This is a genomic window from Bifidobacterium porcinum, from assembly GCF_055378475.1.
Genome location: NZ_AP029603.1, coordinates 346,028 through 461,370, shown reverse-complemented (window position 1 = coordinate 461,370; position 115,343 = coordinate 346,028). Strand labels below are relative to the sequence as shown.

General features: G+C 58.2%; 68 protein-coding genes and 3 pseudogenes (2 of these 71 running past the window's edge). 23 read left to right on the top strand and 48 right to left on the bottom strand.

All coding sequences use genetic code 11. From position 1 onward, the window contains the following. From ACZ41G_RS01715 to ACZ41G_RS01690, 6 genes and pseudogenes are all read left to right on the top strand, one after another. Nucleotides 1–271, top strand: partial view of a serine/threonine-protein kinase gene (locus ACZ41G_RS01715; protein WP_464145579.1) — the end only. 1,130 nt of this gene lie to the left of the window's left edge; only the last 271 of its 1,401 coding nucleotides appear in the window; its start codon lies off the left edge, out of view; its stop codon occupies nt 269–271. Continuing rightward, a pseudogene (locus tag ACZ41G_RS01710) lies at nt 253–5,280 on the top strand (Ig-like domain-containing protein); the annotation flags it as partial. The gene ACZ41G_RS01715 and the pseudogene ACZ41G_RS01710, both read left to right, overlap by 19 nt. A 1,473-nt stretch (nt 5,281–6,753) precedes the next feature. Next, nucleotides 6,754–8,016, top strand: a complete 1,263-nt coding sequence (locus ACZ41G_RS01705) for an AAA family ATPase (RefSeq protein ID WP_464146171.1) — start codon at nt 6,754–6,756, stop codon at nt 8,014–8,016. A 43-nt stretch (nt 8,017–8,059) separates the two neighbouring features. Then, nucleotides 8,060–9,280, top strand: coding sequence for a DUF58 domain-containing protein (locus ACZ41G_RS01700; protein WP_464145577.1), 1,221 nt, complete (start codon nt 8,060–8,062; stop codon nt 9,278–9,280). Beyond that, nucleotides 9,277–9,567, top strand: a complete 291-nt coding sequence (locus ACZ41G_RS01695) for a hypothetical protein (protein WP_464145575.1) — start codon at nt 9,277–9,279, stop codon at nt 9,565–9,567. Before ACZ41G_RS01700 ends, ACZ41G_RS01695 begins: the two co-directional genes overlap by 4 nt. Nucleotides 9,568–9,660: 93 nt before the next feature. After that, the gene (locus ACZ41G_RS01690; protein WP_464145573.1) at nt 9,661–11,745 is read left to right on the top strand and encodes a transglutaminase TgpA family protein; all 2,085 of its coding nucleotides are present in this window, start codon (nt 9,661–9,663) and stop codon (nt 11,743–11,745) included. 213 nt (nt 11,746–11,958) lie between these two features. Here the strand turns inward: ACZ41G_RS01690 and ACZ41G_RS01685 are convergent, their stop codons facing one another. The 13 genes from ACZ41G_RS01685 to ACZ41G_RS01625 form a co-directional block, all read right to left on the bottom strand. Continuing rightward, nucleotides 11,959–13,299: an NADH:flavin oxidoreductase/NADH oxidase gene (locus ACZ41G_RS01685; protein WP_464145571.1), complete on the bottom strand. Its 1,341-nt coding sequence runs from the start codon at nt 13,297–13,299 to the stop codon at nt 11,959–11,961. Nucleotides 13,300–13,442: 143 nt separating this feature from the next. After that, nucleotides 13,443–15,569, bottom strand: a complete 2,127-nt coding sequence (locus ACZ41G_RS01680) for a transglycosylase domain-containing protein (protein WP_033507405.1) — start codon at nt 15,567–15,569, stop codon at nt 13,443–13,445. Nucleotides 15,570–15,760: 191 nt separating this feature from the next. Next, complete coding sequence (locus ACZ41G_RS01675) at nt 15,761–16,480, bottom strand: Crp/Fnr family transcriptional regulator (RefSeq protein ID WP_033507404.1); 720 nt, start codon at nt 16,478–16,480, stop codon at nt 15,761–15,763. Between the two features lie 576 nt (nt 16,481–17,056). Beyond that, nucleotides 17,057–18,175, bottom strand: coding sequence for a lipoate--protein ligase family protein (locus ACZ41G_RS01670; RefSeq protein WP_464145569.1), 1,119 nt, complete (start codon nt 18,173–18,175; stop codon nt 17,057–17,059). A gap of 11 nt (nt 18,176–18,186) precedes the next feature. Continuing rightward, nucleotides 18,187–19,038 carry a TM2 domain-containing protein gene (locus ACZ41G_RS01665; protein ID WP_464145567.1) on the bottom strand — a complete coding sequence of 284 codons (852 nt, stop codon included), beginning with the start codon at nt 19,036–19,038 and terminating at the stop codon, nt 18,187–18,189. A 383-nt stretch (nt 19,039–19,421) separates the two neighbouring features. After that, nucleotides 19,422–20,459, bottom strand: coding sequence for a 3-isopropylmalate dehydrogenase (locus ACZ41G_RS01660; protein WP_015449955.1), 1,038 nt, complete (start codon nt 20,457–20,459; stop codon nt 19,422–19,424). Between the two features lie 275 nt (nt 20,460–20,734). Beyond that, the gene (locus ACZ41G_RS01655; RefSeq protein ID WP_464146169.1) at nt 20,735–23,209 is read right to left on the bottom strand and encodes a S9 family peptidase; all 2,475 of its coding nucleotides are present in this window, start codon (nt 23,207–23,209) and stop codon (nt 20,735–20,737) included. Between the two features lie 207 nt (nt 23,210–23,416). After that, nucleotides 23,417–24,631, bottom strand: a complete 1,215-nt coding sequence (locus ACZ41G_RS01650) for an App1 family protein (protein ID WP_464145564.1) — start codon at nt 24,629–24,631, stop codon at nt 23,417–23,419. A 250-nt stretch (nt 24,632–24,881) separates the two neighbouring features. After that, nucleotides 24,882–25,295 (bottom strand): glycine cleavage system protein GcvH, encoded by a 414-nt coding sequence (gene gcvH / locus ACZ41G_RS01645; RefSeq protein WP_015449952.1) that lies wholly within the window; start codon nt 25,293–25,295, stop codon nt 24,882–24,884. Between the two features lie 170 nt (nt 25,296–25,465). Further along, on the bottom strand, nt 25,466–27,100 hold the full coding sequence (locus tag ACZ41G_RS01640; protein WP_464145562.1) for a L,D-transpeptidase: 1,635 nt from the start codon (nt 27,098–27,100) through the stop codon (nt 25,466–25,468). A 304-nt stretch (nt 27,101–27,404) separates the two neighbouring features. Next, on the bottom strand, nt 27,405–28,517 hold the full coding sequence (nudC, locus tag ACZ41G_RS01635) for an NAD(+) diphosphatase (protein ID WP_464145560.1): 1,113 nt from the start codon (nt 28,515–28,517) through the stop codon (nt 27,405–27,407). Between the two features lie 111 nt (nt 28,518–28,628). Further along, nucleotides 28,629–29,450 (bottom strand): alpha/beta fold hydrolase, encoded by an 822-nt coding sequence (locus tag ACZ41G_RS01630; RefSeq protein WP_464146167.1) that lies wholly within the window; start codon nt 29,448–29,450, stop codon nt 28,629–28,631. Between the two features lie 562 nt (nt 29,451–30,012). Beyond that, nucleotides 30,013–30,639 carry a DUF4916 domain-containing protein gene (locus ACZ41G_RS01625; protein WP_033507394.1) on the bottom strand — a complete coding sequence of 209 codons (627 nt, stop codon included), beginning with the start codon at nt 30,637–30,639 and terminating at the stop codon, nt 30,013–30,015. A gap of 459 nt (nt 30,640–31,098) precedes the next feature. On the opposite strand from ACZ41G_RS01625, the gene trxA reads away from it, so the two are divergent. The 3 genes from trxA to ACZ41G_RS01610 all read left to right on the top strand — a co-directional run bounded on the left by trxA (nt 31,099) and on the right by ACZ41G_RS01610 (nt 34,748). Further along, on the top strand, nt 31,099–31,437 hold the full coding sequence (gene trxA / locus ACZ41G_RS01620; protein WP_033507392.1) for a thioredoxin: 339 nt from the start codon (nt 31,099–31,101) through the stop codon (nt 31,435–31,437). A 542-nt stretch (nt 31,438–31,979) separates the two neighbouring features. Continuing rightward, nucleotides 31,980–32,984 (top strand): G5 domain-containing protein, encoded by a 1,005-nt coding sequence (locus ACZ41G_RS01615; protein ID WP_033507390.1) that lies wholly within the window; start codon nt 31,980–31,982, stop codon nt 32,982–32,984. 651 nt (nt 32,985–33,635) lie between these two features. Continuing rightward, nucleotides 33,636–34,748 (top strand): hypothetical protein, encoded by a 1,113-nt coding sequence (locus tag ACZ41G_RS01610; protein ID WP_464145557.1) that lies wholly within the window; start codon nt 33,636–33,638, stop codon nt 34,746–34,748. Between the two features lie 1,529 nt (nt 34,749–36,277). On the opposite strand, the gene ACZ41G_RS01605 is transcribed toward ACZ41G_RS01610, so the two are convergent. Then, nucleotides 36,278–38,455 (bottom strand): hypothetical protein, encoded by a 2,178-nt coding sequence (locus ACZ41G_RS01605; protein ID WP_464145555.1) that lies wholly within the window; start codon nt 38,453–38,455, stop codon nt 36,278–36,280. Nucleotides 38,456–38,660: 205 nt separating this feature from the next. Continuing rightward, nucleotides 38,661–40,069 (bottom strand): annotated as a pseudogene (locus ACZ41G_RS01600) (tyrosine-protein kinase domain-containing protein). Nucleotides 40,070–40,441: 372 nt separating this feature from the next. Between ACZ41G_RS01600 and ACZ41G_RS01595 the strand changes: the two are divergent. The 5 genes from ACZ41G_RS01595 to ACZ41G_RS01575 all read left to right on the top strand — a co-directional run bounded on the left by ACZ41G_RS01595 (nt 40,442) and on the right by ACZ41G_RS01575 (nt 49,244). Continuing rightward, nucleotides 40,442–40,897: a hypothetical protein gene (locus tag ACZ41G_RS01595; RefSeq protein ID WP_412171202.1), complete on the top strand. Its 456-nt coding sequence runs from the start codon at nt 40,442–40,444 to the stop codon at nt 40,895–40,897. A gap of 343 nt (nt 40,898–41,240) precedes the next feature. Continuing rightward, nucleotides 41,241–43,994: an LTA synthase family protein gene (locus ACZ41G_RS01590; RefSeq protein WP_464145553.1), complete on the top strand. Its 2,754-nt coding sequence runs from the start codon at nt 41,241–41,243 to the stop codon at nt 43,992–43,994. A 57-nt stretch (nt 43,995–44,051) separates the two neighbouring features. Next, complete coding sequence (locus tag ACZ41G_RS01585) at nt 44,052–46,082, top strand: glycosyltransferase (protein WP_464145551.1); 2,031 nt, start codon at nt 44,052–44,054, stop codon at nt 46,080–46,082. Nucleotides 46,083–46,253: 171 nt separating this feature from the next. Continuing rightward, on the top strand, nt 46,254–47,948 hold the full coding sequence (locus ACZ41G_RS01580; RefSeq protein ID WP_464145549.1) for a DUF6020 family protein: 1,695 nt from the start codon (nt 46,254–46,256) through the stop codon (nt 47,946–47,948). A gap of 84 nt (nt 47,949–48,032) precedes the next feature. Beyond that, on the top strand, nt 48,033–49,244 hold the full coding sequence (locus tag ACZ41G_RS01575; RefSeq protein ID WP_464145547.1) for a glycosyltransferase family 2 protein: 1,212 nt from the start codon (nt 48,033–48,035) through the stop codon (nt 49,242–49,244). Between the two features lie 143 nt (nt 49,245–49,387). Here the strand turns inward: ACZ41G_RS01575 and ACZ41G_RS01570 are convergent, their stop codons facing one another. The 3 genes from ACZ41G_RS01570 to ACZ41G_RS01560 form a co-directional block, all read right to left on the bottom strand. Then, nucleotides 49,388–51,472, bottom strand: coding sequence for a glycosyltransferase family 2 protein (locus ACZ41G_RS01570; protein WP_464145545.1), 2,085 nt, complete (start codon nt 51,470–51,472; stop codon nt 49,388–49,390). 438 nt (nt 51,473–51,910) lie between these two features. Next, the gene (locus ACZ41G_RS01565; protein WP_464145543.1) at nt 51,911–53,212 is read right to left on the bottom strand and encodes an ABC transporter ATP-binding protein; all 1,302 of its coding nucleotides are present in this window, start codon (nt 53,210–53,212) and stop codon (nt 51,911–51,913) included. Continuing rightward, nucleotides 53,212–54,036 (bottom strand): ABC transporter permease, encoded by an 825-nt coding sequence (locus ACZ41G_RS01560; protein WP_015449917.1) that lies wholly within the window; start codon nt 54,034–54,036, stop codon nt 53,212–53,214. The genes ACZ41G_RS01565 and ACZ41G_RS01560 overlap by 1 nt, the downstream gene beginning before the upstream one ends. 194 nt (nt 54,037–54,230) lie before the next feature. Here ACZ41G_RS01560 and ACZ41G_RS01555 point away from each other — a divergent pair, with 194 nt between their 5' ends. The 4 genes from ACZ41G_RS01555 to ACZ41G_RS01540 are packed head-to-tail and all read left to right on the top strand — an operon-like array spanning nt 54,231 to nt 61,349. Beyond that, nucleotides 54,231–57,248: a DUF4422 domain-containing protein gene (locus ACZ41G_RS01555; RefSeq protein ID WP_464145541.1), complete on the top strand. Its 3,018-nt coding sequence runs from the start codon at nt 54,231–54,233 to the stop codon at nt 57,246–57,248. 58 nt (nt 57,249–57,306) lie between these two features. Beyond that, nucleotides 57,307–58,455 (top strand): acyltransferase, encoded by a 1,149-nt coding sequence (locus tag ACZ41G_RS01550; RefSeq protein ID WP_464145539.1) that lies wholly within the window; start codon nt 57,307–57,309, stop codon nt 58,453–58,455. A gap of 21 nt (nt 58,456–58,476) precedes the next feature. Beyond that, nucleotides 58,477–60,390, top strand: coding sequence for a DUF6020 family protein (locus tag ACZ41G_RS01545; protein WP_464145537.1), 1,914 nt, complete (start codon nt 58,477–58,479; stop codon nt 60,388–60,390). Between the two features lie 8 nt (nt 60,391–60,398). Beyond that, nucleotides 60,399–61,349, top strand: a complete 951-nt coding sequence (locus ACZ41G_RS01540) for a glycosyltransferase family 2 protein (protein ID WP_464145535.1) — start codon at nt 60,399–60,401, stop codon at nt 61,347–61,349. 529 nt (nt 61,350–61,878) lie between these two features. Here the strand turns inward: ACZ41G_RS01540 and ACZ41G_RS01535 are convergent. From ACZ41G_RS01535 to ACZ41G_RS01510, 6 genes are all read right to left on the bottom strand, one after another. Further along, entirely contained in the window at nt 61,879–62,280 is a 402-nt protein-coding gene (locus ACZ41G_RS01535; RefSeq protein ID WP_464145533.1) for a hypothetical protein, read from the bottom strand. Beyond that, on the bottom strand, nt 62,280–62,645 hold the full coding sequence (locus ACZ41G_RS01530) for a hypothetical protein (protein ID WP_464145532.1): 366 nt from the start codon (nt 62,643–62,645) through the stop codon (nt 62,280–62,282). Before ACZ41G_RS01530 ends, ACZ41G_RS01535 begins: the two co-directional genes overlap by 1 nt. A 306-nt stretch (nt 62,646–62,951) precedes the next feature. Next, nucleotides 62,952–63,362, bottom strand: a complete 411-nt coding sequence (locus ACZ41G_RS01525) for a hypothetical protein (protein WP_464145530.1) — start codon at nt 63,360–63,362, stop codon at nt 62,952–62,954. Nucleotides 63,363–64,430: 1,068 nt separating this feature from the next. Continuing rightward, a complete protein-coding gene (locus ACZ41G_RS01520; RefSeq protein WP_464145528.1) occupies nt 64,431–66,452 on the bottom strand; it encodes a S8 family serine peptidase in 2,022 nt (673 codons plus the stop codon). Nucleotides 66,453–66,687: 235 nt separating this feature from the next. Continuing rightward, complete coding sequence (locus ACZ41G_RS01515) at nt 66,688–68,571, bottom strand: NlpC/P60 family protein (protein ID WP_464145526.1); 1,884 nt, start codon at nt 68,569–68,571, stop codon at nt 66,688–66,690. A gap of 108 nt (nt 68,572–68,679) precedes the next feature. Continuing rightward, nucleotides 68,680–70,086, bottom strand: a complete 1,407-nt coding sequence (locus tag ACZ41G_RS01510) for a GH25 family lysozyme (protein WP_464145524.1) — start codon at nt 70,084–70,086, stop codon at nt 68,680–68,682. A 230-nt stretch (nt 70,087–70,316) separates the two neighbouring features. Here ACZ41G_RS01510 and ACZ41G_RS01505 point away from each other — a divergent pair, with 230 nt between their 5' ends. Further along, a complete protein-coding gene (locus ACZ41G_RS01505; RefSeq protein WP_464145522.1) occupies nt 70,317–71,165 on the top strand; it encodes an HNH endonuclease family protein in 849 nt (282 codons plus the stop codon). On the opposite strand, the gene ACZ41G_RS01500 is transcribed toward ACZ41G_RS01505, so the two are convergent. From ACZ41G_RS01500 to ACZ41G_RS01440, 13 genes and pseudogenes are all read right to left on the bottom strand, one after another. Beyond that, nucleotides 71,047–71,313: an Ig-like domain-containing protein gene (locus ACZ41G_RS01500; RefSeq protein ID WP_464146165.1), complete on the bottom strand. Its 267-nt coding sequence runs from the start codon at nt 71,311–71,313 to the stop codon at nt 71,047–71,049. The two genes, ACZ41G_RS01505 and ACZ41G_RS01500, sit on opposite strands and share 119 nt — an antisense overlap. A 99-nt stretch (nt 71,314–71,412) precedes the next feature. Further along, a pseudogene (locus ACZ41G_RS01495) lies at nt 71,413–71,520 on the bottom strand (Ig-like domain-containing protein); the annotation flags it as partial. A gap of 12 nt (nt 71,521–71,532) precedes the next feature. Then, a complete protein-coding gene (locus ACZ41G_RS01490) occupies nt 71,533–72,750 on the bottom strand; it encodes an Ig-like domain-containing protein (RefSeq protein ID WP_464145520.1) in 1,218 nt (405 codons plus the stop codon). A gap of 1,050 nt (nt 72,751–73,800) precedes the next feature. Next, nucleotides 73,801–74,751 (bottom strand): choloylglycine hydrolase, encoded by a 951-nt coding sequence (gene bsh / locus ACZ41G_RS01485; RefSeq protein WP_464145518.1) that lies wholly within the window; start codon nt 74,749–74,751, stop codon nt 73,801–73,803. A 907-nt stretch (nt 74,752–75,658) separates the two neighbouring features. Beyond that, the gene (locus ACZ41G_RS01480; RefSeq protein WP_441495912.1) at nt 75,659–75,913 is read right to left on the bottom strand and encodes a hypothetical protein; all 255 of its coding nucleotides are present in this window, start codon (nt 75,911–75,913) and stop codon (nt 75,659–75,661) included. Nucleotides 75,914–76,136: 223 nt separating this feature from the next. Beyond that, a complete protein-coding gene (gene rfbA, locus ACZ41G_RS01475) occupies nt 76,137–77,045 on the bottom strand; it encodes a glucose-1-phosphate thymidylyltransferase RfbA (protein ID WP_464145516.1) in 909 nt (302 codons plus the stop codon). A gap of 7 nt (nt 77,046–77,052) precedes the next feature. Further along, the gene (locus ACZ41G_RS01470) at nt 77,053–78,525 is read right to left on the bottom strand and encodes a sugar nucleotide-binding protein (protein ID WP_464145514.1); all 1,473 of its coding nucleotides are present in this window, start codon (nt 78,523–78,525) and stop codon (nt 77,053–77,055) included. A gap of 139 nt (nt 78,526–78,664) precedes the next feature. After that, nucleotides 78,665–79,684 carry a dTDP-glucose 4,6-dehydratase gene (rfbB, locus tag ACZ41G_RS01465; RefSeq protein WP_441401698.1) on the bottom strand — a complete coding sequence of 340 codons (1,020 nt, stop codon included), beginning with the start codon at nt 79,682–79,684 and terminating at the stop codon, nt 78,665–78,667. 509 nt (nt 79,685–80,193) lie between these two features. After that, entirely contained in the window at nt 80,194–81,369 is a 1,176-nt protein-coding gene (locus tag ACZ41G_RS01460; protein ID WP_464145512.1) for a solute carrier family 23 protein, read from the bottom strand. Beyond that, the gene (locus tag ACZ41G_RS01455) at nt 81,366–81,584 is read right to left on the bottom strand and encodes a solute carrier family 23 protein (protein ID WP_464145510.1); all 219 of its coding nucleotides are present in this window, start codon (nt 81,582–81,584) and stop codon (nt 81,366–81,368) included. The genes ACZ41G_RS01460 and ACZ41G_RS01455 overlap by 4 nt, the downstream gene beginning before the upstream one ends. A 3,873-nt stretch (nt 81,585–85,457) precedes the next feature. Then, complete coding sequence (locus tag ACZ41G_RS01450) at nt 85,458–88,277, bottom strand: starch-binding protein (RefSeq protein ID WP_464145508.1); 2,820 nt, start codon at nt 88,275–88,277, stop codon at nt 85,458–85,460. Nucleotides 88,278–88,718: 441 nt separating this feature from the next. Then, nucleotides 88,719–89,816 carry an endonuclease/exonuclease/phosphatase family protein gene (locus ACZ41G_RS01445; RefSeq protein ID WP_464145506.1) on the bottom strand — a complete coding sequence of 366 codons (1,098 nt, stop codon included), beginning with the start codon at nt 89,814–89,816 and terminating at the stop codon, nt 88,719–88,721. Between the two features lie 310 nt (nt 89,817–90,126). Further along, complete coding sequence (locus tag ACZ41G_RS01440) at nt 90,127–90,735, bottom strand: arsenate-mycothiol transferase ArsC (RefSeq protein WP_464145504.1); 609 nt, start codon at nt 90,733–90,735, stop codon at nt 90,127–90,129. A gap of 450 nt (nt 90,736–91,185) precedes the next feature. Here ACZ41G_RS01440 and ACZ41G_RS01435 point away from each other — a divergent pair, with 450 nt between their 5' ends. Further along, on the top strand, nt 91,186–92,901 hold the full coding sequence (locus ACZ41G_RS01435) for a sugar transferase (protein WP_464146163.1): 1,716 nt from the start codon (nt 91,186–91,188) through the stop codon (nt 92,899–92,901). Between the two features lie 357 nt (nt 92,902–93,258). Continuing rightward, nucleotides 93,259–95,184, top strand: a complete 1,926-nt coding sequence (locus tag ACZ41G_RS01430) for an MDR family MFS transporter (protein ID WP_464145502.1) — start codon at nt 93,259–93,261, stop codon at nt 95,182–95,184. 402 nt (nt 95,185–95,586) lie between these two features. Here the strand turns inward: ACZ41G_RS01430 and ACZ41G_RS01425 are convergent, their stop codons facing one another. From ACZ41G_RS01425 to ACZ41G_RS01405, 5 genes are all read right to left on the bottom strand, one after another. Beyond that, nucleotides 95,587–96,987, bottom strand: coding sequence for an Nramp family divalent metal transporter (locus ACZ41G_RS01425; protein WP_464145500.1), 1,401 nt, complete (start codon nt 96,985–96,987; stop codon nt 95,587–95,589). Nucleotides 96,988–97,071: 84 nt separating this feature from the next. Continuing rightward, nucleotides 97,072–97,845: an HNH endonuclease family protein gene (locus tag ACZ41G_RS01420; protein ID WP_464146161.1), complete on the bottom strand. Its 774-nt coding sequence runs from the start codon at nt 97,843–97,845 to the stop codon at nt 97,072–97,074. A gap of 393 nt (nt 97,846–98,238) precedes the next feature. Then, nucleotides 98,239–99,477, bottom strand: coding sequence for an ABC transporter substrate-binding protein (locus tag ACZ41G_RS01415; protein WP_464146159.1), 1,239 nt, complete (start codon nt 99,475–99,477; stop codon nt 98,239–98,241). 142 nt (nt 99,478–99,619) lie between these two features. Then, nucleotides 99,620–99,751 carry a hypothetical protein gene (locus tag ACZ41G_RS01410; protein WP_321046835.1) on the bottom strand — a complete coding sequence of 44 codons (132 nt, stop codon included), beginning with the start codon at nt 99,749–99,751 and terminating at the stop codon, nt 99,620–99,622. Nucleotides 99,752–100,141: 390 nt separating this feature from the next. Then, complete coding sequence (locus tag ACZ41G_RS01405; RefSeq protein ID WP_464145498.1) at nt 100,142–102,508, bottom strand: aminotransferase class I/II-fold pyridoxal phosphate-dependent enzyme; 2,367 nt, start codon at nt 102,506–102,508, stop codon at nt 100,142–100,144. 241 nt (nt 102,509–102,749) lie between these two features. Here ACZ41G_RS01405 and ACZ41G_RS01400 point away from each other — a divergent pair, with 241 nt between their 5' ends. After that, nucleotides 102,750–104,075 (top strand): aspartate aminotransferase family protein, encoded by a 1,326-nt coding sequence (locus ACZ41G_RS01400; RefSeq protein WP_033506782.1) that lies wholly within the window; start codon nt 102,750–102,752, stop codon nt 104,073–104,075. Between the two features lie 51 nt (nt 104,076–104,126). Further along, nucleotides 104,127–104,978, top strand: coding sequence for an SDR family oxidoreductase (locus ACZ41G_RS01395; RefSeq protein ID WP_412171386.1), 852 nt, complete (start codon nt 104,127–104,129; stop codon nt 104,976–104,978). 190 nt (nt 104,979–105,168) lie between these two features. On the opposite strand, the gene ACZ41G_RS01390 is transcribed toward ACZ41G_RS01395, so the two are convergent. The 6 genes from ACZ41G_RS01390 to rplS all read right to left on the bottom strand — a co-directional run. Next, the gene (locus ACZ41G_RS01390; protein ID WP_412171385.1) at nt 105,169–107,046 is read right to left on the bottom strand and encodes a DUF4012 domain-containing protein; all 1,878 of its coding nucleotides are present in this window, start codon (nt 107,044–107,046) and stop codon (nt 105,169–105,171) included. Nucleotides 107,047–107,348: 302 nt separating this feature from the next. Beyond that, on the bottom strand, nt 107,349–111,116 hold the full coding sequence (locus tag ACZ41G_RS01385; RefSeq protein WP_464145495.1) for a thiol reductant ABC exporter subunit CydD/CydC: 3,768 nt from the start codon (nt 111,114–111,116) through the stop codon (nt 107,349–107,351). A gap of 479 nt (nt 111,117–111,595) precedes the next feature. After that, nucleotides 111,596–112,714 (bottom strand): LacI family DNA-binding transcriptional regulator, encoded by a 1,119-nt coding sequence (locus ACZ41G_RS01380; protein WP_412171383.1) that lies wholly within the window; start codon nt 112,712–112,714, stop codon nt 111,596–111,598. Nucleotides 112,715–112,886: 172 nt separating this feature from the next. Beyond that, a complete protein-coding gene (locus tag ACZ41G_RS01375) occupies nt 112,887–113,741 on the bottom strand; it encodes a ribonuclease HII (protein ID WP_464145492.1) in 855 nt (284 codons plus the stop codon). Beyond that, nucleotides 113,722–114,654, bottom strand: coding sequence for a signal peptidase I (gene lepB / locus ACZ41G_RS01370; RefSeq protein ID WP_464145490.1), 933 nt, complete (start codon nt 114,652–114,654; stop codon nt 113,722–113,724). The genes ACZ41G_RS01375 and lepB overlap by 20 nt, the downstream gene beginning before the upstream one ends. Before the next feature lie 541 nt (nt 114,655–115,195). Next, on the bottom strand, nt 115,196–115,343 hold the 3' portion of the coding sequence (gene rplS / locus ACZ41G_RS01365) for a 50S ribosomal protein L19 (protein ID WP_015449855.1). Its footprint extends 218 nt past the window's final position; the window shows 148 of its 366 coding nt (coding positions 219–366); the start codon falls outside the window, past its right edge — the gene reads right to left on this strand; the stop codon is at nt 115,196–115,198.

The window sequence follows — 115,343 nt, the reverse complement described above, 5'->3', positions numbered from 1 at the left end:
AGTGCGCGGTCTTTCCGGCGCGTACAACGCCGCCGGCACCAAAGCGACGTTCTCGTGGACCAATCCCGATCCCCAGGATGGCGACGCATACGCGTGGTCGCTTGTGGGCGGCACGGGCGAACGTGCGAGTTCGCGAAGCGCGCTGACGTCGTCGACTTCCATTGCCATCGACCCGTCCGGTGAAGCACAGACTTGCATCAAGGTGAGTCTGATCCGCGCGGACAGACGGATGTCCGACACCCCCGCGATGGCATGCGCCATCAGACCGTAATCGCGAGCACAAGAACACAGCACATTTCACGTCCAAGGAAGAGCCAGGATATGAGCAGCAGCAATTTCGTCGAACGTCAACCGTTGCCGCCGCCCAACGAGATGCGGAAGCGTTTCCCTGCCATGACGCGCCGGCTGGTACCGTCCGGCAACCGGCGGTGGATTACCCCGGTCGTCATGCTGGTTCTGTTGCTTGGCATCGTCGCCGGTTGCGTCATTGTCAGTTCGGTGACACAGCCGCACGTGCAGCTTGATGACGGCACGGTATGGGTCACTTCGCTCAAGGACCATAAGGCCGCGCGGTTCAACGTGAAGAACCGGGATGCCGATGCCGGTGTCGCTTCGACGGCAGCACGTTTCGACATAGCCCAGCACGATGGCGACACCGTGATTGCCGAGGGAACAAAAGCGAGCAATATCGCGGCTTCCACAGTAAGCGTACACGGAAACACCAGCATCACCGCCGATATGGAAACCGTAATCGGCGGAAAGACGGCGGCGGTTATCAACACGAAAACGGGGAATGTATGGGTGGGTTCTGCCTCCGATATCGCCTCGGTGAACCCGACAAGCGGCAGTCCGACTATGAAACTCGGTTCCTCAGGTGCGATCGCTGTGACCCATGATGGTGTCGCGTACGGGTATCGCCCGTCCGATCATGCGGTGTTGAGCGTTGACGTCCCGCATGGCTCGCCGAGTAAGGTCGCTCGAATCGAGAACGCCACGGGGGTTGAATCGTTCACGGTCATCGGCGGCACGCCGGTCGTCGCCGGCAATGGTAAGGTGTTCTGGCCGAAAGGAAACGCCGACATTGGCTTGCAAGGTAAGGTGACGCTACAGGCCCCACCCACCGATGGCAAGCAGAGCGGCTGGGTAGCGGCGGCGACCCCGCGCGGCCTCGCCTTGGTCAATCTACATTCCGGTGCTGTCAACACATTGCCGAAAGCGGGCAAGGGCGACGCGGCACGACCGGTGTCGACCGGCGGATGCGTCTTCGCGGCGTGGGCGCAGCGGGCAGAAAACTATGTCGGTGCATGCGATGCAAACGGGAAGGGAGCGACATACTCATCGCTGGAATCCATCGACCCCACCTCGCAACTCGTCTTCCGCACCAACCATCGTCTGGTAGTGCTCAACGACGTAATCAACGGCAATGTGTGGAACCCGCAGGATTCCGCCAAAGTCATCAAAATCCAGTGGAACAAGGTGGAAACCAAGGAATCCAAGCAGCAGGAGCGCAACAACGACAGCGCCAGCAATCAGCGTCATTTCAGCAAGAGCTGCTCCTCCCAGTCAGGGCAGATCAGGGCGCAGGAGGATGCGTTCGGTGCGCGCACCGGATCGCAGCAGATCCTCGACGTGTTGCGTAACGATGAGCAGACCGACTGCTCGGTGCTGCACATCGATTCGGTCAGCGCGCCCGACGGTGCGAATGTCTCGGTCTTCCCCGTATATGACGGACGGTACCTGCAACTTGATGCCTCGGCCGCAGGGGCGGGTGAAGTGACGTTCAGCTATGAGATTTCTGACGGACGCGGCCAGACCGCCAGCGCGAACGTGTCCCTAAACCTCACCGACGGCGAGGACCGGGCCCCGCAGCAGACCGATGTTCCCCCGGAAATCGACGTCGAACAGGGGGCTTCCTACACTGCCAATGCGTTGGAAAGCTTCTCCGACCCCGACGGGGACCCGCTGACCTTGGTTTCGGCGTCGCCGCAGAACACCGATCAGGTGACTGTCTCCACGCGAGCCGACGGCCAACTTGTGTTCAACGCCGGTTCCGTGTCCTCAGGACGCGCGGGCATCGAAGTCACCGTGTCGGACGGGAAGCAGACCGGTACGGGAATGATCTATTTCTCGGTGAAACCGGCGAACACGCTCGCCGCCGTGATTGACCCGGTGGCTAGGCAGACCACGCCCGGTACCCGCACCACCATCGCGCTCAAGCAGTATGTGCATGGCACAAGCGCGGAGCCCGCCCAACTGACCTCGGTGGAATCCGTGCCCGGTGTATCCGCCACCATGAACGCGGCGGATATGTCGATTGCGTTCAGCGCGTCAAGCCCGGGCACCTACTATGTGCCGTACATCATCGCCCAAGGCACCATCCCGGCGACCGGTCTCGTTCGGGTGGAGGTGCAGGCCGTGACCGGCGATGCCGCCAAGCCGGTTGCAGCGAACGATATGGCTCTACTGGGCGCGGATAACATCGCAATCGTCGAGCCGCTGACCAACGATGTCGACCCGTTGGGCGGCGTCCTGTCAGTAACCAGCGTCGCCGCGGACACGCACAGCGGCATCAAAACCGGTATTGTGGGCAACAAGCGAATCTACATCACCGCCCGCCAAGTGCCGACCGAACCGGTGCAATTGGCATACACCGTGGCCAACGCAGCCGGATCTTCGACCGGCATAATCATCCTGCAACCGCCCGCATTGACCAGATCGAACTCCGTGCCGAAAGCCGAGAACGTCACAGCGCAGGTGAGGACCGGCGGCATCGTGTCCGTAAACGTGCTCGACCATGTGACTTACTCGGACGGGATCACAGTGAAACTGCAAGACAACCTGCAGGTCGACAAGGCCACGTTCAAGGGCCTGGTGTTCGTCTCCGGGAACACCGTACGTTATCAGGCCACGGGAGAGCCCGGGTCCTACCCCGTCACATACACGGTCAAAGATAATCTGGGCAACACAGCCTCCGCCACCATCACCATTGATGTGCACCGCAAGGATGCCGCCGACAAAGCTGCTCCAACCCCCTCGGATGTGGAAGCCCAAGTGGCAGCAGGCAGGAAAGTCCAGATTCCAATCGCACTAACCGGTATCGACCCTGACGGTGACGACGTGCAACTGCTCGGATTGGGCAATAAGGCGCCAAAACTCGGCCGCATCACCGAAGTGGGCGCCACATACCTGGTGTATGAGGCGTACGCCGATTCGTCAGGCACCGACACCTTCTCCTACGCCGTGGAGGATTGGACCGGACAGCGGGCGACCGCGCAAATCCACGTGGGTGTCTTCTCCTCCGGCTCCGATTCCGGCGTGTACGCGCGCGATGACGAAATCACCCTGCGCCCGAATACGGCGACGACCGTACCAGTAGCCCAGAACGACATCTGCGGCGATAACACGGACCTCACGGTCGCCGAACACGTCGAATCGCAAGGCATCAACGGCATCACCGTCATCGACGGTATGCTCACTTTCACCACGCCGAAACAGGCAGGCACCTATTACGTGGCGTATACGGTCAAGAACAAGGCCGGCCTGTCCGACACCGCGACCCTGACGGTGAACGTCGACGCGAACGCCCCCATCGATCCTCCGACCGCTTACGATTACCGCGTTCCCGCAGCCGCCACAATCGACAAGAAATCCGTGGACGTGGATGTCTCGCAGTGGATCGCCAATCCCTCGGGAACCGCCGACGAGCTGACCGTGGGCGTCGACCCCTCCGTCGCAGATCATGCTCATGTCAAAGGTGACAAGGATTCCACCACCATCACCGTGGAGCTGACCGACGAGACGCGTGCGGTCCCGTACACCGTGACAAACACGACGTACAGCATCACATCCACCGCGTTCATCCAAGTGCCGGCGTACGGCGTCTTCCCGCCCACCCTGCGTCCGAAAGCCCCCACGTTGAAAGTCAACGCACGTGAGACCATCACCATCGACATCGCCGATTATGTTCGTGTGGGCGCAGGCAAAACCGCCTACGTGGACGGCGCGGATTCGGTGAGCGCCACAAAAGCCGCGGACGACAACCAGTACGTCAACGAACAAACGCTACGGTTCACCGCGCCCTGCGACTATGCCGGTCCAGCTTCCATCACCTTCACCGCAACGGACGGCAAACGCGGCAAGAACGACAACGTGAAAATCGTCAATTCCGCGGTGCTCACCCTGCCGATCACCGTGATCGGACGTGACGTGCCCGCACCGACCTTCTCCTCTTCCACAATCGATGTGGTGGCCGGCGAAAGCGCTTCAACCATCGACTTGAAAGCGCTGACCCATTCGGCATCCGGATTATACGATGACGAGAAGCAATACACGTATTCCGGTGGGGCGAGCACCAACGGTGTCACCGCCAAGGTGAGTTCGACCGGCAAACTGACCGTGTCCGCGGACAAAACCGTCACAGCCGGCACCACCGTCAATGTGCCGATTGCAATCGCCTATGCGAAAGGCACAGTCAACGCCGGCCTGACGGTGCGCGTCACCTCATCCACCAGACCGTTGGCGCGTCTGGGCGACAAGGCGATAACCATCAAAACCGGATCCGTCAGGCAGGTGCATATGCTGTCCGACGCTTTCAACCCGTTCCCGGACACCCCTTTGACCGTAACCGGCTGCGTTTCAGACAAGAACGCGAAGTTCACCGTAGATTGTTCGCCCGACGGCGTGGTTTCCATCAAGGCGGCCTTAGACATCGGCGCAAGCACGAACAGGGTGATTGTCACCGTGCGCGACGCCACCCAAGTCAAGGACCGCGAAGCGACCGGGACCATCAACGTTTCCGTGACGGACAAGCCCGATGCGCCGCTCCTGTCCGCGGTTTCGGGCAAACCGCAGGATGGCAGAGTCGATTTGAGTTGGACGGCCGGATCGGCCAACGGCAGCCCAATCACCGAATATCGGGTCATCTGGGGTGGCGAGGGTTCCGGCCAGAAATCCTGCGGCGCGGCAACCTCATGTACGGTGGACGGCCTGAGAAACGGCAGAACCTACACGTTCAAGGTGCAGGCGAAGAACGAGGTCGGCTGGTCGAAGGAATCCAACGCCGTGGAAAGCACACCCGACAAACTGCCGGACGCGCCGACAGATGTGACGGCCGAAGCGGGTGAATACACTGTCACGGTCACGTGGAAAGCCCCGAACGGCGATTTCTCCGCGATTGACAAGTACCGGGTGACGCTGAGCGGCACGAACGCACCCGCCCCCGTTGAAACGACCGGCACCAGCGTCACCTTCGCCATCGAAAATAACACGATTGTCGACGGCGCATCCTACAAGGCTACCGTGCAATCGCACAACAACGTGAACTGGAGCCAGCCTTCCAAGCAGTCCGGCGATGCGAAGCCCTGGGGCAAGCCGGACGCCCCGGCCGTCACATTGACCAATGATGACACGCGCGGAACCGTCACCGTCGAATCGGTCGGCAATACACGCAACGCGGGATGCAAGTCCATTGAACTGTCTGGAGACGTCACCATGACGATGTCCTGCTCCGGATCGGAATCCTTCGATATCCCGGAGCGTAATCTCAACACAAAGGAATACGTCGTCGAAGCGATTGTCATCGGCAAGAAGGCGACGCGAAGCGGCCGCGCCAAGGTGACTTTCACCCCGCGGTACACCGTGGAGAAGCCGGAACGCGTCTCCGTTTCCGGCGACAACGGCATCTGCACGGTCACATGGAAGATGCAGGGGCACGCCGACGGGCACACCGTACACGCAAACGGGTTCGATCCCTATGAGGCAGGGGCGTCCGAACGGTCGCACGATTTCATGATGGCCCCATGGCAGTCCTGCACTTCGGCCAGCGTGATGCAGCGGTTCAAGGGCGTGACAAGCAAACCGACCGAAGGCAGCGCCTCCCCTGTCTATGTGAACAAGCAGAAAGCAGGCATCCAGGCACCACAATTGCGCTGGAGCAGCACCGATACGGACACCATCGACATCACCGGCGGAACCGTGAACATGTACGGGCAGTCAGGCAAAACCATGATCACCTTCACAGCAGAAGGCAAGTCGTACGATGTCCCGTGGACACCCTCCGATCGCACGCTCAATGTCAACAACATACTCCCGACGGGAGCCGACTATGTCTGGAAGGCGCGCGTGGTCGGCGACGACCCGGCATTGAGCAATGAGACCGGTGGTGAGCGCCTGAAAGATGCCAACAGATACCAGCCGCCCGCGCAGCCGGACCCGACACCGAGCCCGAGCACGAGTCCCATCGCAAACCCCAGCAAGAACCCGAGCACAACTCTCGGCGTAACGCCCAGCACAAGTCGGAATGTCCGATCGAACAGGACGAGCAAGGCACTCGCAGGCACGGTTACCGTGAACACGGCGAGACGGGAATCGGCCCCTGTCTCCCCCCATGACACTGTTCCAGCATCGACAGCAGATCCAAGCCCTGGGACTCAGGGCATGGCGTACGCCGTCGACCAAGGAGCAACGCATCCCGACCATGATCACCCAACAGCAAGGAGCAATCATCCCATGAGCGACGAATTCGACGATGAAACCCGACTGGGCTCCATCGGCCATACACCGCGCATTCCCGGCCACCCGGAGGTGCCACAGCCGTTCCATTCGCAAACCGGACAACAACCGGTCCAGCCGGTGATTCCGGCTCCGACGCCGGTTTCTTCAGCGACCACAGCCGCACCCCCGGTCGCGGCACCGGTATCCGCTGCGGCAACGGCTCCAAGCCAAGGACATCCACCGGCGCATCCAGATGACGATATGGAAGGTACGCTGCTGAGCACTCGCGGCACTCTGCCGTTGACGACACCACCGGCCGCGATACAAACGACCCCGGCACCATCACAAGGCCAACCCACGGGGATCGTTCCCACACCGAATCAGCAGTCCCCGCACACTCCGATGACTCCACAGACATCGCACACCACGCAAGCCATATCCTCTCCTGCGCGACCCACTCAACCTGTCCGACCCGCTCAACCTGCGCAACCACTACAGGAACGGCATGGTCAACAGGGACGGGCAGCCCAGTCGCACGCCCCATCATCTCTGCTTCCTGCCCCGTCTGCGGACATCGCCGAATTCCACAGCATGTTCTCCAAACTCGTTGACAACGTCTCCCACGTCGTGGTCGGCAAGGAAACACCGATCCGCCAATGCGCCGCCGCCATGGTGGTCGGCGGGCACATCCTGCTCGAAGACAACCCGGGAACCGGAAAAACCCAGCTAGCCCGCGGCCTGGCCAACTCCATTGATATGCAGTTCAAGCGCATCCAGTTCACACCGGACCTGCTGCCGTCCGACGTGGTCGGCGTCACCTATTACGACCAGAAAACCGGCGAATTCGAATACCGAGAGGGCCCCATCTTCGCTTCCATCGTGCTCGCCGACGAAATCAACCGCGCCTCCCCGAAAACACAGTCGGCACTGCTCGAAGTCATGGAGGAACAGAGCGTCACCGTCAACGGCGTCACCCATCCGGCACCCCAGCCGTTCATGGTCATCGCCACCCAGAACCCGATCGAACAGCTCGGCACATATAAACTGCCCGAAGCACAGATGGATCGTTTCCTCATCAAAACGACCGTCGGCCACCCCAGTCATGACGTCAGCGTGGACATTCTCAGGCAAATCAACGTCACTGACCGAGCCGCCACCGTACACCCGGTGCTTTCCGGGGAGGATGTACTGCGTATGCGTGGCATCAGCGAGCATGTGCGTCTCGATGATTCAATCCTTGAATACATCGTGCGGCTGGTCGAAGCCACCCGCCACAACGAGCGCATCCGAGTCGGGTCCTCCATGCGAGGCGCACTGGCACTCACCCGGTGTGCGCGCGTCTGGGCAGCCGCCGACAATCGCGGATACGTGGTGCCCGACGATGTGAAGCATCTCGCGGTTGCGGTTCTCGCCCACCGCATCACCCTGACCGCTGAATCTACATTCGCCGGATCAACCCCTGAACAGCTGATTGGGCAGATTCTAGAAGACGTCCCCGTGCCAACCCTTGGTGCCAACGTGTGAACCATATCGAACCGGTAAACCACCCTCATCGAAAGGTCAAGGAATGCAGCAATCGCACACCATGTGGTGCAGAACAGCCACGGTACGCACCCTGCGACGCATCCGGCACCGGGCCAAACGGCTGCTCACCTCGTATATCTCCGTTCCCGGGTGGACCGTCATCGCCCTGGCCATCATCTCGGCGACGGCATTCCTTATGCTCGGATGGCACGAACTGCTCGCCGTGGCAGTGGCGTTCACAGCCATGATGATATGTGCGGTTGTGCTGTCACTCGGCAACACCACCTTCAACGCCGCCATCGATGTGTCCCGCCGCCGGGTCACTGTATCGGACAAGGTGGCCGTCAACGTATGCGTCGACAATCCCGGCCGCACACCCACCGCTTCGGCGCGAGGCGACCTGCCCATCGGCGACGACCACGAGCGCTTCACCATCCCCATGCTCGCCGCAGGCCAGTCACACATGACAACCGTGGAATTCACCGCAGTATCACGGGATATCCTGCCCATCGGCCCCCTGTCCATCTGCAGAAGCGACCCATTCGGCTTAGTGCGCCGTGAGAGGCGACTCACCGAGCAGATCACCGTGTTCATCCATCCGCGCACAGTCGCGCTGAATACGCTCAGCGCAGGCGTCCCCCGCGACCTCGAAGGCCAGCCAAGCAACGAAATCGTGGACGATGACCTGGATTTCCACGGCCTGCGCGAATATGCCCCAGGCGACGACGTGCGCAACATCCACTGGCTGAGCTCTGCGAAAACCGGAACACTGATGATCCGCCAATACGAAGCCACCCGACGCACCAACACCTCGCTGACCATCAGCGTGAATCCCCATGATTATGCGCACTCGCAGGAGTTTGAACTTGCGGTGTCAGTCCACGCATCCATCGGCGTGCAGTGCCTGCAACAGGACCGGCCGGTGACCGCCCACGCCGGCATCAACCACACAACACCCCGCAATCCCACGGAATTCCTGGATGATTGCAGCGGCATCGATCCCGATATCGATGACAACCCCAATCTCGCGCAGGACACGCTTGCACGCGCCCGGGACGCATCGTTCTATTTCTTCACGGTTGGAAGCCTCAAATCCATTGACATCATCAAACGCATGGCGCTGACGCTCCCCCACAGCGCGACCTGTGTAGTCCTGCAAACCGCACCAGGCCAGCCACGCGCCATCAAGCACTACCCCGATTTCATCCTGGCAACCATAGGAAACCTCGACGACCTCCCGATCATCATGGGAGCACTGGTATGAACCCCACGAACCCCGTCCATACCATGAACACCGGCGATGTCACCAGCGTCACGGACCCGACCGGCACCGCCGCATCGACTGTCACATCCACGGCGACGACGACAGCCACCGGCACATGGATGGACTCTATGCGCTCGGCAATCTGGATAACGCGCCCAGGACAACCCGCCCCCATCGCCGGCACATGGCACAGCGCGGCACCCTACACAAGCCTGCTTATCGCCGCGCTGCTCACCCTCGTCGCATCCAGCAATCTGATTGATGTCTACGGATCCGCACTGTCATGAGCCACGGCAGCAATCCCCGCAACCATCATCGGCTCGCTGGTGGCGCTCGCCGGTCTCTTCCCCGTGCTGCGCCTATGGTGGCAGATGCTGTTCATGGCATTTGCGCAACTGGTGGTCGGCCCCACCTTGATACTTAACGACACCACCATCGCCCATATCATTCCGACAGTCCGCACCATCAGACAGGGGTGGATGAGCATGCTGGGCTCGTTCAAATACCTGCTTGCACTCGACCCGCCGGTGGGGACGGCAGACGGCTCGCTCCTAGCCGTATGGACAATCTGTCTGTGGGCGGCGCTGCTAACCGGCATCTTCGCCGTCACCAAGGACGGACGGTACACCATAATCGCCGTCATCCCTATCTTGGCGAATGCGGCGGTCTGCGCGCTGCTCGGCTCCCCGACCGGATTCCATCGCATCGCCGCGGGCACCGTGACAGCCATTACTCTGGTGGCATGGATCAGCTCGCGATGGAATCTGCTGGAGCTGAGCCGGTGGTTGAGCAGCATCGTCATCGTGCTGATTTCGGCGTCGCTCGCGGTCGGTGGATGCGCGGTTATCGAACAGCACCGCGCCATCCTGCGCGACCATTACGAACCGCCGCTGAGCCCCTACCAGTACACTAGCCCGCTCAGCGGCATGCGCTCATACGTCAAGAACCACAAGGATGACGTGCTGCTGACCGTCACCGATCTGCCCGCCGGCTCCACCGTACGCCTTGCCGTCATGGACCGGTTCGACGGCAATGTGTGGAATCTGTCCGACTCTGCCATGGCCTCGGACTCTTCCAACTACCGCCGTGTCGGCACCAGTATCCGCAACACCGCGGAAGGCAAACGTTTTACCGCCAAATTCACAGTGGACAAAGGGCTGACCGACTATTGGCTGCCCATCGCCGGGGCCGCGTCAAGCGTACAATTCGCCAAAACGTCCGACGCCGATTCGTTCTATTACAACACCGACACCATGTCCTCCATCTACTCCGCACGCACCTACGCGGGGTTGTCCTACACGGAAACCGGCATCATCCCTCGCATGCCGACCGACAAGGAAATCGCCAAGGCGGCAACCAGCCCGATCAGTCAGCCCAAAGCCGAAGACGTGCCCGACAGCGTGGATAAACTCGCCAACGCCACGGCCGGCGGACAGGCCAGCGGCGGCGAGGCGGCGCAATCCATCGCGAAGCAGCTCAAGGAATCAGGCTGGTTCTCACATGGGCTGGACGGAGATTACCCCTCCAGTGCCGGCCACGGCAATTACCGTATCGACCAGCTGTTGGCGGGGTCCGCCATGGTCGGCGACAGCGAGCAATACGCTTCCGCGATGGCGTTGATGGCCCGCAGCCTTGGCATGCCGAGCCGCGTTGTGCTCGGGTTCCTGCCAAAGAACGATGAGGGCGACATCAGCGAAAGCCGCACCGAGAAGCACGGCTCATCCACCGTCACACAATTCACCGGCAACGATGTGACCGCGTGGGTGGAAATCAAGCTGGACGGATACGGTTGGGTGCCGTTCTACCCGACACCGAAGGAAACAAAAATCCCGGACGACAACCAGAACCTGGCTCCGCCGAATCCGCAGACGCTGGTGCGCCAGCCCGCAGTCCCGCTCACCAACCCCTTGCGTGACGACAATCAAGCCACCGGCGCATCATCAATCGGCGGCAGCATGGCTGATGAGGCACCGGACAACACGTCTTGGGCACGGTTCCGTACCATTGCCCGAGCGGTCGCCCTGTATGGCAGCCCAATCTGGGTGTTGCTCGCCGTATGTGCACTGCTGCTCGCCATCAAGGCAATCGCGCTGCTATGGGCGCGCAAGCACGGCAGCCCATCGCAACGCGTCGCTGCAGGCTGGCAGGCGGTCACCGCAACCGCCATGCAAAGCGGTCTCAGCGTTCACGGCACCAGAAACGAACAGGCGCAAGCCATCGCCAAGGAAATGAGCCTCACGCTAGACACGCTGGTCATGTTGGGCAAGGAAGCGGACTATGTCTCCTTCTCCGGCAACACCATCGATCAGCATCAAGTCGACCGGTATTGGAATGACGTCATCGAGGAACGCGCTGCCATGCTCAAATCGCTGCCGGCGTTACGCAGATGGCGCGCCAAGCTCTCGCTGCGAGGGATGTTCCACAAGACATGTTGCACGAGGATGACTTGGAAAACGCCCGGATGAGGCCGGGAACCATCAGTCCGACGCACCGCATGAACATTCGCCATCCGTATCAGTCCGGCGCCCAGCCCGGCGACGCGTTCCACCGAACCCACGCCCAGCACAATGATGAGCCCCGTCAAACCCGACGGCATGTCCCACCCAACACAGTGCCAAACCCGACGCTCAACTCGGCAACAAACCCTACGGCAGAGCCCAGCTGTATCGAAAACAACCTCAGCAGTAAGCTCCCCGACGGTACTGGTCCGCGTACGGCGCCTGGTCGGCAGGCACACCCAGCTTGTAGGCGGCGCGCAACGGCCAATACGGGTCACGCAACGCGGCACGGCCGATTTCCACAACATCCGCCTTGCCTTTGCGCACAATCTTTTCCGCCTGCTTAGGCTTGGTGATCAGCCCGACCGCGCTCACTGGAATCTCGGCCTCCTTGCGGATCGACGCGGCGAACGGCACCTGCCAGCCATCCTTGACCGGCACATTCACATGCGGGATGATGCTGCCGGTCGACACGTCGATCAGATCCACACCATGCTCCTTGAGCACACGGGACAGCTCCACAGTCTGGACCAGATTCCAACCGCCGGCGGCCCAATCGGTCGCGGAAACACGCACCACAAGCGGCATGTAGTCGGGAATCACCTGGCGAACGGCATCTACGACTTCGACCACCAAGCGCATCCGGTTCTCCAGCGAACCGCCATACTCGTCCTCGCGCTCATTGGTCAGCGGATCAAGGAATTCCGAAAGCAGGTAGCCGTGGGCTGCGTGGATTTCCACCATATCGAAGCCGGCAGCCACAGCACGCGCCGCAGCATCGCGGAACTGTGCGACGATCCCGTGGATTTCATCAACGCTCAGCTCGCGCGGAGCATCCAGTTTCGCATACGGGATCGGGCTCGGGGCGACGGTCTGCCAGCCGCCCTTGTCCTGCGGCACATTCTCATGGATATATCCCAGCGAGAAACTGCCGGTATTGCCTTTCCTGCCGGCATGGTTGAGCTGCACGCCGATGCGAGCTCCGGTCGCTTTCGCACCTTCAACAATCCAACGCCATGCTTGGATCTGGTCGTCATTCCACAGGCCGACATCGCATGGGGAAATACGGCCTTCCGGGCTCACCGCAGTGGATTCGACGATGACCATGCCGAACCCGCCGATGGCGCGGGAGACATAATGCTGATAGTGGAACGGCGTCGGCTTGCCGTCCTGCGCGTACACCGAATAGGTGTCCATCGGAGGCAGCCAGATGCGGTTGCGCATCGTCAAGCCGCGCAGCTGGAACGGCTCGAACAGCTTGCTATCGACGCGGGACTGTCCCTTGTCGCGCTTCCCCTTGATGCCCTTCACTTTCGTGGTCTTATCGTCTTTCGCCATATCGACTCCTTTCAACGGGCCACGATGAACCGCCGAGGGCTGTTCGATGCCGTTCGACAACTGGCCCATGCGCGAATCGCCCGTGTTGGTCTCTCGTGTGCCTCCATTTGCATTGTATGATGTCCGGTTGCAAATCGCCGGCAGATTTGGTGAACAACGGACGAACAAACGTCCGCCGAGCATCTGCCCAACGTCCGTGCACCGACTTCGGCGCCGATCTGCGACGAGGCGACGGTCCGCGCCGATTCGCAACGAAATACGACAGGAGGCGACCCGCAACCGCGAATCGCCTCCTGTGTGGCCGTCGTGCCGATGCCCCAGCCGAATCACTTCATATATTGCTCGGCGGGTGCGCCGTAATCGTTGTCAATCGGCGCGTTGATTGCGGCTAGATACGTGTCCACGAATTCCTTCCACGCCGGAGACGCGATGTACATGCCGTACCAGGTGCCGTGGCTGACCCCGTTGATGGTCTTGCCGGAGAAGCTCTCCTGCACCTCGGCGTTGCCGACGGCGACAAATGCCGCCACCTGGTTGGGCACGAACCCGGCCGTCAACATATACGTCTGCTCGTTGGTACCGGTTTTCGCGAAGGTCTTGCGGTTGTTGTCAAGTTGCGCTGCTTTCGCCTCGCCCTTCAACACACCCTGATTCAAAGCATATGCCGTGGTCTGGGCGATTTCCGGAGAGATGGCCTGATGGCAGTTCGCACTCGGCACTTTGATGCTCTTGCCGTTCTGCTTGATGACCTTCTTGATGGCGATTGGCGTACATTCCACACCGTTCGCCGCGATGGTCGCATACACGTTCGCCATGGTCAGCGGGGAAGCCTGAACGGAACCGATGATCATTGGCGGGTTGAACGAGTTGGCCGAGTAGACGTCCTCCTGCCCCAGGATCGCATTGTGGTAGCCGACGGTTTTCGCCGCATCCGCGATCGCGCACAGGCCAATCTGCTGTGTCATGGACGCTTGCGTGGTGTTATGCGATTTGATCAGGCCCTGCAACGGGGTTTCCTGGCTGACGGTACCGCCTTCGGAGTTGTGCAACGACCATGTGCCGTGTCCGGAGAACTTCGAGCAGTTGAAGGAACTGTTCGCATAACTCGTGTAGGTTCTCAAGGATTCGTTGATGGAATGCCCCTGCAACATCCAGGCGATCATGTTGATCGGCTTCCACGTGGAGCCGACGTTAAAGCCGATACCTCCCCCGTCTTTCTGGTCGACCGCATAGTTGATGGATGTTCGTGTCGGATCGGTTTTCGCCGCATCCGTCGCATCATAGGTTCGATTGATCCCAAAGCCGAGCACTTCGCCTGTCCCCGGTTTTATCGCAGCTATCGTCACTTCGAAGCCTGTGGGGTCATCGACCGGAATGGTGTCCCTCGCGGCTTTCATCGCGGCGTTATTCGCGTTGACGTCCATCGTGGTGTAGATTTCCAAGCCGCCCTCGTTCAGCAACTTCTGCCGGGCTTGCGCGGTTTTGCCGAATTCCTTGGAATTGAGGATCTGGTTGGTCACGTAGCTGCAGAAGAACGCGGCATCGCCGGCCACCTGACACCCTTGTTGCACGGACTGGATGTTCAGCGTATCTTTCAGCGGGGTGGCTTTGGCTTTGTCGTGCTGCGTTTTCGTGATGAACTTCTCTTGAAGCATCAGGTCCAGCACAATATTTCGCTGTTCTTCAGCGGTTTTCTGATTGGACTCGATTGACGGATCGTATTTCTCCGGGTTCTTGGTGATTGCCGCGATGGTGGCCGCCTGGACGACGGTGAGTTTCGCCGCGGTCGTGTTGAAGTAGCGTTTCGCCGCCGCTTCCACGCCGTACAGGCTGCCTGAGCCGAACTGCGCGATGTTCAAATACCCTTGCAGAATCTCATATTTGGAGTATTTCTTCTCCATCTGCACAGCGATGAGCATCTCACGCAACTTGCGCGCGACGGTGTCCTCGGAGGCATGGTATTCGGCGATTGGGTCATCATCTTCGCGGGCCTTGACCATGAGCACGTTCTTGACATACTGCTGGGTCAGGGACGAGCCGCCCTGGGTGTCGCCCTTGGCTACGTAGGTCTGCACGAACGCACGCAGCACGCCCTGGACGTCGACGCCGGCGTGCTCGAAGAATCGGCGATCCTCGCGTGCGACCACGGCACGCTGCATGTATACGGAAATGTTCTTGATTGGCACGACCTCGCGGTTCTGCGCGTAAAACGAGGCGATCACCGTCTTGCCGTCGGACGCGTACAGCGTAGATTTCTGCGGCAGGCTGGTCACATCGAAATCAATGCCCTCGACAGTCAGGGATGGTGCAAGCGCTTTCGCCGCGTTGTTCGTCCCGAACACGGCGGGCATCGCCATCAGGCTCACGACGACGCCTCCGGCGATACAGAGGGTCAGATACGCGAGCAGCAAAGCGAGCGCACGTCGAGCGGTCAGGGAGTTCTTCTTGGGCATGTGCCCCATTCTATGGTGTCGCCTGTACCATTACCGCGTTGCCGCTCGCACAACGGCACGGTATTTGCACATTCCGCCGGAAATGCAGAAAAGACTGAAAACAAGCCGAAAATCGGCCTATCGGAGAGCGGATGCATTGTGGAAACCACCACCCGACGGCCTCAATCCGAGTGAACGAATCCCGTACCGGCTCAGCGCTTGGAACGACGAATCAACGCTCCAGGTTGGTAGATGACGATGCTTCTGCCGTCACGCGCGATCCACCCGCGGTTCGCGAATTCGGTCAATGCCTTGTTCACCGTCTCGCGGGACGAGCCGACCAGCTGTGCCAGCTCCTCCTGGGTCAGATCGTGCGGGATCTTGACGCCGGCTTCTTCCGGTACACCGAAGCGGGACGCCAGATTGATCAGGGTTTTCGCCAATCGGGCGGGCACATCCATGAATACCAGGTCGCTGATGCGCTCGTTGTTTGCGCGCATACGGCGTGCAAGCACCTGCAACATGTCGACGGCGACACGCGGATATTGGTCGAGCCACGCGAACAGAGCGTCATGCTCAAGCCAGACAACCTGAGTCGGGTTAGAAATGGCGATCGCCGACGCCGTACGAGGCCCGCCTTCCGGATCGAACACCGGAATCTCACCCAATACTTCACCCGGAGCATGAATGCTCAGAAGTTGCACGCGGCCGTCGCTGGAACGCCGGGTGAGCTTCACGCGCCCCCGCTCCAGCAGATACATGCGGTGATCAGTGTCCCCTTCCGCGAAAATCACGCCGCCCTTGCCGAACTGCGCACGTTGCAGGTACGGCAGAAGCCGCGCCGCCTGCTGCTCGGATACCTGTTTGAACAGCGCGGTGCGCAACAGGATGTTGTCAGGCTCGGGCATCGCGTTGGGCTTGGGCATGACCATGGGCTCCTCCTTGCCGCTTCGCTTGGCATCGATGCGACACATACGGCACCCATTGTATCCCGGTTCCCGACGAAATCGGCGCCGTTCCCCGGGTTGATGTATGGATCACATGGGTCAATGTTGCCGGTGATTGGCACCGCCGGCGGTCGGCCGGAGCTTCTTCGGCAGACATCAGTACGGTACAGCGCAATACCACACGCAGCTTTGCCGCTATCTGCGGTATCTGTAGTACTTCACACAAGCTATCTCGCGTATTTGTGTGCGTCGGCGGCTGATACCTGGAGTATGCCCGTTGGAATTGCGCGGGTGATACTTGCGGTATCGGGTGCATACGCACACAGATAGTGAAGATATGGTCGGGGAGGTACTACAGATAGATAAGATGCACGCTCGGCGGTACTGCAGATCAGTACCGCAGATATGCAACTGCCGCTAACAGGCACCGGTTCGGGTCGCCGATTGCACGGTCCCGGCTGGGTCAAGCTTTGCATCGCATTGGCTACACACCTCATACGTGCGCACTCACGCGAACGGCGTGACACGGGCCGCCACTCGGACAGCGTCACACGAACGGCATCACACGAACGGCAATGTGAAAGGCATCACCGCTGGTTGCTGACGACGCGCCGCTTCAATCAGCCGATCGACGATTTCATGCCGGCTCAACCCGGTTTGCGAGCGCAGCGGGTCCACGCGTTTGATGGCGGATTTCACGGCCTTGTCCGACATCTTCTCCTGCGAAACCCGCAGTACGCGGGACATGGCGACCGCATCGATGTCGTAGGCCATGGTCACGTGATGCAGCACGGCACCTGGCCCTTTCCCGATCGGCGGGAACCGTCGCTGGGCGGCCCCTGCGATCTTCCCCGAGCTTGACGAGATGTCGTTGATTGAGCTGAACGAAGCCTCGATGCCCAAATCGCGCAGGGCATCAATCAGCCATTGGTCGCACAGCCGATAGGATTCCTCGATGTCCATGCCGGCGACGAAATCACGCGGGGCATACAAGGAGTAGGTGATGGTGTTGCCCGGTTCGATGAACATGGCTCCCCCGCCCGTGCAACGACGGACGACGGTGAACCCGGACTGCTGCGCCTGGTCAAGGTTCACTTCGTCTTCGAGCGACTGGAATCTGCCGATGACGACTGCGGGCGCGGCCCACTCCCAAAAGCGCAAGGTAGGCGGCATCTTACCGGCGGCGACACGCTCAGCAAGGCGGATATCGATGTCCATTTGCTCCTGGGGCATGCGGGGAGTGTCGTGGATGACTTCCGGTTTCAGCGCCTGCCAGCGGGCTCGACGACGTCGTTCCGCCTTCCGTTCGGCTTGTTCAATGGTGCGATGCGCTTGACTGGATATCGTGGCCGCGTGGCCGCGTGACGATGCGGTATCGCGTATCGCTGTGGAGTGCAGTACCGCACCGCCGTTGCCGACCGCCCGATGGAATGCGATGAGGAACGCGTCGGCATCGGCACCAATCAACTGGACGTGCGGATGGGCGGAGAATACGGCGTTGAGATCGTCCCCGTGCCGCAACGCATCCGCGAGCGCGCCCAACACGACCTGTTGCTCGGATTCCTCGCCTTCCATGAAGAAATCGCCGTCAATGCTGCATGAGGTGATGAAGCCGGCGGGGTCACACGCCACCGTGACCCCGACAAGCTTGCCGCCTGGAGTTTTATATTCACCGCGCATAGGGCAGATCCTCAGTCCTGAAGCTCGTACCCCTTGCCGTCCTTATGCCATTCGCTACCTGTAGACGACGTCAGGATGAGAATGCCCTCAATCAGCCCCCAGATACCTGCGATAACAGGACCAATGAGCACAATCCAGCCGATGAGCGTCAACAACAGCTGAGCCACCGCCTTGCCGGTGTTGCCGAGGTAGAAATTATGCACCCCGAGAGAGCCGAAGAGGATACCCAGCAGACCGGCTGCGATTTTTGATTTCTGGCCGACGTATCCGTACCCGCCGTAGTTCGCCGGCGGATAGGGGTAGCCTTGCGCAGCTTGATACGGTTGCTCGTACGACTGCTGATACTGCTGGCAGTAGGGCTGCTGCTGGTACTGGTAGCCCTCGCCCATCGCCACTCCGGCCGCCGGGTAAGCTGCCGACGCTGCAGGCTGCTCGTACTGCTGCTGCGGAGACGCGTACTGGTATCCCTCTTGATATTGGGTGGTTGGGGTGTTGCCTTGACCATAGGTGTATTCCTGCGATGCCGGCTGGGAATACTGTGCATCCCCGGGCTGATCCGACTGGGACTGACCGTACCGACCGGGCGCGGGCTGCGGTTGCGCGGATGACTGCTGATTGTACTGCTGCTCGTACGATGACTGCTGGTTATACGCAGGCTGCCCAAACTGCTGCGGCTGGGCGGACTGCTGCCCGTACTCCTGACCGTATTGGGGTTGCGGAGTTTCCGATTGCGGTTCCGGAGCAGCCTGCGCGGACTGCTCGTACTCTGACTGCTGCGATGCAGCCGGCGCGTACTGGGACTGCTGCGGCGCTTCCTGACCTGTGATGTCGGAATTCTGGCTGTTCTGGTTATTTTCTTCCATACCGTCAGTATCGCATAACCCATGCCTTTGCTGATGCCGAAGCCACCGCCCATGGACATCCAGCGTCTGCAATGCGAAACCCACCGAAACCACACCCCCGTGGACGTTCAATCACAAGCAGGACCGCCAAACTCGGTGTACTTCACGTCACGCCACGCATGCCCCGACATACGCAACCTGACACATCAAGTACAATCCGCCACCCCGCGTGCCATCGCGTGCAAACCCCGCACTCATCCACCCAACTCACAGAATCTTAACAGTGGACATGGGGGTGATTACGATACAGAAAATAAACCGCCCTGCATCCCCGTGCTGTTGTTGACTTCTTCCGTTGCACAGGGTTGCAGGGCGGCGCTCACACGCTTGTGGCGTGAGAGGTATCAGATGCGCGCCAAGATGTCGCGTCCCACTTCTTCGGTGGTGCGCTTGGTCGACCCGAGTTCGGCGATATCCGCTTCGACCGCACGGTCGATTTTCGCGGCGGCCTCGTCGAATCCGAGATGGCGCAGGAGCATCGCGCTCGACAGCACGGCGGCCGTCGGGTTAGCGATCCCCTTGCCCGCGATATCCGGTGCCGACCCATGGATTGGCTCGAACATCGAGGGGTATTCGTTGGAAGCATTGATGTTGCCGGAGGCGGAGTATCCGACGCCGCCGACCACGGCACCCGCCTCATCGGTGAGGATGTCGCCGAAGAGGTTGTCGGTGAGGATTACGTCGAAGCGCGAGGGGTTCGACACGAGGAAAATCGTGGTCGCGTCGATATGCAGGTAGTCGTGCGTGACCTGCGGGAATTCCTCGCCGACCTTGTCGACGATCCGTTGCCACATGTCGCCCGCGTTGACGAGCACGTTCTTCTTGTGCACGAGCGTGACATGCTTCTTGCGTTTCATGGCGAGCTGGAAGGCGTAACGGACCACGCGCTCGACACCAAACGCCGTGTTGATGGACACCTCGGTGGCCACTTCGTTCGGCGTGCCGCGACGGACTGCACCGCCGGCACCGCAGTACAGGCCTTCGGTTCCTTCGCGCACGACGACGAAGTCGATGTCGCCTGGGTTGGCGAGCGGCGAAGTGACGCCGCGGTACAGCTTGGACGGGCGCAGGTTGATGTACTGGTCAAGCGAGAAACGCAGCTTGAGCAGCAGGCCACGCTCGAGGATGCCCGCCTTGATGCGCGGGTCGCCTACTGCACCGAGCAGAATCGCGTCGGTGCCCTTGATGCGTTCGAGATCCTCGTCCGGCAGAATCGCGCCGTCGCGCAGGTAGCGTTCCGCACCGAGATCAAAGTTTTCGTAAGTAAACGACGCCACGCCGTCAGCCGCTTTTTCGAGCGCGGCCTGGGCGACGGGGGTGACTTCCTTGCCGATGCCATCGCCCGGGATGACGGCAATCCGATATGTCTTGGTTGTGCTCATGTTCGCGACAATAGTCGGTTCACCCGCAGCCGAGACACGCGTATTCCGTCAGTTGGACACCAGTCCGAATGATGGAATTACGTCCGCATTTCGGCCAAATTCATGGGTTTTCGGCATGATTGTCCACAAGCCCGCTATCGGCTGGCGAGCGCCCCGGACACCAACGCCCGGCCAAAGACACCCGCCCGATGCCCGATCAAAGCGCCTGTCCAAGGGCGCACACCCCAAGACGCCCGGTCAAAGACACCCGGCTAAAGCGCACGCCCAAATAATCCCTATCTCGTGATGCCCATAGTCGCCAGGCACCACGCGTTCTCGTACGAAATCTCGCGCCACTGACGGTACCTGCCGGACGTCCCGCCATGTCCCGCTTCGGTTTCGATCTTCTCGACGGCATCCACGCCAGCCGCCTGCAAGCGAGCCACCCATTTGAGCGGTTCGACGACAAGCACGCGCGTATCGTTCATTGACGTGGTCACGAAAATCTTCGGGAAGGCGCGCGCCCGCGGGTCTCCCGGTTCGGGAGCGTTTTCATACGGTGAATACGATTTCATGTACTCGTACACCGCGCGGTCGTGCAGCGGATCGCCCCACTCGTCCCATTCCGTCACCGTCAACGGCAGCGATGGATCAAGAATCGAGGTCAGCGCATCCACGAACGGCACGTCCGCCTCGATGCCCGCGTAACATTCCGGAGCCATATTCGCAATCGCGCCCATGAGCAGGCCGCCCGCCGAGCCGCCTTCCGCAACCGTACGCGCCGGCGAGGCGAGTCCCATGCGTTGCAGCTCCCGTGTCGCATCGACGAAATCCTCGAAGGTGTGCTTCTTGTTGAGCCGCCGCCCCTGCTCATACCAAGCACGACCCATTTCCCCGCCGCCACGAACGTGCACGCACGCGTACAGCACGCCGCGATCGAGCAGACTGAGCCGGGCAACCGAGAATCCGGGGTCGGAACTGACTTCATACGCCCCGTACCCGAGGATGAACATCGGGGATGACCCGTCAGCACGAATGCCATAGCATGCCGACTCGCCGGGTTGCGCAGACAGTTTGTCGCGACGCCACACCAGCGACACGGGGATTGATTCGCCGTCACGTGCGCGCACCCAGATGCGACGTTCGGCGTACCGGTGGGCATCGAAATCGCCAAGTACGCGGGCCGTTTTGAGCAGCGTGTCCGCGCCCGTGGTCGGATCAACCTCATGCAGTTCGCCGGGTCGGGTGTAGCTGCCGAAGGAGTAGCGCATGCGCGGAGCGTCATAGGACGGATTGCCGGCGGCCACGATGGAATACAGCCGCCCGTCGCTACCGCGGTCATTGGTATCGTCGCTCACATCATCGTTCGTACCAGTACCATTTTTGCCACCATCGTTCGCGCCATCGTTCGTACCATCCGCGCAACTATCGCCGGCACCTGCTTCCGTCAGCGGCGGCGGGACCAATTCGCGGAATCGCCAAGGACGCCCCGCAAGAAAGTCTTGGGCGGCATCGGTTTTCGCCATCACGGCGAGATGCGGCAGACTATCCGCGCGATACGACAGGGCAACGAAATGCCGATGCAATGCAATCCCGTCGATGGACAACCCACGCGCACCCTGCAAAATCGCTGGGTTGCGCGGATCATGATATGGCGTGCCGACCGGCATGTCGGACGCACCGGCGAGCGCCACATCCCCCTGTTCGCAACCATACGGCGACCCGGCCGCCACGCACACGCCTTCGCCGAGCCGGTACGGCGGCTTATGTGATCGCATATCGATCACATCAATCTCAAAATTCGGATTCGTCGCGTTATGGTCTACAACGGCGACCGGAATGTCTTCACCATGTTCGCCGGCGCCCTCGAAACACGCGAAACTCACGTCATACTCAATACCCTCACGGCGCGGGATGAACGAGGTGAACTCCCCCGTCGGATCGCTTGCGGGGAGCATGAGCACTTCACTGGTGGTCTTGGACCCGGTGCAGATGACCACATGCCGTTCGTCGAAGCTCAGGCCGACACCCACCCAGAAGCGCTCGTCCTGCTCGCGGAACACTTCGACGTCGTCGTCAACCGGCGTGCCGACGCGATGCCGGAACACCGCGTATGGACGCCATGCGTCGTCAAGCACGGTGTAGAACACCCATGCGCCGTCGGCCGTGAAGCACGCCCCCGCAATGCCTTTGAGTACCTCTGGCAATTCACTGCCGTCATTCAAGTCGCGAATTCGGAAGTCGTAGCGTTCGTCGCCTGCAGTATCGACGCCGTAGAGCAGCCAGCGGCCGTCATGGCTCACGTCCATGCCGCCGATGCGGAAGAAATCATGGCCCTGTGATTCTTTGTTCGCGTCGAAATACACCTGTTCCCCGGGCATGGAACCCGGTTCGGCCTCACGGTCGATATGTGGCGGATCCCAATCATCCTCACCACGCACGGGAATGCGGCAGGATGCGGCGTATTGGCTGCCTTCCCGGGTCCGGGAAAAATACCAGTAGTCGTTCACTCGCGTGGGGACTGACATGTCGGTTTCCTGAACATGCGAGGTGAATTCCTTGAACAGGGTTTCGCGCAGATGGTGCAACGGAGCCATCCGGCGTTCGCAGTAGGCGTTTTGCGCGGCGACGTAAGCGGCGAGTTCCGGAGAATCCTTGTCGCGCATCCACTCATACGGATCGTCGAACGCATCCCCGTGTTCAATCCGCCGGTGGGGCTCCTGCTTGGCGTACGGCGGGTTGTCGCCGGAGCCCAAGCCTGAACCGGACAAGCCTGAATCGGATTGCGAGCCCTTGCCGCAAAGCCCTTGCGGACGGTCGTCATTGCGCTGTTCGTCACTCATAGGCACCATCGTAAAACAAGCCCGGGGACGGTCCGATGACGGCGAGTTCACGCATGTCGCCCGCCGTTCTCCGTTGAGTCACCCCGCCTCTCGAAGTTGCGTGCATCGCGCGTCGAGCATCGCTTCGAACGAAACCTAAGCGAACTGCCGTAGGTAAGGCAGCATTGTCTTCATGAGATTGGCGCCGGTCGTACCCGTGAACACCGGCACGTCCGTGACCGGCGAAGGCTGCGACTGTGTCATGCCACGAACCGGGCCGAGCGGCGAGGATTCCCGCGGGCTCAACTGCCGAATCCCAATGGCGAGGACACGCCCCGGATACCGTTTCGCTATGGTCGCATACGTGGTCGGATCCTTCTGCCCGTCATCGCCGATCAGAATGAACTTCATGTCCGGAAAATCGCCCATCAGCTGCTCGGCATACTCCAGCTTGTGCTGTACACCCGAAGGAATGAAGGTCTTCGGGCGGGGGTCAAGGTCCCGCAACAGCAGAGGGCCGGCCGGGAAGCCGTAATTCTCAATGAAATGGCGGATTGAGCTTTCCACATTCCACGGCGAGGTGGACAGGTAGAAGAACGGCGCGTCCGGGAAAATATCCGCGATCCGGTTGAACAGCACCGCCATACCTGGGACGGACGCTCGCTTCTGCGGATTGAGCAGCAGCAGATTGTATGCGGCCTTCCACAAGGTGGGCGCCTGAGTGATCATGATGGTGTCATCCACATCAGATATCACACCGACACGCGTGCCCGGCGCGATGGTGAACAGATTGGAATCGACCGCGTGACGGCCCTCGACCTGATAGGACACGTGATGGATTCCGGGTTCGAGTGCCCGGTCGGCGACCAGATCCAGATATCCAGCGGAATCAGAGACCGCATAGTCGATGCTGCGCTCGCGGAACCTGTCGACGCGGTCGTAGACTTCGCTTGTGCCGACCTGTACGGTTTCCACCGGAACACCGTCGATGGACAGCTTCACTTTGACTTTGGGCGCGGGAACCGCCAGCATGCCGCGCCATCCGCGCATCAATGCGCCCGGTTGACGGCGGAGCGGCTCGTACACGGTCCGGCAGATCAACCGCGAGAAATTGCTGGTGCCGTATCCAACATACGGCTCGACCTGTTGCCGCCAATTCAGATTGGTCACGATTGTCGTGGAAATCTTCGCCCATAGGCTGAACACGCCGGTAACGATGCGGCGGAAAATCCTCACAGGAAGAGGCTTGACGTCGATTCGCTCATGTTTGGAGGCAGCATCGAAGGTGGTGACGACACGACGCGCCGGAATCGGCACAGTCGCCATGTCATCCTCATTCCGTTTGTGAGGGAATTGTGTAATGCTGCTCATGCCCCCATCATACGGTGGGGTGTTGAAGAACGGATGACGAGGGAACGTGAGTTCCGGAAGAATTCAGGGCCGGCTCAGGGACATCCCGGATGGACATATCCGATGCGGACGACCCTCTCTGGCCAATCTTCTGCTTCTGCCGACGCTGACGGGTGTCTCAGCGTCGGCAGAAGCGGGGACGCGACTGGACACGCTTCACGCCGCGCAGAAGGACGGGTGCCACAGCACCGGCAGAAGCTTCCGGCACGAGTTACAGCCGGCGAAGCATCGCCGCATACTGCTCGGCGGACAGCAGATCCGGCTCGTCATCATCGAGTGCGATCTTAAGAATCCAGCCCTCGCCGTACGGGTCGCCGTTGATGATGCTCGGATCGTCCGCGGCCTCACGGTTCACGTACCGCACCGTGCCGGCGACCGGGCTGACCAGGGGTTCGACGGCCTTCGACGATTCCAACTCAACGATCTCATCGCCCGCCTCGACGCGAGTGCCTACCTCCGGCAGGTCGACGAAAACCAAGTCGCCCAACTGGTTGGCCGCGTATTCGGTGATGCCGATCACCGCGGGGTCCACACTGGCGTCAACCCACACATGCTCGTCGGAATATTCCAGATGATCCGGGACTTCGAGATTCGGGCGATCATCTTCCTGTTCGTTATTGCTCATGATGTCAGCCTATCGTATAGAGTCAACCGCCGCGCAAAATCGCGACATCGCAGCCGCAACCTACCCGGTCGGCACCCCACAACACTCGCATATCACAAACTGTCTACGCAAACCGAACACTCAGCGTAAACAGTTTGTGAGGTGAGAACAGCCGCAGCCGGTCTGACGACTCAGCGCACCGGGGCAGTCGGTTGGGCACCGATCACCTGAACGAGCGTGCCATCCGGGCAGTTATCATAAATCCACTTGGCGTCAGCTTCGTTCATGTTGACACAGCCGTGGGAACCATGACCGGTCGGATCCCCAGATGCGATACCAGCCGCGTTCCAGCTTGCGGTATGGAAACCTTGGCCGCCATTGAAGTAGCTGACCCATTTCACACCCGAGCTCAGGTATTGTGAACCGTCATCATTGGTGCCGCGCATGTCCTGCACCTGGTATTTCAGGTAGATGAAATAGTTGCCAGGTGTTGTCTCGTGCTTTCCGGTCTTGCCGGTGCACACGTTGAAGGTCTGGACGACCTGGTCATTGTTGTACACGGTGGCTGTCTGCTTCGAACGGTCGACCACGATCTTCCACGTGACGGTCTGCTGTTCGGTGTCGAACTTCGTGACATCGCTGGCAACTGTCAGCGTCGCCGAACGATTCGCACTCAACGCGCTGTACACCTGATCGGCGACCGTAGCGGTGTCCTTGATCGTCACACCGTTCACGCCCTTGGTTTTCGTCATGATGACGTTGCCGGACGTGTCCACCAAATCGACCTGATTGGTCTTCGTCTGGTTGAGGTGATTGCCCAACTCGCCATTCATGTAGTCACTGATTGCCTGCTTGTTATAGGACACCGCGATGGTGCCCTTCGCCGGGTCAGCTGTCGTAACGGTCCACGAAGCGATGGTTGCCGCCGGAATCTTGTATGTCGTGGCATCGCCGTTGTTGATGGTGATGCTCAGCCCAAGGCCGGCGTTCGCCTGATCGGCGGCGGTGGTCGCAGCCGCCTCGCTGATCGGCATGTCGGTCTGCGTGTAGGTGATGCTCGCGGTTCGCGTGGTTCCCGGGGTGTCTAGCGCCTGATCTATCGCCTTGACCACGCTGTCCGTCACAGGCGCCTGCCCGCCTCGCCCCACGGTCACTGTGAATTTCTGCGACGTCTGATCATAGGCAATGGTGGATGCGATGGCCTGGCTGTCGTTCGGAATGAGCTTGCCAGTCAGGTATTGGCTGAGCGCAAGCTTGTCGGCGGTTGCGGAGAGCTTGACATTCTGCTTGGTGAACGGGTTGATGCGCACGAACGGATTGCTGTCTTTCGCGGCGATCAGCGCGGATACCGTTTGCTTCTGGTTGACATTGACGCCGAGATCCTTGAGGCTTGCGGTGACCGCATTACCCTGCGAGTCGGTGACAGTGATTTTCGTGTTTTCCACCGCGGATTTGACCGTGGCAGCCAGCTGCTCACTATTCTGCCCTGCCACCGATGCACCGGCGAACATGACTCCCGGCGCGGCTTTGTCCTGATAGTACCAACGTGCCGTAAAGAAGCCGACGACCGCCGCGACGGCAAGCACTGCGAGCACAATCAGCAGGATTCTCAGCCACGGGCGCTTATGCGGCGGGCGTAACGCAGTGGCCATCTCATCGTCTGCATTGCCGTTTCCGGCGTCGGAGATGGCATACAGCGGAATCTCCATGCCCGAAAGCGTGTCATCGTTCACGTCGGCAGCATCTGCAGCGTCGGCAGCCAGATTGGTTTTCCAGATGTCCCCCGGGACATCAGGCTGCACCGGCACGCGCGTATTTCGCGGCATATCGGGACCCCCAACTCCGTATCGTGGCACGGAACCGTCAAAAGTGTTCGTCACGTTGATGCCTTTCCTATCCATTCCTGTCTGACTTTAGCCGCATCACATGACCAGTTCAGGGCGCACAGGTTTCGGAAGCGATGTCACGTGTCGAACATCACATCCGGCACGCCGACAGCGATGCGGCGCGGCTTATACGGCACAACCTATGCGGCGCAGCCCACGACCTGTGCGTCACCACCGCGCTTTGACACATAGCCGCGCTCAGACGCATAGCCTCACAGGTACCCATCCGCACAGCGAACTTGTTTCACAGCTCGTGCCCAAGCCACTCCTCGATCATGTAGCGCGCGATGGCGGCTTTGACCGGAGGCGTGACTTCGCCGGATGCGATCGCCTGCTCATATTCGTCGCGGGTGAACCAGCGCGCGTCCCCGGTTTCCTCGCCGTCCACGCGGATATCCGTACTCAGCGCCCTCGCCTTGAACGCGACCATCAGGGATGCCGGGAACGGCCACGGCTGGGAACCGAGATATTTCACCTCGCCCAGTTCGATGCCGGTCTCCTCGCGGGTTTCCCTACGACAGGCGTGCTCAAGGTTCTCCCCGGCTTCCACGAATCCGGCGGACACTGAGTACATGGTCTCGGTCTGCCACGCGCGATTATGTTGCAGCAGCAAGCGGTCCTGCGAATCCACGACGGAGACGATGACGGCAGGCTCGATGCGAGGGAACAGCAGTCTGTTGCCGTCCGCCGCGTTCGTGCAGCGCTGTGCCCAACCGCCCAGCGCTGGTTTGACCTCGGCCCCGCACGTCGGGCAATGCCGTTGCCGCATATGCCACACGCTCAACGAGGCTGCCGTGGTGGCCTGCCCCGCCTCACGTGCCGAGGCATGCGGCGCGAATCCTCGCAAATCGACCCAATCGAAGCGTTTCGCTGCCTGTTCGAGCGCCGACGGAACTGCGCGCGGCTTGCGAGAAGCGGCATCCCCGGTCGTAGCGCCGAATGCGTCGTCGGCCCCCTCATATGCGGAATCCGGCACGCGATCGTCGAGGTTGTTGTCATGAAGCCCCGGCAAGCGCGTCACGTCTACCGCCACAACCTGTTCCGCGCGAGCGCCGCCGTAGGAGCCGAGGAACATCGGAACGGCCTGCGGGTGCGAGGCGAGTTCCGGAAGCACATAGGCTCCGGGGAGCGTCGCCAAACGCAACTTGACATTGTCATAATCGACCAAATCGCCTTGCCCCTTGGGTACGGCGACTTTGCCGCCATCGACGAGCATGACCGTGCACACCGGCGATGACAGTACTGACGAGAACAGGTCCGGGTCGTTCCTGCGATCGACCTGATAATCGATATCCCCTTGTGCCAGAGGCAGGAACGGCAGGGCTTGCGTGAGCGCAAGCGGTGAAAACATGCTCATTGTCGGTTGTCCTCGATTCGTTCATTGTGGCCGTTGCATCCATTACGACCGATACTTCCAATAATCCCCGTCATGATCGTTTTCTCATTTTCGCGATATCCCAGAGCGATGTCAGGGACGCTCGGAGCACTCAAGCCGCTGAACACGCGACATCAGATTGACCAACGCCTCGGCGACGACGTCAGGATGCTCGACAGCGCTGAAATGCCCGCAATCAGGAATCTGTGCGAACGAGACCTCCGTGCCGGTCATCGCCGCGGCGAGCGCCCGCATCTGTTCCGGCGGACTGGACGGATCACATTCCCCGCTGACGACGGCAGCCGGAGCATGTACCGCGGCGAGCTGGTCGCCCAAATCCGGCCGTCCTGCCGCCATGCGCTGCCGCCAAGCGATGCCTTCCGGACTTTGGGCCTGAATCCAGGCGGTCATCTGCTTGATGAAGGCGTCGGAACGTTTGATGCTCGAATCGCCGTCCTGGGGCTGGGCGAAATGCATGACCGGCTCAATCGTGCGCTCGCGCTCGCACTCGTCAGCGATGCGAAGCCTGTTCGCGCGTGCGGTATCGTCGTCCGCAGATGCTTTGGTATCACACATGGCGAGCCCCGCAATCAGGTCAGGGTGGCGTCGTTGCATGTCTATGACCACATATCCGCCCATGGACAGGCCGACCCATACGGCCTTACGGTATCCCGCACGCCGCAACAGGGACGCGTAGGCATCGGTCATCAGGTCGAGCGCGTCCGTGTATGCGCCGTCTGCGGCGATGCGGCCGCTGTCTGCGACGGCGGGAATCGGACTGTTCCCAGCCCCCGGCATGTCAGGCGCCCACAGGGCGAAGGTGTCCAGCCCTTGCGCGTTCGCAAGCTTGATGATCTGGGCCGCGCAAGCGTCCCACATATGGTGGTCGACCGGGAAGGCATGCACCAGAATCATCGGCGTGGCCGAGCCGTCGCGATACACCGTGTTGTTGAGCGCGAATGGATGATGATGTTCGGCAACGGCAGCCGACACACCGGGAGTAGCGGCGGTTTGCGCGGGTTCGGGTGTTTCGGGTGCCGGTGCTGCGCCAGTCGCAGTAGTCGCGCTAGTTGCCGCGATTGTCCCGACTTCACCGGAAATATCGCCATGCCCAGTATTACGTTGTTCTGTCATTGCTGTCCTTCGTTCCTTCCTTCATCCTGACCTGTGTTGACTGAAATGTGGCTGGTATACGGCCAGTAGGTGATTGACATCCAGCTGTGTGTCCCACACCAGCGAATCGCCCCGCATCACATCAAACTGCGTTCAACGATGGTCCCAAGTATCAGCAAATTGACCGCCCGACCGTTCCGATTCTTGTTTTCCGTGAGCTTGACTCATAGATTTCATGCGATCCGCACGCGCCTGACGTTGTCATAACGCGGCCGGATCAATGGTTCCGGTGTTGTTGTCGCCGCATTCGTCGCCATTCCTCAACTCTCGTCTCGGCAGCTTGACATCGTGCGGTCCACACAAATCAAGCTCCGGCCCAGGCGAGGGCACGACGGACGATTTCGCCATACCCGTTGGCCATCTGATCGATGCACTCGGTCAGCTGCTCGCCTTGTGCATCACACCATTCCACGTCGAGCGTCTCATCCTGTGGCTTGCAATCGCCCGGAATCGACACCACATAGCACAGGGCGATTGCGTGCTGGCGAGGGTCGTAAAACGGTGAAATACCAGGGGTTGGGAAGAATTCGGCCACAGTGAACGGCTGCAGGCTCTGCGGTAGGGTCGGCAGCGCGATATCGCCGAGATCCTTGGAGATATTGCGGGCGATGGCCTCACGCACGGATTCGTGATACAGCACTCGCCCGGCAATCAACGTGCGCTCAACCGACCCGTCCTCGCTGACGCACAGGAGGGAGCCGACCTTGCTGATTCGGCCGAAATCATCAACGCGCACCGGCACAACGACAACGTACGGCATCGGGGTTTCACGGCGGATCCGGGTGATTTCGCCCGAGTCAAGCCATCCCGGAGGGTTGCCGTGGCCTGATCCGCGGATGAAATCCTCCGGCGTGATATGGTCGAACTCGCCTCTGCGGCGATTCGCATCGTAGTCGCCCTCGTCGGGCACCTCGTCATTCAGCACTGGCATGGTTCCATTATTGCCCAACCCCAAGAATCCTGGCGGCGTGTTCGCCAGCAGGTGCGGACCGCGGGGTCGCAAGCAGGTGACAACGGAATGTCGCAGTGCCGTGACTGCCGTGATTGTGCGTGCGCGCGGCCGCCGCCAGTGTGTGAGCGAATCCTCACACAACGGCCGCCCGGCACCACCAAACCAACCAAACCACCCCACCAACCCGCCGACGTGCGAGCCGATCCTCACACAACGCCGCAGCCGCCTGCCCATGGTGCGCAACCCCATGCCAGCATCCGGACCATCTGCGGTTCGGCTATCGGCGGACAGCGCTAGACTTTCAGGCACGGTGTGAGATGCTGGGAACCACGCAAAACCCAACACCGCGACAGTCCGAGTCCCGCGGCAGTCGCCCCGGTAAACAGAAAATCCGGGAAGACAGGGAAGACCGGAAATCCGGAAAGTAAGGAGCCCAACATGGCAACCACCGCCGTCACTACGCAGACGTTTGAGAAGACCATCACCGACAACGACCTGGTATTCGTTGACTTCTGGGCCACTTGGTGTGGCCCGTGCAAGGCGTTCGGTCCGGTGTTCGAAAAGGCAAGCGAAGAGCATCCCGACATCACCTTCGCGAAGGTCGACATCGATCAGAATCAGGAACTCGCCGCCGCGGCCCAAATCCAGGCCGTGCCCACGCTGATGGTTGTCAAGGGCGGCAAGGTCATTTTCAAGCAGGCAGGCGCTCTACGCGGCTCCGATCTGGAGAACCTCATCGGACAGGCCAAGGCCTATCAAAGCGGCGATCAGGCCTGACCTGATTCGTTGCGCAATAATCTTTCCAACAAAGACAAATCAAGCATCAACAGGACCGCACAGCCGACACACCGTGCGGTCCTGTTGTTTTAGCCGGGGGATTTACACGCAGATCCAATCGCGCAAACAACCACCATCGAAGCCGCCCATCCGCCGACATCGAACAAACTACGCAACCGCTACACCGACCCATCAAACGTGGCCCATGAATATTACGGATTCCGCGGATTACTCAGCGAGCGAACACGCACGACGCGCCACGTCTCCGCACAGGAACACACCCGGCACACGCGGGCTGTCGGACACCTACTGACACTCCGAACGCCAGTAGGTGTCCGGCTATACGCAAGGGCTGAATTCCGGGCCGCACGCACCTGACCGCAATCGGCAATCCGCTTGTCCGGAATTTGCCGTTTCGCATCAGCGCGGTAGTATAGAGAAGGTGTGCAACCCGACGGCGGCAGCGTTGAGCAGTCGGCGACGTGGGGTTATGCAGTTGATAACCCCGGCACATGGCATCTGTAGGTCGAGCAAGGAGCGACATGGCTAACCACCGTAAGAAAGTGTCCACCCTCAGGTCGCTGAGTAAGCGTCAGCGAATCAAGGTCATGGCGGTAATCGCCGCAGTGGGCGTTCTTGTGGGGACGGGCGTCGTGTCACGCAACTACTACGCCGCCGAACATCACCAGTCCACGGTGACCTCCTATTCGGCAACTGAAACGAACGCCGATGAAGTCTCCCGCGGTACCACGCGTAGCAGCCTCAAGGGCGCTGACGCCGACACCTCGTACATCACGGTGAAGATCAACGGCAAGTCCCGCGTGGTGCTCGGCAAGGGCTTCACGAATGTCAAGTCCGTTCTTGAAGCGGGCAATATCACACTTGAGCCGAACGACACCGTCTCCCCCTCGCTGACCACCAAGGTCACCGAATCCACGGTCATCTCCATCGAGCGTTCCGGCGCTGATCTCGAAACATCCGATGACGCGATTGCATTCAACGTCGTGCGCAAGGAAACCGCGGACTTGCCGAAGGGCACCGAAAAGGTCGAAACCGAAGGCAAGGACGGCGTCATGGAGACCACAAGCCTCGTGCAGCGCGCAGGCGGCAAGGTTGTCTCTTCCAACGTGTTCGCGTCGTATGTGAAAACCGCTCCTGTTGACAAGGTGATTCTTGTGGGCACGGGTACCACGAAGAAGGCGAGCTCCAACCCGACGAGCACCGACATCGGCACGACCACCCCGGTGGGCGAGATGCAGCAGTGGGCACATGACTATCTCATCGCCAACGGCGGCAGCGAAGCCGATTTCACGGCGACTGTGTACATCATCACGCACGAATCCGGTTGGCGTGTAAACGCCACTAACGCAAGCTCCGGCGCGTACGGCCTGCCGCAGGCGCTCCCCGGCAGCAAGATGGCCTCCGCGGGCGCCGACTGGGCAACCAACTACCAGACGCAGCTCCGTTGGTTCTGGGGGTATTGCAACTCCCGCTATGGCTCGGTACAGGGGGCTTATAGCCACTGGCTGAGCGCGCACAGCTACTGATCGCTGCTGTTGATTGACAGCTGTTTTTCTCACAAACTGGCTACGCTGAGACCTCGCTCAGCGTAGCCAGTTTGTGTTGCTGGGTGTGGTGCCCTTCTCAGTCACAGGAAATAACGGTTACATGACAGCACGCACGTTGTCAGTAAGACCAAATGGTCATCGCGCATGACTCCATCGCGCGAGTCACGTTGTTCATGGATTACTCTCATTGAACTCAGTGCCAATCCTTCGCGATGATTCCGCTTACCATCAGCTGGATGCCGCCATTTCATCTCGAACCAGCGATTTCCGCGATTACGTGTGTTGTCAATAGAGATGTTCCACCCCCGACATGGGCGGGCGTGCGCGTGCCGTCCATGGCTTTCAGGTCGCTGTTCGTTCCAACCCCCGACACGGGCGGGTGATCGATTCCACGGACCAATGCCGGAATCGACCGGTGAAAACCGAACCAGTCCATGTCTGCCACCTACCACGTATCGCATGTAAGGTGCATAGGGCTCAAGAACTTTGGAATAGCAACAATCCTGGCCGTGCGCTCAATCACTGCAGTCATAAGCCGGCCTCAGATTACGGACTGAATCTGAGATCGAGTATGGAAATCATATTCAGTCCGTCGGTGGCAGTTGCCACGGGTCATTCCCAAGTCATTCCGTGCCGATGACCAATCTCACAATCAAGGAATACCAACAATCGGCAATCCGGTGCATCTGGATGATATCCGCTCCCAGGCACGTCGGCACGGACTATTTCAAGGATTGCCCCGCAATATCGGATTTGGTCCGAGCCTCGCACCTGCACATACCGCGGTCACTCTCGCAGTGCAACCGAAATCCGAAGAATACCAACCGAACCATGAGCGGTCCATCACCCAATCCAGACGAACTGTACAAGCCAATCACAGCGAAAACGCTATCAGAACGACGACAGCAAGCGTTACGGACTTGCCTGAGCGTGCGCTTCAAAGGGGTGGTTTCGCACACCACTGCCCTTGATCTATTGCGGGTCGAACGTCCAGAACGGCTACTCAACGATCATCAGCTTCATATCACCGTAAGCAAACGCCATTTACGTCGTCAGCAATTCGGTCCGGACAGTCCGGATATTGCGATGCACCAGTGGAAAGACCTGACTGCAAAACATACCATTATGCTGTCCGCCGGATTGCGGGTGTTATCGCCTGAAGCGACATGGGGATTGCTGGCACCGGACTTGCGAATCGATGAACTCACCGAAGTCGCCGAGTCGCTTATCAGGCATGGGCATGCGACGGAAGCCTCACTCGAAGAATTCCTCACATCACAGCGTTTCCCGGGCAAAGCCAAATGCCGTGCCTCGCTCGCACTGGTCGTCACCGGAAGTGATTCACCAAAGGAGACCCAGCTGCGGTTATGCCTGTATTCATACGGACTGGACCGATTCGAAGTGAATTATCGGGTTCCGGATATCCTTTCCGATCAGGGAGGAGATATCACGCTTGATCTCGCTGATTGCGAACTGAAAATCGGCATCGAATACGCAGGCGACCAACATCGGACTGAACAACGTCAATGGCGTAGGGATCTGCAGAAGCACCGTCTTCTCGAATCCATGGGTTGGATGATTCTGCAGGTGACTCAACTTGATCTTGCGAATCCCATCAACCGCGAGCGCCTTGCCATGAGAGTCGCCTCAGCACGGGCGCAAAGAGCCGGACATCCGCTCATGCTGTCCACTCAAATTCCGTGGGAGATGTTGGCTGACCGGCGTAGGCATTCGCTACGATGACGGGGTGGTAATTGGACCTACGCTGCATTGATATATGGGGCAGATTACGGGCTGATTGGCTGGCTGATGACCGGATTCATTGCCTGATTGACGACCGCGCCAGATGACAGGACTAGAGCGAGTATCGGGGATTGATTCCTGATTCGGTCCCATATTGTCGCCAAGCGACAGCCTCGCGCAACGGATTGGTCTACCAGTATGGCAGCGCAGGCAATGGAATTCTGGGCATCTGCGTACACCTCGGAGAAGGCCGTCGACTCGTCGATCTGTGGAATCGGCTGAATCCGCGGACTGAATCGGAAATCGTGTGCTGATTCCCGATCCGGTCCGCACCATGCCACCAGACCCCGGACTATCGACCACAACGACAGCACAGGAACCGCAGAATACCAACAATCGACCACACCTCATCAACCGCCAAGTAGCCGGATCAATGGACCAGCTCAGGAATTACACGCCGATTTCGAATCCAGGGCACAATCACAACACCCGTCGCCTTGCCACCGACAATGACGATCATCCAAGAACCGCCAAATTCTGGCAATCCACCAGCACTGCAGACACCAGGCATCGAGCCACCAACCACAGTGCAGCCCAAACCCACGGACCAAATCGGAAATCGTGTGCAGATTCCTAATCCGGTCCGCACCATGTCACCAGACTCCGGACCATCGACCACAACGACAGCACAGGAACCGCAGAATACCAACAATCGACCAGCGCTCGGGAGGCAATCAACCGAGGCACCGGTCATCAGACGGCCCGTGCCCACGGACCAAATCGGAGATCGTGTACTGATATCCCGTTCAGTCCAGACAACACCATCCAGCACCAAACCACCGATCCACTACAACAACACAAAAACCTAAGAATACCAACAACCTACCAGCGCGGCAGACATCAGCCACCGTGCCACCAACCACGTAACAGCCCGAGCCCGCGATCAAATCGAGAATCGTACGCCGATTCCCGATCCAGTCCGTGCCACGCACCCAGACTCCAGACCATCGACCAGGCCGATTCCCCCAAAACCGCAGAATACCAAGACTCCACCAGCACACTCGACAGCAGCCGCCATACCGACAACCACAACGCAACCCAAATCCGTGAGCCAAATCGCAAATCACACACCGATTCCGAATCCAGTGCACGACCACGCCGCCCGGCACCGGATCACGTGCAACGGCAGCACCATGAAACCGCGGAATACCAACAACCTACCAGCGCGGCAGACATCAGCCGCCTAGCCACCAACCACGGCGCCGCCCAGATCCACGGACCAAATCGCAAATCACTGACCGATTCCCGATCCAGTCCGCACAACACCACCAGCCAACAGGCCACCAACCGCGATAATCACCAAACCGCAGAATACCAACACTCCACCAGCGCTCGGAAGACGATCAACCGATACACCGGCCATCAGACAGCCCGCGCCAGCGGACCAAATCGGAAATCACATACTAACCTCGGGTCCAGTCCGCTCGCGCAGCCCCGACGACCGGAACGCCGCCTCAGCAATCACTCGATCACTTGCCACTCGCGCTTGCAGAAGGAGAGGCGGACTCCGACGGTGATGAGGTTGGGGAATCCGGGGAGGTGGGGGTTTTCGTGGGCGTAGGTTGAGATGTTGGCGTCTTCGTGCTTTCCGCACCAGACTCCGCACCACCGCTATTATTCTGTCTCTGCGTCTGCCCCTGCGTCTGACTCTGAGCCTGTGCAGCCGCAGCCGAGGCAGCAGCTGCAGCATCAGCGGCGGCCCGCTGGGTCTTGTACTCTTCCATCGATGCATTCACCGCGTCAGAAGCGGTTTGCAAGTCGTTTTGCGCCTTTTGCACGTCCACGAGCGCCGGCTTGTCCTTCTGCAACAGCGTATTGGCCACGTCAATTGCGGATTGCAGCGTCGTTCGCGTGTTGTCATCCGCGACAACCCCTTGGCTGTTGGACAGCAAAGTCGAGGCTTCGCTTGTCGTTGTCTTCAACGTGTCGACCGCAGAGTTGTAATCATTGGTCTGCTTGGTTTTCGCGCTGGACTTCACATCCTTTGCAGCGGCTTTTACGATGGAATTCAAGTTGACCAGCTGTGTGGCCAGTGTCTGATTGGTTTTCGCCGCCTTGCCGAGTGCTCCCGTGCTCATGGAAGTCTTGCACATGACCGGCTTGCTCGCGGATTTTGCCTTGCTTACCGCGGTTTTCAGCTTTTCTACGGTCATGACATCGGCGACCTGATCGGTGCCGATTTTCTGTTGCGCTGCAGTGCTTTTCAGCGTTGCGGTAAGGGTTTCTGAGTTTTCTTTGACTTGGCTATACGCTTTCGTGCAGTTTGAATACGCATTGCTGCGATTGCGATTGGTCCGGACCATCCCGTACAGGTAGTACACACCCACCCCGGCAGCGATGATGGTGATGATCAGGAATATCACGACAATCACCCGACTGCGGGTTTTCGTTCCGCGCGATGATGGAGAGTCGTCGGCTTCCTCAGCACGCCTCCGCTCGTTACCAGATGCTTGTTGTCGCACGCTGTTGTCGACCAGTTCCTCCTGCAAGGAGCCGACGGCATCCTGCGGGCCGGTCATCCCGCTTTGAGGGGTATGGATGGTCCTGGTGGCATTGGTTTTTGCAGCCCCCGGAGCCGTGACTTTTGCGCTAATCGCAGCGGTTCCAGCGACGACAGCCGCCGAGGAGACGGGCGTCATAGTTTCAGTTTCCGCATTGGCGACGCGTTCACGAGCGATATCATCCGCGCGCGGAGCCGGAGGAGTGAGCAATGATGGTCCCGGCTGCTGAAGACCGACGTGTTGACCGACGTGTTGATTACCGCCCCGTTGAGCCCCAGCCGCACCTGTAGCACCCTCAGCACCAACAGTAGCAGTGGCAGCAGCTGAAGCAGCCGTGCCCGAAGCAACACCACCCGAAACAGCAGCTACCGGATTCGGCATCGTCATTACCGGCACATCCGGCATCGACAAGCTGATGTTTGACGTCCCAAGCGCCGCGTTCGACATGCCACTTTGCGTTCCAATATTCGATGGCGCCAGCGCGGCCCCGAATTGTTGGGTCTCCGCCTGATTATTGTCTTGCCTCGCCGCGTTCAACCATTGTTCGGTTTTTGTTCCGGCACGATGTTGAGGCGCTCCCGCTGTGAGATTGGACGGGGATATTGGAGCCCCAGCAGCCGCAGAACCTGCAACTGCAGAGCCGGCAACACCGCCTGCGGCGCCGGCAACACCGGAAGCTGCCGCAGGCCCGCCGGCAGTTGACTTGCTGGTGCGGGGAGCGCGCGAGCTGATATCCGCAATCTTGCTGATCGGCGAAACCTCGCCACTCTGCTCATTGTCCAGCATCGGGAACGTGATAAGCGGAATATCCCAGTTCGTGTCAACGATATCCCCTGGCAGTGTCCCGTCCTCATCGGCGGACACCGGAGCATTACCCGTTCCGAGCGCTCCGGCAGCTGGAATACTAGAGGAATCGGCGGTGATGCCGCCCGGAGCATCCGAGTTAGCCACGCCATTCATACCGTTCAGGCCATTCGCGCCAGCAGAACTACCCGCATTGCTCAAACGCCCCTGGGCTCCCTGTTGCTCGGCATTACCAGCAGCTACATCCTTGTCAGCATGCAAGGCATTGTCAGCATCGTCAGTAGGCTTGGCGATCGGAAACAGCGGGTTCATATCCGATTGCTGATGCTCCTGTCCTGTCATCAACTTCTCCTTGTTTCACTTCGCGCAACTCTTGCCGCGCGTCACGCCATGCACATCTTTACCTATGGTAGGTCACCGCCGGTACCTCCACGGATTGCGATCGGCTACCCGCACGTCGGTACCACCACGCACCAAGAAAATACACGCGGGGGCAGCCGGAATCCTTCGACTCCGTCTACCCCCGTTTTCGCCTCAATGACGGGTGTCACTTGCTATGTTTGCTCCCACCATGATTCCCAGTGGATTCATCATAATAATAGTAGTAATAATCGCCGTTCTTATCGGAATGCTTCTTCTCGTCCGCAAAGTTGAGCACGAAGCCGAGAACCGGAACATCCGCTTCCTTCAGCAATGTGGCGGTATCTGCAAGATCCTTCTTCTCTGCCACACCCCTGCCGACGACGAGAATCAGACCATGCGCCATACGCCCGAACACTGTTGCATCGTCGGCTACAGACAGCGGCGCGGTATCGATGATGACGTAATCGTACTGGGTGAGCGCCTGTTCGACCATCTCGGTCATCAGCTCCGAATTGAGCAGCACGCTGGCGTTGGCAGGACGCTTGCCTGCGGGCAGCACATGAAGATTCTGCTTCCAGTACTTCTGCACCACGTCACGCGGCGTCGCCTGAGCGGAAAGAATATGAGACAAGCCGATGTGGCCTTCGATGCCCATTTTCTTCGCCACGGACGGATGGCGCAAATCAGCGTCGATAAGCAGCACGCTCTTGCAGACTTCGGCGATGGCGGCCGCGGTATTGGTTGCCGTGGTGGTCTTGCCTTCGCCCGGCCTGGTCGACGTGAAGACGAGCAGATGACCGTGTTCCTTGACGTTCGGTGCAAGGAAGGAGATATTCGTGCGAATCTTGCGGAACTCTTCCGCTTCTTTACTACTCGGCTGCGAAATAACGACAGGCCGCGGTTCGTCAAGCAGTTCCGAACGCTGAATCGAACCGAGCGACGAAGCCTTGGTCAGCTCGCGCACATCGGAGGAGCCCTCGGCACGCGTGTTGATCACGTCAAGCAGCAACGCCATGCCGACTCCGCAGATCAGGCCAAGCACCACGCCCGCTGCAAGGTACAGCCCGACTTTCGGTGAACTCGGAGACTGCGGCGTACGGGCCTTTTGCACGAGGTTGAGCTGAATCGGGGATTTCGCGGATTCATCCGTGTACAGGGACGATGAAATCTGCTCCGAAAGGTTCTTCGCGACGCTGTTGGCAATCCGGGCGGACTGCTCTGCATTGCCGTCTTGGACGGAGACATCGACCATGAATGTGTTGCTTGGATTGGTGGCGGTGACCTTGTCGGCAAGCTCGTCGGTTGTCATGTCAAGACCGAGTTCCTTGATGACCGGCTTCAGCACGGCTTCGGTCTTCACCAGCCGCGGGTAGGTCTTGATCTGGGTTGACAGATACGATGCGCCCGAATTCATATCCGATGAATTCTGCGACTCCCCTTGCGAAGCGTAGGTTGCGAACAGCTCCGCGGTCGCAGTGTACTGAGGCGGCACCAAGAACGTGTATCCCGCGACTGCGGCCACAATCACGACGAATGTAGGATTGCAGCCACCATATGTTTGCGTACAGCCTGGAATAAATCAGCGATTGTCAATGGTTCCCCAATTCTCATGGAATCTCCTTAAAAAATCTTATACGATACCATTAGCGGGAGAATTCGCTCCGCCACCTACACCCTCTTCCACACGACCACCTAATTCTTGCTGGATGCCGGTAACGCGAGCTGATTTGTTGCTCATGATTCTCAGATGGTTTGCATTGTCTTGTCCGTGCATCTGCTGGATACACTACTGGTTTCGAAGTTAAAAGTATTCATTTTCAATATTCACGGAAAAATCGATAAGAAGTACACAAATCAATGTGTATACTTTTTTAATCACGATATACACGAACACTCAAGCATGAAGCCTGGTTTAAATTCGCGGATACGTCCGCGGAACAACGCAAGAATATTAAGGAGTATCTAATGACCTCATTACACGGATTCCAAGAGATCAATATCCACAAGCCCGTCGGAAAAGCCGTGATGACCGTTACCAAGACGCTGGTCCGGTTCAACAAGGCGACGGTTGTCGCAATGGAATGCCCGGAGTACGTGAAAATCCTCGTCAACACGAGCACCAGCCAGATTGCCGTTGAGCCGTGCGAGGCCTCGGATCGCAACGCGGTGAAATTCAGCCGGGTAAAGAAGCAGGGCGAAGAGGCCACGAAGGCCTCCTCGGTTACTGTGCGCGAACCGTCGGTGGTGGACGCCATCGCCTCGTTCTTCGATTTTGCCGAGGTCGACGAGGACCGCGTCGCCTATCAGGCGATTGTCGGGCGGGTTTCCCCAACGGACCGTGTGGCCGTGTTCGCCGCCGCAGATGCGACCGCAGGCGTAATGAAGCATCGTGGCCGCAAGAAGGGCCAGACCCTGAAGTAATCAGCAGTTTCGTAGACGCAAGAGGTGCGACGCGAGCATACCGACCGATATCAATGCGCCGTCACGACTGCGTCGCGCCTCATCACTCCGTCATCTCATGCGGATCCGTATGACTTGGCTGAAGCTATACGTGCCTCCTGGCAGAGTGCTGGGAGCCACGCTTTTTTTGGAGGACTTCCGCGCCGCTTCACTTCCGCTCTCAATTCGCAATGATTCGAGCATCAGTGTGAAGTCCGCGGGCACCACCCAATGGTTGCGTTCACATTCAGTCATCATTCAGCCGTTAACGCGTTGTCTACCAAAGAATTCGCTTGTCTATACTATGCCGATACGATTATGTCTCGTGCAAGACGAACAAGGACAACGGCAGTATGCGGGCGACACCTCTAACGACACCCCCGACAACGCATCCTTGTTCGCACAGTTGCTTGATACCGATGGCATCGGTTATGACACGGTTATCCCCGGAGATGATGGATTGATTCACACGCACCATACGCTCGCACAAGACGGTACTTCCCCAACCAATTCCGAGACTGAAACTGAACAAGATACTGTCAGCACTGACGTCAAAGCCTCGGAAACAGCGCCCAAGCAGCCGGCAACGAAAGCCGCACCGCCTATGGGTGCGGTGTTCGGGCCTGATGGATCCGTGGATTTCACCAACTCGTCAGCCGATAGCAGTGAGACGACAGGTGATTCTGAAGATGATTCAGAAGAAAAGGACGAGCCCAGCACATCCGCAGACTCGTCACAACGGAGCAACGAGGCAGCCGACGGCACCAAGGCCGCAGGTGATTCAGGATTCCAAACGCGGCATGCGTTCGCTAGAGTCGCCGCCCTCCTCAGCAAGGCATGGAACACAGTCCGCAGCGCAGTGTCCACTGCTTGGGCGGCTGTAGCCGCGTTCTTCGCCCCGGTGTTTGGTGCCATCGCCCGCGGCTGGCGCACATTCGCATCCGCCATCGCCCGCGGCTGGCACGCGTTCACATCCTTGAAAGCCGTGCAAGTCGTTTTCTCCGCCTGCAAGTTCTTCAAATCCTGCATCTGGGACAAGCGGATGCGCTTCTCCTTCGCGTTCTACACCATTGTGTTTATTGTGGTGACCGCGGCAAGTGTCATCGGCTTGCAATGGAGCGTCTACACCGAGCCGACGTATGCCAAGGGGCAGGTTGTGGACGACCAGACCAAGGCGCTGAATTCCGTCGCCGGGCAGCTAACCAGTTTCGTCAGCCAGATTTGGCTGCACCAGAGCTACCAGGCGTGGTTGAACTTCATTGTGCTGGGTGTGCTCTATCTCACGGTGATCCTGGTCATCAACCGGTTCTGGGTGGCGACCGCGATTTTCGGCACCGTGATGACCGTGTTCGCCATCGCCGACAAAATCAAGGTGGAGCTGCGCAACGAGCCGATCATTCCGGCTGACCTCCAGTTCATCACGGGCGGCAACGGCGACAGCATCATGTCATTCACCACGAAGAAGGACATGATCCTCATCAACTCCGCCGTCACCGGGGTGATCTGGCTGATTGTGGTGTGCGTGGTGTTGCAGTTCCTCGACCGGCGCCGCGGGCTGATCCCGTACACATGGAAGCGTTCGGAATTCGTCAGCGTCAAGAACATCACCGCCATGGTGTGCAGGTGGGCAACCGCCATACTCAGTGTGGTGTTGTGCGTGTCGTTTACGTGGGGGCTGCCTGTCGAGGGGTCTTGGGCGAAGAACTTTGCGACTGGGCTGTCCGACGCTCCACAGCTGTGGAACACAATGGGCGATGCGGCTGCGAACGGCCCCACCATGAACTTCCTGCGGCTCGCACACGTCAAGATTATGGACAAGCCGAGCGGGTACAGCAAGGAAAACATGGAAGCCCTCGCCAAGAAATATGCGGGCGAAGCCGAAACCATCAACCAGACGCGCACCGCGAACCTCACCGACAGCACGGTGATCATGGTGCTGTCCGAATCGTTCTCCGACCCCACCCGCGTGCCGGGCGTGTCATTTACTGAAGACCCGATGCCGCAAATCAGGGCCATCAAGTCGGCGACCACATCAGGGCTCATGCTTTCCCCCGGGTACGGCGGCGGTACCGCGAATATCGAGTATCAGGCGCTGACAGGCCTCAACATGGCCAATTACGACTCATCACTGTCCATCGCCTACCAGCAGCTGGTGCCAAAACTCAAGTGGACGCCCACGTTTAATCAAATCTGGAACGAGGCGAACGGCAAGTCCAGCTCGGTTGCGTTCCACGCGTATTCCCGCACCATGTATCTGCGCGACAGCAATTACAAGAAGTTCGGGTTCTCAAAGTTCTATGCAGCAGACGGAAAACCTATGCTTTCCAACATCACCCCTATCGACTCCGGGTGGTATGCCTCGGATTCCTCGTTCTATTCAGGTATTCTCGCCAACATCAACACCGACGCGGGTAGCAACCAGTTCGTTCAATCCGTAACCATGCAGAACCATCTCCCCTACAATGATTGGTATCAGAACAACCAATTCAAAGATTCCGGGGACACCTCGTCCGACATCAGTGACGATGAGAAAACCAATATCGAAACTTATGCAAAGGGTGTGAATTACACCGACCAGGCGACTGCGGATTTCCTCAATCAGCTCAACCAGATCAACCGTCCAATCACCGTGATTTTCTACGGCGACCATCTTCCCGGCATCTACTCGACGGCCAGCGAGAACAAACATAACCAGATTACTTTGCACGAAACCGACTACTTCATTTGGTCGAACGCTGCCTCGGCATCCGCGAATACCAAGCTGGACGACACTACAAGCGCCTACACATCCTCAAACTATTTCATGGCCCAAGCAGCAGAGCATCTCAATGCCAAGGTCTCGCCCTATCTCGCATTCCTGACCGAAATGCATGTGGCAATCCCCGCAATCTCTATTCCCGCATCCGCCGGCGATGCCAGCAAGCCTGTCTACCTGGATGCGGACGGGAATCGAATCCAGCCGAAGGATCTGACAACGCAGCAGAAAGAGCTGCTCCATGATTACCAGCTTATCCAATACGATTTGACCGCCGGCAAACAATATTTGAAGAATACTGACTTCATGGCCGTCTCAAAGTAGTCTTCAACCTCCCATGAACCCATACCGTGATACGCCAAGGTTTGTATACTTGTCGGCATGAAGCAGTCCGATACCCATATCGCAGATTCCGTAGCAGCATCGGCATGGGAAACCGTCAATCGTGTTGTTTTCCCCGTCAAAGACGCTGATTTGACCCTTCCTCTCTATGCAGTCGAGTGGACGCGTCCGCATGTAGACGCCGGAGCCCAAGACGTTCGCGTCAACCAGCTTCGCGTGGACACCAAGCATATGAATCGTCGCGATCTGATGAATCTGCTGCGCGAGGGGGCCGCGGATGCATCAGCCCCCGAGAACTCCTTCACATGCATGTCTCGCACCGAGCTGGAAGTCCACAAGGGCGGCCACGCCTCCCTGTGCACATATTTCAACGCGTTCCCCGCCTCATACTGGCGCCGGTGGACTGCGGTGAGCCACGTACGGTTTGTAGCCACGGCGGCAGGCAAGGGGAAGATCAACCTCTTCCGGTCGAACGGCCGCGGCCTGATTACCCCCGCAGGCAGCATCAATATCGATGCCGACGCTCCCACGGCGGTTTCTGGAACATTTGATATGAAAGGCCTCATGGACGGCGGATTCTTCTGGTTCGACGCCCAGGCCGCAACCGATTCCACGCTCACGGTAAGCGATGCCGGCTGGCAGGTACCGGTCGAAGAACGCAGAGCGAAGAACCGCACCACACTGTCGATTGCCATCACCACTTTCAACCGTGCACCCTACTGCATGAACCAGCTCAAGGCAATCGCTGGAGAAGCGTCCGTCCGCGAGCGCCTCGACACCATCTACTGCACTGACCAAGGCACCGATTTGGTACGCAATCAGCCGGATTTCGATGCGGTTGCCAAGGATTTGGGCAGCCAGCTCACGTATCTGCGGCAGGGTAACCTCGGCGGATCCGGCGGCTTCTCCCGTGGCATGTATGAGACCTGCAAGGCCGGCGACAGCGAGTATGTACTGTTGCTGGACGATGACGCGATCAGCGAGCCCGAGGCGATTGTGCGCGCCGTGCAGTTCGCGGATTACGCGAAACGGCCGTTGCTGGTAGGCGGCGGCATGCTGCATCTGGATAACCGTACGGTGTTGTGGTCACAGGGAGAAGATATCGACGGGCGCCAGATGCCGTTACGCAATGCCTTCGGATCCCACGATTTCGCTACGAATCCGCTACGGGACTCCCCCGAATGCCACCAGCGTTTTGACGCGCAATACAACGGCTGGTGGATGTGTTTGATTCCGACATCGGTGATTCGCGAAATCGGTCTTGCGATTCCGGTGTTCATCAAGTACGACGATATTGATTACGCATTCCGTGCCAAGGAACACGGCTATCCTACGGTGTCGCTTCCCGGCGTCGCGGTGTGGCATCAGGGGTGGCATGACAAGGACATCTCCCGTACATGGGAGGAGTATTTCATGCAGCGCAACCGTTGGATTTTCGCATTGCGGCATAATCCGGAACCTTCTCGGACCATGCCTGTGAACGTGCTTTCCGCCGATATCAATATGGGACTCCATCTGGTGTATTCCGGCATCGGATTGCACCACCGGGCCATCCAGGATCTGCTGCGAGGTCCGCAATTCATCATCGGCATCTATTCGACTGCAATGGCGAGTGTCAGGAAGCTTCGTTCGACGTTCCCCGACACCAAGGCGGTTTCCGATGTTGATGAGTTCCCGGAGCCTCGCCGTAGGTTTGTTCCACCGAGTACCCGGCCAACGACATCTATCCGGCGTGCTATCGACTGCGCGGTGAACTTCGGGAAGGCGATGCTGCTGCCACGCGACGGACGCAAGTCCACCGCCCCGGATGTAGCTGTGCCAACAATGGAATCCACATGGAACGCTTATAATGGCGTGGATTCTGCTCTGGTCACTTCCCCGGACGGCAATTCCGTCACTTGGATGCGTCGCGATGACCGTCTGTTCCGCCGGGACATCAACGAAGCGCTCCATCTTTCCAGCGAATTGAGACGCAACTGGAAACGGCTCCACACCGCATACAGCGATCCGCGTTTCACGAGCTTCGAGACGTGGGAGCGGATTTTCAAGGAGAATCCGGCACAGGAGTAATTGCAAGAAGCCACAAGCAGCCAAGCAGATAACAGCTGGGCGTGAGAATTGTCGTAATCCTCATACCCGGCTGTGTTCGTGGCGTCTAGTTGATATGGTGGAACCTTGATGAAGAGGATGTCAACAGTAGTCGAATCGTCAACCGCCAGCACGAGCGCGACACGGCGGAAATTGCGCCTGCCCCGGTTAGGGTTGTTCTGTTGCAGTCTTGTTCTTGCAATGCTGGCAGAATACTGCGCCTATCTGAACGAAGGCGGCGGCGGTAACGTCAGGCGTGCCCTGCATGTCATCGCGTTGACGGTGTTCTTCATGGTGATGACACTGGTGTTCGAGCATTTCATCAGTTGGCTGGGACGCGACTCAAAGCAGACTGAAAGCAGCCAAAGTCACCCGAGCATCCTGTCAAGACTTCTGCGACGAATCGCCCCCGATTTCACTGGCGACAGGCATCAGGCTCTGAAAGCAGCCGGGGTTATGGCAGTGTGCTGGCTGCCGTACTATCTGCTGGCGCTCCCCGGCGAAATCTGGTATGACACCGTCCAGCAGGTATTACAATGGAAGGGATTACCCAATGCAATCACCAGCGGTGCATGGTCGGATCATCATCCTGTTCTTGACACGCTCATTTTCGGAGTGTTCTATCAATTAGGCGCGTGGATCGGGCACCCGTCCGTCAGTGTGGCGTTGTACACGACCTGCATCGCTGCTGTCGCAATTGCCGTATTCGTATACACCGTCCGTTATCTCGCCAAATCCGGAGTCAGCAGGAAAGCGTATCTTGGGGCGTTTCTGTTCTTCTGTGTGTTCCCGTTTATTCCGATTTTTTCGATGGCAATGGTCAAGGATGCTGTTTTCCTGCCGTTATTCATGCTGTTCTCGGTCCAATGCATGGAAGTCGCTCGAACCAAGGGTGTCTGCCTGAAGAACCGCCGGACGCTTACTGTGTTGATCGTTCTGGCAATTCTCGTATCACTGACCAAGAAAACCGGAGTGTACTCGGTGGTGCTCGCATGTATCCTGCTCGCATTTGTCGTTGCAGGTAACCGAGCACGTGTGAAACTGCTGGGGACAGCAACCGCCAGCGGGCTGGTCATCTTCGTGGCACTCCCCTTGGTGTTATTCCCCGCCTGTCATATCATTCCCGGAGGCAAACAGGAGATGATCGCGATTCCTCTGCAACAGTCTGCACTGCTGCTACGTGAGCACGGCGACGAGTTGCCGAAAGCCGAGAAGGACGTTCTGACTGGGATACTCGAACAGGATGCAGCAGACGACTATGAATGGTGGGCTGTGGACAAGGCCAAGGGAACACACTGGACGGAACAGCGAGCGCGACTGCTCCATCCGTTTCTGCGCATTTGGGCGAAAAACGCCGTGAAATATCCGGAAACCTATGCGCGTGCATATTTCCTGCTGGAACAGGGGTGGGTCGCGTTACCGAACGCGATAGTCAATGAGAATCTTCAGTCGAATTACCTGTATATGCGTACTGCACCATCCCCAAATATCGTCACTTCAGATCTTCCACACTCCAAGCATACTCGGCTGTATGGTGGTATCGATCAGTTCGTCATTTGGCTGGGCAATCAGTTCTTCATGCAGCCGTGGCTTTCGCGGGCGTTCTGGGCCACATGGCTGCCGTTCATGCAACTGTATGAAACGGTCCGCAGGCTGTGCGCGAAAGAACTGTCTTGGACGTATGCCGCTTGGCTGGTCCCGATGCTCGTCTCGGTGCCGTTCTTGTGGATATCCGGAGGCTCAGTGACCTATGAAGGCCTACGATACCTCATGCCGATGCTCGGCATCGCGCCGATTGGGTGCGCGTTGCTGACGGTGCAACAACAACCGTCACATGCAGATAGGTAGTATGTGTACAAGCAGTACCAGCATTAGTTGCGAATGTGAATGCCCAGCCGAAAGCCGCATGCACCGACAGAAAAGGAGTAGCGCATGACAAGTATTTCCGTTGTCATTCCTGTCTACAATTGTGCCCGTTACTGCACACAGTGCATTGAGAGCGTACTGCCGCAACTTGCCGGCGACGATGAAATCATTGTTGTGGATGATGCCAGTAGCGACAACACCGTCGAGGCATTACAAGCCCTATCCTCGCAACACCACAGAATCCGGCTGATACTCCACTCCGACAACCTCGGCACGTTACGATCCCGGAGGGACGGTGTACTTGCCAGCACTGGCGACTACGTGATGCTCATCGACCAGGATGATGAAATAGCGCCTAATTCATTGAATCAGCTTCGCCAGTACATTGCAGGCAGCAAATTCGACATCATCCACTTCGGAGTGCGCGTTGTACCGGAAAATGCGGCTGCACGAAAAGCCGCCGCTGGTATGGAGGGGTTTTTGTGCCCCACTCCACGGGAGTTACACGGCCAAGACATCCTAAAACTCCAGTTCGCTGCCGAACACGGGTTTGACTGGCATGTTCACCACAGGCTATTCCGCGGCGAATTGCTGCGCCAGGCGTACAAGGCCTGCGCCGACACTCGTCTGGTTCTCTCCGACGACCTGTACATGAACTTCATCATCGACGCGTATGCGACCACCTATCTCGCACTGCCCGACTCCCCTTGGTACTTATATCATCTTGGGCGTGGCGACACCTTCGGACGCGCCTTAACGGTCGAATCCTTCGCCCGGCTCGTGCAACGGGATGCAAAAGCACTCCAGCTCATCCAGGAGTTCGTCGCCGCTAACCGGAACACCATACCGCGCGAAGACTGGGATGACCGTGTTGCGGACGTGAGAGACCGGCTCGGCGAGCACATGATGAACGAATGGAAAGATAATCTACCCGCCCCAATGCAACCCGAGGCTTTGCCTATCATCCAGCGTTCCTGGACAAGCGATGTGATCTGCGCTGAGCTATACCGGTATGTGAGGGATTATGCCTACGATTATCTTCAGCATCCCGAGGATGCCACCAGACAAGACACTGACAAGAATCTCACGTTACGGTATTTGAAGTACGCCACTGATATTGAACAGGTAACTCCTCCACTACTCACCAATATCCACTACACGCAACTTCGGGATATCGCGTATTCTCATCTTCATGACGCACGGCTTGTCTCTTCAGCGAAAGAATCCGCGCCGAATCATGTTCTTCGAAAGATCCGTGAATTCCTCCACAGAAGATAAGCACTGGTAAGCACTAGCGATATTCTGTATTTCCGCGCAATTCCCGGATGATGCATGATGCAGGCCCGTGCCGTCATCATGCATCATCCGGGAATCGTTCGATTAGTATGCGTCCGATCAACGAACTCAATCAACGTACCCAATCACCATCTGAGCTTGAAATGCCCGTCATACTGGTTGAGATTAGGATTGATGAATTCACCGCGGTGCAGCGAGCTATCCCATTTCGCATAGAAACGCGCCTGCTCGTTTATTGCGCGAAGCTCTTTGTGTACGTCCTGCTCGTCGCGTCCGCGGCTCGTATGCTCGTTGTGATACAGCTTCGCCTGGGGGTTGAATACTACAAGGTATCCTTCTTGCCGGGCCTTGAGGCACAGGTCGACATCATTGAGCACAACGGCAAGCTGCTCGTCCAGTCCTCCGATTTTCGTGAACAGCGAGCGCCTGATCATCTGGCATGCTCCTGTGATAGCCGCACAATCCCAGGGGTATCGCATGGTTTCCATATAGCCGCCGTCTTTGTATGAGAGCAGTTCACCGAAATACCCGCAATGGTCCATCGAGGCCCAGATGCCTCCGTGCTGCACCAGATCATCGTGGAATAGCAGTTTTGCGCCTACTACGCCGACTTCGGGTCGCGCGAAGAAGCCGACCATGGAGGTCAGCCAGTCCTCGTTGATGGCTTCGGTATCGTTGTTGAGGAACAGAATCAGTTCGCCGTCGCATTGAGAGGCACCGTAATTGCATATGGCGGAGTAGTTGAACCCCGTCCCTTTCCATGTGACGACATGGACTCGGGCATCGTCCTGTTCGATGTCACGGTAATATTCGAATGTTCGGGGGTCCTCGCTGTTGTTTTCCACGAGGGTCACATCGAAATTCGGGTAGTTTGTGGCATGTAAGACGCGTTCGAGACACTTGGAAAGCACATCGACGTGATCCTTCGTCGGGATCACGATACTGACTTTGGGCGGTTGATTCCAATGATATTCGGTACGATATCGGAACGGGAGCTCAGAATCATGTACCGTCGCATCAACGCCGATTCTCTCGTAGTGCCGTGTCAGGGCGATTCTTCCTGCTTCCTGGGCATACGGTTTGCTGTCTGGATTGGTGCTCGTGGAATTCCGATGCATGCGCCAGTGGTAGAGCATTTTGGAGACATTATGGATTTCTCGCGCCTGCTCAGCGCATTTCATGGTCAAGTCGTAATCCTGCGCCCCGGCGACGTCGGATGGCGACAACTCCACCTGCTCAAGTACGTGACGACTCACCATGAGCATATGTGTGATGTAATTGTTGACATTCAGCAGATCAGGGTTGAAATCGGGCTTGAATATCGGCTTCCAGTAATGACCCGACTCATCCATGAGGTCTTCATCGCAGTACAGCACATCGCTGTGAGGGTGGTCCCTGAGGACGCACATATATTGATACAGCGTATCCGGCTCAATGACATCGTCGTGGTCCACAAAAGCGATGTAGTCGCCTTTGGTCTGGACGATTCCTGCATTCGTGTTGTCGGCGATGCTTTTGTTTTCTGCATGAACGATGCGGAACCGCTTATCATTGATTGACTCGAGTTCGCGTTCCACGGTACCGTCGTCATTGCTGACATTGACGAAGACGACTTCGAAATGCGCATACGACTGTGCTTTCAACGAGTCGATCAACGCATGCAGATACGGGATGGGGGTGTTGTAGACAACCGTGACGATGGAAATCAACGGGTTGTTATCCCATGTGTCGCAAATCTGCCGCTGATTGTCGATATCGGCGAATGTGGCGCGATGCTGTTCGAACCAGACGCTGTATCCTTCATCGTTGAATACGTGCTTGGTCAGGTCAAGCGCGCCGGTAAAGAAACCGCTGAACGAAGACGCGGGGATGCACGTGAAATTGCCGTCCCCGTGTTTAGGCGTAGCGCAGATGCACAAGGTCCGTGGGGTATCGGACAAACGAATCGCAGCTACGATTTGCCGAATCCGCTGGTGTGCATCATGCGGATCGGTAATGACTGAATCCTCGAGAATGCAAGGAGTTACTTGGATGGGTGCGGCAGAGCCGTCGTACACTGCGATCTTGCAGGGAGCTTTCGCCTCGCTGTCTTGAAGAACAGGGTAGCGGACAGTGAAACGACAGGATACTTCATGTTCCTCGACCGGATAAATCCCGGTGATGTAGACATACGTCCCGCCCGACAGCCGCCGCTGATCGATATCACGCATTGACGCCGCGGTCTCCGGGCGAAGCCGGTAAGTCAGTCTTGAACGGATTCTTGTCGCAACGTGTCTGAACGGTATTGTAGCCAGCGTCTCGCCGGATTCACGCGACGCGAGACGGATAGTCAGGTCAATTCCCTCAAACAGCGGAACGACGAGCACGAACGAATATTGGCGGTCACCGGCGGTTTCTCCCCACTGTCTGCTGGCTGTAGGATCTTCTCCGGGGAAGCTGAAACGGTATATGGGGCATGGAAACACGGTGCCGTCATCTTTCACCGCTTCCGCACGCAGCTCCCCGGGATCCGTGTCAGTGCAAATCGAGATATAACCTTTTCCTGTACCCCTGCACAGTGCATTGACGGTGAACGACATCAGAGACCTTTCTGTACTGTTTGTCTAGCAGCTACCGCGCGATAGCACGCGCATCAGGCGAGAACACACTCACTGCTCTTCAATGGGATGCTGGCGGGTGGCAAGTTGCTCGTCAAGACTTTGATAGGACATCGAGACCTTGTTGATCAGGGCGAAATTGTCTTTACCCTTGTTGTCACGCAGCGAGAAATCGCAGCAGTTCTTTTCACTGGTAAACGCGATCATCTCGGCGGTGGAAGGATGCGACCCGTCCCATGTATGCATGGAAGCGACCAGACGAAAATCACCATTATTGAACAAATCCATCGGAAGATGGAAATGTACGGTATGGTGGCCCCGCTGCGTCAAGTCGAAACTATCGCCGTACGGCAAGCCACCGCGACGTAGGTCGTGCAAAGCCAGCGCCACGTAGAACGGTTTGTCTCCCCGATAGTCGTATTCGACCTCGAAGTCGAATCCCCCGTCGATGGTGCATAGCGGCTCACGAGTCGGCCTTACTGCCAGCACCGGTACCGTATCGCTCAATCCCAATGGATGTTCGGGCTGGTCTTCACCGCCGTTCTCGCCGGTGTTCTTCTTCTGCTCCTTCTTCTCCTGTCGGAGATTCTCAAGCGTATACCGGTCGGCGACATCGTCCTTGTTGCCTGATGCGATGATCTCACCGTCTTTGATGAGAATGGCGTTGTTGCAGTACTTCTTGACCGCGTCCATCGAGTGGGTGACCAGAATGACGGTTTTCGTCGGGTCTTTTTTGATCTGCGCGAAGAAGTCGTCGCACTTGCGCTGGAAGGCTTCATCACCAACGGCGAGCACTTCGTCGAGCACGAGAATGTCACCCTGCGCCTTGATAGCGACTGAGAACGCGAGACGTACCTGCATGCCGGAAGAATAGTTCTTGAGCTTCTGGTCCATGAAGTCGCCGAGTTCGGCGAAATCGACGATGTCGTCGTACATGGCGTCGATCTCTTCCCGGGTGAATCCCAGCAATGCGCCATTGAGATAGACGTTCTCGCGACCGGTGAGTTCCGGGTTGAATCCGACGCCCAGTTCGATGAACGAGACGAGCTTGCCGTTGACCGTAACCGTACCCTTATTCGGCACGTAAATCCCAGAGATAATCTTCAGCAGCGTGGATTTGCCTGAGCCGTTGCGGCCGACGATACCGAAGAAATCACCCTGTTTTACCTCGAAGGAGATATCACGCAGCACCTTCTGCTCAGTGAATCCGCTCACCCCCTTCGTCCAGTTGAGGAAGGCCATCTTCAGCCCCGTAGCCTGCTCGGTGGGCAGACGGAACGATTTGGCCACATGCTGCACAGACAGGACGACAGGGCGGTCGTCTTCCTTCTTCGCCGTTTCCTTGCTTGCCATTACAACACCTCCGCGAACTTCGCGCTGTATTTGCGGAACACCATGATGCCGACACCGAGAATCACCGCGGACAGCAGGTACGGAATCAGGCACACCAGCGGGTTATGGACGATATCCCATACCGTGGGAACGTATTGAGGCGACAGCAGATTATGCCGGATATCCATGATCGCCTGTGAGGTAGGGCTCAGCATGAGCAGGCCCGCAGCCCAGCTGAACTCCGGATTGTTCTGGACCATCGAAATCGGGTAGATGATAGGGGTCGCATAGAACAACGCTTGAAGTACGACCTCCCAGATCTGAGCGATATCGCGGAAATACACGAACATCGTCGCCAAGATGAGCGCGAAGCCGAGCGTGACCGCATACAGCTGGATGATGCTGAACGGCACCAGCAGAATGCGCCAGGTGTATTGCGCGTGGGCGAAGAAGCCAAACAGGATCACCACGGCAAGGTTGATACCCAAGGAGATCATGGAACCCATGGTGGTGGACGCGACCACGATGTAATTGGGGAAATGCACCTTGCGCAGCAGATCGCCGCGATCGACGATCGAATGCATGCTCATACTCGTCGCTTCGGAGAAGAACCCCCACAAGCTAGTGCCGCACAGCAGTGAGATGGGGAAGGTTGGGGTTCCATCAGTGAACTTGAGGAACTTGACGAAGACCACATACATGACGGCGAACAGCATCAGCGGCTTGAGCGCCGACCATACCACGCCGAGGAACGATCCCTGGTAGCGGAGCTTGAAGTCGGTCTTCACCAGCTCCTTGAACACCACCATCGCGTAGTGGTATTTCTTCTGTATACGTTCGAACATCTGCTTCACAAAGAACCTACTCTATCAGTCAATACCAACAGACAGCGTCATGGTAGCGCACCCCGTCCGCGCCTGTTGCAATTCGCATCCAATCAGCACAACTCCCCTACTCCTCCGGCCGCGTGCGACAAGCAGTGGCCTCTTGCGCACCCATACGGGTAGACTGGTTCCGAATGATAGCGAAACGAGGAAGCATGCCACAGGTCTCCATTGTGATCCCGGCCTATAATGTAGGCCCGTATCTCCAGCGTTGTCTCGACAGCGTTTGCAACCAGACTCTTCATGACATTGAAATCATCGTTGTCGACGATGCAAGCACGGATGACACCCCGGAAATACTGCAGAAAGCGGCGCAGCAAGACCATCGCATCGTGGCGTTACGGCATGACGAGAACAAAGGCCTCCATCTCGCCCGCAAGACAGGCGTTCTGGCCGCTACCGGCGCATACACGCTCATGCTCGACGGCGATGACGAACTTGACCCGAACATGTGCGAGCAGCTTGTCGCCAGATTCTCGGGAACTCATGCCGACATGCTTCATTTCGGCATTTCGGTGATTGGCGAGAACGGAATCAGCGCCACTGATGCGGCCTCATTCGCCTCTTTCATCAATGCCCCCAGCCAGCTGCTGCACGGAAGCGACATTCTGCGTGCGACATTCGATGAGAACAACGGCCAGACCATGGATTGGCGGGCCACCCAGCGCATCTTCAATACGGAACTGCTCGTACGCGGATTCAACGCCATGACCGATACCCGTCTCGAACGCGCTGAAGACGCATACGAGATGTTTGTGCTTTGCGCGTTGGCTGATTCATGCGCACCAGCTGAAGATATCCGCGGGTATCGTTACCACTACGGCATCGGTGTAACCGGCGTTTCCCAGATTTCCGCTCAACGGTTCGGGGAATTCTGCAACCAGTTCCACGCCTGCATCACAGCATCCGAGGATTTTGCCAAGACGCATGCGGCAATCGATTCCATCGACGATTGCCTGGCCGGATTGAAACATAAGTCCATAGAGCTTCTCGCAAACGACTGGCTGACACGAGTTCCCGAAGAGGAGAAGCTTGCGGCCGCCCAACAGATGAACGATGTGTTCGGCGCGGATACCACTTGCCGCGAAATCTGGCGTTTTGTCAGAGATCGCGCATATTCATTCGTGGCTACCTCCACAGCTCCTGAAGATGCCGACCCTTTGTACGCTTGGGCAGACATTGCAACAACGATAGAGAGCGGCAGCGCTGATTCCCCAGCCACGCATCGTTTCCGTACCATGAAGCGCACCGCACAGAACCACTTGAAAGAGCTCATGAACATCTCGCAGATGAATCGATATCAACAACAGCGCATCCGCATCTTCGTAACCACCCACAAGGAGGTTGACAAGCCGCAGAGCGATATTCTCCAGCCGGTTCAAGTCGGGCCGAAGACCACACGATTCCCGTGGGCGTTCCAAGACGATGAGGGCGAGAACATCGCCGACAAGAACCCGATGTACTGCGAGCTGACCACGCAGTACTGGGCGTGGAAGAACGTCGACGCCGATTATTACGGATTCTGCCATTACCGCCGCTATTTCGACTTCTCGGGTGTTGAGCACAAGGAGAACGCGTACGGTGAGATCATGGATGATTACATCGACGCCGCCAGCATCAAGCGATACGGCCTCGATGACGAATCCATCAAGAAGGCGATTGCCGGCGCAGACGTGGTGACCACGCGTTGGGGCAACCTGCGCGAGATTATCGAGGGCTATGGATCCCCCATCAAGATCTACCAGCATGCGCCGAAGCTCCACCTGCGTGACCTGCGGCACATGTATGATATCCTGTGCGAGATGCACCCGGATTACAAGACCGATGCCGACGCGTTCCTGCATGGGCATCGTTCCTGCTTCTGCAACATGTTCATCATGCGCAAGGATATCTTCCAGGATTATTGCGCATGGCTGTTCCCGATTCTCCAGAAGTTCGAAGAGACGACGGACATGTCCCTGTACAGCAAGGAAGCCTTGCGCACGCCGGGGCACCTGTCCGAACGGCTGCTGAACATCTATTTAATGCATCACAAGCGCATCGGCAGCGGCTGGAAGGTCAAGGAGCTGCAGTGCGTGCACTTCACTCATCCGGAGCCACACCACCCGCTTGAGCGGCTTGCCGACGAAATCGACCCTGCGACAGTGGTCCCGGTGGTGTTCGCAGCAGACAACAACTATGTTCCGCAGCTGACGACCACCATCTACTCTGCAATGACCAATGCCGATCCTGACCGGTATTATGACGTCACTGTCTTGCAGAAGGACATCGCCTGGGAAAACCAGGAACGTATGCGACAGTTCTTGCTCGGCAGGTTCAAGAACCTGAACTTGCGCTTCGCCGACGTGAGCCGTGAGATCTCAGGCTACGACCTGACGACCAGCAATGCGCATATCAGCATTGAGACCTACTACCGCTTCCTGATCCAGAAAGCCCTGCCGTTCTACGACAAGGTGCTCTACCTCGATTCCGACATCGTCATCAACGGCGACATCGCGCAGCTGTACGACACCGAACTCGGTGATAACCTGTTGGCCGCCGTGCATGACATCGATTACCAGGGCAACCTGAACATGAATGACGGCAAGCGGCTGAAGTACACGAACGAGAAGCTGCACATGAAGCACCCGTTCCAGTACTTCCAGGCAGGTGTGCTCGTACTCAACACGAAGGAGATGCGCAAGGCGTACAGCATCAAGCAGTGGCTGGATTACGCATCAGACCCCGACTTCATCTACAACGACCAAGACGTGCTCAACGCGCACTGCGAGGGCCGTGTCGTGTTCCTCGACTGGTCCTGGAACGTGGTCCATGATTGCGCGAACCGCGTGGCAAACGTGTTCTCCTTCGCACCGAACGATTCCTATGATGCATACATCGCATCCCGCAAGGATCCGAAGATCATCCACTACGCCGGATTCGAGAAGCCGTGGGTGAAACCGGACTGCGATTTCGCGCCCGTGTACTGGAGCTACGCAAGGCAGACACCCTTCTATGAGCAGCTCATCGGCAAAATCGTCTCTCCCAATGCGAAGCCGATCGGCGGCCCGAAGCCACCACGAGCCGTCGGCGAAGACAACGTGCTGAGGAAGGTTGTCGATCCACTCGCGCCGATTGGGTCACGGCGGCGGGAAGTGCTCAAGAGCGTCGGGCGCGCTGTGCGCGGGCGGTGAGCTGACCGCACTGTCTGTTTTACAACATGTCATCATACGAGAAGGGAAGAAATACAATATGACGGCCGAAACAACAGGCGCGGCGACTGTTCATCCCGTACTGGCAGAACAACAGGCAACAACTCAGGTAAAACGCCACTGGCTGTTTGTCGACGTGTTGAACGTCATTGCGTGTATCGCGGTGGTCTGTTTGCATACCTCGCTCGGGGCATTCCACCCCGAGCAGACGATGTTGTGGAAACGCCAAGTTGCCATGCAGTCACTGTTCATCTTTGCCACGCCGATATTTTTCATGATCAGCGGCATGAACCTGCTCGGGTATCGCAAGAAGTACAATACCGCAACATTCTTTAAGAAGCGCGCCTGGCGTACAGGCCGCGCGCTGATAGTCGGAAGTGTCGTGTGCTATCTGGTATTCGGACTTTTCCCGTCTTCGTTCTACGGCACCGATGCGATTTCCGCCGACTTCGGCATCATCGGTTTCACGAAGCATTTCCTGACCAATAGCATCAATGATATCTACTGGTTCTTCTACTCGATTCTGTACCTGTATATGCTGACCCCGCTGCTCAGCAAATGCACAGAACGCAAGACCATGCGGTATCTCATCGCCGTGACAGGTTTCGTAGCGGTTATTCTGCCATTGTTCACACACCTTGGCGTCCCCTCGAAGTACTTCGGGCAACTGTTCGGATGGCCTCTGTTCGCTTCTGTCTCACTACTCTACTTTGCGCTTGGTTACTACCTGAACAACTATGTCATTCCGGTTGTCAAACCACACCTATGGATGGCGTCAATCGCGTTCCTGCTGTCGTCCACCGCTATGTTCTTTGCCACACTGCTTAATAATGGCTGGTGCTCTGCCGCCGGTTTGAGCAGCGAATATATCAATTATTGGTCCGGCACGACCTCACCGCTGGCAGTCATCCAGGCAATCAGCCTATTCTTGCTCTTTGCATGGCTTGAGCCGAGATTACGGCACACACCTGCGTCATTCTCAAAAGTGATCCGCATATTGTCAAGCGCGTCGCTTGGCGTGTATCTGTTCCATATTCTGTTGGTTAATCAGCTTCTTGTCATACCAGTACTGCCTAATCTTCCTCTGTTAAGGGGACTTTTGTACTATGCAATAACTGCCATCTTCGTGCTGGCTGTTAAGCAGCTGATTATGAAAATTGAAGAGCAGCTACATAGCAATACTCGTTGATAGACAAGCAAATTCTATTTCATGGCTTACCATAAGGGGTTTAAATTGAGCAAGACAGGATTGTCTATACCACATCTTCATATTAACAGATTTGTTAAGAAATTACGATCAGACAATGGTAATGAAATCTCCAGCAACGATATGAATGCCACAAATATTCATTCATGGCATCATGGACTACTCTTCCCAGTAGTTCTTGGTCTACTTTTTGCTTGCGGCACTAATGCAGCTGTCTTCGCAAATATCCCTGTAACATCTCTTGCGTTTTGGGCCCAAGCCTTACTGTTCAGCCTATTATTCATGCTTACGTTCCGCTGCTGCGACAAGCTTGTCATCTACGCGATTTCTCATAGCAGCATTTCCGATCACACCACAGGATCGGCCAATATCAGCAGGCAATATCATTTTGAGTATTGTGCCAATGTAAAATCATTACTCAGGAATAGCCTTCGTTTTTTCGTATGCTGGGTTCCTTATCTGATACTACTTCGCCCTGGAATCGTGTACTGGGATACAGGTGATCAACTCGCTCAGTATTTCGGTCACTCTGTGTTCGGGCAGGAACCCGGGGTAATATGGGACCATCATCCGTTCCTTGATACTTATCTCTATGGAGCATTCCTCAGCATCGGTAAGTCAATCTTCAACTCGTACAATGCTGGAATCTTTCTGTTTAGTCTGGTTCAAGAATGCTGTCTGGCTATCGCATGCGCATATGCTCTGAGAATTCTGGTTCTAAGAAATCTCGCAATAAAAGTTTATAACATCCTCGCCTGTTTTCTCGCGTTCTTTCCCATCGTTCCAATCACCGGAATGATTATGTCAAAGGATGTAACTTATCTCATTGTTTTTATTGTTTGGACTGCTATGTATGTTGAAATAGCCAGCACCAAGCTCGAAAAGCTCACGCATCCGGTTTTTACAACCCTATTCGTGATTATCACACTCATTCTTCCCTTGACGAAGAAGACAGGTTTGGCTATTGTTGTTTTTTCATTGCTGTTTTTGGTATTCATCAAACACTCCAAAGTATTATTGCGTGTTACATCAGTCTTCATTGCAGTCTTGGCCGTTCTGTCGACGTCCACCGTTGTTCCTAATTTCATATATTCGCACACACGTGTAATCAAAGACGATGGCCCATCTGCAATTGTGATGCCAATATTGATGCTTGCCCGCGCATCGCATTATCATCATTCTGATATTTCTGAAGAAGAGCGTGCGGCAATAGATGGATATCTCATTAACGATTGGGATTCCATTGGCAAATCCTATGCACCGTTCACATCAGACTCAGTCAGCGGATTCGCATACCAGCCAATGCACCAAACCAGCTCGTTCACCGATTTTGCGAAAGCTTGGATTCGTGTCGGGCTCAGACATCCCGGGACATACATCACGTCATTCTTCTGTGAAGAATCTGGCTGGATTACTTTTGTTGGCAGCACAAGGTGGACTGGATCCACAAGCTACTCGGATACGCGCCCACAACAACTAGAGTTACTCACATCGTCTCACACGAATGAAGATACCTTCGGTAAGGTTATGCCCAGTAATCAGCCCAGCCCATCAAGCTCATTCGTCAGTTCAATAATGAATACCGCAAGAACGACACCGGTGGTAAACGTACTATTCAGTACCGCATTCTGGACCGCTATCATACCGTGCTATTTATGCTATATCTTATGGATTCGAAGAAAGAGTTCACAGAACATAGGTTTCTCAGGAATAATACCTTACTTGTGCTCGACAATACTGCTGTTCGCTTGCCCAATCTCACTCTCGACGACCGGCTCATCTGACCCAACTCGCTATGCTCTCGCGTCCGTATTATTTGCACCATTGATGATAGGATATGTCTATTCGACTCAGAGCGATAACACGAAGTCTTCTGCCTCGACTGGCACTCATGCATTTCTTGCATCCTCGCTATAGTGATACCCGTGCAAGAGAATACCAAGGTCGCGGTGCTTCTGCCGTGCTATAACGAGGAAATCACCATCGGCAAGGTGGTGCGTGATTTCAAGGCCGCGTTGCCGGGTGCTGACGTGTATGTGTACGACAACAACTCCACTGATCGCACCGCGGAAATCGCCACCGCCGAGGGCGCGATCGTCCGCAAGGAGCCGCGTCAGGGCAAGGGCAACGTGATCCGCGCCATGTTCGAGGACATTGACGCCGACGTGTACGTGATGGCTGACGGCGACGACACCTATCCGGCGGACGCCGCCCCGGACATGGTCGCGAAAATCCTCGAAGGATACGACATGGTGATTGGCGACCGTCTGAGCTCCACATACTTCCAAGAGAACAAGCGGCCATTCCACAACTTCGGAAACCGGCTGGTCCGAGGCTCGATCAATGGCCTGTTCGGCGCCCATGTCACCGACATCATGACCGGGTACCGCGCATTCTCCTTCGGTTTCGTGAAAACCTACCCGGTCCTGTCCCGCGGATTCGAGATCGAGACGGAGATGACCATCCACTCACTCAACAACAATCTCCGCCTCTACGAGATGCCCATCCAATACCGCGACCGCCCCGCCGGCTCCGTCAGCAAACTCAACACCGTAGGCGATGGCGTGAAGGTCATGTCAACGATTTTCCGCATGATCCGCGAGTACAAACCGCTCCCCTTCTTCGGCGGATTGGGCACAATCATCGGAATCATCGGCATCATTCTCTGCGGGCAGGTGGCATCGGAATTTTGGGCGACTGGCATGGTCGCGCGGTTCCCCACACTGATCGGCGCAGTCATGCTGGTCATCGCAGGGCTGCTGCTCATCGTCGCCGGAATCATTCTCGACGTCATGGCCAAGAACGACAGGAAGACCTTCATTCTCGAGGCCAACCGTTTCACATATATGAAGCGGCATCTGGCCGACAGGTGGTAACTCTTTCCGATGAGACGGTGTCTGAACGACAGTCATCCAACTCCACTTCAGATGATAATGCCGGTGTTGTAGGTACCCGTAGTGCACACGAAGGCGTATCTAGCCTTTCTGTAGTACCTCGCGGGTCGTATCTGCGTTATCTGTGTGCGCACATGCCCGGTGCCTAAGGCACGACCCCCGGAATTTCAACAACACTACTCCGGGTATCGGGTGCCGACGAACACAGATACGCAAGATAGGGTCCGGCGGGTACTACAGTCAGGCGAGATACACCCCCACAGACACCACAACACGCAAGAAACCCGCGACACCCACAACCCACAGCAGAACACCACCCACGCCCCACAGCGGGACACCGTTTGACGGCAGACAATAAAACGGGGCGGGTGTCCCGGGAGCCCTGTCACAGGACCCCGGACACCCGCCCCGATTCACACGCGGACCGCGGACGGCACCGGCCCGACCAGGCACCAAACCGGACAGGCCGGTTACCTGCCGGCCACCACACGAATCGGCCGGATTGGCCGGCCTACCTGGCTTTCACCGCGTACCAGCCGATACCCTCCGAACGCCAGCCTGCCTTCACCAGGGCGGCATCCTCCCTCGGATCGGCCGTGTAATTATGCGTACCGGTCCGGGCGTACCGGTTGTACTCACGCAGCACCTTCACCCTGCCGCCCGAATACCAGCCGACACCCTCTGCACGCCAACCCGCCTTCACCAGGGCGGCACGCTCCCTGACACTCATCGTGTAATGATGGTCACCACCCGGAACATACGGGTTATACAACCGGTACACCGGAGCGCCGGACACCGGAGCAACCCAGCCCGTACCCTCCGAACGCCAACCCACCCTCACCAGCGAATCACGCTCCACCAGCGACGACGTATAGAAATGCTCACCCGTAAACCGGTTATACAACCGGAACATCACCGCCGTGTCCCAGCAGCCACCGTCACCGGCGTCCACCCCGGGCAGGCGCCCTGGCCGTCCACCAGGGACACCGTATGCGAACCCACCTTCAAACCAGCCGGCACGATCGCATCGAAATAATACCGGCCGTCCGACGCCTTCTTCACCATCACGTACGGGGCGCCGTCCGGGCCCGACAGACGCTGCGGGCTGCTATAGATGTACGCGGACCAGAACAGGCTATTCGCATCAGCCTTCCCACGCGCCGCCTTCTTCAACCCGTCCACATAGAAACGCGCCACACTGCCCTGCGTCACCACGCCCGCATCCACGGACAACAAACCCTTCGCCGACCCGGGCAACCCCGACACCGACGACACCACGGCAGGCTCCACACCAGTACGAAAATCAGGAACAGCAACAGTTACAAAATGACCGTCACTACCCCAGCCGCAGGATCCGCCCCGAGCAGTCAACAATACTATCGTCGATGTACGGGATGACGGTGTTGCAGTACGTCTTCTTGTCTTTGTCTGTCCTGTATTTGTCCGCCTTGCACTGCTGGACAGCCTTGCTGGAGTCCTTCAAGTGAGTGCAACGTCACACCCATCTTCAGGCGACGTACGTCAACTTTGGTCGTCTTGCGTACGCCCTTCTTGTACAGGTCGGACGCGACAGAATCGACAGCATCATTGAAGGACCAGTCCGGCCAGTCCCACGAGCGGTCCGTGGACTCCGGGTCCTTCGAATTGCCGTACAGGGGTGTTCGCGTCCAAGCCGATCAACGCGGTATCATGATGCCCCTTCCACACGCCAGACTTCGCAAGCGGCTGGGGATCATCATCAAAATGCCACCACGCTTGGTAGGTCATTTCGCCGGCCATATCGTCCCAGTCCTCAGTTGTTGTGCCGTAGATGCGCTGGTAGTCCTCCGGCGTCAAATCGGAATCTAAAACACCGCCGTCATCCACGGCACCGCAAGCACGCACAGGAAAGCCTCTGCCCGCAGTAGAGTAATATCCGCTCTTCGGCGTCACCGACGTCGCACGGCCCACATCAATCGAGAAGCACACGCCGTCGATATCCTTCGCCGGATCCACCGCAGCGTGCGAGTAGTCACCGGGGTCCCGTAAGCCACACTCCAGTGGTGATCCACAGTATAGGTATAGCCGTCCGTCGATTTTCCGGTCGTCGTGGTCTCGCCGCTCTGCTTGCCGTTGAGCAGGTACGACAGATCCCAGTCGAACGACACATTCGCCGTATGCGCGCCCACATCGCTCATCTTCACGTTCCGCAGCCACGACGACGGGTCAGGCACACCCGCAGGCTACGACGGCGAACTGGCCAACCCCAAACCACCCGACCCGGACGGCGAACCGGACACCGACGGGGAACCGGACGGGGAACCAGCCGACGGGGTCTGCACCGCACCACCCGACGACACCGACACGTCAGCCGCCGACGCCGACGGGGCCACCGTCAACACACAAGCCACCACACCGGCAGCCAGACAACGACCAGCAACACCCATGGCAACCTCCCAACAAAACTCTCCAATACAGCAGGAGGACCAACACCCTCCCACACCACCACAACATACCCCCTCGTAGTCAAACCGGCGAATCGCGGGTCCCAGCAAACGCCGCAACACTGTGAAGCGGACCCCATACACCACTCGCACGGCAATCGCCAACCGGAGCACCCACAACACCCGGCACCGGCTATCCGTGACATCCGCAGCACCTGCCGCAACCCATCCCGCACATCCGTGTTCGCGAACACCCGATACCCCGAATAGCACCGCCGGCATTCCGCGGATCGCACCCGCGATACCGGGCGCGCACGAACACCGACAACGCGGACACTGCCCGGCAGGCACTACAGCCAAACGAGATACACCCCCCACAAACACCACAAACACACAAGAAACCCACAAGCCAGCGCCAGTCCGCCGCTCCCCCGACACGCCCCCATGTCTCAGATGCACACAGCACCGGCTCAAGCAACGGAAAGTCCGACACGCAGGCCCGGCTCAAGCATGCCCGCATACAAGACTCATATCCGCCTATCAAGCATGCAAGCACAGCCACGACCAGAGCATCCGCGGATACCGGCCCGGCAGAACCCGGCCAACTGATGCCACTGATGCGCCACTTTCCTCGGCTCTATCAGTTGATGCCCAGCCAAGCGAGTCCTTCCCCGCGCCAGCCCACATTGTTCTTCAACGTCGCGTATTCCTGCATGTTCCGCGTGTAGATATGTTCACCAGAATACGGGTTGTACAGCCGCCATACCGGCACTTGGCCGTCATCGCGGACATACCATGCGATCCCTTCGTTGCACCAGCCGAGCTTTACCAACGCCTGATGCTCTTTGACGTCCAATGTCCAATTGTGGGTTCCATTGTTCGGGTTGTATTCCCGGTATACCGGCACCGCATTCGTGGAATTCTTACTGACGGCGACGAAAACCGTCCCGTCCAGTTTCCATCCGAGGGAAATCAGCTTGTCCCGTTCTTGCACGCTGGTTGTCAGATGGTGCAGTCCGTACTTCGAATAGGGATTGTACAGGCGGTACACGGGTACGCGTGTGCTGGTGCCTGAAATGCTCAGCGTGTTGCTACCCAACGCGGCGAGCGCGTTGACGAGGCCGGCTCCCCGGTATTCTTCGCTGCTCGGGTTGGGCAGCTGCAATCTACCGTATTCCGTTTTGGCTTCGCTCTTGAGCATGCTGGTGATGCCGTCGACCGTCGCCTTGGGGAATATGGATCGCAGGATGGCCGCCACGCCGACCACATGGGGCACCGCCATCGATGTGCCGGTCATACTGCACGTGTCGACAGACTCTTCCTCAGTGCTGTAATACGCTTTCGGGCATGTTGAGAGGATAGCGGTTCCCGGTGCGGCGATATCGATATGCTGTGCACCGTAATTCGACCCTTTTTCCCCTGTGTACCTTTCCAGCTGGCCAAGGGCGTTGCCACTGGTGAGCTCTACGTTCGACACGGTCACGACACCGGGGAAATCGCCTGGAATGTTGCGCCATCCGTCGGGAGCGACCGCATCCAGGTTCACGTTGTTATTGCCGGCAGCTGCCACAACCACGACGTTCTGGGATTGTGCGTATGCGAACGCGCGCCGCAACGCTTCATACTGCGCGGCACCCTGCACATCGCTGAGCTTGACGAAACCGCTGTAGCTATTGTTGGTCACCGCGAAATGCTTGGAAGCCGACCACATGACACCGCACACCAGGTATTCAGACCAGATGTTTCCGCTTGAGTTCGCGATTCGAACCGATGCGAGCCTGACTTGGGGATCGACGCCTTGTACGCCTGACCCGTTCTGGGCGGCTCCCACGATGCCTGCCACATGCGTGGCGTGGGACCATCCGGTAAGCTGGTCACCATCGATATCACCGTACGTTCCGGATGCGGTTTTGTAGTTGGTCCACGAGGCATGGTCCGTCTGGGCAATGCCGTTGTTGGTGCATCCAGCGGAATCCGCGCTGTCGATGTTCGCTTTCAGGTCCTCATGGGTATCGTCGATGCCGGAATCGAGAATCCCGACCGTCACGGTTCTCGATATTGTGGACACGGCCGATGCGTATGCGGTGTCGGCGCGAATCGCCTTGATCCCCCACGCGGCATTTTCGCCGTTGCCGACATCGGGATCCGTCGCCGAACCGCTGGAAACCGCTGTTTTCCCGCTGACGCCACTGGAATCGAGCCCATTGTCGGCCTCAGGGTCGATGGTCATTCGATTCACCGGTACCTGGCTGGTGCCGTCCGGTGTCTTGGTCTCTCCTTGTTCCGTAGCATCCGGCGATGCTTCGTCCCCGGAGCCGCCTGCCCCTCCTGACAACCTAGTGACCGATGGAACCACTACTTCACTGCCTTGTATGACATCAGAACCGTCTTTTTTCACCGTGTCAGTCGATCGACTGGCAGCCACGGAGTGGAAAGGAATAGCTGAGGCAGTAAGCTGGTCGGCGAGTTCGCGGGCAAAATCCGCATCCGTAGATTGTGCGAATAGCACTCCGATCTGTGGGTATTGCGCGAGAGGGACAGCGCCGAGCGTCTGCACAAGCGACATGGCATGCTCGAATTGCCCCGATTTCAGCGGTTTGGCGGTGGTGCCGAGATTGATGACAAAGTTTCTGGGCGCATCCGAATAGGCCGTTGCACCCACAATCCCGGAACTGTCGGATGAATATATTGTTGCGGCAGACGCGGTGATTGCGCTCGGCGCCAGCAGCATGGCAGCCGCGGCGACAGCTGAAACCGTGCCTTTGCAGATCCTGGAACCCCAGGCCATTGCGGCACGCCGGGCGGGCATTGTGAACCGATCAATGATCATTGTGCGTCGTTCCTTGTCTGGTACCGGGGTATCCGGCATCGGATTTCCAGAGGTATTCATGGGCATGTCAGATGAACAGCCTTCCCACTCCGCGTACCTTCCATCGCCACATGCTGTCGTATTCGACGCGCGGGGGGTACGCGTTGATGACCGTGTCGTTGCCCAGGTAAATCGCCACATGGCCGGGGTACAAGATGATGTCTCCCCTGCGTCGTTGATTTACCGGGACTTTCATAATACGCGGGTCATTCCACATGTTGTCCGCATTATGGGACTGCCACGGATTGAAGTAATGGTCGTAAGCGTTGTACGGGGTCTGCATGCCGACCGACTCCATGCCGGCTTGGACCAACCCAGCGCAATCCACCCCGATGCCTGGCTGGAGGGCATAATCCCAATGGTAGGGGGTTCCCAGGTACGACATTGCGGTCTGAATGAAAATCTCCACCGCCTGCGACCGTGTCGCGTCAATCGGGAGACGGGACTTCTGCTTATACGAGAACAGGCCGCTACCGACAGTCCGGACATCATACGCGGACACTTGATAATACGGAGCAGGGTTCTGCCATCCAATTTTGCCGCTGCGGACGAGTGTCAGCACGCCGGCGGAATCAGCGTGATACCAGATGCCCTTGTACGCAAGATATTGGTTGGTCGCAACGATTCCCGTGGACGGATTCGCATAATACGATGCACCGCCGATTACGAACATTCCTGTTTTTGCTACGGAATAGCCCTGCGCGGTCTTCATGACATAATACCGATGCAAAGCCCCGGAATATATCGAAGTCACCATCCAACCCGTGTCGTGGATGCAGAGACGGCCGTTCTGTTCAGCCAACAGTACCGTGCCATCTGCCAAAGGTGCCGGGGATGTATACACCGACCCGTCCTGACGTGCCATCGCCGAGTAGCCGGCGCCTTCCGCGGCGGTAATCAGACGGTTCTTCGCGATTGACGTATCGCCTTGCACCCAGTATCGTTTCGCGGATCCACGAGCGGATGCGACAAGCCAGAACGGTTGAATCGGCTGCGTTGATACCCCGGATGCATACCATGCGACGTTTTCGTTTCGCCACCCTGCCTTGACCAGAGTATTCCTCTCCACACTGCTGCGTGTGTAATGGTGTGCGCCGTTGTCTGAATATGGATTGTACAGGCGGTAGACCGCCTGCGCACGCGAAGAATCACTGGTCCAGCTTGTCCCCTCGGCGCGCCAACCCGCCTTGACCAAGGCGTCCCGTTCATCTGCGTTCACCGTGTAATGGTGGATGCCGCCGAACGGGTTGTACAGGCGGTAGACCGGCGTGCCGTCGGAGCTGGACACCCATGCCGTGCCCTCCCACTGCCATCCAACGGCAGCGATCTTCTTTGCCTCGTCAAGGTTTGGGGTGTAGAAATGCTCTCCACTGTACGGATTGTATAGACGGTAGATATTGGAGAAACTAATGCCCTTGGACGTTTCTCCCTGACCGATGACCGTGTTGAATGTTCCATCGGAATTCTTGGACGGACTGGCTGCGCTGGAAGAACGCGGAGAAGCCGCCTGAAGGCTGGCGCCGGCATCGGGATTTGCTTCGGGAGTGGGTACAGCCGGCTGATCGTCCTGCGGCACCTGGCCAGAACCATTGCCATCGCCCGAATTCGCTGTTGGGCTTTGGCTCTTTTCCGGCTCCTGCAGATTGGGAACCCCGGTTGAGCCGGTCTCGCCGTTGGACTCGGCATTCCCGTAGGACCCTGTATTCGCAGACGGATTGGAGTGCTCATACCCCTCGGAAGTATCCAATATCGATTGAGACGATGACGCCGTTACGGACGACGATGCGGTTCCGCTGCCTTCGAGCGCCTCAGCATTTGCAGCGAACGCACTTGTCCCAGGCAATTGCAAGGTCACAGCAGCGATAGCCGTAATAGCAACCGACGTGACCAATGGCTTCTGGATTTTCCCCATGGCTTCTTCCCCACAGGCAGCAACGGGTCCAATCCTCGTCGCTGCCACGTATCTATCAAATCGGCTGGTCGCCGAAATTCATTGTATAGGTATAGTCCTGTTCAAAATTCACAAACTCGTCCAGGCAGTGCCTTCCTGCCGCCATCCGTATCTTGGAAGCGTGTCGTACTCGTTCTTGCCTGTCGTATACAGGTGCTCGCCGTTATATGCGTTGTACAGGCGGTAGACCGTAGTCCCCTCCAATGGGGCGAGCCACGCGATGTCCTCGGTTTTCCAGCCCTTGCTGGCCAAAGTCTCATGCTCGATGACACTCGTGGTGAAATTATGGTTGCCGTCATTCGGATTGTATTCCCGGAACACCGCCTTCACATCGCTGTCATGCAGTTTGGCGATGGCGCCGGTCTGATACCCGTAGAAGGCGATGGTCTCGAACTTCCAACCAAGGTTTACCAGCACCTGGCATTCCTGAGAGGACACCGTGTAATGGTGTTTTGCCGAATTCGGATTGAACAAGCGGTATACCGGCTTTTTCGTCGAGGTTGCACCCTGCGTGCACGGATTGCGGAACGCACTCATATCAACCTTAGGCTGCGGACCGCTGATTCCCGCGACGCTGGCGGCATCCGTATACTGCCACCCCAGATCGGAACTGTTATACGGATACGGGTATTGCAATTTCGTGCCGTATTGGGCGACCCACGATGCACGACGATGCAGGGCATCGGTGTTCAGCTCATGTTGCAGCCGATATGCATTCGTGTATACCCGCAGGGAGTTGTCCGAGAATCCCGCCTGCTTCATTGCTGATGCGAAAGCGTTGAATATCGCCTGGTTCGTAGCCGGGTCTGACGGTGAGGTGTGCGTCACCCCATTGCTTTTCCACGACCAGGATTCAAGGTCATAGAAAATGGGATACGCCAGATTCGTCGCACCATAGCTCTTCAAGGTCTTGGCAACCCACTGTCCCTCGGCCTCGGCTTCGCTGGCATTGGTCGCATAGCTGAAGTGGTAGATACCGTAAGGAATGCCGAGCCTCTTGACTTCCTTGATGTTGTAGGCGAAGGACTTATCTAGCGTTTCGCTGTATCCCACGCGCAGAATCACACCGTTGACGCCGCTCGCACTCTTCACAGTGTTCCAGTCGATGTTCTTGACCAGTTTGCCGTTGCTGTAGGACTGCCATTCCGAGATATCCGCGACTTTCATGCCGCTTGCCGCGAACAGCGCGCCCTTACCATCATAAAAATCGCCGTTACGCCAATACGGCGACGAAGACGCCTGAAGAGACAACGAGCCGCTCTCGTCCGGCGACGATGCTGACTTGGAGGCGCTGGTTTCCCAAGAATGACGCGGATTCGGCGGAAGGCCGTCCGTCGATTCGACACTGGCCTCGGGCGACTGGGCCGTATCAGCCACGGCGAACGATGCCGGCACCAGCATCAGTAGCGATACCGCCGCCGCGACTGCACGGATGACGGCCTTCCCGTTGAAGTGCATCTCAGTCAGCTTGCCCATTCCGTTCTCCTCAGCGTTCAACAACTGAATCCCTACTCATAACGATACAGGCAACTATACCTTTGCGCCGGGCGTTTCCGAACCGTCACGGCGCACTCCAATCGAAACGCTCACATACCCGGTCAATCCTAGAAATATCGGTAAATAAGCCCATGATTTGCTGTGATGTACGACATTCTGGACGGCACATCACAGTGAGAGACAAGCATCAAGTTGGAGGAGCGACCATCATGAATGACTCTGTCAGCGCGGAGCATGTACGAAAACATCACGGTGGAAGAACAACCATCATCGCCGTGCTCGCCACAATCGGCATCACAGTATCACTGTCCGCAGTCACCCTGGGTGCGCATACGGCGACCGCCGCCGAACAGCAGCCGCTGGCAACGGACATCCTGCAGCAGCTCCCGGTCAGCGAACGGGCGTCCAAGAGCGGATACCAGCGCACGCAATTCGGGCCCGCATGGGCGGACATGGGCCACAACGGCTGCGACACCCGCAATGACATCCTGAAAAGAGACCTGACCAATATCACATATCGCAGCAACACCCATAACTGCGTCGTGGCGAGCGGTCATCTCAGCGACCCCTACACGGGCAAGCAAATCAATTTCGTACGAGGCAACACAACCAGCACCGCCGTCCAAATCGACCATGTCGTAGCATTGTCCGACTCATGGCAGACCGGTGCCCAGAATCTGTCGTTCGTCGAAAGAGAAGACTTCGCGAACGACCCCTACAACCTGCTCGCCGTGGACGGCCCGGCGAACCAGGAGAAAAGCGATGGCGACGCCTCACAATGGCTGCCATCGAACACGGGATACCGCTGCTCGTATGTCGCGCGCCAAATCGGCGTGAAACAGAAGTATTCCCTGTGGGTGACGCAAAGCGAGAAGTCCGCCATGGAAAACGTGCTCAGCGGCTGCCCCGCGCAGCAGATTCCCGCCGATTCGCATGACATCACCCTGTCCAATGATTCGCAGTCCATGTACCGCCTGTACAACAAGTACACGGGCGGTACATGTTCTGCTTCTCGCAGACCCGCACCGAGGCCTTCACCGATGGTTGGTATCCAGTGACCTTGCCGGAGACGGTGAAGGTGCCCGCTTTCGCATACGAACTCGCCTGAACTGAATCCCAGGTGACCTTCTCATCCGTCACATCGCCATTGCTCCACTTCGCCTTCACCGTAGCTGGCAAGGACGGAGCGACACCAACGACCGTCATCACGGAGGGATTCGTGACGGAAACAATGGTCGCAGGCGAAACAACAACCAACGCGGTCACACGGGTGTAAGGGCTGAAAACAAGGTGTCCCGGCACTGTGAACTGCCCGCCTGCCCTAGACGAATACTTGCTGGCGTCCACCGCATCCCATGCCACAGCTTCAGACTTGACCTGCTTATTCGAATACAGCACCTGGACGGAAGACGGAAGAGACGGCTTCTAGCCCGATTCGGTCGTCACGACCACAGACGTGACCGTCTTGGGCTGCGCGGCAAGCACATTCACAGTCACCGTGACCGGCTTGCTCCAGCCGCTCACCTTACCGGTCACTTTGAACGAACTCACCTCGAACGTGGAATACGAACTGCTGGGTACAGAATTCCAGACGACAGGGACCTGACTCTTGGTGCCGTCCGACTTGGTCGCCTCCACGGTCACTGGCAAGACAGGGCGAGTGCCGGACGTGGTCGTCACCGGCGCGGAATCCGCAACGCTGACAATGGTCGGAACCGTCACCGTCGGAACCGTAGAAACATCACTCGTGGCTGAAGCGACGGTCTTCACGTTTGCCTGCACATCACTGAGATAGTCCTCAGCTTTCTGCGAGTATCCAGCATATGCGGATGCGCCGGCATCAGACTGACAATCAAGCACCTGCTCAGTAACACCTTGCGCCACCGAAGAGGAGCTGTACCCGGCGTACTTGTATTCGACATACGAAGTGCCGAGCTTGTTGGTCAGCATCTCATAGTCGGTCACCGTGCCAAGCGACGTGTTCGGATTGATGCTGTACACAGCCTTCTGCGCATACCAAGTCTCGACACTGACCGGCACCGAAACAGAGTCGAGCACGCTCGAATCCCGGTACACCGACTCAGGGCCGCTCTTGTAGTAAGCAGAAGCGATCTTCTGGTTGTTTCCGGCAGTCGTGCCCGACGATGCGACATTGTCCGCATTGACCTGCGAGACAGCCATCAGTGTGTCATTGGTCAGATACGGGGTGAGGGTGTTCGTGCCATCATCGCAGGCACGTCCCCTGCCTTCAGGCAAATCGACACGGCAAGGTTCGTTCCGCAGAGTCTGGCGCCAAGAGATGATAGAAACCAGCGACTGCACGGACTGCAGGAAATTGTTCAACGAGGTTGCGCTGGTGGCTTTGCCGGTAGCTTTCATCTTCGGCAAAGAACTGTTCACAAGAATGCCGGCGGCATCGGCGGCAACCTTGCGTTCGAGCTGCGTTTTCCCGTATTCGGCCTTCCACTTGAAGAAGCCATAGGACGAATTTTTCAAATCCGTAGACAAAGACTCCCAAGTCGTGGCGTCGGCCACATACGCGCTGGACGGCGACGCAAATGCTCCAGCTCCGATGCGGGCTGAGGCCGCTACGATGGCCAGCAGTCCCTTACCTCTACGTAACCAATCTCCAGAACTGTTCATGTTCTTCACTTCCCTTCCACGCATTGAGGCGCGTGCCCCAATATTGAGCGCTTCAAGGGTTAGTGAATCGCCAATCGATGAACAATCAGGTAATCTGTCCGTGAATATCAGGAAGGTGCGAGTTGCGGCATGACGATACCAGCATCTCGCTTGTCTGCGGTATCCAACAGCGTATATTTCACCCTACAACGGAACCGGAAGCGTGTATCTCGCCTATCTGTAGTACTTCGCGGAATGTATCTTCACTATCTGTGTTCGTGAACAACCGAAACCCCAAGTACGACCCGCGGAATACCAACGGCCATACTTCCGGTATCGGGCACCGACGAACACAGATAAGCGAGATAGCCTCCGGCAAGTACTACAAATACCGCAGATACCAGCAACCACGAACACTGTACAGCCGCAAACCATTCAATATCTGACCAGAGAACGTTCAGATTACTGTCGCTTGAAACGCAATGGCACACTCCCAGCACGAGAGACATCATTGACCTGTATATCCCGGCATACACAACCCGACAGATGCCATCAAATCCCCGCCCATCAGACCAGCCAGCAAGACAACGCATGCCGGGACATACGCGACACAGCGAATGCCGCAGGGCACCTTCCATCTACGAAGCCGATCCGCCGCATCCAGCATGCTGGGGCATACACGACCCGGCAGATGCGGCGGAACCATGCGGCCATCGGCGGAGTTGTGCCGGGTTACGTGTCAGCAGGCATGTACAAGAGACTCGATTGTCCGGTACCCAACACCCTGCTACCTCAAGAGGATGCCAACGGCTCACAGACCAAGGCCTACGTGAGTCATATGTCCAGTCACGCGCAAAATGCCCGGGAAATCCACAGGCTCGGAATCCTGCGAATCCCCCGGGCATTCAATAGTCATCCGAGAATGTCAGCCGAGCCGTACCGGCACGTGTCGCGCCGCGGCATAGCGAACGGCAGCGGCGTCACCCGCCTGGCAGCTCACCGTCTGCGAGCACAGTCATCTGCTTGCTGAGTCAGCCGTACCAGCCAAGCCACCATTCCCGACTTCCCGACTCACTCAGCGGTCTGCAGCTCGGAACCTTCAAGGTCGAAGTCGGCCATGCGGTAGCTCTTGATGGCCGGATCCTCGTACGTGTTCTTGTAGTAGGTGTCGGTTTTGGCGGAGAAGCCGCTCGTATAAATCGTCTTCTCGTACTGGCCGTTGCTCATGAGCGCGCAGCCATCCACCATCGCCGCGGAATCAAGCGTGTGGAACAGACGGGAGACGTTCGATTCTTCGGTCTTCTGCGCCGGATAGTGGGCGTTCGTGTAGGCGGCGCGCACGAAACGCGACGGCGAGCTGTAATCACCCGGAATACCGCGCATGCCGGAGCCGGAACCCCACGCGCTGAGCTCCTGGGTGCCCCACTTGACAGGCTCAGGGACGCGCGGATCCATGCTCAGGTAGTTGCGCAGGTTCTCGGTATGCCAGTCGAAGGTCGGCTGGTTGGCGAGCACGTCGACGCCGTCGTGATGCACATGGATGCCGTCAGCCATAACCTCGATTACAATGCTGCGCTTGCCATCGCCGACGATCCAATGCAGCAGCGAGACCGGATACTGCTCGTTGACCTGCTTGGCCACGACGGTCACGTTCTTCAGGGCTTCCTCCACCTGATCAACAGTGGAGAAGCTGCGAGCGATCCAGAACGGCAGCTCGTAGGCGGCCACGTTGATCGTGCCGTCCACCGGAGCGTCCGCATACTGGGCGTATCCGGGGAAGTTCAGGCCGGCAACAGCCAAGCCCTCATCGTTGGCGCAGTCGAAGTACATCGGCATGCCTTCGACGATGATGCCGACACCCATGACCGGCTTCGGGTTAGCAACCGTCGCGTTGAATGCGACCGGCGCCTGGTACCCGCGCGGCGTCACGACGATCTTCTCGCCATATGAGAACGACCAATCAAGATTGCGGCCGAAATACATGTTGCCGTCTTCATCTGCAAAACGAACTCCAGTGCACATGTCACCTGCTCCTTATCAACATCAACGCTCCTCGTGGGAGCTTTGCGGACTGCGCTTGAGGGTTGACGCCACCGGTGGTTTCCGTCGGCTGTCGATGGTTGCCAATCGCCGACCGACTGTCATCGCATCCGACTCCAGCGCGGCGCCCCGTCGGCAACTCAACCAACAGGTTCAGCTGTCGAAGCCAGGCGCAACCGTGTTGCCCTCGCACATCCGCTTTGCTATCTTTCACTACTCAGCATAGTCTTCGCGAATCAAGCGGATATGGCAATTTGCACGCGTATTGTTAAGCAGTTTGCCTTGATATATCAGGGTTTTGGACGCATTATTACACCATAACGACTCTTTAATCACATAAGAAAACAGCAGAAGATTCTCAGGTTATTCTTAGGATTGGGCGTGGGGTGGGGGTCGCGGGAGCATGGAGTTGACGGGGGTGGGATGCGGGAGATTGGTTGACGGGTTGACTGGTCAGTACGGCCGCGAGATGCGGAGTGGGATGATGATGAGATGACGCAAAGGCATGGGGCATGATGACGAGGCGACGGAGCGAGTCGTGTCCCGGACCAAATCAGAGATCACACGACGGAATCGGAACCAGTCCGCACGAGTACTGGCCGACACTTGTCCGTCTGCCACGACAACACCATAAACCCGTTAGATTCCAATGAATTGCACACACTACGGCAATCAACCATTGTCAAGACATCCGCCCGAACCACCCGAATCATGGACCAAACCGGAGAACGAATCCCGAAAACAGATTCAGTTCACACAGGTGCCGACCGTCATGTACCCGTCAACCACGACCGCACCAAAAACCCGCAGCATCCCAACAATCCGTCAACAGACCCGAAACGAACCGCCAGGGCATCAACCATCCAATTGCCTGAACCGGTAGACTAAATCAGGAATCACACCCCAATCCCAGATTCAGTCCGTACTTAGGGCATTTCATCATGAAGATGGTGATTAAGCTAATTTGCCTCTCCTGCCGAGCGACCCACAACCATAGGATGTCAGCTTCTCGATAGCCTACATGCTCGGAAGAGGATGCCAGTTCTTCATCAAACAAGTACTTCAGCGTTTGTTGCTCGCGGCCGTCAAAAGCACTGATAATCTGATTGCGAAAGCCCGCTGCTGAGAATGTATATGAAAACATGCTAAGTTGCCTGATGCCGATACTGGCAATCCGGCGACGGCCACAATCCCGCGATTCCGTGACGCTTTCAGTCACCTGACGGCAGAACTGGCAGCTGCGTATGGCAAGACCACGATTCCAGATTCGACTAAGTATCAAACTATTCGGTAAGCACTGAACTCATGCGATTCAGTACTTACCGAATAGAACTGTCGACATTGCCGTATCGCGGATCGATTGTTGGTTAGTCTTGGGTTTTGCTGTTGTCTACGAGGCGGATCTCACCGTCGGCGATGCCCTGCAAATGCCGGCCGTACGGGCTCTTCCCGTACCGCTTGGCGGACTCGAGCAACTCCTCCCGGCTGATCCACCCGTTCTGGTAGGCGATCTCCTCGACCACCGCGATAGGCAGGCCCTGCGCCCGCTGCACCGTACGCACGAACTCACCCGCCTCGAACAGGCTGTCCATCGTACCCGTATCCAGCCACGCATACCCACGGCCCAACGTCCGCACCCGAAGCGAACCATCCTCCAGATACATGCGGTTCAAATCCGTGATCTCCAACTCGCCGCGCGCAGACGGCCTCACCCGCTTCGCATACTCCACCACACGAGCATCATAGAAATACAAGCCCGTCACCGCGTAATTCGACTTCGGGTGCGCGGGCTTCTCCTCGATCGACACCGCCCTGCCCGACTCGTCGAAATCAACCACGCCGTACCGTTCCGGGTCATCCACGTAATAACCGAACACGCTCGACCGGCCAGACTCGGCGTCACGCACCGCACCACGCAACACACGCCCCAATCCGTTCCCGTAGAAGATATTGTCCCCCAATACCAAAGCGCACGGGCCGCCAGCGATGAACTCCTCACCCAGCAGGAACGCCTGCGCCAACCCGTCCGGGCTCGGCTGCACCTTATACGACAAGCGCACCCCATACCGGGAACCATCACCCAGCAGACGCTCGAAATTCGGCAGGTCCTTCGGCGTCGAAATCAGCAGGATATCCCGGATGCCCGCCATCATCAACACACTCAACGGGTAATACACCATCGGTTTGTCATACACCGGCAGCAACTGCTTCGACGTCACCGTGGTCAAAGGATACAGGCGCGTGCCCGAACCACCCGCAAGAATGATCCCCTTCACGGCTTCCTCACCGCCCTTCCACGGAACCGCCGCGCACGGCGAGCTCCGCCTTCACATACGCTTTCAGGGACTCCTGCCAATCCGCCGGCGTGAAACCGGTCGCCTCAATCTTGCCCAGCGACAGCGCCGAATGCACCGGGCGCGGCGACACCGGACCCTTCGCAGACTCGAAGTACTGTTCGGTGGAGACAGGCATGACCGCATCCCCGTTGCCGTTGGTCAGGTCGAACACCTCGGCCGCGATGTCCTTCCACGAGCGCACGGCCCCCTCACCGGTCAGATCATATGTACCATAGGGCGCCTGCGAATCAAGCAGGTGGAAGATGGCGGTGGCCATGTCCTTCGTGAAGGTGAGACGCCCATACTGGTCGTCCACCACGGTCACATGATCGAGCGCCTGCCCCGGATCCGCCACACGGTCGGAAAGCGCCATCATCGTCTTGACGAAATTATGGCCGTCGCCGATAACCCAGCTGGAGCGCAGGATGTAGTGCTGCGGGGCCTGAGCCACGGCGATGTCACCCGCCGCCTTCGACTGGCCATACACGCCCAGTGGGGCGAAAGGCTCGTCCTCGGTGTGTTCCTCCACCGTGCCGTCAAACACATAGTCGGAGCTCACATGCACGAGCGTGATGTGATGCTCACGGGCGACCTTGGCGAGCAACGCAGGGCCGCTGGCATTCGCCTTCCACGCGGCGGTGCGCCCCTCCCTGGTCTCCGCCTTGTCGACCGCCGTATACGCGCCGGCGTTGATGATGGTGCCATACAGGTCCCAATCGAATTGATTGTAGGCAGCCGGGTCGGAGAAATCGAAGGTGTCGATGTCATGGTACTCGAAACCGTGCAGGTCGTGCGCCTCGGCGTACTCCTTGATGGCGCGGCCCAACTGGCCGTATGCGCCGGTGACGAGCGTGCGCTTCGGCATCATCGGCTTCGCGTCCTTGAGGAACGGATGGTGCAGGTCGGCCTCGGAGCGTTCCGACTCCTCCAGCGGGATGGGCCACTGGATGTTCAGCGTCGGGTCCGCGAGGTTCACGAAGGTGTACGTCTTCTTCTGCTCCAGGCTCCAATGCGCGTTGACGAGATAGGTGTACGCGGTACCGTCCTCCAACGTCTGGAAGGAATTGCCCACGCCACGCGGCACGAAAATCGCCTTCGACGGGTCAAGCGTGCAGGTGTAGACCTGACCGAAGGTGTCGCCGGGACGCAAATCCACCCACGCGCCGAACACACTGCCCGTCGCGATCGAAATGTACTTGTCCCACGGCTCCGCATGAATGCCGCGGGTCACGCCACGCTTCGTGTTGAAGCTGATGTTGTTCTGCACCGGACCGAAATCCGGCAGACCGAGGGCGACTTCCTTCGCGCGCTGCCAATTCTCCTTGAACCAGCCACGGTTATCCCCATGCACCGGCAGATCAAACACGATCAACCCCGGGATATTCGTCCGTACGGCCTTCAAATCCTTCTCGAAATCCATGAATACGCCTTCCCTAAACCTTTCCTACATTCCCACGCTTCCAACTGCTATCATGCCGACAGCCACGACGGCAACCCAACCGCAGACACCACACGGGGGCGGATGCCAGACGATACCGCACGACACCCGCCCCGCAGGCTCACTGCCCCTGGCGCTTGTAGCGCTCCTCGGTCGCGGCCTTGGTCTTCTCCCACCACTGCGGGTTGCTCGTGTACCAGTCGATCGTCGCCTTCAGGCCCGACTCGAAATCCGTGTGCTTGGGCTCCCAGCCCAGCTCCGTGCGCAGCTTCGTCGCGTCGATCGCATACCGGCGATCATGCCCCGGACGGTCCTTCACATGGTCGAACGCATCCTCCGGCTGGCCCATGAGACGCAGGATCATGCGCAGCACGTCGATGTTGTTCCTCTCGCCATTCGCACCGATCAGATACGTCTCGCCGATACGACCCTTCGTCAGGATCGTCCACACCGCGGAGGAATGGTCCTCCGTGTGAATCCAGTCGCGCACGTTCAGGCCAGCGCCATACAGCTTCGGACGCACGCCCGTCAGCACGTTCGTGATCTGCCGGGGGATGAACTTCTCCACATGCTGGTACGGGCCGTAATTATTGCTGCAATTGCTGATCGTCGCCCGGATACCATACGTACGCGTCCACGCACGCACCAGCAAGTCCGAGCTCGCCTTCGTCGACGAATACGGACTCGACGGATGGTACGGCGTGCTCTCCGTGAACTTCGCCGGGTCATCCAACGCCAAGTCCCCGTACACCTCGTCCGTGCTGATGTGATGGTAACGGATGCCATACTTGCGCACTGCCTCCAGCAGGCGGAACGTGCCCACCACGTTCGTACGCACGAACGGCTCCGGATCCGCGATCGAATTATCATTATGCGACTCCGCCGCATAATGCACGATCGCATCATGCCCCGGCACAATCCTGTCAAGCAGCTCCGCGTCACAGATATCCCCATGCACGAAATCCATGCGATCCGACGGGATGCCCGCCAGGTTCTCTAGGTTGCCCGCATACGTCAGCTTGTCCAGCACCGTCACATGCGTCTCCGGATGGTGATCCACCACCCAATGCACGAAATTCGAACCAATGAAACCAGCCCCGCCAGTCACAATGATGTTCTTCGGAACAAACACTTCAGTCATGCTTACATCATAACGACAGACAAAGAACTCACCTATTGGCATTTCCCACTACTTGCCCTTACTATAAAATGCCATACCTCGTATTCGCGTACACGGATGATGCCCTCGGATCGATGTATAAAGGGTCACTTTTTGTGTGCTGCCGTGGCGTTGTCGTAGCTTCCCCTGCTGGCTGGTATCCTATTCCTGCCCTTACGGCGTGGGGATGTCCAAGCGCGTCAAACGCCGCCCGGGTCTGGGCGCGGACGGCCGCGAGCTCGGCCGAGAAGTGTGCAGCCCTGCAACAGCTAGAAGGCCTTGATATCTCCAGAAGGAGTGATGCATATCTACCGGCCACCGAAAACGGACAAGCCACCGTGCCAACTGGTTATGCAGAGAACATGCTCAGCATAACCAGTTGGTATGGCAGATTTCGCAGGTCAACTAATCCAGCGGCTTGACTAACGGTCATCGCTGTGCAACCCAGCGCCCAGTGGACATCAGCCACATAGCACAGCACATCGCATCAATCAACGCTGTGCGTTAGTCTGGACGGCACCAGCAACTTCAACGGCACCAACACAGTTACTAGCACCAGCCACCTCAGCATCAGCATCACCGGACATGGAACCAGCCTTAAGCCAGACGCTACCAACTCTGCCATCGGTTGCACTATCATCCGCAGCATCCGCTCCCTGCAACCGCACAACCTCACTCCCCCGCGTCTTCGGCAACAGCAGCTGCAAGACAATCGCGACCGTTCCTCCGACCGCGATGCCGGACGACAGGAAATACTGAATGAATTGCGGTGCCATCTGAATCACTGAATCCGGCAGGATCATGGTGCTCACGCCGCTCATCACGGACACACCGAGTATCATGGTCGCCCGGTCACCCATCACAGTATCTTTCACCATTTTCACACCGTTCGAAATCAAAGTCATGCACACCATGGCAAATACGCCGTTGATTACAGGAGTCGGCAGTGAGGTGATGACCGCCATAAGTTTCGGGCAGAAGCCGAGACACACGAGGATGGCGCCGCCTGCAATGACAACCCGCCTGGATGCCACTTTGGTGATGGCGATAAGACCGGCATGCGAGGAGTAGCCGGTCATCGGAGTGCCGCCGAACAATGCTCCGACAAGACATCCGAGTCCTTCGTCAACGGTCCCCCGGTCGATGCGTTCATCTTCCATCGGCTCACCGGTGATCGCCTGCACGGTGAACCACGTTCCAGTTGTGTCAAGCAGCACGAACAGATACACGACCGTCATGAGCAGGCATGCCTGGAGATTGAACTGCGGGGCACTAAAATGGAAGACATGTGGCAGGGAAAACCACGAGGCCTGCCCGACTGCGCTGAAATCCGCGCCTCCCATGAGCCATGACACCAACGTACCTGTCGCCAGAGCAATGATGACGGAGAACATGTGGAGTATCCGACTGTTGCGCATGCGGTACTGGGCGATCATGCACGCGAGCAGCACAATGAACGTCACACATCCGCCGACCGCGTTCACGGTGAAGTCGCCGCTCGTGCTGAATACGCCTGCCACCGCGGTCGGCACGAGCGTCAGCCCGACGATGAGGATGATGATGCCGCCGATGAATGGCGGGATTGCTTTGCGAATGAATTTCGAGAATGCCTTCGTCACGCCGAGCAGCATGATGACAACCGCTCCGGGCAGCAGGCTGCCAATCATGGTGAGGATGCGCCCATGGTGGCGCCAATCGCACACAACGAAGCGAGTGGCACGTATGACGGCCCTTGGACGATCGGGTATTTCATGAATAGTCCGCTTTGCAGCAGTGTCGCGATACCGCACGCGAAGAAACTCATTTGCAGGAGGAACGAAAGGTCACCGCCTTTCAATCCGATTGCTCCGCCGAGAATCAGCGGCATGATGTAGAGATCCATCGACAGCACATGCTACAGTCCGAGGATCAGTGATTTTCCTACCGGGATTTTATCGTTGACACCAGCGATGAGATGCTGGCTGTGTTGTTGAGTCATGATGATGCCCCTAAATAATGACGTACGATTGTGGATTACAATGCTGGGCATCCGGCCGGTCCTCCAGATGCTCGCAGAATCAGATACGTTTTTGCCACAATAGGCAAGAACGCGAAATGGGAGGAGAAACGAGAATCAGTTGTCGGCAAGCTGCTTGCGTAGCTTGTCCAGTTCGGCATCAATCGCGCCGGCAAGATCCCGTTCATCGATGCCGCATGCAAAACTTCCATTGCGGTACACCACTCGGCCGTTGACAATAGTCGTCGCGATATTCTCTGGCGTGGAAGAATAGACGGTTGTGTCCCAGATGTTGGTGTATGAGGCCCTGTTCCCTGCGGGGTGTTCAAGGGGAATCGCCGCTTGATATCGTCATTGATGGATGAGTGAACTTAATGACGGGAAGAGCTAGGCGATGGCCGTAAGGCATGCGTTGGCATCATTGGAGGATAAAACAGGCGCGGGACCTGCTGTTGCTGGTCTCGCGCGGGCGGGCGGCGGAACGACGGGTACCGCGGGCGCGTTGACGGTGCATGTGCCCGAAGCTGCGTGAGGGATGTTACAGCCCCGAGGGCATCATCGGGCGGACGGGGGTGCGTAGCGGGCACTTCGCATGCATGACGGATCCCGAGGCCCACCGGCTGAGAATCCGCACGAACACCGCGCAGGAACGCGAGGACCTGGGGATCAAGCGGCGCACCTCGCCCCGTGGTCGCGTCCCCGCCCACGGGCGGGCTACGGCGGCTGGCCGGTGCGGCTCTGATGGAAGCGGACGGGAATGGCCCACAGGCCGGCGCCTATGAAGCCCGGAGCACACGTTCCCGACCGGGTCGCGCCCGACGCACACACGCCCGCAGGGCCGAGCTTGTGGCTGTCCGAGCCCATGCCCGGGCGGCGACGACAGCGCCACGGCAATGAATAAAGGCGACCCCTTCATGCACTCGACCTAAGAGACACTATCTTGCGGTATTATATTCCGGTGCATTTTGCAGACTTGGTCGGTGATTCCACCTGACGATGATGAACAGACAGAGTTGCTGACTCGTCTATACCTTGAATCTTGCCCTGTGGATTCCATTGCTTCGAAGATTTCACGATATGAGCACGCCTATCTCAGTTTATCTGCATTCGCAAGATATCTGTACTATGAGCAGATTATTGATCATCTGTTAGAGATTTGTTATGGAGATGAGTAAGGCGATATTTAGAGAAAGTATAAATGTCTACGGTTGGCGTAGCTAGGTACACGTATAATACTATATACTGAAAAGTCACTGTAGAGGGGTTCGTCTATGCATAGTACTAGTGTAATGTAGCTGTGATAGCGGTGTTCTTTCACCGTGTTTTAACTGGTTATATTAAATAATGGGGTAATTTTAAATTATTGCATCTTTAATGTGGATGTTTTTGGTGAGTAACATTGCTTCAATCATATGGGATGGAATGGTATTTTCAGGCATTGGAAGAGTATAGATATATAACAATTAGGTAAATAATTTTTAAGATTATTTCACTGATTGCAATTATTTTATTTGTTCGCCATAGTGATGATTATCTCATCTATGGAGTAATACTAGCCTTAGTGACATGTGGGAACAATGTATTCAATATCATCCGGCTGAGAAAAGAAATTAGATTTAGCAGCAAAGAGAAGCTATGCATAATAAGGCATGTGAAACCGCTTATATCATTTGCGCTATTGGCATTGCCTCGTCTGTCTATTTGTCATTTGATACAACCTTGTTGGGCTTCTGCTCGCCTGACAATAGCCAGGTTGCGTTGTATCAGTTGGCAAGCAAGATAAAGGGGGCGGTGTTTGCTATTGTATTTGCTGTAATAAATACATTGGTATCGCGTCTATCTTATAATATTACCAATGATAAGCAAAAGTATTATTCATTGCTAAAAAAATCAATTATGATATTATCGGAAGTAAATCTTGGGATATCGTGTTTTTGGCTGTATTCGGAAAAGAGATATCAGTATTAGCTTCTTCTGAAAAATATGTTAATGCAGCAATGCCTTTGCGTATTGTTGCGTTCGCCGGGTTCTTAAGCAGTGTCAATGCGATAACCGGATTCTGCATATTGACGCCCATGGGTAGAGAAAAGCACTTGGCGATAGCAAACACTGTAGGCGTGCCTGTTAGTCTGATTCTGAACTTGGTTCTTGACTGGTCGTGAGGTGCGGTCGGAGCGGCGGTAGCTGTCCTGGTGTCTGAAGGCTGTATTTTTATTGTTCAGTTTGCGTCGTCTATTGATGTTTTCCACTCGTTAAAAATTGGAAAAGATGTCGTGAAATCGTTTTTATCGCACCTACTTCCTACGTTGACATCGATATTCGGTGAGTGGACATTGTCGAGCAAAGTTCATGGCTCGCCCGAGGGTTCGTCGTTTATCGTGATTTGTACGGGATTATTTGTGTATTTACTTACATGGCTCTTGGTTTCCAGTGTTATGAAGAGTGCAGTATTTTGCTACGCGAGAAGTAGAAGTATAATGATGAATAACCTGAAAAGAAAACAGGTAAATGATGTAACAAAATGATTGTAATATGAAGATAAGATCTTTTCAGATATGCTCGATTGTCGTGAATGATTATTTTCATTGAATACAGCGCATGAGGTATTGTGGCAATGAGGATTACTCTGCATGGAATTCAGTCATTTTTTTCTTTTTTGCGCCGCTGGTTGCTGATTTGAATTCAAAGCGACTACCTTAACGTTTGCATTGTGAACGAATACTCAAAGAATGGCGGCTTGTTACGACGTAATGAGGTGCCCACGATTAACAACTCAGAGGCGTCTACTATCGATGAAAATTCGTGAAACAATCTAGCTGTACTTTTCGCGTGCAGGCACTCGAGCCCCGAACAAAATCAGTATCAGGCTCCGACACGGTCACCAGATAATGGAAGCATGAACACATTCCACGAGACCATCTACGTGCAGGCAAGGGGACCGTACCCAGACAAGTCATGAGACGAGGACGCACCACCTGGTTCACAATCCTCCTGCACCTGCTCCACCGGGCACGATACCGAACGCGCGCAGGTCACCATCATCCGAAAGATACAGTCCTTGCCTGCGCTGCTGCATAACAGCCTGGCGTGGGACCCCGATGCCCGAACGCACCTTGCACCTGCACGTGTTCACCGCGCTTGGCATACAGTCTACTTCTGCGACCCACGCAGCCCATGGCAGCGTGGCACCGATGAGAACATCAACGGTCTGCCGCACCGACACTCCTCCAAAGCTCTGATTTGCCCAGTTATGCCACAGACCACGACGCAGTTGCTAACGAACCCGACGACAGGTCCCCAATGCTCTCGGTTATATGAAACCCAGCGAGAAAATCCTTGAGCTAATCGACAACAAGTCACAGGAGCCAACGTCGACCGATACCATGGACATAAACAGACAACAAAGCTGTTGCGACCACCACTAGAATCCGCCGACAGCCTGCACCAAAACACACGAATTATATCCATTCGCCCGCCGACAACTGACCGCAAGATAATATCGGCGCAGCACCTCAGTCCATACTCTTGTAATCCTTACGAAATACAACCACATCGAAGATCCCACACCACACACAGAAAAGGGTCTATCGTACTGTCATCATGCTTTTTCACTAATCCGTATGACATCAAACTGCTGATGACGTCGTATCTCCTCGCCAGTAAGAATCAGCAGTATATTACAGTGCTATCACCCTCTGCCAAACAAATCGTGTGGTGCGCAGCCCAAGCCACGCACCACACCAACCCGCTACCGACCGGCTACTTCACCGTCACTGCCAGCTGATACGTGGCATCACCCGTGGTGACGCTCACGGTGCTGGTGCCGGCAGTCACGCCGACAATCAGGCCGGTTCCGGTGACAGCGACCGCTGCCCCGTCGGACCACCACTTCGCATCGGGCATGCTCACGGTCTTGCCGTTCACACCAAGCTGCACGGTCTTACCGGAGGTAATGGCGAGCGCACCGTCCGCCACCCCGTCACCGGTGATACCGTCGGCCGCCGGCGGCACCGTCTGGCAGCTCAGCGTATTCAGTGTGTCGCCTCCGGTCCATGCCATGGTTCCTTTCAGTTCCATGCCTGCCTGCTGGGCTCCGGGGGTTTGTTGCGAGCCGCCGTCGTTGAAGATCACGCGGTAGGTGCCGGTTCCCAGATCGGGAACTTCGTACCGGTACATGCCGGCTTTCGCGCAACCATCATCAGCGGTCAGCTGGGTCATGGCGACACCCGGCCATGTCGCGTTGCTCTTCGCCGAGGCGCCGTCGCCGGTGTATACGTAGGCATACAACGCGTTCCAGCCGCTCGGCTTTGACGCGTACACCACGTTCTTGGTTTCGCTGCCGGTCTGGCTTGCGGTCACGGTCATGTCAACGGTCGCGGTGACCTTTCCAACGCTCGCGGTAATGGTCGTAGTACCGGCTTTGAGCGCCGAAACACGGCCGTTGGCATCCACCGTGGCAATCAATGGACTGGATGAAGCCCAGGTAACCGTACCGGTTGCCGTGCTCGGCGTGACGGCGGCCGTCAGTTGTGCAGTTGTCCCGGTGCTCAGGCTGAGCTTGCCGTCAGTCACGCCGTCACCGCTGATGGCCACCTTGGTGGCCGGGGTGCTGCATTGCACTGTTTCCAGCGACGTGCCCTGTCCGTTCCATTGCACTGCCGCTCCTCGTGTGAATGCCATGCCGGCGACCATATCCGCGGGATACCGGTTGCTGGAGCTTCCATTGTCCGAGAAAATCACGCGGTAGGTTCCGCTGCCCAAATCAGGCACGTCCACACGGTATGTCCCGGCTTTCGCACACCCGTCATCCGCGGTGAGCCGGGTCATGGCAACGCCCGGCCAAGATGCGTTGGAGGCTGCGGACACGGAACCATCATCCTTGTAGATGTATGCGTTGATGGCGTTCCACCACGAAGGCTTGGTCGCGTACACCACGCTCGTGCCAGTCGTTTGCCCGGAACCGCCTGTGCTGGAGCCGCTTCCCGAACCGCTTGTCTGATAGAAGGCACTGACCGCGTAGGCTTTCGCCGTACCAGCGGTGATCTTGCCGCCGGAAACGGTGATGGTGCCGCCGTTGACTTGGTCGGTGTAGGTGCCATTGTCAAGGGTGGTGTCCGAGCCGGCGAGGTTGACGTCGCCGCCCATGTTGGCGATCACCACGCCATCGTCATCGGCCTTGCCGTCCTTAGCGTAGCGCTCGACCATGAGGCAGGAGTTCTGGCTCTGGCAGTTGCGCAGGTACTCGCTGTTGCCGTTCATCTTGTTGCGGAAGTGGTTGACCGCGACTACGGCTTTGTCTTTCCACATATTGTCGCCGGCATCGCCAAGCTGGGACTGCTCGGCGAACTGTGCGTTGTTGCCGCCGGAGCCGACCGGACGGTTGAAGTACAGCGGGGCGCCGCCTGCACGGGAACCGACGATAGCCCAGCCCATGCGCAGCTGGTAATCGTTGAGATAGGTGGATTCCTTGTCACCGTTCGCATAATTATCATGCGATTCAACCCAGGTGACCAGCTGATCGTCCTTCGCGCCGCCGTTACGCAGACTCATCAGATTGCCGGCATTCAAGCTGCCGCTCGTGATGGCCGAACGCACGGTCTTGCCATAGTCGGAAGCCGTGGCGCCACCACCGTCGGAGGAATACTGGGTGAACATGTTGGTGTAGCCCGTATAGTTCAAGCCGTTGTCACCCTGGAGCACCTCGCCGTACTGGTACTGGGCGCCGTTCTTCAAAATGGTCTCCCAATACACGGAATGCTGCGGGAACTCGTCAGGAAGCTCAACGTGCTTGGCCGCATCGAAGCGGAAACCATCGACACCGTCATTGACTGCTTCGACGAGGAAGTCCTTCATCTTGTTGGCGGCGGCCTGATTCTCGGTGTTGATATCCCACAGGCCGAGCAGATGGCAATGCGTCACCTGCCAACGGTTGCTGTAGTTGATCTGGTCGCCGTCCTTGCCCGGGCAGTTGGTACGCGAGTGGAACAGGCTGGTGTCCTTCCAGTCACTGCCGATCGCGTTCCAATCGGACGTGAAGTGGTTGGCGACCACGTCAACGATGATACGCACGCCGTACTTGTGGGCTTCGGCGCACATATCCTTCAAATCCTGCTCAGAACCCACTACGAAGTTGCCGATGGTCGTGTCCGTCGGCTGGTAAACGTAATACCAGTTTTCGGCGAATTTCTTGCCGTTGGCGGGGTTCGCCTTGATGGCGCTCATCGGTTCGGTCTGGACCGACGTGTAGCCTGCTTCGGCGATCGCCTTCATGTTGTTCTTGATGGTGTTGAACGACCACATCCACGCGTGGAGGATTGCGCCGTTCTTCATATCTTTGGTCAAGCCGTACTTGGTGCGTGCGGCTTCGAAGTCCGCGTTGCCCAGCGTATCGGTATAGCTGTCGCGACCGGTTCCGGCGGCGAGCGCCGTCTGCGTCCCGACAATGGAGAAGCTGGCGAACAGCATGGCACATGCCGTGACACCAGCTAGAATGACGCGCATCATGGCATGTGGCGCGCGGTGACGCTGTGTTCCAACGGCGTCGGATGAGAGTTCAGTCGACCATCGACCAGTACTCATTGAGCCTCCTTGACTCGATGAAGCCGGGCATCGCCTCTGTGGAATTACCACGGCTCGATGATGTATGGCGCCGGACACTGTTGTCTGACGCCAGCCTCAGTCTAGGCTGGGCGCAAGCCTGAAAACGATTGCAGAAACCATATCTGCCGGCTTATGAAACAGTTGCATCGCCGGGCCTTCAAACGGTTCTCTCCGTTCGCAACAGAAACGTCAAATATGTTGTCAAAGCGATTTCGACACGCCGGACGTGTTGAATCACCGGGGTGAAACATGACAATACGGCGTTGCAACATGCCATGCCGGTATTGCAATTTTCATCACCACTGCCAAATATCCAGCACCAGCGTTTCAGACAAATATGCGCGGATATTCGAAATACAGGAATGTAACGTTTGCATAGGATTTGCATGCATACTGCCGGTCTCTGCTTGCCTGTTTCGTTCAGCCTTCGACATCAAGCGTGCCGAGCAGGGCCTTGTGATCAGAGCCGGCAATTGTCACCGTTTCCAAATCCCCCACCGCAACACTGCGATCATGCACAATATGGTCAATCTCAACCAACGACGGCACCTCGACCCGGCCGCCGAACAAGGTGATATTCGACGGATACGTCATATGGAACCATGAGCCGTTCTGCTCGCCGGCGTCCACGAACCGGTCACCCAGCAGGAAACGGAAGCTCGCATGGTCCCACGTGGAGTTGAAATCACCCATCAGCACGAACAGCCGGGCGTTCGACTGCAACTTCGCGATACTGTCAAGGCCACTGTTCCACAGGCCCTGATTCCTCGGACGCGGGGAGAACGGGTGCACGCTGCCAAAACACACCGTTCTCGATGCCATGCGCACGCATGCCGACGGCACGCTGGATGCTTCGATGGCGATTAAATCGCCGGTTGTGCTGACGGGCTTCGCTGCGGTGTACAGCACGTTCACCCCGCCGTTGTCGTGGCCGCTGGGCGTGGCCACCACCGAGTACGGCAGCACACCGCCCAGCCCGGCAGCCTCCAGACGTTGCAACAGGCCAGTATTCGCCTCCTGCAAGGTCAGCACCTCGACATGCTCCTCGCGCACCGTGCGTACGATCTGCTGCGCATCGGCCAGACCATTCTTGGTATTCAAAGTCATGACGCGGGCATAGCGGTCTGAGGAACCGCCCGTGAGGCTCGATACCGACGGCAGTTCGTGGGTACGCTCATCCGACGTCCAGATATACCCCCAATGCCAGCACAATTGGGTCAGCAAGCACAACGTGCACACCACAGCGAGCGCCCGACGACGCCCGATCAACGCGCATACCAGCGTAACCGCCGAAACGCACGCCAACCACGGCATGAACGCGACCACCACAGGGATGTATTTCTTGCCGTCAAGCCCGTTGGGCGTCATCCGCAGGATCATGACGCCGATCACCGCAAGCGTGATCAGCCACAAGACGGTGAACAACGGGCGCGCACGCAGGGAATCCTCGCGTTGCCAATCGCCGTACAAATCCTGATCGGTGTCGACCTGGTCATACAGCTGCTGGACATCACCCATGCCATACCTCGTTCCATGATTCCCTGATTCCGGGACGCGAGATTCCCTGCGAAGCCCCGCGCGAAACCCTGCGTACTTGCCATACGGTCCTGCCGCACACTCCCCGGAAGCGGCATGCGACCACCTTAGTTCACCAGCGGCGAGCGTGACAGGCAGTGTTACAGAAGTCTCACGAAACAAGAATATGCGGTGAGGTTTGCGTGGATGTTCAGCGGCACGGCTACTCACGCATCCATACGTATACAGCTCGGTGAGTGCTGTGGTACCTCAGACACGCTTCAGGCACAGATCGAACACACACTCCAACGCCTCACACGGTGGCGGTGAGCCCCTGCCACATGATCTGCGTACGCTGCGGGGCAGCCCCGACACCGTAATGTTTGCGCATGCAGGTAAGAATCGTGCGCAATGCAGCATTGGTTTGGTTCGCCGCGAGACGGAACTTGTCGAATTCCTTACCATGCGGATCTTCGATATTCTCGGACGGCGGAAGCATCGGGCGAACCATCGGCGCCAGATGAATCACCGATTCCAACCGCTCTTGGATGGTGCGGCCTTGCACCATGCCGTGTTCCGCGCAATATTGGCACAGCGCGGCGAATTCCGTAAGCACGAACGTGTAGCGGACGGCCGTGGGTGCGACGGTGACAATATCTTTGCGCTGAGCCGCCTCGAAACAGAGAATCAAATCGGCGTTCTGGGCGATTTGCCTAGTTAGACGCCGGGAACGGAACCCACTGGAATCAATGCCGATGCTGGACATCAGCCGGGCGCTCGAAGGATCGATGGGATGCATGGGCAGACCCTTGGTGCCGGCGCTGCTTACCGTAATGGACGTGCCGGAAAGGTAGCGGGACAACAGCAACTCGCCCATGGGCGAGCGGCAAATATTACCGGTGCACACGAACACAATCTGCATACGACCTATCCTTTACACGGCGGGGGTCACCAGGTGGAGGACCTATAAGTCACCATTCTACCGGGATGGCACGTCTTTGTGAACGACCATATAGAAGACCATCTCGACCGGGGCTTTGAAGGGGAAAAAAGAGACCTCGGGCGAACTCTATGAATTTCAGCAATCATCGAAAACATGCCATTGAAACACTTTGTACGGTGGCATAAAACAACATTGCAGGGCAATGTGTTGGATTAATATCGCAAACATGCAGAAGCTACCAATTTGTCGTTCAGGGTCAGGGTATACTCGACCCCAGAACATGCCGTGAGCCCTACAAACCGGTTCGATATTCAAGAGCCAAAACGGTCCATACTTCTTCAAGCATGGATAGGGGCGGGGGAGGCATACAAGACATTTGAGGACAGGAGAGAACAGAAGATGCCAGCTCGGGAAGGCTCCACAACAGCAGTGCAATTCCGTGACCGGCGTGTGCAGGATATTCCCGCTCCCCCGGCCGCGAAAAACAGGCCGCATGTAGCCGTATCCGGAAATTCGAAGCCAACTTCGGCATCGCACACAGCGCGCACGCCCCGCCAAAGCAGCCAGAGCCTCAACGCCGAAACCTCGTTCTTCGACGGATCATACTTCGCGCCAGATGAGCAGGGCGTCCTTCACCGTACATCCGATACGCATCCCCCGCTGGGATATACCATTCCACGATGGCGGTATGTGTTTAATGCGACACTGATTGCGCTAGATACGGTGATGGCTCTTCTCGCATGCAGCGTGATGTTCCTGTTCAACCATCACGGCTATCAGTCCCTACTTGCCAATGATGGACAAATCGACGGGGTCACAGGCTTCCTCGTCATTGTCTGCATCACCAACTTGTTCAGCCTGTATATCTGCAAGAGCTATGAACGGCACACCATGGGCGAGGGATATGAGCTCTATACGAAGCTCATCAACTCCCAGTTGTTGAACTTCATCATGCTGTGTTCTGCAGCATACATTTTCAAGTTGGATGTTCCCCGCACCTTCACCTTCTTGGTGCCGATCATCACACTGCTGCTACTGATCGTCGAACGTTGGCTGATGCGACGGTCACTTCACCGCAACCGCAGGAACGGCGAATACAACTATCCGACCGTTCTCGTCGGATCCCCCGAAGGGATTCGCGAAATCATCGCCAACCTCAAGGCCAACAACTCACTCGGGTATGAGCCCATCGCCATTTGCCCGGTAGCATCCACCAGGAAAACCGACAACGCGGACTCACCGCAGCACCTCATCTCCGTACCGTTCGAGCCGAACACGGACTTCGAACGCAAGCTGCGGATTCTGCCGCTTGACTCGCACCTGCCACAAGCCGCAAAACGGCTCAACGCGCAGACCGTGCTCATCACCGATGTGCTCACCCGCGACTCGGAAACCATGCGCACGCTCTCGCTGGCCGTGGAATCCATGGGCATCGAGCTCGCATTGACCGCCAAAGTCGCGGATATCGGCGGCAGCGAACTGCGGTTCCGCAACAACCCGACAACCCCGATACTCACTGCGAAGCTTCCACAGTACACGATAACCACGCGAATCATCAAACGCCTGTGTGATCTCGTGCTCTCCTTCATCGCTCTGATACTGCTGTCGCCGGTCATGGCGTGGGCGGCCATCATGGTGAAAAGAGAGGACGGAGGGCCTGTATTCTATTCACAACAGCGAATCGGAATCTACGGCAAACCGTTTACCATGTACAAATTCCGTTCCATGCGCACCGACGCCGATGCCGTCAAAGCGCAGCTCGCCAAGGAACGCGGCATCGAAGACCGGTTCATTTTCAAACTGAAAGACGATCCGAGAATCACCAAGATTGGACACTTCATCAGGAAAACCTCCATCGACGAATTGCCGCAATTGTTCAACGTGTTGAAAGGCGATATGAGCTTGGTGGGCCCACGACCGCCGCTGCCGGAAGAAGTCGCACGATATGATTCGTTGTATTCCACGCGACTGCTGGTCAAGCCCGGCATCACCGGTGCGTGGCAGGTATCCGGGCGTAGCGATCTGACCCAGGAACAATCCGAAGTCATCGACGTCTCTTATGTCCAAGACTGGTCGCTCACCGGCGACATCGCGATACTGTTCAAAACAGTGTCGGCAGTCTTGAAGGGCACCGGATCCTACTGATTCAGCCAATCGGAATCGAACCTGTCGAATAGCTGAAATCTCAGCAAACCGGTTCGATTCCATTACACTCTTGCGGGAAGTCTTGACGCGCCGGGGAAGGAGACGTATCACGGCATTCCGCCATCGCTTCCAGTGGGCGGCTGCTCGGGCATAAGGCTCGGGCAGCCGCCCACGGTCATTGTGCGCCGGACCGACTATCATGGAAAGTTCAAGAGCGATCAGACAACACAAGCAGGCGCCATCCGGAAGCAGCACCGCATGACGTGGCGATGGACTGGCGAAACAGGTGAGGCATTGAGCAGGAAAGACGACGACAGACGACAATCCGCGGACGGCCGGGACTCGGATGGAGGGAACATGGGTCGCCGGAACACGGCGGACCAAGACACGGCGCGCAACGCGGCGAATCAAGACGGCGGGGAACGAACCGGGCAGCGCAACTGTGCCGAAAACGGCGAACAGGACAGCAAGCCAACGAACCAGCGAATCCGCGCCAAACGAATCGGCAAGAAAATCGGCAAAGACGTGGACAAACCGCTCAACTCCGCAGAAGCATACGTGGACGGGCATCTGAGCAGAACCGCACTCATCTCGCTCATCATCCTCACTTTCATCACCTTCGTCGGCAATTTCACCCAGCTTCAACTCAGCTCCGCACTGCCTACCATCGTGGAGGATTTCCACATCAGCGTCACCACCGGACAGTGGCTTACCTCCGTGTTCCAACTGGTTATGGGCGTTATGGTGCCGCTCACCGCATACCTCACACGACGGTTCACCACGCGGCAGATCGTCATCACCTCCATGATCGTATTCACGGCGGGTTCAGTACTCGCCTGGCTCGGACCGACATTCGTCATCGTGCTCCTCGGACGAATCCTCGAAGCCATCGGCACCGGTGTCATGTGGCCGGTCCTGCAGATTACCGTGTTCTCCATCTACCCGCTCTCCCGCCGCGGATTCGCCATGGGAACCGTCGGCATGGCAATGAGCGTCGCGCCCGCCATCGGACCAGTTATCGGCGGCTGGCAGACCGACGCATACGGGTGGCGTTCGATCTTCATGACGCTGACCATTATCGGCATCGCCTCGGTACTGCTCGCCTTCTTCGGGCTGCACAACTTCGGCGCCAACGACCGCAGCGCGAAAGCGGATTTCTTCTCCGTAAGCCTCTCCATCTTCGGCTTCGGCGGGCTCATGTTCGGCTTCACCAACATCGAGGCGCACGCGTTCACACATCCGCTCGTCTGGCTGCCAATACTGATCGGCATAGCTGGCATCGTCTGGTTCGTCATGCGGCAAATTCACATGGCTGCCGCATATCGGGCATGGAAACGCGCGGATAATGCTGCTGAGAGCGCGCAAAGCGCATCTGTTCCGGCGGTTCCGTCGATTCCGTCGGTTCTGGAATCGGGAACAGGTACGGCTGCCGGCGCAACTGCCGAACACACAGCAATCGGCGGCGGAGCGGCTACACCGGTCCGAAAGGCTGCAGGGGGCTCGAACGGGGGAACAACCGCCCCAGCGAAGTCGAGCGAATCGGAACAGGTGCCCAGCACCTCCCCCGCACCACGACCAGCATTGCTCGACCTCGGTGTACTGCGCAACACAAGTTTCACCGTAGGCACCATCTGCGCCGCACTCAGCTTCTTCGCATTCAGTTCGATCATGGTGATCATTCCGCTGTATATCCAGAACGACCGCGGATACAGCGCAACCATGAGCGGCTTGATCATGCTGCCGGGCGCTATCGGCCAGTGCATTGCGCAATTCTGCGGAGGCAGACTGCTCGACCGATTCGGAGCACGGCCCGTCGCGCTCGTCGGATCAGCAACACTGCTCATCGGCACCATCATGATGAGCATGATCGGCACCGATACGTGGATTTGGTGGGTATCCATCTCGCAATTCACCCGCCAAATCGGCATGGGTCTGGTGCTCATGCCCGTCACCACATGGTCACTCAACTGCCTGGCAAGGCAAGAAGTATCCGCAGGATCAGCCGTCACCAACACGGTACGGCAAATCGCCGGGGCCATCGGCGCGCCGGTCATGGTCATCACCATGGAAACCCTGACGCGGGTGTTCCACGAGGGCGGGCTGGGCGCGACACTCGCCAACATCGACGGCGTGAAATGGACGCTGCGCATCAGCGCCTGCTTCGTGCTCGCACAACTGCTGCTCGTCATGTTCGGCGTGCACGGTCAAGGAGCCGGCTCGGCACGAGAAGCAGCACAGTACGCAATCAACCGGATGCGGCTGCACGGCGGTGCCGGGGATTGAGCCGACGACGGCGCAGCAGCCAAGCTGCAGCCATGCTCTCGACGCCCATGTGATACAACGCGATACCAGCATGTTTCGTCTGCCATCTACGCCCGCAAGGTATCTCGCTTATCTGTGTTCGTTGGCATCCGATACCTGCAATAGCACTGTTGATTTTCCGCGGCTCGTACTCGCGATACAAACGATTATGCACACAGATAGCGAAGATACGTTCCGCGAAGTACTACAGATATGCGAGATACGCATCCGCTGAATCGCGAATACCGGAAATACCAGCTACCGACAGGCACGGAAACGCTCTGGAATGCTCTGGCCTCTTGAAGCTGCCATACCGAGCCGCGTCAAGACTCGCGAACCAGTCGACTCCCTCAGAACAGCCGATATCGGGCGGGCACGCTTGTCTCAATTCTGACCGGTCATGGTGAGATAGACCAGCACCACATTCAACGCGATAATCAGCACGGCAACAATCAGGAACACCACATGCTTGACCGTGCTGTCACGATATTCCCCCATCAACTCCCGGTCACGTGTATAGCGCATCAACGGGATAATCGCGAACGGAATACCAATCGACAGCACAACCTGGCCAATCACCAACGCATACGTCGGATTCGCAGAAAACCACAACACCACCAGCGCCGGAACCAACGTCACCACACGGCATGCCCACATCGGCGCATGGATGTGCAACAAGCCGCGCATAATCTCCGAACCGGCATACGTGCCCACCGAGGTGGACGACAGTGACGAAGCAAGCAAGCCAATCGAGAAAATCGTTCCAATCGCGGGGCCAAGCGCCATCTCGATCGCATGCTGCGCACCCTCAATCGTGTCCGTGCCCTTCATGCCGTACAGCGAATTGGCGGCAAGCACAAGCAACGCAAGATTCACCGTACCCGCCAACGCGAGCGCCCACACCACATCAATCTTGGAACCGCGCAGCAACTGTCTGGTGTCTGGTTTTTCTTCACCCGGAGCATAATGATCGTTCACCAGAGTGGAATGCAAATAAATCGCGTGCGGCATAACCGTCGCACCCAGAATCGACGATGCCATCAACACGGAATCCGCGCCACGGAACCGCGGGATCAAACCGGCAAGCACATCACCGCCATTCGGCGGGTCGACGAACAACCCGGCGATAAATCCAAACGTAATCACCAGCAGCATCGCAATAACGATCTTCTCAAACACGCGATGCGTACGGCCGCCTTGGAACCACAACAGTACCGTTGACACCGCGCCGATAACGCAGCCGCCCCAGAACAACGGCAGACCGAACAACAGCCTCAGCGCGATCGCCCCGCCGATGACCTCAGCAAGATCCGTTGCAATCGCAATCACCTCGGCCTGCATGAAGAACATGTACCTGCCGGCGTCGCTCATCCGTTCGCCGAGAATCTGCGGGAGCGATTTGCCGGTCACGATGCCGAGTTTCGCGCTTTGATACTGGATCAGCACGCTCATGAGGTTCGCCAGCACCAGCACCCACACCAGCAGATAGCCGTAGCGGGCGCCCGATGTGATGTTCGCCGCCACATTGCCCGGATCCACGTAGGCGACCGCGGCGACAAAAGCCGGGCCGAGGATCGAGGCTAGCGCGTGGCCGTGGTGGTGTGGTCGGGATTGGTTGTTGGGTTGAGTGGGTTGGGGTTGTGTTGCGTGCCCGGTTCCCTGTGTTGCCGATGCTCCCGTGGGCAATTTGCCACCCACGCATCCGCGTACTGACTGATTCGGATCCAGCTGCGCCTTGTGAGCGGCTGTATCCGTATTCTTTCCCCGATGTTCCGACTCGCTCATGTTCAACCAGCTCTCATGTCTCGTCGTGATATCTCATATTCATTGTCGTGCCGGCGGGGTGACCGCCTCACGAGTCCGTTAGTGTTATAGGTCCGGTTTGTAACGCTGTGTAACATAGCGCGGACTGGAGCTCTCAGCCCTTGTGCCGTCAGGCGACACGCCGTGTGCAATGGGAGTGGAATGCCGAGATGGAATCTGCTGATTCGGACATCCTCGCAGCACCGCGGCCATCGCCTCACGTTCCTGTGGCGTCACACTCAGCCCATACTTGGCCTTCACCGCGACCTGCAACGCCACATACGTGCAGCGGAACTCAGCATTCGTCGGCAACCAGTATGCCGCGGACGCAGCCCCCTTCTCCTCATTCGCAGGACCATCGACTGCCAGCAGATTCAACGGATCATTGCCGAAACGATACCGCTGTGCACGGTTCCACCGGGATGCGCCGGAACGCCAGGCATTCTCCAAGGCAACCACATGGTCAATCTGGACGGCGGTGCTTGATTGTGCGCCGCGTACGAAAGCAATCGTGCGGCCGGTATACGGGTCTTCGAGCGTGCCGGACCGCACAACGCAGCCGCCCGCCACGGTGAAGCGCACATCATGCAAGTCTCGTGCGAGAATATCGTCGCGGATATCACACCCGTTCCCGTCATCGTCGGTCTGGCGATATCCGAATTCGTCGCGCTGGTACCCCTTGCCGGATTGCCGGGCATCCACCACAAGTGTGCGCAACACATCGGCGACCGGACCAGTCGCCACATATTCGCCGGTGATCCGTGCAGCTGGCGGGCTCACGTACGGCAATGCCAAACCGACCGCAAAACCGAAGCACGCGACCACAACGACGACGATCAGGCACCTCGCCCGAGGACTCGCGACACGCGGTCGGCTGAAACGCCCCGACGACAGATGCTGCCGCCGATGCCAGCGAAATCGCCAAAATCGTTGCGATGCCCCAGGCGAAGACCCCCAAAACCGTTGATACTGCCGATGCTGCTGAGACTGCTTCCGCCCACGGTCCATGGCTCCCCCTGCCCGTTACCAATCGTGTCCGATGTTCATGACATCTCCGTCGCCGCTCCCCCAGCTCGCCCCGGATTCAATCTATCGGACGAGTGTGACAGCCCCTATCGATACCATCGCAGTAGTCCCGACAGCCCCGATTGGCCCCTAATCAACCCCAACAACAAACGACGGCGGCAAGCTGCCTGCGCAACCTGCCGCCGTTACCCGAGCGTATCGCTGAAATCACGCTACCTTGCCGGATTGCAAGTGGTCGAAGACCGGCTTGTTGTCGCCGTCGAACTTGTAGACGCCGATGTTGGCGCTCGACGGGTCATGGTCCTTGTTGAACGGGCCGATGCCGGTCAGACCTTGGTACTGAATGGATTTTCCACTCTTGATCAGAGCCAGGCACTCCTTGTAGCTCTTGCACTTCGTACCACCATCCGCACCGGAGACCGCGGGCAGATTGTCCTTGATTGTCGCGCCGTCAACCGCACCGCCCTTCTGGGCAGCGAGCGCGGAGAGCACTACTGCGTCATAGGTTTCAGCCGCATACGTGAAGTTCTTGACCGACGAATCGATGGACTTGATGCGTTTTTGGAACTCGTTACTCGCTTCGGCGCCCGGAATCGTCGCGGAATCACCCTTCAGCACACCGGGGTCGAAATCGCCCGAATAATCCTGGGTGTTGCCATCAGTCAGGTACAGCTTGTTGGTATCGATGCCTTGGCTGATCATTTCCTTGACCAGTGCTTTGGTCTGGTCGAAGGCGATCACCAGAATCGCGTCAGGATGGGAGGCTTTCAGCGTGGTCACCAGTGAGGAGAAATTCGTCTCCGTCGGGTCGAAGGTCTCGGTCTTGCCGTAGACGATATTGACATTGCTGTCGGCGAGCGTATTGACGATCACCTTGCGCAGCCCAGTGCCGTACTCGTCGTTGAACACCGCGATGGCGAGATTTTGCACGCCATCCTGTTCGATAACGTTGCCCATCACCGCGCCTTGCACACCGTCAGGGGCGATTGTGCGGAAGAAATACTCGTCGATGCCGGACAGACTGGGCGATGTGGCGCCGACCGAAATAACCGGGACCTTGGAACCGGAAGCCTGCTTGTAGATGTTCTTGGTCACCGAACTGGACGGCGAGCCGATGATGACGCCCGGCTTCTTGGCGAGCAACGACTGCACACCGGAGGTGTTCTGGTCGGCGTGGTCGGCGTCCGAGGAATCGGCGATGGCAGTATTCACGGTTTTACCGAGCACGCCGCCGGCCGCATTGACATCCTTGACGGCGAGCTTGAACGCTGCGACCGTATCGGGGCCGAGGTATGACAGGCTGCCGGTCTCGGGGAAGAAGCCGCCAAGCATCAACGCCCCGGAGTCCGCCGAGGAAGAGCCAGATGACGAGGATGTCCCCGAGCCGCAGGCAGCGAGGCCGGACAGGCCGAACGCGGCGGCGACGAACAGTGCGGTCGCGCGCATCGTCGCCATGCGGGCGGAGCGGCGGCGACGCATGCGTACGTGGTGGTGTTTGCGGTTGAACCGCTCGTTGTCTGGGTTTGCTGCGTTGCCTGTTACACGGCCTGCTGCGGTATTGTTCATCACATACCCGGCATCTGTGAATTCAGTCATGATAGCTTCCTTTCTTCTGCTTCCCAAACAATCCGCCTCCCCGGGAACCGATATCAAACTGATGCTTGAGCTTGAGCTTGTGTTCGAGCCGATGCGAATCATCGGCATCAAACGCACGTCTCATCGATAGCGGTTTGCGCCAGATGATGGTTTCCGGTGCAATACCGGGGTGTTGCGTTGCGCACCATTGTGCGGATTGAACATTTCCCCGCCGTTCCTCTTGGGCAACATCGCTGTTGCCGGACGGGGCGGTGCGTAACCATCAGCGCACAATCGTGTTTCGGGGGTGGTGTGGCGGGGTGCGCGTGGGGCTTGGCGAAGCTGTGGGGTGGTGGGGTTGGCTCGCACAACGACCCGGCCGACGGCAGAAACCGGTCAACCGGACCCACAGAACGGCCATCGTGTGAGGATTGGCTCACACAGTGGGGAGTTTGCGGTTGGGGCCAAGGGACATCATCGGGGAGGCGGCTGGGATGAGATCCGGGATGGTTGTGAAAGGCCACACCACCCTAGCTCAGGCGGTTGCGGCTTGGACCAGGCATTGGGCGACACGTTCGGTGATCGCTTCGGGTTGCGAAATCGTCACTCGCATCGCATTGCCTTGGGTGATGCCCGCATCGGTCAGCAGCGTTGCGGCCGTGCCGTCAATACCAATAGTCGAAGCACGGCCGAGACCACCTGCTCCAACAGTTCCGATGCCTGCAGTGTCGGCGACATGATAGGCAGCGTCACCGATGTCGCGACCAGCCCTGCAACCAGTATCCCCGACACTGGCAGCGCTGACCCCACCAGTCCCAGCAACGCCAGCAACCCCCGCATCACCGCCAGCACCAGCGATATCAACGCCCGCAGTCCTCTCAACACCTGCAACCCCAGCAATCACATTGCTCCCGACGATTCCGCCATCCAACCAATCGTCGCCGCCGATCACACACTCCTGCACACGCGAATCGTCATCACTTGCCGAGACACGGAATTCCGGCAGAAACCGTCCGCCTCCCGCCACACGGATATGCTCCTGCGCGAGAATCCGCCTCGCCGCGGCCGGATCGCGCACCGGCAACCACATATTGAATCCGCTGCCCGGCACGGTTTGCATCCCGAAACGCTCCAGCAGCGCAGCCATCGTCTTGCGCCTGAGCGCATACGTGTGGCGTGCGCCTGCAATGGTCGAATACGCCTGACGATCCGCAAGCATCTCGCACAGCAGCTCCTGCAGGAACCGACTCACCCAGCCGGCTCCCAGCCGTCGCCGCTCCACAATCGCATCAACCGCTTCACGCGTCCCCGACAACGCCGCAAGCCGCAAATCGGGGCCATGCGACTTCGAAAAACTGCGGATATGAATCACCCGGTCAGGCAACAGGGACCCTAGGGACACCGCGAATACATCAGCGACCATGCCACTGCTATCATCCTCGAGAATCGGCGGAATCTCGCGCCCGGCTGCTTCCTGCTCCCACATGCGCAACACCCGGGCGATCACCGACAACCGCTGGGGCGTATAGCTGATACCTGTGGGATTCTGCGCCCGCGGCTGGATGATGATCATGCCGATGCGACGGCCCTGGTCGTGCGTCGGCCCCGCGGACGGGCTGAAACGCTCCAGCACCTCGAACAAAAGATTGGGATCCATGCCTTCCGCATCAACCGGCACGCCGACGGCGATTGCCCCGCTTTCGCGCAGCACATCAAGAATGAACGGGTACGTGGGCGATTCGACAATCACGACATCGCCATGGCGCACAAATGTGGCGATGGCGAGCGCAAGCCCATCCCCCGCACCGGACACCATGGTCATCGCCTGCGGATCATACGGCCAATCGCCGCGCAATTCCTCCTCCAGCATCGGCAGGATTGTCGGCCCGGTGTACGAGTTCACGAATGCCCGCCGGTTGCCGAGCCGGGCCAAATATGGGCGGATTGGCGGCAGAAGCGTATTGTCCGGAGTTCCGCGGGACAGGTCGATGACCGGGGCGTGGACGGCGGCGAAGCCCCGCATTTGGCCGGATGCACGCCTGTTGAATCCGGACGCGCTGGCGCCCGATGTGCGAGAAGCGGACGCGTCGGTATCTCGCCCGGATTTTCGACTCTGATCCGGCCCGGCATCGCGTCCGTCGGCACGCCCCTCGTCCATTCCGTCGTCCATTCCGTCAGCATACCCAGCCGCCCGTCTGGCATCACGCTCTACGTCGAGTCCAGCATCTTCGCTGTTATGTTGCCTGGATTCTTCCTCATCGCCCGGCATCTCAAGGATTTGGCCCGCATCGGACATGTCGAACACGGCTCGGATGCCTGCAGCCGAAGACATGGCCGTACGCGCTCCCCAGCCATCCGCGCCTCCTGCGAATGACGCAGCCGAAGCCGGCGGAATGTTTACTTCGGACAGCGCCTGCGGAAGCACGAACGTGCCCGCCCTACCCCGCGAATGGATGACCCCCGAACGGGCGAGCATATGATACGCGGCGGAAACCGTGGCCGGACTCACGCGAAGTGCCGCCGCAAGTGCGCGAACGGTCGGCAGACGGGTTCCTTCAGGCAGAACTTCAGTGGAGACCAACGTGGTCAGTGATTCGACAATGCGTTGCGGAGTCGCCCTCGCGGTCTGGGTACGGACGAATCCTGCAAGACGCTCGGCCTCGACGACCAGCGTCTGCCCCGTCCGGATGCCGGACGTGCCACGATCCGCAGCGCCGGCTAACACGGGAGTTCCCGCGGAATCATCGGGCTCCTGCCCGCCTTGAGATTGCTGTGGACCTTGGAGGGCAAGGGAGTCACTGGAATCTCGGGAATCTACGAGTCCGCTGCCGCTGCCGGCACCGGGCTTAGCATCGTCCGGATGACGAATCCTCGAATCATTGCGCTTATTGTCTGTGATCATTTCGCCTTCTCGCCTTCTGCACTCTCCGCAGCCCACGCGCATACGCTTCATATGACACGCCCAGTATCGCCAATCGCGGTTATTCCGGTGTTTCAAGACGATGCACAACAGGAAATGTCCACGTAAAACGCGAAATGTTCATTGCTCACAATGCCAATTGCAACGTCACATGGCGTCACATGCGATGCCAAATGAACACAGCCGGCCCGATGCCGGAACCCATCCTAGGAAAGGACACATCATGGGACACGATTGCTCGGCAGATGAGACGATCTGGGACGACGCCTACGCGTTGGACCGCGCGCACGTTTTCCACTCCTGGCACGCGCAGCGCAACCTCCACCCAACCGAGGTGGTCACCGGCCACGGCGTGTGGCTCAACTACGCGGATGGCCGTGAGATGCTGGACTTCACCAGCCAGCAGGTCAACGTGAATATCGGCTACCAGCACCCCGCGGTCGTCGAAGGCATCAAGCAACAGGCCGAACTGCTCGCCACCATCGGCCCCGACTACGCGAACCTCGCCCGCGGACGGGCAGCCTCGCTTGTTGCACGCCGCGCACCTCAAGGGTTCGACAAGGTGTTCTTTACAAACGCCGGCGCCGACGCGAACGAGAACGCCATGCGCGCGGCACGTCTGGTCACCGGGCGCGACAAGATCCTCTCCTCCTACCGTTGCTACCACGGCAATACGGGCGCGGCAATCAGCGCGACCGGCGACTGGCGGCGCAAACCGAACGATTACGCGCGCGGCCATGTCCACTTCTTTACACCGTACCTGTATCGTTCCGAGTTCTTCGCCACCACGCAGGAGGAGGAATGCGAGCGCGCGCTCACTCATCTCGAGCATGTGATTCAGTTCGAGGGGCCGGACACCATCGCCGCCGTACTGCTCGAATCGATTCCCGGCACTGCGGGCATCATCATCCCGCCGAAGGATTATTTCAAGGGTGTGCGTGAAATCACCCGCAAATACGGCATTCTGATGATCACCGACGAAGTGATGGCCGGCTTCGGGCGCACCGGATTCTGGTTCGCCCTCGACGACTACGATTACACGCCGGATATCATCACCTTCGCCAAGGGTTGCAATTCCGGGTATGTCCCGGCTGGCGGCGTGATCATGTCCGATCCGGTGGCCAAGTATTTCGACGACGTCGTGTTCCCGGGCGGCCTCACATATTCCGGACACCCGCTGGCGATGGGAGCGATTGTGGCCACGCAGGAGGCGATGGAACGCGAGCATATCGTCGACAACGCTCACAATGTCGGCCGTGACATACTCGGACCGGGTCTTCAGGCGCTTGCCGAGCATCACCCGACCGTCGGCGAGGTGCGTGGCAAGGGCGTGTTCTGGGCGGTGGAGCTGGTCGCCGACCGGACCACCAAAGAACCGCTCGATGACGCCAGTATGCAGCGGATCGTGGCTGAGGCAGACAAGCTGAATCTGGTGCTCGGCGTACACAACAACCGCATCCACGTGACCCCGCCTTGCGTAATCAGCGCCGAGGAAGCGGCCGAAGGCGTCGCCCGGCTTGACAAAGCGATGACCGCTGCCGGATGCTGAAACCAGCCAGACGAGCATGACACCGCTGCGAACGCAGCAGGAAGGATGACCATGACAGAACAACAGACAACGCAATCAGTAACACCAGCGGCGACACAGCATGTAACGCCAGCTGCGACATCACCTGCAGGACAATCAGCGTCACAGCCGGCAGACGGCGACCAGCGCGCGGTTGTGACCGGAGCATCCAGCGGAATCGGCGCGGCGACGGCCCGCGCGTTGGTCGCAGACGGATGGCACGTCGTGGCACTGGCACGCAGGGCCGAGCGTCTCGACGCATTGGCTCAGGAACTCGGCGATGCAGTCGAGCCGATCGCCGCCGACATCACCGACGAATCAAGCGCACAGGCAGCCGTAGAGACGATACTCGCCGGCGGGCCAGTCAAGGCGCTCGTCAACTGTGCCGGCGGGGCCATCGGCAAGGATCCGGTCGCCACCGCGAGCATCGACGATTGGCGGGCAATGTACGAGCTCAACGTGCTCGGCACGCTACGCATGACGCAGAAGCTGCTCCCTGCGCTCAAGAAGTCTGCCGGAACCGTGCTCGTCATCTCCTCGACCGCAGGCATCGAACCCTATGAGGGCGGTGCCGGGTATTGCGCGTCGAAATTCGCCGAACGCGTGATGGCCCGTGTCTTGAGGCTCGAAATGATCGGCGAGCCGATTCGCGTGGTCGATATCTCCCCCGGCATGGTGCATACCGATGAGTTCTCGATGCACCGCTTCCACGGCGACGCTGCCAAGGCCGCAGCCGTGTATGCCGGGGTGCCGGACCCGCTGAAGGCCGAGGATATCGCCGAATGCGTCCGTTGGGCGCTTGACCAGCCCGATACCGTCGATATCGATTCGATCGTGGTCAGGCCGCGGGCGGAAGGCTCCTACACCAAGGTGTTCCGCAAGTAAGGTGTGGTCACCACTATCTGCACTTCTGCCGACGCTGAGGGGCGGGTAAGCGTCGGCAGAAGGATGGCACTCTGCTTCTACCGACGGTGAGACAACTCCCAGCGTCGGCAGAAGGTTACGGGTGCGGTGCTATATGGAATTCCCGATGTGGGGCTCGCTGTGAAGCCCTGAACCGACTACAGGACTCCGATTACTTCGTCCCGATGGCACAAGCCGAGGTATCCACACTCACTCCAGGATCTTCCCAGCCCATCGGCGTCTGGTCAACACCAAGGTCTGCCGTAGCCTTCGTGGAGGTGGTCACGTCGAAGGAGTAGGTCATCGATTTTCCGGGATTCAACAGCACCAGCGTCGTGGTGACGCTCTTGCCGTTCAACGTGGTCTGCTTCGGTGCCACGGACACCGTGCCGTTCCCGCTTGTGGTGATATTCGAAATCGACCCGCCGGCAGGCGCGTAAATCAGCATCTTCTCAGCGGCCATACCGCGCGCCAGACTCGGCACTTGGACGCCACCGGCGATGTAATCAGGTACCTTGGCCAGTTCGGCATTCGTCATTGTGTTGTTCAGCGTGTATTCCACGTGGTAGGTCTGCGAACCGTCACTATTGCACGACGTGCGCGTGATCTTGGTCGTGCGGTGCACGTACCAGTCCATCTTGGATGGGTTCTGCTCGGTGATGTACACGCCGATCTTCGGGTTGGCCTCATCACTTGGCGTGGATGCTGTGAAGCCGGCGGACAGCAACGAGTTTTCCGTCGTCTCATCGAAGCTGTACATGGAGAAGTGCCGGTTCTGTGCAAGCGAGGACATCGCCTGCCCGACCTGGGTGAGCTTCTCAAGATTGATATTCGAGAACATCGCGCTGATCGACTGGGTTGCAACCTCGGTGAAATACCGGTCCTGCATACTCACCGGATACTCCTTGTACACGGTGTTGAGCAGGAATTCCGCCGTATTGGTGCCGTCAAGCACTCGGCCGTCCGACAAGGTGACCTGCCCGTTGATCGCGACCATCTTCTGCAGGAACACCGGATCGACCATAATCACGCCGTCAAGACTCTGGCTCGCCCCCCACGGGGTGCGCTGCCAGATCGCGCGCATACCTTCCGCCGAACGCTGCGCGTCTGTGTACACCGCGAGATCGCGCATATCGAAGGACATCTGCAGAGGCCCCCACTGGTTGAAAATCCGCTGCTCGTCCGCGGTCGGATCGCCGACACCATACGGAATGTATTCGGTGTTCGAACGGAAATCCCCGATGGAAATCTTGCCATTGTCCGTGGTCATAACGCCCACCGAACCCAGCAGGCCACCGCTGGAGCGCGCTTCGGACGTGGTCATCGCCATGATTGCATACGTTTTCGCGCCGCCGGAGCCAAGGAAACCGGGGATGATATCCAGCGCGCTGGAAAGATTGTTGATGGTCGTTCCCGCCGCGTTCAGCTGCTGCTTACCGCTGGCATACGCGGTGGCAATCTTGCCGATCTTGGGTTGTGGCAGGGCGTCATATTCCTTGACCAGCTTCTGGAGCGGCTCGTTCGCAGCCTTCATGGATGCGGCCGCCTGAGTGATCGGCTCGAGGTTCAGCGACCCGTCGCCCGTGGTCAGCGATGTGTTGACCAGCGTGCCCAGTGTGGAGCTCAGTTGCGGAATCGACTCGGTGGTCAACGAATGGACGATGCGTGTCATGCCGCGGACAGTTGTGATGTCATCGCCGTACACCGGCATGTGGGATGCCAGCGTCCACAGCTTGCCGTTCGTGATTTGTTCGGCGGCGGCGGTTTCCGATTGCAGTTGCGGCAACACCGCGTTGATGGAATCCACCGTATCTTTGCTAACGCCGGACGCACCTGAGCCCGAAACCCCCTTTAGGCCGGACATCAGCGAAATAGCCTTCTCCTCGTGGGCTTTGACTTCCATGGCCTGCTTGTAGAAGGTGTATGCCGTGATGCCTGCAGCCGCAGCCACGACCACCAGAACAGCCAGTACAATCCATGGCCAGATATGCCTGCGCCTGCCCCCGTGGGCACCGGGCATATTGCCGTGCTGCGCGGTATGTCTGCTCATCTTGCTCCTCACCGATCCCCGGTACGCAGCCCGGTACGGCCATGCCACACCTTGGGCCGCACCGATGCAATCCAACTGTAAAATATCCCACATCGTATTATCCCGCACCCAAGGAACGCATCTGACGGCCTGACGGGGATGTCCACCGCTGTTCCACGTTTCCGTTTCCACCACCACACACATCAGACTGATGGTTTGGGACGATGGGTGCGGGAGATGGACGACAGCTGATTGACGGACCTAGACGAACCTAGGCGGACTTTGGCGGACGGCGCCAGTGGATTGACGCCGTCCGATCGACATCAGACCCGCACAACCACGTCGGCGACACGCATCGTCGACTGCCGATGCGAGACCAGCACGATGGCGACGTCACGTTCGGCGGCCATCTGGTTGATTGACGTGAGAATCACCGCCTCGTTCAAGGCGTCCAGACGACTGGTCGGCTCATCGAATAGCACCAAGTCCGCCTTGCGCAGGAAGACGCGTGCCAAGCCGATGCGCTGCCGTTCGCCTTCGGACAGGCGCCCGCCAAGCTCCCCGACCTGCGTATCGAGCCCGTCAGACAGCGAATCGACCAGATCCAGCACAGAAGCCTTGCGCAACGCCTCACGCAGCTGCTCGTCGCTCGCATGTTCGTCGGCGATGCGCAGATTCTGCGCAATCGACCCGTCGAACAGATATGTCTCCTGGCTCATCATGGTTTGTACACGACGACGATAAGCCGCATCCACCTGCGGAAGGGGCACGCCGGAGAAGCGGACTTGGCCGCGCTTCGGATCCCAATAGCGCATCAACAGTTTCAGCACCGTTGACTTGCCGCGTCCGGACGGCCCTTGGATCCCCAAAATACCGGTCTTGGGAACAGCCAAGGACAAGTTGCACAGAATCGGCTGGTCGGGACGGTAGGAGAAGTCCACATGTTCGAACGACATGCCGTCATACTCAGGTTTGTCGGTTCCCGTCTCCACAACCGCCGGCTGCTCGTCAAGGAGGGCGAACAGACGTCTCGCGGAGGCGAAGGTCTGCGTCAGATTCGCCGGAAGCGCGCTCAAGGCGAGGGTCGGGCCGAACGAGCTGGCAATCAACACCACGGCGACCACCGCATTCGGGATGGAGAACGGATTGCCCTGCGACACACGCAAGGCGACCATGACCGCGCCCACCGTGGCTGCGATAACCAGCAGACCGCCGATTGCAGTAAAACGACCGGTACGGCGGCTCAGACGGGAGCGTTCCGACCACAGGCGGCGGGTTCTTGAGACGATGTTGCCCAGCCGCTTACTGCCCTGCCCGAACCGGATGATTTCGTCCAGACCGTGCATATCGTCAAGCATGACATCGTCAAGTTGCGCGGAATACTTGCGAATCTTCGGGCCAAGCGTACGCACGCTCGCCGCGAAACGGCGGGGAAGCAACACGCCGACAATCAGATGAGAGACGACCAGCAGCAACGCGAACCACGGGTCGAGTGTGAAGGCCGCGACCGCGAACACCACCGTGGTCACCACGGAGATGACAACCGGCGAAATCGTGTGCGCGAAGAAGATCTCCAGCAATTCGACATCAGTGGTGATCAGCGAAATCAAATCGCCCTTGCCCTTGCCGGCAAGCTTGGCAGGAGCCAGTCTGCGCAGCGCGGCAAAGGCCTTGGACCGGAACAGCGCCAGCAGGCGGAACGCGACATTATGGTTCATATACTGTTCCGCGTACCGCATGATACCGCGCAACACACCGCACACGACCATGCAGATCACCGCGGTGCGGGACGACAGCCCCCACACCGGATGACCGAGATGAGCGAACAGGGCGCACACGCCGAACACCGGCAGGAATGTCGCCGATAGATGGCCGATGGTGCCGTACAGGCATGCTTGGACCATGTACAGGCTCAACGGCCGGACTTCGCCAAGCAGACGGCCGATCAACGACATTGAGCCGGAGCGCTTGCCTGGCGTGTCACCGGCAGCGGAGGCGGTTCCCGGGTCGTCATCCGAGCTGGTGTCGGCGCTGTTGGCATTCGCCACCGTATCCGTTGACGAAGCCGCGGATACCGACTCAGCCGCCGATTGAGAGGTCGATTGAGACGTGTCGCCCATAGACAGGGCGGAAGCACCAGATGCCGCGGCACGGCTGCCCGTACCCGCCAGCTGGCGCATCTGCTCGCTACCGACCATCATTCGGGCGTCATCACGGTGGGAGACATGCTCGAACACCGCTTGTGCCCGGAACAGTTTCGCGTACACGCCATCAGCGACCACCAGCGCATCATGCTGGCCAGTCTGGGCGACCGTACCGTGGTCGAATACCACAATCTGGTCGGCGAGCACCGCATTCGCAACACGATGCGTAATCATCAGCACCGTTTTGCGGTCCGCCAGATCGCGGATGGTAGCGAGAATACGGTTCTCGCTTTCCACGTCTACACTGCTGGTTGCCTCATCGAACACATAGATCGCGCTGTCACGCAGCAAGGCGCGGGCAATCGCGAAGCGCTGGCGCTGGCCGCCTGACAGATTCGCCGCATCCTGCTCGATTTTCATATCAAGACCGCCTGGCTGGGCGCACACGAAATCATCGATACGCGCCTGATGCAGCGCGACCCACAGGTCGTTGTCCGTGGCGCCTGGCTTGGCCATCACCAGATTCTGACGCAGTGTGCCGGCGAACAAGTGGCTGCGGGCGCTGACGACCGTGACCGCGCCCGTCAACGACTGCTCCGCAACATCACTCAGTTCCACATCCGCGGATGTGCCGAGCAGAGAATAACCGAGACGAATCGAGCCGTCATAGCCGACCAACGAGCCGCCCAGCAGACCGGCGGCCGTGGACTTACCAGACCCAGACACGCCGACAATGGCCGTCAACTGGCCCGGCTGCGCGGAGAAATCAACATCATGCAGAGCAATTTTCTTGTCATCGCCAGAGCCGTAGGCGAATCCGACATGGTCGAAAGTCACCGACACGGAATCCGCGACAGAAGGCAGACGAATGCTGCCGTGATGCGGCACCGGGGCATCCAGCAGCGCGAAAATGCGCTTCGTGGATGTCATGCCGTTCATCGCCACATGGAAATACGACCCCAACTGGCGCAACGGCAGGAAGAAACTCGCCGACAGCAGCGCGACCACCAGGGCAGCCGGCAGCCAGATCTGGCCGATCATGAACTGCCAAATCGCCACGCCGATACCGGCCGCGGTGCCACCGTACGCCACCAGGTCCATCGCCGACAGCGAGCGCAACTGGATTTGCAGCACACGCATGGTCATCACGCGGAATTCCTCGGCCTTGCGGTTCATGTCCTCGGCCGCACGCCCGTCGGCATCGAAGGTTTTCAGCGTTTCCAAGCCCTGCAGATCGTCAAGGAACGCAGCGCCCATATCCGTGTACTTGCCCCAGTACTTCTTGAACACGCGGGAGGCGCTCATCGCGACCAGCCCCACGATGATGACAATCAGCGGAGCGCACACCAGCAGCACCAGCGCGGCAGGCCAATTGACGGGGACAACGAAGATGAACAGGGTGATCGGCGCGAGAATCGAATAGAACAGTTGCGGAAGGAACAGTTCGAAGAAGCTTTGGATTTGCTCAATGCCCTCGCCTGCGGACTGGACCACGTCGGAGGTGCGCACGCGCTGGGCGTAGGAGGGACCCAGTTGCAGCATTTTGCGGTACAGCTTCTCACGCAGGGCAAGTTTGACGCTTTCGCTGGCGCGGGTGCCGAAATAGGCGGAGCAGCGGGTGGCCACGTATTTCACGACGACGATGACGGCGATGAACAGGATGAACATGCCGTAATTGTCCGGGTACGCCGACAGGGCGTGTTTGCCGGATTCGAGCGCCGAATCGCCCTGTGTCTGCGCAGGGTTGAGGCACCTGCCGATCGCGTTGAGCTGGGTGCATTTGGACGCGTCAAGCGGCTCGACATACCCGAGGATGTTGCCGAGCAGACCAACCAGAACATAGGCGAATCCGATATCCGCCAACAGCGACACCCATAGGCATACCACCTTCGCAGCCACCAGGCGCTTGATGCCCGGCGTCAACGAAAACAGCCGCTTATCGAACATGCCGACCCCTTTCCGCGTACGCGAATCACATGACAACATCTCACTGGACCCGTTGACCTGGAGCTGAGCGGCCTGCGCCGGGGGCTTCGCCGCCTGCCTGCCGTGTTGTCCGCTTCGTAGCGGTCGCACGGCAACGGGGTTGGTCGACACCGTCCGGTGACGGTCGATGCGTCCGGCAGCCGGCGGAGCGGTCCGCGCATGATGGGGACACCATGCTGTGAAGGCCTGAAAACTTGGGATTCAGACGATCCTAGACGCTGCATGCCAACCGCATACGGTCACGATCACAATGGGGGTATTGTAGCTGATTGTCTCGGCATCCACCAGAGTTTTCGCAAACCGCGACCAATACTCCATAATCCCGCGTCATCCCGTGCGAAGGCGAGCGGAACCGCAAAACTGGCGGATGCGCTTGTTCTGGCTCCAACCACTCCCGGCTCTCCGCTTCCGGCTCCGGTGTTTCGCAACTGAGCGGACAGTCACCGTCCCAGCGATACGCCCGCCAGTGAGGAGCGTTTGACGACTTTCGCCTCAACCTGGCCGACACCATACGTGGAGACCGGATAGCCAGGTTCCGACCCCTCCCCCATCAGGAACAGCGCCTCACGCATCGCGGCAACGCCAAGCTGGCTGTAGTCCGGACGAATCGTCGTCAACGGCGGGAACGTATCGCTGGCCACCGCAATGTCATCAAAACCGGCCAAACTGACGTCCTGCGGAATGCGAATATCGTGCTCACGCAACGCACGGGCCACGCCGATGGCCTGAGCGTCACTTGCCGTGACAATCACCGTCGGCAGTTTGGCGCCTGATGAGCCGAAGTATTCCAGCACATGGTTCATTTGCGCGTACGCTTCATCGGACTGCCAAGAGCGGCATCGCACCACATTCGAGGAAATCGCGTATTGCGCGGACAGTTCACGCCACGCTTCGAGCCGTGTCGTCGCATCACGCCACTGAGAAGGCCCTGCGATATACAAGGCCGTGCGGTGCCCATAGCCGGCGATCATGCTGAGCAGCCGGTCCATGGCTCCCCATTGGTCGATGCCCACGACCGCCGTCCGATCACGCTGGGCTTCGTCATGAATCATGCTCAGCCCGGTGCTAATGCTGGTTCCGCCGTGTGTCGCCGTCAGCAATATCCGCGGCCTAGTGACCGGGGCACGACACGCCGCAGTGAACAGGACATCCGTCGGCACCATCATGATGAACGCGTCCACGTTGAGTTCGTCGAAGCCATCGCACAGATGGTTGAAATCGTTTTGCGAACACATGGCCTTGCGAATCATCGACACGGCGACGAACAGGCCGCGAGACCGTGCGGCAGCTTCAATCGCTTGCAAGGTCTGCACCTCGCCATGGAACTGGTCGCCTCCCATAATCACGCCGATGATGCGGGAACGGCTCGATGCGAGGGCTCGCGCGGAATTGCTGGGGCGATAGCCGAGCCGCTGGATGGCTTGGCGCACACGATTGCGCGTGTCAACTGACACGTCGGGCGAATGGTTGATCACACGGGAGACGGTCTGATAGCTGACTCCCGCCAGCGCAGCCACATCCTTCATTGACGGACGGGCGGCGCGGGTATGGTGTTCCATCGAATTCGTCTCCTTTCCTCATGGTGTTGATGCTGCTGGTGCCTATCTGGCTGGTGTAGCCAATCCGGTTGATATGCGGGTGGTGGCATCAACCCGGGTGGGCCGGCCCCCAGCTGGCGCCAATCCAGCTGGCACCCCCGGCTGGATTGTCACACGGCTGAATTGTCCGTATTCAGACCAGATGCCAACTCAACCGGTGCAAGGGCGTCGGCCCATACTTTGCGATCGCGTCGCGATGCACCTGCGAGCCGTACCCTTTGTTGCGCGCCCAACCGTATGGCTCATACGCCGGATTTCCCTTGGCGATATCCACCATCAGATGGTCCCTGGTGACTTTCGCGATGACCGCCGCCGTGGCAACCGTGGCACAGTGCTGATCGCCTTTGACTTTCGTGATGATGTGGGCGGGCACCGGAACGTCCGGCGCGTCGAAGGTGCCAAGAGCGGCGGTGATGTAATCGTTGGGACCGTCGAGAATCCCGCCGACGCGGATGGCGCTTTGGGGCGTCTGTGTCGCGCTGCCGATACCAAGCTGGCGTTCCAGCTCGTCCAACGCACGCAGGGCGGCTACACCGAGCGCATAGGTGATGCCCCATTCGTCGATCTCGGTATTGCTCGCCTGACCGACCGCGCTTGAGGCACACCACCGGCGCAACGGGTGGAATATCGCCTCCCTGCGGTGTTCCGTCAGCATTTTGGAGTCCGCGACCCCTTCAGGCACCGTCAATGTCGGCAAGTCACGCGCCCAAATCGCGGCGGCGCCGACCATCACCGGGCCGGCGAGGGAGCCTCGGCCAACCTCATCGAATCCGACAATCACATCGTAGCCTTGGGCGGCCAGGGTGCGTTCCAGCTCGAGTGTGGGAACCGGGCGAACGTGTGTCGTACTACGTTGACCGGTGCGTCGATTGCTGCGCGCAGTGTGCGCTGCCGTTGCGGTGCGCACAGGCTGGACGGCATTCGCTGTGTGTGCGGTATGAGCGGTGTCTTGCGGACTGCTGGACTCGTCATGCTGGATTGGGGACATTCGCGAACACCTCGTGATGGGAATCTAGTCTGCCGATGCGGTTGAGCGGCCAGTTGCGCACAATCGCCACGCCGAGCACATCGCTGATCGGGACGAGACCGTTCGACCCATCATCCTGGTGATAGCGGGAATCCGCGGAATTGGCGCGATTGTCGCCAAGCACGAAAATATGGTCCTCGGTCACAGTGACGTTGAAGGCGAAATCGCTGGGTTGCACGCCGGGTTTGAGATACGAGCTTTCATCGATGGCCACGCCATTGATGGTCACCGGCTGGCCGGCGCCAGCGCATGCCACGGTATCGCCCGGCAGGCCGATAAGCCGTTTGATCAGGTTATCGCCGCCCATCGATGACTCGGATTGCAGCCAGTTGGCAGGGTCTTTGAACACCACGATGTCGCCGCGCTGCAACTTGATGAGGTCAGGCGCAAGTTTCGTGGTGATGACCCGGTCGTTGATTTCGATGGTGTCCAGCATAGAGCCTGAAGGAATCACATAGAAACCGAACAGGAACACGCGCAGGAGCAGCACGATCAGTACCGGAATACCACACCACAGCAGCCATTCGCGGGCGTTCTCGGAGGTTGACGATGCGCTTGCAGAGCGTCGAGGGACACCGCCGCGGGACGACGAGCCGGACGCGTGGGCCGCATGGGCTGCGCGCGCTGCGTGCCGGGCGTGTCGGGATGATACATCATCTGGGGCGTTCGCTGGGGAAAACTCCGGGGAGAAATCTTGGAAGAAAGTCTGGGAGGAAGCCGAGGGTTGTGATGATGCCGAGGCTGTTGTCGTTGCGGCGGCTTGTGTCGTTGCGGTGACAGGGGCGGGATCGATGCCGCGTTCGGCGACTGAAAGGATGTGGGAATCCGCGTCACCGCGCTGGTCGCTTGACGACCGAGACATCTGCTGCGTCATGATTCTCCCATCTGCCGACCTGCTGTCGGCGAAGCCTTGTCAGGCACCGTGCCGGGTGCGATGCCGGGGCATCTTGCCGTAACGCACCGCCGGAGCACGCCGGGAGGATGCCAAACGTCCGCCAGATCGCGTTGACAGCACACCCTACCGGAGCGTCCGCAGGTCGTGCTGTCAGCCGCTCGCCGTCGGTGCCGCCGTCGGGCAGTACTGTCGGTCGCTCACCGTATTGGCTCGACCATGCTATCGCCACCCCAGCTTGACCGGTGCTGTCGCATACGTTACCAGCACGTCTGCTCGTACCCGCCGATTCTCCGCAAGCGAGGACTTATCGGACGGTCGAAAACCAAGTCCATACTCCACGACGGTTCCGATTTGCGGTTTGCTACGGAATGTCCCGGCATTGCAAATCCATGCTGCCACAAGCGGCACGGACCGCCAGTACATCCGCCACGCCCGCGCCGTCCGCACTGTTTGAAACGCAGACAGCCCGACGACCGTTACTGGTCGCCGGGCTGTCCTGTTCATGCGATGAGCGCGAAACTCACTTCTCGCTGTTGTCGCGACGCTCGACGATACGAGCAGCCTTGCCGCGCAGCGAACGCAGGTAGTACAGCTTCGCACGACGCACACGGCCCTTGCGCACCAGCTTGATCGAATCGATCGACGGGGAGTGCAGCGGGAAACGACGC

Bases quoted from the DNA above. Each gene is read 5' to 3' on its own strand.
- ACZ41G_RS01705 (WP_464146171.1), top strand. From the start codon at position 6,754: ATGGAAGGTACGCTGCTGAGCACTCGCGGCACTCTGCCGTTGACGACA.
- ACZ41G_RS01700 (WP_464145577.1), top strand. From the start codon at position 8,060: ATGCAGCAATCGCACACCATGTGGTGCAGAACAGCCACGGTACGCACC.
- ACZ41G_RS01695 (WP_464145575.1), top strand. From the start codon at position 9,277: ATGAACCCCACGAACCCCGTCCATACCATGAACACCGGCGATGTCACC.
- ACZ41G_RS01690 (WP_464145573.1), top strand. From the start codon at position 9,661: ATGGCATTTGCGCAACTGGTGGTCGGCCCCACCTTGATACTTAACGAC.
- ACZ41G_RS01685 (WP_464145571.1), bottom strand. From the start codon at position 13,299: ATGCTCGGCGGACGTTTGTTCGTCCGTTGTTCACCAAATCTGCCGGCG.
- ACZ41G_RS01680 (WP_033507405.1), bottom strand. From the start codon at position 15,569: ATGCCCAAGAAGAACTCCCTGACCGCTCGACGTGCGCTCGCTTTGCTG.
- ACZ41G_RS01675 (WP_033507404.1), bottom strand. From the start codon at position 16,480: ATGGTCATGCCCAAGCCCAACGCGATGCCCGAGCCTGACAACATCCTG.
- ACZ41G_RS01670 (WP_464145569.1), bottom strand. From the start codon at position 18,175: ATGCGCGGTGAATATAAAACTCCAGGCGGCAAGCTTGTCGGGGTCACG.
- ACZ41G_RS01665 (WP_464145567.1), bottom strand. From the start codon at position 19,038: ATGGAAGAAAATAACCAGAACAGCCAGAATTCCGACATCACAGGTCAG.
- ACZ41G_RS01660 (WP_015449955.1), bottom strand. From the start codon at position 20,459: ATGAGCACAACCAAGACATATCGGATTGCCGTCATCCCGGGCGATGGC.
- ACZ41G_RS01650 (WP_464145564.1), bottom strand. From the start codon at position 24,631: ATGAGCAGCATTACACAATTCCCTCACAAACGGAATGAGGATGACATG.
- gcvH (WP_015449952.1), bottom strand. From the start codon at position 25,295: ATGAGCAATAACGAACAGGAAGATGATCGCCCGAATCTCGAAGTCCCG.
- ACZ41G_RS01640 (WP_464145562.1), bottom strand. From the start codon at position 27,100: ATGCCGCGAAATACGCGCGTGCCGGTGCAGCCTGATGTCCCGGGGGAC.
- nudC (WP_464145560.1), bottom strand. From the start codon at position 28,517: ATGAGCATGTTTTCACCGCTTGCGCTCACGCAAGCCCTGCCGTTCCTG.
- ACZ41G_RS01630 (WP_464146167.1), bottom strand. From the start codon at position 29,450: ATGATTCTGGTGCATGCCTTCCCGGTCGACCACCATATGTGGGACGCT.
- ACZ41G_RS01625 (WP_033507394.1), bottom strand. From the start codon at position 30,639: ATGCCAGTGCTGAATGACGAGGTGCCCGACGAGGGCGACTACGATGCG.
- trxA (WP_033507392.1), top strand. From the start codon at position 31,099: ATGGCAACCACCGCCGTCACTACGCAGACGTTTGAGAAGACCATCACC.
- ACZ41G_RS01615 (WP_033507390.1), top strand. From the start codon at position 31,980: ATGGCTAACCACCGTAAGAAAGTGTCCACCCTCAGGTCGCTGAGTAAG.
- ACZ41G_RS01605 (WP_464145555.1), bottom strand. From the start codon at position 38,455: ATGACAGGACAGGAGCATCAGCAATCGGATATGAACCCGCTGTTTCCG.
- ACZ41G_RS01595 (WP_412171202.1), top strand. From the start codon at position 40,442: ATGACCTCATTACACGGATTCCAAGAGATCAATATCCACAAGCCCGTC.
- ACZ41G_RS01585 (WP_464145551.1), top strand. From the start codon at position 44,052: ATGAAGCAGTCCGATACCCATATCGCAGATTCCGTAGCAGCATCGGCA.
- ACZ41G_RS01575 (WP_464145547.1), top strand. From the start codon at position 48,033: ATGACAAGTATTTCCGTTGTCATTCCTGTCTACAATTGTGCCCGTTAC.
- ACZ41G_RS01570 (WP_464145545.1), bottom strand. From the start codon at position 51,472: ATGCGTGATATCGATCAGCGGCGGCTGTCGGGCGGGACGTATGTCTAC.
- ACZ41G_RS01565 (WP_464145543.1), bottom strand. From the start codon at position 53,212: ATGGCAAGCAAGGAAACGGCGAAGAAGGAAGACGACCGCCCTGTCGTC.
- ACZ41G_RS01560 (WP_015449917.1), bottom strand. From the start codon at position 54,036: ATGTTCGAACGTATACAGAAGAAATACCACTACGCGATGGTGGTGTTC.
- ACZ41G_RS01555 (WP_464145541.1), top strand. From the start codon at position 54,231: ATGCCACAGGTCTCCATTGTGATCCCGGCCTATAATGTAGGCCCGTAT.
- ACZ41G_RS01550 (WP_464145539.1), top strand. From the start codon at position 57,307: ATGACGGCCGAAACAACAGGCGCGGCGACTGTTCATCCCGTACTGGCA.
- ACZ41G_RS01545 (WP_464145537.1), top strand. From the start codon at position 58,477: ATGGCTTACCATAAGGGGTTTAAATTGAGCAAGACAGGATTGTCTATA.
- ACZ41G_RS01535 (WP_464145533.1), bottom strand. From the start codon at position 62,280: ATGTTCCGGTTGTATAACCGGTTTACGGGTGAGCATTTCTATACGTCG.
- ACZ41G_RS01515 (WP_464145526.1), bottom strand. From the start codon at position 68,571: ATGGGGAAAATCCAGAAGCCATTGGTCACGTCGGTTGCTATTACGGCT.
- ACZ41G_RS01510 (WP_464145524.1), bottom strand. From the start codon at position 70,086: ATGGGCAAGCTGACTGAGATGCACTTCAACGGGAAGGCCGTCATCCGT.
- ACZ41G_RS01505 (WP_464145522.1), top strand. From the start codon at position 70,317: ATGAATGACTCTGTCAGCGCGGAGCATGTACGAAAACATCACGGTGGA.
- ACZ41G_RS01500 (WP_464146165.1), bottom strand. From the start codon at position 71,313: ATGACGGTCGTTGGTGTCGCTCCGTCCTTGCCAGCTACGGTGAAGGCG.
- ACZ41G_RS01490 (WP_464145520.1), bottom strand. From the start codon at position 72,750: ATGAACAGTTCTGGAGATTGGTTACGTAGAGGTAAGGGACTGCTGGCC.
- bsh (WP_464145518.1), bottom strand. From the start codon at position 74,751: ATGTGCACTGGAGTTCGTTTTGCAGATGAAGACGGCAACATGTATTTC.
- ACZ41G_RS01480 (WP_441495912.1), bottom strand. From the start codon at position 75,913: ATGTTTTCATATACATTCTCAGCAGCGGGCTTTCGCAATCAGATTATC.
- ACZ41G_RS01470 (WP_464145514.1), bottom strand. From the start codon at position 78,525: ATGGATTTCGAGAAGGATTTGAAGGCCGTACGGACGAATATCCCGGGG.
- rfbB (WP_441401698.1), bottom strand. From the start codon at position 79,684: ATGACTGAAGTGTTTGTTCCGAAGAACATCATTGTGACTGGCGGGGCT.
- ACZ41G_RS01460 (WP_464145512.1), bottom strand. From the start codon at position 81,369: ATGATTGGCAGCCTGCTGCCCGGAGCGGTTGTCATCATGCTGCTCGGC.
- ACZ41G_RS01455 (WP_464145510.1), bottom strand. From the start codon at position 81,584: ATGGATCTCTACATCATGCCGCTGATTCTCGGCGGAGCAATCGGATTG.
- ACZ41G_RS01450 (WP_464145508.1), bottom strand. From the start codon at position 88,277: ATGAGTACTGGTCGATGGTCGACTGAACTCTCATCCGACGCCGTTGGA.
- ACZ41G_RS01445 (WP_464145506.1), bottom strand. From the start codon at position 89,816: ATGGGTGATGTCCAGCAGCTGTATGACCAGGTCGACACCGATCAGGAT.
- ACZ41G_RS01440 (WP_464145504.1), bottom strand. From the start codon at position 90,735: ATGCAGATTGTGTTCGTGTGCACCGGTAATATTTGCCGCTCGCCCATG.
- ACZ41G_RS01430 (WP_464145502.1), top strand. From the start codon at position 93,259: ATGGGTCGCCGGAACACGGCGGACCAAGACACGGCGCGCAACGCGGCG.
- ACZ41G_RS01425 (WP_464145500.1), bottom strand. From the start codon at position 96,987: ATGAGCGAGTCGGAACATCGGGGAAAGAATACGGATACAGCCGCTCAC.
- ACZ41G_RS01415 (WP_464146159.1), bottom strand. From the start codon at position 99,477: ATGCGCGCGACCGCACTGTTCGTCGCCGCCGCGTTCGGCCTGTCCGGC.
- ACZ41G_RS01410 (WP_321046835.1), bottom strand. From the start codon at position 99,751: ATGAGACGTGCGTTTGATGCCGATGATTCGCATCGGCTCGAACACAAG.
- ACZ41G_RS01405 (WP_464145498.1), bottom strand. From the start codon at position 102,508: ATGATCACAGACAATAAGCGCAATGATTCGAGGATTCGTCATCCGGAC.
- ACZ41G_RS01400 (WP_033506782.1), top strand. From the start codon at position 102,750: ATGGGACACGATTGCTCGGCAGATGAGACGATCTGGGACGACGCCTAC.
- ACZ41G_RS01395 (WP_412171386.1), top strand. From the start codon at position 104,127: ATGACAGAACAACAGACAACGCAATCAGTAACACCAGCGGCGACACAG.
- ACZ41G_RS01390 (WP_412171385.1), bottom strand. From the start codon at position 107,046: ATGAGCAGACATACCGCGCAGCACGGCAATATGCCCGGTGCCCACGGG.
- ACZ41G_RS01385 (WP_464145495.1), bottom strand. From the start codon at position 111,116: ATGTTCGATAAGCGGCTGTTTTCGTTGACGCCGGGCATCAAGCGCCTG.
- ACZ41G_RS01380 (WP_412171383.1), bottom strand. From the start codon at position 112,714: ATGGAACACCATACCCGCGCCGCCCGTCCGTCAATGAAGGATGTGGCT.
- ACZ41G_RS01375 (WP_464145492.1), bottom strand. From the start codon at position 113,741: ATGTCCCCAATCCAGCATGACGAGTCCAGCAGTCCGCAAGACACCGCT.
- lepB (WP_464145490.1), bottom strand. From the start codon at position 114,654: ATGACGCAGCAGATGTCTCGGTCGTCAAGCGACCAGCGCGGTGACGCG.